The following is a 115,343-nucleotide window of genomic DNA, read 5'->3' on the forward strand; positions in this document are numbered from 1 at the left end:
GGGGACTTTTTCAGTGCCCTCGCGTCAAGCAGGCTTCTTTTTTTTACTTCACAAATGGTGGTTTTGTTACTTTTGCTTTGATTTTTTGATTACGGATCAGAATGAAGATTTCACTACCATCTTTTGAAAAAGCTGTATCCACATAACCCAATCCAATTGATTTTTTTAATGTTGGTGATTGCGTTCCCGAAGTCACACGTCCAATTACATTTCCTTCGGCATCGACAATTTCGTAATCATGACGTGGAATACCCCTATCAATCATTTCGAAACCAACAAGCTTTTTCTTCAAACCAGCCTCTTTCTCCGCTTTGAGTGCTTTAGCGTTCACAAAGTCTTTTGTAAACTTCGTTACCCACCCCAAGCCACCTTCTAAGGGCGATGTATTATCATCGATATCATTTCCATATAGACAGAAGCCCATTTCTAAGCGTAGGGTATCGCGGGCACCCAAACCAATTGGTTTGATTCCATAAGGCTTACCCGCCTCAAAAATAGCGTCCCAAACTTTCTGAGCATCTTCATTGGCCACATAGATTTCAAAACCACCAGCGCCAGTATATCCTGTTGCAGAGACCAAAACATTCTCTACACCCGCAAATGTACCTTTTGCAAAAGTGTAATATTCCATGGGAGCTAATTCGATATCCGTAAGCGATTGAAGTGCATCAGCAGCCTTAGGGCCTTGAACAGCAAATAAGGAAGTTTGATCTGAGATATTTTTCATCTCTACACCATCCGTATTATACTTTGATATCCAGTTCCAATCTTTTTCAATATTCGATGCGTTTACAACCAAAAAATACGTTTTATCGTCTATACGGTAAGTTAGGAAGTCATCAACTACACCGCCAGTTTCATTTGGGATATAAGCATATTGAACTTTGCCATCGTATAATTTTGACACATCATTGGAAGAGATTTTTTGAAGTAGGTCCAGGGCTTTTTCACCTTTTAGGATGAATTCACCCATATGGCTTACATCAAAAACTCCTACACCTGTACGAACTGTTTCGTGCTCATCATTAATGCCCGTATATTGTACCGGCATGTTGAAGCCTGCAAAGGGAACCATTTTTGCTCCTAAAGCAATGTGCGTCTCCGAAAGGGCAGTATTTTTTAACATAAAAATTAAGTTTTAGTCAGCTGCAAATTTAATAAAATATACGTGATTCCTCACTGTGAATCTATTTTAGAACAATCGATTTAATTGTTGACTTTAAGGGAATAGACGGTCGGTGATCATCTAGACAATCCCAGAAGCTGCGGTAATGCTAGATATACGGATAAAGGCTTCTAAAATTAGCTTTAGCATCTGTCATTGAGGTTTAGTATTTCCAATACGCGTTCGAAATCAGCTTGCAAGGCCGCTTTGATATGTACGTCTTCACCCGATAAAGGGTGTTTAAAGGTGAGCTCCGATGCATGTAAGAGCATGGTATCCATTTGGTACGTATCTTTCCAAAACTTGTTTTGTTTGTTGCATCCATGCGGGCGATCGCCAATAATAGGATGGAAGATATGCGCAAAATGGCGACGCAACTGATGCATACGTCCCGTAATGGGATTGGCCTCAACGAGACTATATCGCGATGTCGGAAATTTTCCGAAAGGAACGGACAGCTCACTTTGAGCAAGCAAACGAAAAGATGTCTGTGCTTCCTGAGTTGTACCATCGTCTCTTTTCAAGGGATAATCAATCAGTCCTTCTGCTGGCGCGAAGCCCCTCAGGACGGCGAGGTATTTTTTGTCTACCTTACGCTCTTGAAAACTTTTTTGTAAATATTGGTCAGTCTCCTTATTAAGGGAAAATAGCAGTATGCCCCCGGTCTTCCTGTCCAAACGATGTGCAGGATAAACTGTTTTCCCTAACTGATCCCGAAGTAGCTGTAGCGCAAATTCTGAGGCATCGCGCGCGATAGAAGACCGGTGTACCAATAGTCCATGCGGTTTATTGATGGCAACGATGGATTCGTCTTCGTAAAGTATTTCTAAAGGCATATTAGATCTTTTTGAGCGCTGCAATAATTTCGTCTGCTTTTTCATCAATTTTTGGACTCAGCCAAATATGTTTGAAAGCTCCTCCACCGATGATCTGTTCGGTACCTTGCCATTTGATTTTTGTCAAGGAAAATAAATAGTAGTTGTCTACCACGACTGAGGTTTGAATGAATTTATCGACAATATCATTACCAAAGAGCTGCATCCCCAATCCGAAGAACTGCTGATCTTTTGCGTGAAGCTGGCTTTTCAACAGCTGCTCAGCTTTAGCCCGTACAATCTTTTCGTGTTCCTCTTTGCTTGGGTTAGTCAAAATAGCGGTCAACATGACGGCGATTAGAATCAGTGCAAATATTCTTTTTTTACTCATTTTAAAATCGGGATTAAGTTTTTGACAGCATACGAGATGACTATCGACATCAAAATTATTAAATAGATATTGGATATATGCAATTGTTTCCCCACAAAGGAATCCATTTTTGCCGAAATGTGTTAAGAATAGCAGTTTCTAGCCACCATTAAGAAGTGAGAAAGCCCAAGAAAAAAAGGTCCAAATAAGATATAATGTAACCGAGATGAGGAGCAAAAAAACAATTAGTATACTGATGATGATTCCAATGCCCGATCCGGTATGTTTTCCTTCGTAATAGTGTTGTCTGAGTAATTTGATGTTCTTTTGGTTGGCCTTGCTAAAAAAATCGAGCAAGTTTCCGAGAAGTGGAATGCTACCAAGAATCGCATCCAGCGAGATGTTTAAAAGCATCCGTATAACGAGCTTGGGGCTGGCGCCGTTACGCCACATGGCAAGTACAAGGATTAAAGATGTACCAAAGCCTGCTATCGCACCGCCTAGGGGAATAAGATTTAACAGCGGATCTAGGCCAAACCGAAAGCCTCCAATTTTAAACTGATTATCCATTAACCAAGATATTCGGTCTATCCAACCGAAATCTTGGTCAATTTGTTTTAATTTATCTGCTGGAGTTTTCTCTCGATGCATGATTACAATAATTCGAACGAAGCGCTGATCTCACTTGTTACTTTCATCGGTCTGATATTTAAGTCAAGTCCGCCACTGCCAGCACTATCTGCAGCTTGCTCCATTGCACCTTTATACATCGCATTGCGCATCATTGGCTGAACGCCAAAGATAATCTGCTGCGGTGTTTCAGACAATACAATAGCCTTTCCGATTTTTTGCCCTGCTGCTTCTGCTAAAATCTGTGCATTGACTTTGGCATCCAATACTGCTTTGGTTTTTAAGCTTTTTTCCAGTTCTTTTTTCTTCGAGTAATCGTACTCACTGATATAAGTACTTTGGATACCCGCTTTGTCGACGCCATCGAGTAATTGATCCAAATTATTCAAGTTGGTTACCTTAATACGATACTGTCTAGAAAGCAGAATATCGGTGTCTTTTTTCTTTTTGTCCGGTACATTGTAGCTCCAGATGTTTTGGATGGTAAAATCTTCTTTTTTGACACCAGCTTTTGTTGCCGAATCAAACAGATCTTTTTCTAATTTGTCTATTGCCGCTTTTTTCTTGGTGTTACCGTTTTCATAAAACTCTTTTAGCGTCACATCAATATAGATGATGTCGGGAGTTACTTCCTCTTCTGCACGTCCCACCGTGGATACAAACTCTTTATTAACCATTTGTTGCGCATTTAATTGAGTCATAAAACCTAAAAAGGCAAGTCCTAACACTATTTTTTTCATATTTTTTGTCTTAAAGTTTTTTCTAATAATACGATTGCTATTATCGCATTGCTACAAGATTGGAGCCAAAGTTGATGAAAAAGTTTAACGGGTAAAAAAAATAAAAAGGTTAAAATTTTTGATTTTATTTCTATACCTTTAGGGAAATTAATAATATAGTGCCATGCAAGAAGGTAAAGTAAAATTCTTTAATGAAACCAAAGGTTTCGGTTTCATCATCCCTAACTCCGGCGAGAGCGAAATTTTTGTTCACGTTTCGGGATTAGTAGACAAAGTTCGTGAGAATGATAGTGTATCTTACGAAGTTGAACAAGGCCGTAAAGGTCTTAATGCGGTAAATGTAAGAGTTATCTAATTAGATTGAAGATATATTTATTGTGAAAAGGCCTATGCGAACAGCATAGGCTTTTTTATTTTTTAGCAGATATTGTTTAGGGTTTTTGGTAGCAAAAAAATGAGACTGAGGCTTTGATAATTGAGTTTGGACTGATAATTGTTTATAAAAGTACTTAAATTTTCAATTTAAAAATGAAGGGTACTTTAGCATTAGTTCTTTCTGCGGTCATCATGATTTCGATGTCGGCATGTTATTCAACACACCATAGTCACGGTCATGGACGTGGACCGAAAAAAATGCCTCCTGGGCAAGCAAAAAAATACTATGGAGAACGATCTGCACGGGAATTTGCTCCCGGGCAACAAAAGAAAAAGCATAGACATTAACAACACAGCATAAAAAAAGCTTCCACATTCCTGTGAAAGCTTTTTTTATAAGGTTTTAGAACCTAAGCGAAGGGATCTTTGTCAGGTGCCGGCGGTGTTGGATTTGAAGGCTGCGAACTTCCAATTTGTGAATTTCCAAATGGATCTTGCGTACGAGCAGAACCAAATGGATCTTGGCTTTGATTAAAAGGATGGTTTGAAGCATTTTCAACAGCCTTAGGATCTGGTCCATATTGATTCGGACCTTTATCACCCTCTAGAATTTCTAAGTAAAGTAAATATAGACTTCCAACAAATGGAATTAAGGAAACCAGGATAAACCAGCCCGATTTATTTGTGTCATGAAGTCTTCTTACAGTAACGGCTATCGCAGGAATCAATAACGCTAAATACGCTAGCCCCATGATACCGTAAAACAAACTCGCTAAAGTATCGCTTACAACCGACAAAATACCGCCAACGATACCGAGTGCAAAAAATAAAACAAATACAGCGAGAACGAACATCCAATATTCTTTTCGACGGGCTCTACCCTCAAAATTTGCATAGTTGTCTCGAACAACTTTTAAAAAGGCTTCTTTAAGTTCCATATTATTAATACTTTTTTTGGTGAAAATTATGTTAGTAAACTACATGTTATTTCAGCTTTGTTACAATAAATGTACCAAGAATTTATCCAAGAGATCAATTATTGTAGACAAGTCGATAGCTAGCTGGAGCCTATAGGCTAAATATTCAGTTAAATCGTACACTCTTATCGAAAAATCTCTTCGAGAATGTAGAGCGATTTTATTTCTTTAAAATTTGTACGGTGCAAGCGATAGAAATCAAGTACTTTTTCCAACAAAAATTGTCTATCTGAGCTGCTCATCTTAATTCGATCGCAATTTGAATATTCGGAATCAATTAAATTTCTAAAAATTGACGTATGTGGTTCTTGTAAAACAAGCGGATGTTCGGGTAGACTATCTGAAAAGGTTGCTTCGTGAAGATTGAAATAGGGGAGTACTTGTTTAGATTTGGCCGGATAGAACCCAAGGAAGCGTGTGAGTTTTATTAAAAAGACGAGATGAAAATTGGCCAGGTTTGAATGACTTTGATCCAGCCAAAGTATAGATTGATGAATAAATTCAAAAAGGTAGCTATCATGTTCTTGTTCCTTCAGTATTTTATAAAGTATTTCATTCAGAAAAAGGGCCAGCGAACTTTTGACGATATCGTAAGGTATTTCTTGCAGTGCAGGTGCTTGACGTGCTTCGGAGATCCGCTGTAGCAAACCATTATCTTTATGTGTGGCGACTATTTCCAATAAATGTAAAGGTTGGAGAATATTGGCCTTGATTTTTGCTTTAGGCTTCCTTGCTCCGGTAATAAGATAAGATTGCATGCCAAAATGTTCGGTATATAGCTGGGCAACGAGGCTGCTTTCCGAATAGTTTGTTGTTTTTAAAACTACAGCTCTAGTTTTGTTCAGCATTCCCTTCTTTATCTTTTTTATGTCCTTCCCCGCGCATCTCAATAAGGGCATCGCGGTCTACCTTACGAATCATGCGATAGATTAAAGTCAGGAAGCCGACACTAAATACAATGACTCCAATCAGCATAGCGACCTTATACCAGTTGGAGCGTTGTTCCATGAGATAATATCCCCCTATCACCAGTACGACACCGATGATTATTTCTCTTATACCCTTGCGAAGATATTTGTTCATAAATGTGAATTGTTGAAAACTATTTTTCTTTACAGAGCAAATATAATACAATAAAATCCTTTATTTTTGTCGATACCCGTCCTATGTAGAACTATTTTTAAAAATAATTCCAATCATCTTGTTGCTTATCTAAAAAAAAATATAGATATTTGCAAACTCTTTGCAGAGAGTGCAAAGTATTAACATATTGTAATAAAGACAACAAAAAAATAATATCATGTCAAGAATTTGTGATTTAACAGGCAAAGCGGCGTTAACAGGGAATAACGTTTCTCACTCAAACGTTAAAACTAAACGTAAATTCTATCCAAATTTACAAACTAAACGTTTTTACATTCCAGAAGAAGATCGTTGGATTACGTTGAAAGTATCTACTTCTGCTATCAAGACTATCAACAAGAACGGGATTACAGCAGCGATCAATAAATTTATCGTTAAAGGCTCAATCTAATTGATTGTCGCGCCTGTTACATTAAGATTATTCATGAAATTTCAATCCTAATAGGATTCAAAATAAAGTAAAACAATGGCTAAAAAAGGAAATAGAGTACAAGTTATCTTAGAATGTACTGAACACAAAGAAAGTGGTCTTCCGGGAATGTCTCGTTACATCACTACTAAAAACAAAAAGAACACAACTGAGCGTTTAGAGTTGAAAAAATTCAACCCAGTATTGAGAAAAGTTACTGTTCATAAAGAAATTAAGTAAGTCACATATCTTGGCACTTGAAAGAGATGTTAAGTAAAATATTAATATACCATGGCAAAGAAAGCAGTTGCATCGTTACAAAAAGGTGGCGGTAAAGAATTTACAAAGGTTATTATTACTACTAAATCTGCAAAAACTGGCGCGTATACTTTCAAAGAAGGTATGGTTCACAACGATAAAGTGAAAGACGTCGTTGCAGCAGCTCAAAAATAACGAGTAGTATTTTCCTTTTTTAAAGTTTTTCTTTAAAAAGAATTCGATAAAAATAGCCGTTTTGGTATCCTACCGAAAGGGCTTTTTTTGTTGAGGACATTTGTTTATATTTGGACATCAATTTTCACTACACATTCCATGGGATTATTTGATTTTTTTAAGAAAAAACCACAAACACAAGAAGAAGAACAGGCCTTAGATAAGGGTTTGGAAAAAACAAAAGAAGGCTTTCTATCCAAGATTACAAAAGCTGTAGTTGGTAAGTCAACTGTGGATGACGATGTATTGGATAATCTGGAAGAAGTTTTGGTTACTTCTGATGTGGGGGTTAAGACGACTTTAAAAATCATTGATCGCATACAAGCCCGTGTTGCCCGAGATAAGTACGTTTCCACTTCAGAGCTAAATAATCTCTTGAAGGAGGAAATTCAAACGTTACTGGCAGAAAATAATAGCGCTGATTTCGAACATTTCAATTATGGTGAGCATAAGCCCTATGTTATTATGGTTGTGGGTGTTAATGGGGTTGGTAAAACAACAACTATTGGCAAACTGGCTCATCAGCTGAAGCAAGCTGGCAGCAAAGTTGTATTGGGTGCTGCGGATACCTTTCGTGCTGCAGCCGTTGATCAACTTAAATTATGGGGCGAGCGTGTTGGCGTTCGTGTTGTCGCTCAAGCCATGGGTTCAGACCCCGCTTCAGTGGCTTATGATACCGTAAAATCCGCTGTCGCTAATGGTGAAGATGTCTGTATCATAGATACGGCAGGGCGGTTGCACAATAAGGTTGGCTTAATGAATGAGCTGACTAAGATCAAGAATGTTATGCAAAAGGTTGTTCCGGGGGCTCCACATGAAATCTTATTGGTTTTGGATGCGTCGACAGGACAAAATGCCATTGAGCAGTGTACACAATTTACGCAGGCAACAGATGTGAATGCCTTAGCATTAACGAAGCTCGATGGAACAGCTAAGGGTGGTGTAGTTATCGGTATATCCGATCAATTTAAGATCCCCGTGAAATATATTGGTGTAGGAGAGAAAATTGGTGATCTTCAGTTGTTTAACAAAAAGGAATTTGTAGACTCCCTTTTTAAATAGAGTCTGCCTTCTAATCATATGAAGACAAAATACGCGAAACCAGCGCCTTTGATCAATAAACCACGTGTCAACGTGGTGACTTTGGGCTGTTCGAAAAATATTCACGATAGTGAAGTTCTGATGGGCCAGTTGAAAGGCAATCAGATGGAAGTTGTTCATGAAGCATCCAATATACAGGCGAATGATATTGTCGTGATCAATACCTGCGGTTTTATTGATAATGCGAAACAGGAATCAATTGATGCCATCTTGCAATATTCAGATCTAAAAGAACAGGGAAAAATCAATAAAGTGATCGTTACTGGTTGTCTTTCAGAACGGTATAAACCAGAGTTGCAGTCTGAAATCCCCAATGTTGATGCTTTTTTCGGTACGAACGATTTGCCGGATCTATTGACGTCCATTGGTGCCGATTATCGGCACGAATTGCTCGGTGAGCGACTATTGACAACACCTTCTCATTTTTCTTATTTTAAAATTGCCGAGGGGTGTAACCGCCCATGTTCTTTCTGCGCAATTCCTTTGATGCGTGGTAAGCATGTTTCCAAATCCATTGAAGATCTTGTGAAAGAAGCTAAATTCCTTGCTTCGAACGGTACCAAAGAATTGATTTTAATAGCGCAGGATCTAACTTATTATGGCCTCGACATCTATGGAAAGCGTAATCTTTCTGATCTCATGCGCCATTTATCTGATGTCGATGGTATCGAATGGATCCGACTGCAGTATGCCTATCCTTCGGGGTTTCCAATGGATATTTTGGACGCCATGAATGAACGTTCAAATATCTGTAATTACTTAGATATGCCACTGCAACATATATCTGATCCGATGTTGAAGTCGATGCGCAGAGGTACAACGAAACAGAAGCAGATTGACCTTGTCCATGCAATACGTGACAAAGTTCCGGATATCGCCTTGCGTACTACATTAATTTGTGGTTATCCAGGTGAAACTGAACAGGACTTTCAGGAGATGTTAGACTGGGTTGAAGAGACTCGTTTTGACAGGTTAGGTTGTTTTACTTATTCTCACGAAGAAAAAACACACGCACATACTTTGGAGGATAATGTACCTCAGGAAGTAAAAGAGGAGCGTGTCGAAGCGATTATGGAGGTGCAGCAAGGGATTTCGTATGATATCAATCAGTCTAAGGTTGGTCATACCTATAAAGTGCTGGTTGATCGTATAGATGGTGATTACTTTATTGGCCGCACAGAATACGACTCCCCAGAGGTTGACAATGAGGTCTTGATTCCTGCTGCAGATTCTTATGCACGTATTGGTGATTTTGTTCAGGTAAAAATTGACCGTGCCGAAGATTTCGATCTATATGGGCAGATTGTAAGGAAATAGTTTTATTAGCTTATATTTGATATTAAAACAAATGGGTCTCCTTTGAATAAGGGAGACCCATTTATTTTCCTCGGCAATTGTCAGTAAAATGATATAATTTAAAAGCAGCACCAGCTTTTTGTGAAAATTCAGTATTTTGTCGGGGCAAACTCGATACATTTGTACGCATGCAATCCCGATTTAAAACGCTATATAGCTGTTTAAAATCAGCGTCATGCCAGCCTGTTGGCACTATTGGGACGATAAAGAGAACCTGCTATTTCAGGTTACTTTACGGGATTTTCTTTATCGATTGACAATAACAAAAGATTAACACAATTTGCAGATGAAGGCAACTTATATTGAATATAGTGAAACAAATAGTTTCTCCAAGACTTTATTGGCTTATTTAGCACATGATGAAGCCTTAAAACCTTTTATTGGAAATTGGCCTACCTGGGCTGGTTTTGAAAAGCAATTGGAAGAAAAGAGGCCATTTGAATACAGGAAGATTCTCGTTGAACGCCTTCAAAAGCAATATGGCGAGCTATTAGAGAATTCTCCAAATGTGGCTGCCAATATAGAACTGTTGCTCGACCAGAATTCCTATACGATCACTACGGGGCATCAGCTCAATATTTTTACTGGACCCTTGTATTTCATTTTTAAAATCATGACAGCGATACGTTTGTCAGAAGATTTGAAGGAGAAACATCCCGATAAAAATTTTATTCCAGTCTATTGGATGGCGACTGAAGATCATGATTTTGAAGAAATCAATCATACCAAAGTCTTTGGGAAGAAAATCAGTTGGGATACCCCGGCTGTTTCTGCTACCGGAAGAATGGATACAACGACGATTGTTGACGCCGTGAAGCAGTATACAAATATTTTAGGGCTTTCAGAAAACTCTACTCGGCTTACACGCATTGTGGAAGAAGCCTACCTAAACCACAATCGTTTAGCAGATGCAACCCGGTATATGGTCAATGAGCTGTTTAAGTCATACGGTCTTTTGATTATTGATGCGGATGATCGGGAGTTGAAGGAACTGTTTAAGCCGATTATTAAGGAAGATATCTTCTCTGAAAATAGCTTTAAGGCAATAACTTCTCGATCGGAGGAGTTGGAGTCACAAGGTTTTTCTACTCAAGTACATGCACGTGAAATTAATTTCTTTTATTTAACGGATGAATTTAGAGAACGCCTAGTGCTAACTGCTGACGGTCGATACGAAGTATTGCATCAGCATATTTATTTTACAAAGGCGGAGCTGGAGCAGGAAATCGAGCGTTATCCCGAGCGTTTCAGTCCCAATGTGGTTATGCGCCCGATGTATCAAGAAATTATACTTCCTAATCTTGCTTACATTGGCGGTGGGGCCGAAATGGTCTATTGGATGCAATTAAAGTCTAACTTTGACCAATATCAGGTCGATTTTCCAATTTTGATACCACGCAATTCCGCGATGATAACAGACGATAAAATAGCGGCTAAATTATTTCGCGTTGATCTTACGTTTAAGAGTATCTTTCGTTCAGCAGAAGTGCTGAAGAAGGAATATGTACGGCGCCATACCAAAGAACGTCTGAATCTCAATGACGAATGGATGGAGCTGAATGCCATTTTTGGTAAGATAAAGTTGCGAACCCATAAAATTGATCCAAGTTTAGGACCAAGTACAGAGGCGGTAAAAGCACGGTTAAAAAAAGCGATCAATAATTTAGAAAAAAAACTGTTGAAAGCCGAGAAGCGAAATCACCAACATGCTTTAACCGACATCGATCATGTTAAGGAAAAACTCTTTCCGGGCGGAGGGCTGCAGGAAAGATCTGAGAATTTCGCTTTACTTTACATTAAACATGGCGATAACCTCTTTAAGGATCTTTACAAATATTTTAATCCTTTGGATTTTAAGTTTACGATTTTGTATTAGGAAGTCAGCTTCAGCTGACTTTTTTCTGACGTGTTTTTATGTTATTGGTGACAAATAACCTTCCATTTAATTTCTGTGGTATTTGCGTGATAAGGAAGGTTTTACTGCACGTTCCGATAGCGCTTTATTTGTTGAAAAATTGATTGCATTTTAGGTTTACATCCTTTAAAATGTTTTGTTTATAATTTCATAATATTTCGTTTAGTTTCTGTTAATAGTTTCAGTTTAGTTTTGCTTTCATTATAAAAATCAACAACTAAATGAAAGAATTTCTACTTACAACTTGTGCTGTTGCGCTTGGGACCGGTCTTTATGCCCAAACGACGCAAGCAGGGTTTTCCGGAAAGATCACAGACGAGCGCAACAAAGGGGTTCATGGTGCTTCAATTGAAGTGCGTAATGAATCAACAGGCTTTTACAACGAAGACATCCACGAATGCAAATGGCGATTTCAACTTTAAGGAATTACCTTTAGGTGGTCCATATACAATTAAAGTCACTTATATAGGATATGGGGAACAGGTTCGTTCGGGATTTAATTTAAATCAAGGCGATATTGTCCGTCTGATCATTCCTATCCAAAATACCTCAAATGTATTAGAAACGGTTGAATTAACAGGAATAAGTACGCTAAAGAATAAAATCGAGAACCTAGGTGCTGCTACCGCGGTTACAGCAAAAGATATAGCGAAATTGCCTGTCAACGGTCGCAATTTTACTTCGTTGATGGATCTATCTCCTTTAAGCAAAGGAGATAATATAGGAGGCCAGCTGGGGTCATCTACCAATTTTACCATTGATGGTATGAATGCCAAAAATCCGACTTCTGCAGGTTCGACAACCAGCCGTAGTGGCGCTCCTTTCTCCATTTCAATAGAAGCCGTTCGTGAATTTAAAGTGGTTACTAATCAGTATGACGTGACTTATGGAAGAGCTGGAGGGGGAACAGTGAGTGCGGTGACTAAACAGGGGACAAATCAAACGCACGGAAGTGCATGGCTTTATTCGAGGGCGGATTGGTTATCCAGTCCATACGATATTAGAGGGAATAAACGGAGTAATGATTTTTCAACGTATCAATATGGGTTTACATTAGGCGGTCCGATCATTAAAGACAAATTGCATTATTTTGTAGCTTGGGATCATCAGCGCGATGCCCGCCCCTTGATTATTGCCGATATCAATTCTGAAGCCGATGAGAAGAGATTTAATGTGACAAACTCGACCTTGGATGAGTTTGTCTCTATTGGACGTAAAAAATACGGATTGGGGAATGAGCGTCAATACGGCGCATTTGATAAGAAGCGAGGGTCTGATGCGATTTTTGGACGAATTGACTGGCAGATCAATGAAGATAACCTATTGACGGTCCGAAATAACTTCACAAGTGACAACAATAAGTTGGGCTTGCAGGATAATAAACCAATAACCTTGTATGAGTCTTATGGGAATGACAAAAACATTGATAATAGTCTATTGGCAACTTTGCGTACGACCATTTCCCCTAAGGTAACTAATGAATTGAAAGTACAGCATCTCTATACCTATCAAAAAAGTAGCCCGGGAGATCTTTTACCAAGTCAAAATATTCCCCGTGCAATTGTAGAAGATGCAGTCTCCAAGGTAGCTGGAGAAGATAAAAAGACCACACTGCAATTGGGTGGACATCGTTTTGCGCAGGAATCATTTAAAAACAATGTATTTCAGCTCGTCGATAATATTTATTATAGTACCGACAATATCAATTATACCTTCGGTGTCGATTTGATGTATACCCATGCAAACTCCATTTATGGAAGTGAGGTTAATGGTCGCTTTCACTTTAGACCGAGTGATGGAAAGACGGCCATGCAAAACTTTGACGACATGAAGCCATATGCTTACTATCGTGAGGTTCCTTTGGTAAGTGACCCAGCTGTGGCCGGTAAGATATTTAATGCCGGTGTATATGGGCAATTACAAACGAAGTTGGCGAAGGGATTGGATCTAGTTGCTGGCCTAAGATTGGATTACGGACATTATCCGACTTCTCCACTAAACGAAGAATTGCTGAAAGAAGTGGGTGTTCGTACAGATCATAAGTTAAAATCCTTTGTGGTACAGCCTCGTTTCCAAATGACTTGGGATGTGAATGAAGAGCGAAAGGACTTTTTCCGGGTAGGAGCAGGAGTCTTCGCGTCTGATATTAACAATTATATGACCATCAACAATTTGACTTTCGATGGGAAGCATTTTGCGACGGTGGATGTTCGTGGCAGTGATGTGCCCACACCTGATTTTGTGGGGTACAGAAAAGATCCGTCAACAACACCAACCTTAGCACAATTTCAAGTGCCTACGATCAATACCTATGGACCTGATGCTAAAATTCCAGTAGTATACAAGGCCAATGTATCTTATACACATTTCTTTACTGAAAAGTTGAAAGCGAGTCTTTCAGGGTATATGAATTTAGGGCGTAACAACTACATGTATGTAGATCGTAACATGGTTCAGGATCCGTTTTTCAGATTGACGAATGAAGATAATCGTGGTGTGTTTGTTCCCGCAGCATCGATTGTTGACGGAGCACCGGATTGGAAAAAAGGACGGATTTCCAATAAATTCGGACGTGTACTGGAATTAAACTCTGAAGGAAAAGTAAATCAGTTTGCGGTTGTATTGGATGCAAGTTATCAATATTTCAAAGATGGATCTATATCCGTGAGCTATACCTGGAATGATGCCAAAGATAATACTTCTTTCAACGGAAACGTGGCGAATACAGCGACCTTATCGTTGGCTGTGAAAGACGATCCGCGCGATCTGAGCAAGATGAGTTATTCGAATAATCAGTTCCGCAACAAGATTGTAATCTATGGTACCTTGCCAACATTCTATGGCGTTAGTGTGGGGGTACGTTACTCAGGTATTGGTGGTACACGATATAGTTTATTGGCCGGAGGAAATATCAATGGAGACTTTGTGGCGGGAGACAATGATCTGGCCTTTATCTTTGATCCCAACAGTCCCAATACGTCAAAACAGTTGATTACAGGGCTGAATAATTTGTTGAATAATCCAGAAGCGAGTCAAAGCCTTAAAGATTATATCAAAAAATATGAAGGAAAAATAGCCGAACGTAATGGTGGCGTAAATGGTTTTTACGGTTTAATTGACCTGAGAATTGCGAAAAAATTCAGTTTATATAAAAACCACGCATTGGAGATATCGGGCGATCTTTTCAACGTTGCCAATTTATTCAAAAAGACTTGGGGCGTCAATGAGTCTTTGGGTAATCAAAATTTATATGCTTTGGGTGGAAAGGACGCCGCTGGAGAGAAATTGATTCCTTTTGACGTTACGAAGCAACAGTTTAATTATAATGTAAACAACTCTGGTATCGTATCACCTTCGGGTAACCCGTATCAATTCCAATTGGGATTAAGGTATTCGTTCTAAAAGAATGAAAAATAGGAACACTATGTTTTAAAAATAAAACGCACCTAGGGGCCTCTGCTTGCTCCTAAGGGGCGTTTTATTTGTTTATTAAATCATCCTGATCAGGCAACAAGGGATTATTTAAAACGATTTGCCTTGGAGCATCATTATGCTCGAGGGCTAGCTCAGGACTTTTTCTTTTGGAAGAAAAACTTCGGCCATCATGTGGCGTACACTTCCGCCACCACATGTTTCGATCACATGGAGATCCTGGTGAATAATTTTACCATGCTTTTCTAACTGCGCGGTTTGGTACAACGTCAGTGAGGATAATGCCTGATTGCTCAGGACAATAAAGCGATTCCCATATTTATTTCTCACCTGGAGGCAGTTTGCCGCAAAAGATTCAAGCTGGTTTTCATTAATCTCGATAATCTCCTTGCCTGTGTCTTTTAAACTCTTCAAGAGGGTATTTAGTTCAGACGGATCGTCAATTGCCTGTGGACATAAGATGGCAAAATCTTCACCTACCGCGAGCACTACATTGGTGTGATAGATCGGTCTGCGTTGTCCATTGACCGTTTGAAAAGCATGGAATACAACCGGTGTATAGTTTTCGGTCCGGCAATATTCATCGAGCATATCGCGATCTGCCCTTTCTGACAAAGCGCAGTAGGCTACACGGTTGGCTCGGTCGAGGACAAGTGCGCCGGTCCCTTCCAAATATTGTTTATTGTTTTCGGCATCGCTCAAATCTTTGGTCAGTTTTACATAATAACCGTTCTGTTTCAATGGACCTTCGAAATCCAATAAATGTTCTTTTCGGCGATTTGGAGCGAACATGGGATAGAAGATTATTTTTCCATCCTGATGAAAGGATACAATATTGTTGGGAAAGATACTGTCGGGACTTTCTGATTTTTCGTCGTCCTGAATGACTGTCACTAATATGCCGTGTGACTTCAACTCATTTACTAGCGCATCAAACTCTCCTTGGGCTTCTTTATTGACCTCTTCGATGCTGAGATTTTCAATATCCCTTTGGAAGAAATTGTTGACTGCAGTCTGTTCATTTTTGCGGAAGACAGAGGGCCTTACCAAAAGGACGCTGTCTGTTACCTGTTTTCTCATGATTTATAATCGTTACTTCGCTGTTTATAATTGTTAAATAGAAATGATATTCATTTTTTTTGATTATTTATCATTTGTCAAAAGAGGGGCTTCCCTCGCTGGATAATGGTTTCTTTGTTCAGATTTCTTGAGAACGCAATACGTCGTTGGGATCAAGATTTCTTGGCAAAAATTACCTATCGTTATTTCCAAGCCACTTTACAATTGGTACATATACTAATGTATTGAAAATTCATTGGCATTGCAAAAAAGAATAGGAATGTAGAGGAAAAAATTCATGGAGATTGCAGCAGATAATAGCACTTTTTTTAAAATTGTAGCAAGTGATCGGTCGGTTGTTTGTTATATTTATAATGATCAATCGGTATGGTTGTGTTTATTCTAAAAATAACGTATTAAACACAATCGATTGCATTTTAATAGTCGAGTAAAACTGACTTTTTATCCACTTTTTTGCTTCGTTTTCAGTCATTTATTTTGCTATCTTTGCTCATCCAAAAAACGACTGTTTATAAGAGAGTTAATTGCCTAATTATTATGTCGCTAACTATCATCTATAAGCGTTAACTTTTTGCACACATGAGCAATATACACTTCCAAGAAAAATTCGAAAATCGCCACAATGGCCCAAGTCCAGTTGAAGCGAATGAAATGTTGGCCAAATTAGGCGTTTCGTCAATTGACCAACTTATTGACCAAACGGTCCCTTCTCAAATTCGTGCTCCAAAACCTTTAAATCTTCCTAAAGCATTGTCTGAGGTCGCCTATTTAAAGCGTATTGCGGAAATCGCTGAGAAAAATAAAGTTTTTAAATCTTTTATTGGTCAAGGTTATTACGATGTAATCCTTCCGGGCGTAATTCAACGAAATGTATTTGAAAACCCGGGATGGTATACGCAGTATACTCCTTATCAGGCGGAGATTGCACAAGGTAGGTTGCAAGCATTGTTGAATTTCCAGACTGTAATTTGTGATTTCACTGGTTTAGAAATAGCAAACGCATCTTTATTAGATGAAGCAACAGCTGCAGCTGAAGCTATGTTTATGCTGTATTCAGCCCGGAAAAATAAAGATGCAAATGTGTTTTTGGTTTCTGATAATGCCTACACGCAGACGGTCGATGTATTGAAGACCCGTGCGTTGTCTTTTGGTATCGAGCTGAAAATTGCGGCTATTGCTGAATCAGAATTGACAAATGACGTATTTGCAGTATTTGTTCAATATCCTGCAGCTGACGGTTCCATTGTTGATTATAAGTCGTTTACAGCATCAGCTCACAGTAAAGACATTACCGTGTGTGCGGCGGCAGATCTGATGAGTTTAGCCTTATTGACGCCTCCGGGAGAATGGGGAGCAGATGTTGTTGTTGGTAATTCGCAGCGCTTTGGTGTGCCGATGGGCTTTGGTGGACCTCACGCAGCCTATTTTGCGACACGCGACAGCTTTAAACGTAATATCCCTGGTCGTATTATCGGTGTTACTTCCGATTCGAATGGCAAATATGCGTTGCGTATGGCTTTACAGACGCGTGAACAGCACATTCGCCGCGATAAAGCATCGTCAAATATTTGTACTGCACAAGCCCTTTTGGCGATTATGGCTTCTTTTTATGCCGTGTATCATGGGCCTCAAGGAATTAAAAATATAGCATCACGCATCAATGCGTTGGCCAATCTGTTGGATCAAGCGTTACAATCATTGGGCTATAGCCAAATGAATACGGCTTATTTTGATACATTACGGGTAGAGTTAGGTGCTCATGCAGGTGCACTGAAGTCAGAAGCGTTAAACAATGAATTGAACTTTTATTATAATGGTCCAGAAGTTTCAATTGCTATCGACGAAACAACGACTTATGAAGATATTAAAACGATCGTCAAAGTATTTGCTAAAATTCAAGGTAAAACATTGAATGATGTCGATTTCGATACATTGGAAGAAAACTTAGGTTCTTCAATCCCTGCCGATCTAGTACGTACTTCCGCCTACTTAACCCATCCAAACTTTAATAGCTATCACTCTGAACACGAGATGTTACGGTACATCAAATCGTTGGAAGCAAAAGATTTATCACTTTGTCATTCGATGATTCCATTGGGTTCATGTACCATGAAATTAAATGCTACAGCGGAAATGGTACCCGTTACTTGGGCTAGATTCGGTGGTTTGCACCCATTTGCTCCAGCAGATCAAACTTCTGGATATATGCAAATGATTGGCGAATTGAATGATTGGTTAGCTGAGATTACAGGTTTTGCGAAGATGAGTTTCCAACCAAACTCAGGAGCGCAAGGGGAGTATGCAGGTTTGATGGTTATTCGCGCTTACCATGAGAGCCGCGGTGATCACGGACGTAATATCTGTTTGATCCCTGCTTCAGCGCACGGAACGAACCCTGCGTCTGCTTCTATGGCAGGCTTGAAAGTGGTTGTCGTAAAATGTGATGAATTTGGAAATATTGATATATCAGATTTAAGAGCGAAGGCGACTGAGCACGCTGCAAACTTGAATTCACTGATGGTAACTTACCCATCTACACACGGTGTATTTGAAGAGTCTATTATTGAAGTCTGTGAAATTGTGCATGCCAATGGTGGCCAGGTTTATATGGATGGAGCCAACATGAATGCACAGGTTGGATTGACAAGCCCAGGTCATATTGGGGCCGATGTTTGTCACTTAAACCTCCATAAAACATTCTGTATTCCTCACGGAGGTGGCGGCCCAGGTATGGGACCTATTGGTGTTGCAAAACATCTGGTTCCTTTCTTGCCTAACCACGAAGTGGTTTCCACTTCCGGTGAAGAAGGTATCTCTGCTGTTTCGGCAGCCCCATTTGGTTCGGCTTCGATCTTACTTATTTCGCATGCTTACATCTCCATGATGGGTGGCGAAGGTCTCACAAATGCAACTAGAACCGCGATATTAAACGCAAACTATATCAAAGCACGTTTGGAAAACGCCTATCCAGTACTTTATTCGGGTAAAAATGGACGTTGCGCACACGAAATGATCTTAGATTGTCGTGGGTTTAAAAACTTTGGTATTGAGGTTGCAGATATTGCAAAACGTTTGATGGACTATGGTTTCCACGCACCGACCGTTTCTTTCCCTGTTGCTGGAACATTGATGGTTGAACCTACCGAGTCAGAGTCTAAAGCTGAATTGGATCGTTTCTGTGACGCCTTAGTTGCTATTCGTGAAGAGATCGCTGCGGTTGAAACCGGGGCGGTAGACCGAGCGAATAATGTACTGAAACATGCACCACATACCGCTTCGGTTGTAACGGCAGATGAGTGGGATAGACCTTACAGTCGTCAAACAGCTGCATATCCGTTGGAGTATGTAAGAGAACGTAAATTCTGGCCTTCAGTGGGACGTGTAAACGATTCTCAAGGTGACCGTACATTGATCTGTTCGTGTCCCTCCATTGAAGAGTACGCCGAAGCATAATTTCGGATACTATAGAAAAAGGGCAGTCCAAAATTTTGTTGGACTGCCTTTTTTTATGTCATTTGATATGTAAGCTCAAATAACAGCCTTAACTTTTTACAACAAGCAACCATTTTTGTTCCTCAGGAGGAGAAGAAGGAGAAGGAGAAGGAGAAGGAGAATAAAATAAGATGTTGTGCGTCTGCAGTGCAACTGGATAAGGGGAATAAATTTGGTTTTGTTCGCAAATTTGTCTTAGTTTGTGCTGAAACATTTCAATATGAACATACTAAAGTTATCCCTAAATTTTTGTGTCACGGCAGTATTCTTGGCTTCCTGTGCAGGAGGAAAATACGCGAAGACTGAAAAGGTATATAAGAAGCAGGCAAAGGAGTTTTCAAAGCTGTACAAACAATCGCCTGTAACCGGTCAATTGGAGAAGGTGAATGTCAAAGATCAACAATGGATTGCATCGATTAATTTTGGTATCCGTAAACCCAATTTTGTCGTTATTCATCATACAGCTCAGGATTCATTAGGGCAGACCGTCCGCACATTTCATTCCGCGAAAGCAGGCGTAAGTTCCCATTATGTGGTCGGTAGAGATGGAAAAGTAGTGCAGATGGTCAATGATCTCTTTCGTGCGCATCATGCTGGATTAGGAAAATGGGGCAACGATACAGATCTTAATTCTTCTTCTATTGGCATTGAGCTGGACAATAATGGGACCACTGATCCTTGGACTGACGCACAGATAAATGCCTTGACGCAGTTGTTGACTTATTTAAAGACAACCTACAGAATTCCGCAGGCCAATTTCATAGGACATATGGATCTAGCACCAACTCGGAAAAACGATCCATCGCGTTTCCCATGGAAAAAGTTGGCCGATCAAGGCTTCGGTTTTTGGTATGAAGACTATTTAGAGACGCCACCAGCAGACTTTAATCCAAAAATGGCATTACGTATCATCGGATACGATGTGAGCAATGTCGATGCAGCAATTAAAGCATTTAAGATTCACTATGTCCAGCAGGATGTAAATACGGCGTTTTTGGGTGATAATGATCTTAAAATCCTTTATTCCATCTATAAAAAATTCTTATAGGCTGTGCCTATGCATTTTTCTGACTTTTAGCTCAGAGAGCAGCCATTTGTATAAAATCGGACCGAATGATGTTGCTATTATCTACTTTGTCCGTTGTTGTCCTCCAATGATACATTTATTAGCGTCATGAAGGTTCAAAATAAAATAGCCCAATTTATTCAATTGGGCTATTTTATAACTTGTAATTAGCAGAACACTTATTATACGGTTTTTACAAATTTCTCATCGTAATTTTCAATATCAATGATGTATCCATTTTTAATTAAAAATTCAAAAAGCGGTTTCGCTTCTTCAGAAACTGGCATATTATGCGTGGTAATAATCTTATTTTCTTTTTTAAGGAGGTAAGGATAGGCGTAGAGTTTCACATTTTTATTGAACATTCCTGAAATATAGGAAAGAAGTTCATTGGTGTATAGTTCTTTATTATAATTATCGGAATTGAAAATATTCTTTAAATTGTAAACGTTTGTTGCAATACCGATATTTTTGGGTTTAAAGTTACTTATAAACTCTGCCAAGTGATTGTTTCTTCTAAAGTTGCTGACGATAATATTGTTTCCTGTAGCACATAATTCATCCGCCCTAGATGCAAATTCTTGCAGATCTTCATCTGTAATTTCATGTGTATCTTCCAAAACATTTCCCATCAGTACCTCAATTAATACAATAGTATCGGTGTCTGTTGCGCCGGTATTTTTTTTGAACTGTTCAACGGCAAGATTGAATAGATCAAAGTTTGGAAGTGATTTTTGACGGTATTTGGTACGGAGTAAAATAATGTTCTTTTTGTACAGGTAATCTTTGATTTGTACTGCTTTGCCATCTGGTTGAAATATTGCAGCTTTGGCAAACCCTTTTGCAATCAGATATAAATTGATGAGACGTTGGTTGACATTTTCAAAGAGTGGGCCGTTGAGTTTAACCAGGTCAATTTCTACAGATCCAACAGAAAGATTGTCAACTAATGATTCAATCATCGTCTGCACATTCTCTGCGTAATAATAAGCAGCAAATAATAGATTGACACCAATAATGCCTAAAACTTTTTGTTGCAATTGGTTGTCGCTGTCTAGCAGTCTGACATGGACAATGATATCATTCGTAGGACCTCCAACTTCATGTTGGAAGCGAAGTCCGATCCAACCGTGAGGTTCATTTGTCTTCGTGAAATTGAGTGTTGTTACGGTATCTGCAAAGGCAAAGAACTTTTTGTTACAGTATTTATCGCCATGAAGCCTTTGTGTAAGAAGATTGAACTCATGGGAGAGCATTTTTTTTACACGCGTTCTGCTGACATATCGGCCATCCGCTTCCTCACCATAAATTGCGTCACTAAATGCCATATCGTAAGCTGACATTGTCTTAGCAATTGTGCCTGAAGCGGCGCCTGCGTTGAAAAAGTTGCGTGCGACTTCCTGTCCAGCACCGATCTCTGCGAAAGTACCATAAATCTCTGGGTTTAGATTTATTTTCAAGGCTTTTCGCTTAGTTTCAAAAATTTCTCTTGCCATGATGCAAAGGTACAAAAATCAAAAGGCTAGTGAAAATTAAAGTATGAACGAAAAAAACAGAATAAAATTAGGCTTGTTTTATAACAAGCCTAATTTATTGAAAGCGTAGAATAAAGCACTAGCGTGTAATGCTTGACTGAATTTATTGTCCAGCAGCATTTCTTTTGCTTCTTCAAGCGGGATAAGGTAAACATCGATTTCTTCGTGTTCATCCAATGCCTGTTCCTGAACTTTTTTACCTCCTGTCATCAGATAGGTATAGGTAATATTGCCACTCGTTGCGGGGTTGGCATAAAGCGTGGCGATCTCTTCAATCTGGTCAAATGCATAGCCTGTTTCTTCAAGCATCTCACGCACAGCTGCATTCCTGGGGTCTTCTTCCGGCTCTGTAGTGCCCGCTGGAATCTCCAACGAAATGATGCCTGCTCCGTGTCGGTACTGTTTAATGACCAAGAGCTCATTCTCCTCAGTAATTCCGACCATGTTTACCCAATCGGGGTATTCCAGTACATAATAATGGTCGTTGATTCTTCCATCAGGGAGCTCACATGCATCTCTTCGCAACGTCGCCCAAGGTTCTTTACAGATATATTCAGAAGATAATAGCTTCCACTTTTCCATTAGTTTACAATATCTTTCATCATACGGTCGACCTTCTCTTCTAAAGCTTTTTGTACATCGGCATAGTCTGCGGTGTCCTTTAAGCTTTCTTTTACAGAACAATAAAATTTGATTTTAGGCTCAGTCCCCGATGGGCGTGCCGAAATGACATCACCCGCGACTGTTATGAACTGCAGCACATCCGATTTAGGCAATGAGATCGCCGTTTTCTCGCCGGTACGCATATCAGTGGTTTGGGAAAGTTGATAATCACGGATCTCCTTGACCTGAACACCTCCAAGGCTAGTCGGTAAATTAGCGCGCAGCCCCGACATCATAGCCTGAATTTCCTCGGCTCCAGCTTTTCCTTTTTTTGTCAAAGAAATCAGTTTTTCCTGGTAGCAGCCAAATTCTTTGTAGATATCCATGAGCACCTCATAGACTGTTTTGCCTTTTGATTTGAAATAGGCGGTCATCTCGGCCAGAAAAGCACAGGCATTTGGTGCATCCTTGTCTCTCACAAGATCACCGACAAGGTAACCATAGCTTTCTTCCCCGCCGGCCAGATAGTGTGCTGAATCGCCTAATTTGGTCATCAGTTCGCCAATATATTTAAAACCAGTGAGCGTTTCATAACAGGGCACGCCAAAATGTTCTGCAATGTCTGCCTCCAGATTTGTTGTTACAATCGTTTTGACGATATATGGATTAGATCCCAGCTGCTTAAGATCACTTTTAGCACTAAGGACGTAGTAGATCAATAAACTACCGATCTGATTACCATTGAGCAGCTGAAACTGTCCCTTGTTATTTTTTACGGCAATTCCTACACGGTCAGCATCCGGGTCTGTTGCCAATACAAGATCAGCATCAATTTCTTCCCCTTTTTTCTTGGCTAAGGCCATGGCATCTTCCTCTTCGGGATTCGGATAAATTACCGTTGGAAAGTTGCCATCAGGAGTAGCCTGCTCAGAAACAACGGACACATTTTCAAAGCCCCAGGCTGCTAGCATTTTAGGAACAATGGTAATGCCGGTGCCGTGTATCGGAGAGAAAACAATTTTTAAGTCTTTTTGCGCTAATACAGCTTCAGGATGAATGCTTAGTTTTTTATTGGCGTCGATGTAGATCTGGTCGATTTCTTCCCCGACGGGAATGATATTTTGTGTATTTCCGTCAAATTTGATATCATCGACTGAACGGATTGCGTTTACTTCCTCGATTACATTTTTGTCGTGCGGGGCAGTCAGCTGGCAGCCGTCATTCCAGTAGGCCTTATAACCATTGTATTCCTTTGGATTGTGCGAAGCCGTTAGCATCACACCGCTCTGACAGCCAAAATGACGGATGGCAAAGGACAACATGGGGGTTGGTCGTAAAGACGTGAACAGATGCACTTTGATGCCGTTGGCTGCAAACACGTTGGCAACGAGCTGCCCAAAAGCCTGTGAATTATTACGGCTGTCATAAGATACCGCTACCTTGATCTCCTGGTCTGGGAACTGTTTTTTAAGGTAGTTGGACAGGCCCTGCGTTGCTTTACCAATCGTGTACTTATTCATCCGATTGGAGCCTACGCCCATAATGCCCCTCAAGCCTCCGGTTCCAAACTCCAGATCTTTGTAAAAAGAATCGGTAAGTTCTGTCTCCTCATTACTATCGATTAAATCCTGAACTTCCTTTCGAGTTCTTTCATCATAACTGGGGGTTAACCAATCTTCGATTTTCTTTTGTATGTCTTTATCTAAATTTTTCATTATCGTTAAGTTTGGCTAAAATGTACAAAGTATTATGCATCGCAACCGGCATAGGCGCGGTCTATCACTGTAATAAACCATTTTTCTCCTTCTTTTGTCACATGAAAAACAAATGGTTCTTCGTGCTCATTAGAGGTCATTATGGCTCTATAACTTTTGGATTCTAAATTTCTTAGTCGCTGCATTTCAGTATTATTTATTTTGGCATCAAGAATTTCATTCATGAACTTTGCCGTTTGGGACAATTCATTAGGTCGAGATTTTCTATCATAATAGAATCCGAGTTTGTCCCACTTCATCGTACCACAATCAAAAATAGGTAGTTTTCCTGACTTCAATGGTCCCTTGTATATTAACTTTTCATAAGCATGGTATTCCGGTACGGGTTTAGAAAAATTGAAACTGTTTTGATGTACATAAGAGTCTAGTGCGCCTGGGCGATAGATAATGTAAATCCCCAGTTTGGGATGTATATACGAATTTATTGTTTTGCTATCTTGTTCTGAATAAGCCTTTGCAAGTTTCTCGAGCACTTCTTCCAATGTTTCTGAGTTCTGTTTCTTTACTTCTTTTTCAAGAGTATCGCGTTTTTGTATCGTATCCACAGGAACTGAATCCTGAATGATTTTTACAGCTTTATCTTCTTTTTTGTTATTTCTACAGGAGATAGTTGCTGCTGTGAGACAAATAAGAATAAAGAAAAAGACATTTCTCATAATGATTTTGTTTTAAATTACTTCTTTGAAGTCAAGTTTTCGATGATTGACTTTAAAATAGAGCGTGTTGACGGAAGCCACCACTGTTCGAGAATACGCTGGATTGTCTCTTCTCTATTCTCGCGCAATTTAAGGATTATTTCCTTTCGGAAGTTCAGTTTCGATGTTGTCCAGGTTTTTTGGTTGAACTGTGTGATCTGTTTTATTTTTTTTGTTGCTGTATTGAAGAGTATATTTGACGGAACAATATCGTCTACAAGGCCCTGATTTTTGGCTTCTACGGGAGAAAGCAATTTCCCTTCGAGCAAATTCTGATACGCAGTCCTTTTTCCGATCCAAAAAGCATATAGCTCAAATATACTTTCGGGGACGATGAGCCCGACAGGAATTTCATTGAGGCCAATTACAAAATTACCTTCGGCCATAATCCGGTAATCGCAGCAAAGGGCGAGTACGCACCCTCCAGCAGGGCTGTGGCCTGATATTGCAGCAACGAGCGGTTTTGGAAAGGCAGCTAAAAGTGATGTCGCTTCTAGGAATAAATTCCAGAACTCCCTAATTTGTTCTTCATCATATTGGAATAAAGTGATAAGATCGAGTCCTGCGCTGAAGAAGTTTTCCTTTCCAATCAATATGGTGCCATAGATAGCTTCATTCTGTTGGGATGCTTCCAATGTATCGATCAGTTCCTTCAATAGTTGCGTGTCGATGGCGTTAGATTTTCCTCTGTCGAGAAAAATACTTAAAATATGATCGTCTATTGTGGTTTTAATATGTTGCATATTCTTGTTTTAAATATAACGATTTGTTTGCGCTGCTATTGTGGTTTTACCTCTATCAAATATTCGAAGTGCGCGATTTTTCCATCCATGCTTATTCCTTCCACAATTATTTTATATTTCCCCGGTTCATCCGATGTGAAAAATTCAAACTGTGTTTTTCCGTCTTTGGAAGTAATCAGATTGGGTTCCCAGGCGATTGTCGTTCTTAGATCACGTCGTAGTTCATTTTTGTTTGTCACATCGTATTGAGGTTTGAAAAAAGTTCGGTTTACATGTAATCCCTTGGGTACAATTGTGACGATTCCTGTAGGGGTATACGATGAAGAAAGCGCATCACCCGATTTGCTAGTTATCACAATCACACCATTGCCGCCATACATGCCATATATGGCCGTATTGCCGATACTACGAAGCACTTCTATACTTGCAATATCTGCCACATTAATCATATTAATTTGATCAGCTTCAATATACATGCCATCAAGGACAATTTGCATCGGGTTCCCACCATTTAATCCCATGGACCTTGTGCTATACGGAACACCATTTCGAAACATAACACCAACTAATCGTCCCGCAAGGCATTGTTCCAGTGTTGTACACGCGGAGAGATCTTCGGCGGATATGACTTGATCGGCGTTTCCCGGACCATTCAGGTTTCTGGAGTTCTTGTCCGCTTTATTTGTTCTTACCCTATTGACCTGAACCTCTTCCAATAGAATGCTCTTCTGGATAATGCCCGCTGCTTCCAATTCGCCAAGAAATTGTTGACTATTTTTTAGCTGTGTAAGCAGATTGGTATTGATGTCATTAATCAACAGGGGTTGATCTTTACTTTTATTTAGTGAAGGGTTAACCGGATCGTCGATGATAATATCCACTCTTTTTTTCTCCTTGGGACCATCGCCTGTTACAATAAACTTGACACTATCAGCAAAGAATAGCTCGTCAAAAGCAAATCGACCATTACTATCGGTCAGTGTATCTAAACTTAGCAACATGTTGCTTGTCGGTATAATGGTTACTTTAGCATTTGGTACAACAGCTTTACGGGCCGTTTTCTTTACCGTTCCGGATACCGTAAGTCCTTTTTCCGGAAGAAACGATGCGGCCGGGGTATTTTCATAGCTTTTCCAATCCAATTTACGCCAGCCTTGGATCAACATAAGGTTGTCCAAATCATTAATTTTGATATTGGTTAAATCCTCGAAGTAATAATTGGGGCGTTCGATAAAGCCGCGAAGATCAGCTTTCAGCAAAAGTTCAGAGACAATAGACGAATAATAGCGGTCTGTGGTAGAATCCACCTTACTCAGGTTGACAACCGAAGCCGAGAGTGCGGCAACTTTTGACGTGTCACGGTCGCCGTAGTGGACGTTGAGGTTTGCGATTACCTTATCACGGATTGTGAAGCTGGATTTATTGAGTGCTATTGAAACAGGCAGTAAAGTTGACTCGGTATTGTAATTAAAGACAAGTCTTTCTGCGAGGGGCGCCATTTGCGCGGTCAAAATGGTCAATTGTAATACACCGGAGGGAAGGTTTTTCTTCGGAATATTAAACAAGACCTCTGCTGCATTGAATTTTTGTTTGGCAGCATGGAAGACAAGACCATTGTATTGCGCGACTAAATAAATTTCTTGGCCATTGACTAAATCATCAGTCGCTGAGAACTGGGCAGCAATCTTATCCTTTAGTGCTGAATTTACCGTTAGCACATACCCCGAGTTCAATACAGCGGGCAATGAAGTGCTCGTTGAAGAGCCGTCTTCAAAAAATGCTGTTGCTATGTATTTTTTCCCTGTCTGCAACAGAAGGGGGGTACTTCCCATTCCTAATGAATTGGTTTCAAATTCGGCAATGGAAGTTTGATTTTCCTCCTTTACGGTTATTTTTGCCTTTTTTCCTAAGCCTGTAGGTGTGAGTGTTTTGAAGCCTGTTTTACATAAGATGTTATTGACAAAATCACCGCTTTCGGGAAAAATCTGTAGGCTATTTTGGCTGTTTGGGTCAGGGATAATAAAACTTTTTAACACACGTCTTTTGTCTAGAGAAAGAAATTGCAACGATAGCGTTCCTCCCTTAAAGTCATCTTTCAATTCCAGTGCTATTGTTCCATTTTCATTTGATTTTAATCGCCCAGATTTTTCTTTGTTATTATCCTGTTTTAGGGTATAACTAATGCTGTTATTGATTAGGGGGGCTCCTTGGATAGTTTTGAGATTGATCTGGAAGATATTTTCAGTTCCGTTTTTAATGAGGCTACTTTTCGTCATGACATTATCCGATCGGCCATTTGTGACAGGGATGACTCGCTCATAGAAATTAGCTGTCGAGTCATTTTGCATCCATCTGGTGAATGATCGAATTCGATAGGAGCCTTCTTCCAGTGTATCCGGCAAGTTGAGGTCTCCTATGCCGAGGCCGATTGTGACCGGGATTTTGATGCTTTTAATAATTTTATTTGTGGGTGAGATCAATTCCACATTGGCTATTTTACTGATATTGCTCAAATAGTTAAAAGGAGCTGTGGTGCAGTATAATTTGAACCAGATCGTTTCTCCTGCCGAATAGTCATTTTTATCCACATGTAGATAGATTTTTTCCTTCACGTGTTGTTCGTGGTAGGTTTCTAGCTTTTGTAGCGTTTGGTCGATCTGAGCCGGTGCCAATAAAGCGAATAACAGGAAATTTATTAAAAGCAGTAATTTAGGATACATATGACTAATGTTTTATGAAAATTAGAAAATATTTTTCCTTTAATCAATTTATAAATTAAATATTAGTCTTATTTAAAACCACTGATACCTTAAATTAGCATAAAAAAAATATCTTTGTGTTATGAATATCCTAATAATCGGTTCAGGAGGTCGTGAATCGGCCTTTGCCTATAAATTGTCGAAAAGTCCCCGTTTAGATCAATTGTTTATTGCTCCAGGCAATGCAGGAACGGGTGCGTATGGTCAGAATGTAAATATTAAGGTTACTGACTTTGCAGCTCTTGCTACCTTCGTTCTGGAAAATAATGTGCACATGGTGCTGGTAGGTCCGGAAGAGCCTTTGGTCAAAGGTATTCATGATTACTTCTTAAACCGGGAAGATTTAAAGCATATCCCCGTTATAGGGCCACAACAAGAGGGTGCTCAGTTGGAGGGCTCAAAAGATTTTTCAAAGCAGTTTATGGATCGCCATGGTGTACCTACAGCAGCTTCGAGGTCCTTTGATGCGACATCATTGGACGAGGGGCTGGCGTATCTTGAAACGCAAAAATTGCCTATTGTGCTGAAGGCGGATGGTTTGGCTGCTGGTAAAGGGGTACTGATTTGCGAGACCCTCGAGGATGCTAAGGCTGAGTTAAAGGCGATGATTGCAGAGTCTAAATTTGGGGAAGCGAGCCGGGTTGTGGTTGTTGAAGAATTTTTAAGCGGGATTGAATTGTCTGTTTTTGTTTTGACAGACGGCAATTCGTATAAAGTGCTTCCTTCTGCAAAAGATTATAAACGTATTGGGGAAGGCGATACAGGTCTAAACACGGGGGGCATGGGGTCGATATCTCCTGTTCCTTTTGCGGATGAGACTTTTTTGAATAAAGTGGAAGAGCGTATAATCAGACCAACAGTAGAGGGACTTAAAAAGGATGGTATCCCTTATAAAGGGTTTATCTTCATTGGGCTGATGAATGTGGAGGGGGAACCTTATGTGATCGAATATAATGTTCGTATGGGGGATCCGGAGACTGAATCCGTATTGCCACGTATTGAATCGGATCTTTTGGATTTACTGGAAGGTGTTGCACACGGTAATTTGGATCAACGTTCTTATACAGTATCGCCTCAAACTGCAGTAACAGTGATGTTGGTTGCCGGCGGTTACCCCGGAGATTATGAATCTGGAAAAGAGATAACCAATATTGAAAATGTCAAAGAGTCCATCGTATTTCAAGCAGGTACGAAGGAAGTAGAGGGCAAGATCGTTACAGCAGGTGGGCGTGTCATTGCCGTGACCACATTACAGGATACTTTGTTTGAAGCCCTTCAACAGGCTACAGCAGATGCGGGAAGAATTTATTTTGAAGGAAAATACTTCCGAAGAGATATCGGTTTTGATCTTATTTAAAAAATATTAAAATTATTTTTGGAATACTGATTTTAAGGTCTATATTTGCAACTCCAAAAACAACAATGTTATTGGAATTGCCTAAAAGGCCCGTTCGTCTAGGGGTTAGGACGCAAGATTTTCATTCTTGAAACAGGGGTTCGATTCCCCTACGGGCTACAGATCTAAAAGTCAACACATAGAAAAGCCTGCAAATTAAATATTTGCAGGCTTTTTTGTTTTTCAGCTTTTTCTTACAGAGTATACGGGTAGAAATAGCGGCCCTTCTCTAATCTCTTGAAAAGACCATTATTACTTTGGAACGAAAGCTATCCTTGCCGCTATAGCTGATTTCCTGCTGCAATTTTAATGAATTTTCATCGACGGATATATCCCACCAATCTATATCTTTCCTGAGCTTTGGGTAATAATCTGCGAGGGAATCGACAATTCCTGTCGCAGGGTTTCCCCATTTCTCTACCCATGCGGATGGATTAAATGTCTTGTTTTCCTTAAGCAAGAGACGGTTTCCTGCGACCTGATAATAATATTTGCGGTAATAAATAGGTTCTCTGGTCTGGATGTTACCGTCTTTAATGCTTACATCTGCGCCTGGTAGATCCCATTTTCCGCCATCTCCGGTGCTACTTGAACCGATAAAATACGGCTCCATCAACCGTAATGAAGCACTGTCACGACCATCAAAAATCAGATATTGGTAAGGGAGGTTGTCTGTCTGAACATTACTGTTTCCATTTTTATCACCCGTGGAAAGGGTAGTTTCATAACTTTTTAAGTTCCATTTTCCTTTCAGGAGGTCAGTCATATCCTGTCCAGAATTTTCTTTTTTGCAGGAAACAAACAATAGGGCAAAAACGAGCACAAGGATCAATCGGTTTCTCTTCATGGCATAATAACGGTTCTTGAATGCTAAAATAAGAAACCTAAATATGAGTTGAAAATCTATGAAGACTTAGCTTTTGGGCTGCGGTAGTGGGGATAGAAGATTTTTTAATTGGGACGCTTTTGGTAGGTATAATTTTGAAATTTATTATTTAATTTATCGATTAGAAAAGGGAAGCTATGCCATATCTGCGATTAAAACCTACAGTCAACCAATACCAGACCAATTCCTGCCTTTTTCCCAGCATTGCTCGAACTTTCTTCGGGCGGGCTTCGGATCTGCCTCGGGTAAAATTCGAGGAAAAGCCGATTAAAAGCCGGGTCCAATTCGATAAAAGGTAGAAGTTAATAGGAAGTTAGTGATGAAACAGTCCCCTGAAGGTGATATCGCTACCCCGTCGGATAGCCGTTGAAACCGCCTCTGGATGTCTTTGAGAAGCGTTTGAGACAAGGTTGGCTCACCTTGGACTGTCTAACTGCTCGTATATCAATGTTCTGGTTATAGGAGCTGATTTTGTTTGCAAAAAAATGAGCAGAATCAAAATATGATAGATTTAGCCAAACTATTTGTACCGAAATGCAGTTTTTAATGCATCTAAATAGGATTAAAGCTATGAAATGAGCATGATATAGTGAGCGAAAGGTAAAAATCTAAAATATACGTATGAGCACCCCAAAGCCGAGCTACCTGAACTTTGATAAAAAGCACTACCCGTGGAAGCCCGATATTGATTATCGTTTGAAACCAGCCGAATACCGAGTTGGTAAAGGAGAACAGGGAGTGTTGATCTGTGAACCGTATAAATCGGAAATTGGCCGTTATTGGCGCTTTAAAACTGAGGCCATTGCCGAGGAGAGCAGTGAGAAAATTTTCAATTTGTTCGAGGATTATCTAAAAGCGGATGACTTTGTTGGAGCAGACATGGCACGCAAGTATCTGCAGATGGGATACACGCGTGCACGTCGCTACGCCAACTATAAAGGAGGGAAAAAGTACGATAAGGAAGATGATTATGCGCTATTGGAACGTGGAACGGGTGATAGGGAGAAGGCTGCAGCAGCAGAAGTGTTCTATAAACGATGGAAGCAGGCAGAAGCCAATGTGCAATACGGTTCGATGAAAAAACAATGGAAAGATGAAAGGGGTTAAAAAACAAGATCTACCGCAGAAGATTTGCGCGACCTGTGGAAGGTCATTTACCTGGCGTAAAAAATGGGAGAAAAATTGGGATGATGTCAAATATTGTTCAGAGCGTTGCAAGAAAAAGAAGACATAATAACTTGTCTATTGACGCTACGACATACTTAAAAATGATACCTAAAGTGTTCTGTTAAAAACTTCAAGAAGCTTTTCTCTGTTACTACACTATGAAGCAAGAGGCAATAATTGAAAGCATCTTATCAGCTGCCGAAGCCCGTGGTCGCGAAAAGACATTCTGTCCTTCTGAAATTGCCAGGGAACTTTTTCCAAAGGATTGGCGTGCACATATGCAAGAAGTTATCAATGTAGCTATTTCATTGCAGAATCAGGGGAAAGTTTTGATCACCCAAAAGGGAAAGGCCATTGATCTCAATGATATCAAAGGCCCCATTCGTATAAGAAAAACTTAGCGGAAGCAAACTAAATTTGCTTCCGGAATAATTCATTAGCGGAAGAGAATTGTCACTCTCATTTCCCTAAGTATCGGATGGAATGTGGTCTTTCCAGTTTGGTGAGTCTAAATAGGCCTGTACGCCATAATTTGTACCGATCTCGGTCATAATGATCTGCATTCTGGCTATTGGGGAAGATTTTGTTTGTGGGATAGGCTCTGAGTCCCAATTCGCACCGAAAGCCACACGGAAAAGTTCATAAACTTGTCCATTACTCTCCCTCAGATCGAATTTATGGATCACTTGGGGGGCTGTCGAACCCGTAAAATGCCCATCTTTATCCGAAGCATACCGCAAGATCAGGTAGGGAATCTTGATCCCACCTGCGTCTTCACTTAGAAATTCATAGCTTCCCTTTTGCTTTAACTCTAATTTTCCATCCTTTTCCTGGAAAAAAAATACATCTTTTTTTTCATTATTAACTAAGTAAAACCGCATATTCTTTATCAGCGCAGGGTGATCACCATTCGAGACGACAAATGGAATATAAAAATCGGTAACTTTCACCTTTACTTCGTCAATCGCTCCAGTTACCTTGTCGGTTATCGATATTATCGTTTCTCCTTTTTTCTTTCCCGAAATGACGATAGATCCAAAGTTTAGGTTACCGCCTCCTATAAATTCAGCTGTAGCGATATCGCTGTTCTCTATTTTAATGGAATAATCACTGTTTCCGCTGACTATGGGAAGATAACTCGAACTATTTAAAGGAGCGCTCATTGTGTTTGTCCTCAGTATGAAATCAAATGTATTCTGTTCCTCTTTTTTGCAGCCCAGCAGGAAAATAAAGGAGAATAGGGCAATCCATATTCTATATGGAATATCTAATTTAATCATGTTAAGGTTTTATTTGTTAATATTATTTTGTCAAAATCCAGACCTGTGTCTTTTCGTCATATTGACCGGCAATATCATTATGTTTTAGTTCTTTCAATATCAGCCCGCCGCAGGGCTGGCTTTTATCGGCTTCATTTCTAAATGTTATTTTGTCTATCAGGTCCGGTTTTAATTCTATATAAAATGTTCCGGTTTCACTACGGTCTATATTTACAGCTATAAACTTCTCGTTTCTGTTGATGCTGAAATATACCTCGAGCTTCTGTCCGTTAGGCAATATTTGATAGATTTTCAGGTCCTCGGCAGGATAGGACGGATGATCTCCGAAAATAAGGTCCTTTCCTTCTTCGTCCAGATAATTTATTTTGGTCAGTACCAACATGTCCAAGTGCCCACAAATGGTCTTCTCCTTTTTACATGAATTCGCGGAAACAAAAATCAATGATAATAAAAGTAATATAGAATAATTTTTCATATCTATCTTCTCTAAGGGATTAATACGATGGGTGTTTAATATGTGGATTTTTCGGGATCTCGACCAATCTATATCCTTCCTCAATAAGGGATTTCTTCAGAAATTCATTCGGCATAATTTTAAAAACGGCAATTGAAAGTGTCTGACTAGGCAATATACCCCAACTGGAAAAAAAATCACGTATTTTCTTTCGGAAAAGAATATGCCTGAAAGCCTTCTCTTTTCTATCAGCTTTGATATGTTCACTGCCGGGAAACCAAAAATTGGGATTAAGTTTTTTAATAGCAATCATAGGAAGATTGAGTCCTGCAGCAAATTTTTCAAATTCCCTTTCTGAAACTTTGTACACAAAGTTTCCCACCCTTTCATAAGAAAACCTATTTTTCCATATCTTATTGATCTTTTTGTCGTTGATTCTTGCCAGCAGATTGGCTAAATACAATAAGATTGGCATTTTTGATATCGGGTCCTGCGGTTCGATAATTATGATGGCTTTGCTGGCTACTCGGATCATTTCGTAGAGTGCTGCGTAGGGGCGAGGGAAGTGATGGTAGCTTTCCTTACAGAGTATATAATCTACGCTATCGTCTTCCAATGTTAATGATTCAGCGTTTTGGGCTGAGAAATCCTTAATAAATTCTTGTTCATGGGAGATTTTCAGGAAACTGTCATCCAGGTCACTGGCGGTGACATGGTGGATATTTTGGTCAAGAAGGTAGCGCGCGTCATGTCCATAAGCATCACCAAGAGTAAGCCATTTCGCATTTTTGTCCTTGGTGAAAGGAGTGAGGCATTTGAAAAAAAGTTCCTGCAGCCAGTGATTTATACTTCCTTTATAGTTATTTAGTGAATTGATTACTTTTACCTTTTGTTCTTTTTCAGGATAGAGGTTGTTGTACCAATTGGCATGGAGGTCATAGCTATGTTCATTGAATAGATCCTGTTTTTGTAAATTATTTTCCATAATTAAGTTTATAGTAGTTACATTATCTGATATTGATCAGACAAATAAATGATCCTCTCTTGGTCTTAACCTTGTTTTAGGTTTATTTATTGTAACGGATAATTATTTGAAAATGCTACAGGCGTATTAAAATATTGTAAACAATATAAAATGTAGGAGATATCGTGGGTATATGTTCCGTTTATTTAGCTAAAGTGCTATAAATTTGCATAATGAGCGTAATTAGAACATTTAAAGGTCACAAACCATAATTTTTGGAAACGAAAATAACATTGTTTAAAAGAGAATTGTATTTTTCAATGCATTGATTCAATTTTAATATTTACCAAACATGTGCGAAGGAACTTTATAAAGCCAAGGTTTTTTGACCCCGGATTTTAGATTTATAGAATCCCTTAGTGCAAAATGTGATTCTGTTGTGGTATTCAAATAAATTTCGAGAGCTTCTAAACCCACAGCTTTTCTTCGCTTATTAACTGTTTTGATATCTACAATCGGATAGGGAAAAGTCCGGTGATATCTGACGTCATACCAAATCTGTGTACCATATATTTGCAATTCCCCCTTGTTAAGATTTATTCGGTCCAATAAATATGCATACTTATCTGGAGAAGCATTTTTTCTCTTTACTTCAGCTTCCATCTTTTTTAGTACCAATTTTTGAAAATCCGGCCATTTATTTAAGTGCTGCACGACCAGCCAAAACTTATCTGATCCGTCTTTCCCGACCCTATTATATCCAGGAAAACCAAACTTTGAAAAAATCACTTTTGCGTCGTCGTAGTTTTCTTGATATATCTCTTCCATTCTTTGAAAGAATTGACTGTTATCATGAACATTTTTCGGTGGGTTCATCATCCAGTCTTGATCTTTCTTGGCCATTTGAATGATTTTGTCTCTTAAAACAGTGTCTATTTGACCGTAAGCATTTATGGTCGCAAATATTAATGCAATAAACAAAACAATTAGTTTACCTAAATTTTTCATCATGATCTTGATAGGCCGAATTCTTAAAGCTTAAATAATCCAGTTTTGGTAGATATAACACTGTTGATTTTGAAAGTGCTGAATACATATCTCCGAAAGCTTAATATAAAACTAATACAATAATAAATCAAAAAAAATCATTTTTTAACTAGCCCCCTTGATGTAGTCATGATACAAATCCGCATATTATTGAGATAATTCTATCCTATCAGAATCGTTACAATCTCTAAATTTGATTAATCAATTATAGAAAGAAAAACCTTAGAGAAGCATTTAGAAAATCAAGTCAGAAATTAATCATCCATCTTCTTTGTGAAGAAGCTAGTGCAAATCTTGGGAAAGGTAATGTTGGAGGTCAATATGAATTGCGGGAATCAATTAGAAAATTATTAGAACTATAAATTTAAAAAACCAGAAGACTTTGAAACTATTGTCGTAAAGTCTTTTTTTAGCTTAGGATAGCTAATACCATTTAGCTTTAAAAAAAATAACCAATTATGTATACGTCAAAACTAAGCGTTCGCCCGATAATAGGGCGGGCATCAATCCGTTCGTCTTAAAATTACCCTAAAATAGCTGGTATGTATTGCTAAAAAATGAATGAATATGTACCAAATCGGTGAGTCAAGGATTCATGGAAGGTGATATACTCATGTTTATAAAAATAAACTCTAATCAATTAAAAACCTTATGAGAACTAAACAGATAGCTGCTAATAATGGATTCCTAAATCGGTTGATTTGGGCCATTACAGTGCTTATTTTGGGCTTTGGAAGCTGTAAGAACGACAATATTGGCAGCATTTCAGAGGGTGTGCCATTTGATCCTTCACAACCTGTTGTTGTCTCGGACTTTGCGCCTAAATCAGGTGGTATGGGGCAACGACTGGTGATTTATGGGAAAAATTTTGGAAACGATCCAAAAAATGTACAGGTATTTATCGGGGGCAAAAAAGCTGTGGTAATCAACGCTTTGGGTGAATCCCTTTATTGTCTGGTACCAAAACAGGCATTTAAAGGGGATATAGAAGTGCGCGTTGGCGCTCAAGAAAAGCCTGTTATCGGTAAGGCGCAAGAGCCTTTTGACTATCAGCGTAAATTGGTGGTGTCGACCCTGGCAGGTTATCGAAATTCACGTGGCGATGAGCCTTGGAAAGACGGGAAGTTTAAAGATGCTGATCAGAACAAGATGGCAAGTGGTTTTTGGCTTTCTTCTTTTATGAAGTTTGATCCCCTAAACCCCAAGCATCTTTGGATGACCTTCGATAATAATAATGGCCTATACCTGATCAATTTCGAGGATAGCACAATTACTAAAAAACGTTCGGATTTTGATCGCCCCCGTAGTGTCGACTTTTCTGTAGACGGCAACTATATGATTGTTTCGCAGGACCGTGGTGGGGAAAATGATGAATCTACCTTATTGTTTTCGCGAGCAAGGAATTTCCTCGATAAGGAAGTCCTGACAAGAAGTAAACAATGCAACGGTGCATCCATTCATCCCGTGAATGGTGAAATGTACTTTAATAGCTACGCGAAAGGGGAATTTTACCGCTTTGATCTCAATCAATATTTCACAGATAAGACAACGAAGGCAGAGTTTCTATATGTTATTCAGGATCCACAATGGGAGTACCGGGCTATCATTCATCCCAGTGGAAACTATGCTTATATCTTGGTGATCAACCAGGGCTATATGATGCGTGCCGATTACAATTGGGAAAAGAAACGTTTTAATCAACCTTATCTGGTTTGCGGAAAAGTTAGGGAATCGGGGTACAAAGATGGTGTAGGTTCTTCCGCTCGTGTAAATGAACCATACCAAGGTGTATTCGTGAAAAATCAAACCTACGTAGAAGCGGGAAAACCTGATCAGTATGACTTTTATTTTACGGACCAGATGAATCATGCGATTCGTGTGCTTACACCGGAGGGAGCTGTTACCACATTTGCTGGTCGGGGAAGCTCAAGCCTCAATAACAACCCTTATGGTTACGTTAATGGTGATTTGAGAGAAGAAGCGAGATTTGACCGTCCATCGGGCATCGCCTACAATGAGCAAGAAGGGGCTTTCTATATTGGCGACCGCGAGAATCGCCGCATCCGTAAAATCGCGTTAGAGGAGATGGATGAAAATAACCAAGATTAACCTGTGATAAGATGATGAATAAAATAGTATTTACATGTATGTTACTCCTCTGTGCCACTTTCGGTGCGCTGGCACAGGATGTTTTGGAAGTAACGGGTGTCGTTGTCGACGCCCAAAAGGCACCAATTATTGGTGTCAGCATCTTTGTGAAGGATGCGCCGGGGTTAGGAACAACAACAGATAATAAAGGGAGTTATCGGATAAAAGTAGAGCGATACAAGACGCTGGTCTATTCATCTGTTGGTTACAAAAAGCAGGAAATACTGGTGAAAGATAATCGCGTTATCGATGTGACACTGAATGAATCGGAGACCAGTGTGCTCGATGAAGTTGTCGTAACCGGTACGGGTACACAAAGAACACTGACATCGACTGCAGCGACCAGTAGTGTTGACGTCAACACGATGAAAGGAAATCCAACATCGAGTATAAGTAACGCTTTAATTGGAAATGCGCCTGGAGTTTTAGGTATGATGCAGTCTGGTCAGCCAGGAAAAAATATTACCGAGTTTTGGATCCGCGGTATTTCGACCTTTGGTGGAGGTGCTTCTGCTCTTGTTTTGGTCGATAATATCGAGCGGAATATCAATGACATTAATATCGAAGATATTGAAACCATTAATATCCTGAAAGATGCCGCTGTGACCGCAATCTACGGTTCCAGAGGGGCAAATGGTGTCATTTTAATTACAACAAAGCGCGGTAAAGATGGTAAGATCAGTATTAATTTTAAAGATGAGAATATCTATAATAGCCGTACCATTACACCTGAATTTGAAGACGGCGTTACCTATGCAAATCTATTGAACGAGGCACGTATTACACGAAATTTTGCCCCGATTTATCAACCTGAAGAATTGGAAATACTACGTTTGGGATTGGATCCGGATCTCTATCCCAATGTAAATTGGAAAGATTTATTGCTCAAAGACGGAGCGATGACTTACCGGGCCAATCTGAATATGACAGGCGGTGGAGCCACAGCACGTTATTTTCTGTCGGGAAGTTATATCGATGAAGGTGGTATGTATAAGACCGACGAAACGCTACGGAATGATTACAATACCAACGCAAATTACAAAAGGTATAATTATCGGTTGAATACAGATATTAACGTAACCAAAAGTACCGTGTTAAAAATAGGTATTGCAGGCTCTCTCAATAAAAGAAATAGTCCAGGTTTAGGAGACGATGATTTTTGGGGAGTGTTATTCGGATATTCTCCCATTCGCACGCCGGTACTCTATTCAAATGGTTATGTTCCTGCCATTGGAACAGGAAATCAGACCAATCCGTGGGTAGTTGCTACGCAGACAGGATACAATGAAAATTGGCAAAACAATATACAGACCAATATCTCTATTGAACAAAATTTTGATTTCATAACTAGGGGGTTACGTTTTAGGGGAATTATTGGATATGATACCAATAACGATAATACCATATCCCGGCGTAAATGGCCTGAACAATGGCGCGCAGAACGCGCTCGTGATGAGAATGGTAATTTGATCTTTACACATATTTCAAATCCGCAGGAGTTATATCAGGCCAGCAGTTCCAGTGGCGAGCGACGCGAATTCTATGATATGATGTTTAACTATGATCGTAGTATCGGGAATCATACTGTCGGTGCCGTGGCCCGTTTTACCCGTGATGCACTTATTCGAACAGTCAATCTTGGTGATGATATTAAAAATGGAATTGCAAGAAGAAATCAGGCCTTAGCTGGCCGCGTAACCTATAATTGGAAATCGCGTTACATCGCTGATTTTAATTTTGGCTATAACGGTTCGGAAAATTTTGCTCCGGGTCGGCAATATGGTTTTTTCCCTGCAGTTTCAGCAGCCTGGAACATCGGTGAAGAGCCTTTTGTGAAAGATAATATTTCGTGGATGAATATGTTCAAGATCCGGTACTCCTGGGGAAGAGTAGGTAACGATCAGTTATCCGGTGGCGCACGCTTCCCTTATCTATCGACAATTAGTGAAATCGGACGTTTTGAAGACCAGGTATGGATTCCCGAAGGGGGGTATCAGTGGGCAGACTATGGTTTCGACCGATACTATGGCGGAATGAAATATAGTCAGGTATCTTCCTCCAATGTGACCTGGGAGATGGCGACTAAAAAGAACCTGGGATTTGATCTGGCGCTTTTTAAAGATAAGATAGTTGCCAATTTAGATTTCTTCAATGAGGAACGTACGGGCATATATATGGCTCGAAATTATTTGCCTGCGCTCGTCGGATTAGAATCTGTACCAAGCGCGAATGTGGGAGCGGTAAAATCAAAAGGTTTTGATGGACGCCTCTTATATAACCAGAAAGTGGGGGAAGTCAATTTAACAGCCAGAAGTAATATTACCTACAGTAAGAATGAAATCACGGAGATCGATGAGGAATATAACGTCTATGGTTATCAAAATCAGAAAGGATATCGTGTTGATCAGGCAAAAGGACTCATTGCTTTGGGTTTGTTTAATGATTATGATGACATACGCAATAGCCCGAAGCAAACATTTGGCAACTACCAACCAGGCGATATTAAATATAAGGATGTTAATGGTGATGGCATCATCGACGACGGTGATCGTGTCGCTATTGGGGCAACAAGACGTCCTAACCTAGTTTATGGTGTGGGGGCGTCAGCAAGCTGGAAGAACCTGGATATTAGTGTGCACTTTCAGGGATCTGGTAAATCGACGTTCTTTACCTATGGGAAAACAGTTTATGCGTTTAGTGAAGGTGAATGGGGACAAGTGTTGAAGGGGGTAATGGGCGATAACCGTTGGATTTCGGCTGATATATCCGGTGATCCGTCGACAGAAAACCCAAATGCTTCTTATCCGAGGTTGAGTTATGGCCCCAATCCAAATAACTTTAGGGAGTCAACCTTTTGGTTGAAGAATGGTCAATATCTCCGTTTGAAAACCTTGGATATTGGATATACCCTGCCAAAACAAATGACCAACCGGATAAAGATCAATAGCATCCGTTTGTTTTTAGTTGGTTCAAATCTGCTGACCTGGTCAAAGTTCAAGCTTTGGGATCCGGAGCTAGCGACGCCAAGGGGTGAAGATTATCCATTGCCTAAGTCGTTTACATTTGGTATCAATGTCAACCTATAAAATCAAGAAAGATGCAAAGAAATAAAATATGCGTAGCAATGCTGCTTGTGCTGGGAGCAAGTTTTGTCTCATCCTGCAAAAAGGATTATTTGAAATCCGATCAATATTTTAAGGATCGACTTAATATAGAGAAGACCTTTAAAAGTAAGGTATATTCGGAAGAATGGTTAGCGCATGTATTTGAGGAGTTTAAAGGAGAGAATGCTGATGTTGCCAGTAAAGGTTTGACGCCGCATTGTTTTGCCGATGACATGTATTACGGTGATCGAGATAGAGATTATGATCCCTCAAAAAATGAACTCTCTTACAACATGTTCAAAATGGGCCAATATACTGAAAGTGATAAACAGGGTACATGGACGCAATCCTACCGGGGCATTCGTAATGCGTCGACCTTCATTCAGAACATATACATGAACAGTGAGATGTCGGCAACTGAAATTTCGGATTATCGTGGGCAAGCACGATTTGCTCGGGCATACCTTTATTGGCTGTTGCTCCGTAAATATGGACCCATTCCGCTGTTGCCGGATGAAGGACTGGATTATACGGATAGCTATGATGATCTGGCGATTCCGCGGAGCACCTATGAGGAGTGCGCAACCTATATCAGTGATGAACTGCTACAGGCAGCTAGAGAAATGGAGTCTTTAGGGATGAAGCGCGGACAAGATGGCTCTGCTCGACCAACTGTGGGGGCGGCGTTGGCTGCCCGTGCCAAAGTCTTACTCTATGCCGCAAGTCCATTGGCCAATGGTAATAACTCCGGTTATGCAGCATTATTGGTCGATAAGCAAGGTAAACGCTTGCTTTCAGCAGAATTCCAGGAAGAGAAATGGGCGAAAGCTGCAGCTGCCGCACGAGACGTAATCGAGCTCGGCGTGTACAAGCTGTATACAGCACCTTTTCAGGAGACTGGTGATGATGCCACCGTCAAACCTCCCGAGGATCACAATTTTTCAGCTAAAAGCTGGCCTGAAGGATGGGCAAATATTGACCCCATGAAATCGTATGCACAGGTCTTCGACGGAACGTTATCTGCCTCAGGCAATCCGGAACTGATATTTACCCGTGGTAGCAACCAGCCCAATGAAGGGATTGACCAAATGGTTATTCATCAATTGCCACGCTCGGCGACAGGATGGAATACCCACGGACTGACACAGAAACTAGTCGATGCGTATTATATGAATGATGGTACAGATGTACCGGGTAAGGATAAGGAAATAGGTCGAGGTAACGGCTCAAACAGAAGTACGGGATATGTTACCCAGGACGATTATAATGCAAAAAAATACCGACCACTGCGCGCAGGAGCTTCTCTGCAATATGCGAATCGTGAACCCAGGTTTTACGCTTCAGTAGCTTACAGCGGAAGTTTTTGGACGCTGCTGAATGAGACAAAAGAGGAAAATCGTAATAAGCAAGTTTTTTATTACAGTGCAGATCCCAAAGGCAATGGCTTTAACTCTGCCAATGGATATTGGTTGCGTACGGGGTTTGGTGTTAAAAAGTTTGTTCACCCGAGTGATACTTACGAAGGTGGTGTAGGATCACGTGTGGTACCCAAGGCAGAGCCTGCAATCCGTTACGCAGACATATTATTGATGTATGCCGAAGCATTAAATGAATTAAGTGGTTCTTTTACAATTCCATCGTGGCGGGGGGGAAGTTACACTTTAAGTCGTGACATCGCTGAAATTAAAAAAGGTATTCAGCCTGTACGGATCCGGGCGGGAGTTCCGGATTATTCGGAAAGTGTATATGGCAGTAAAAACGAATTGCGTCGTACAATTAAGCGTGAACGTTTTATAGAGCTGATGGGCGAGGGACAACGTTATTATGATTTACGTCGCTGGATGGATGCTCCAGTGGAAGAAGCCCTGCCGGTTTATGGCTGTAATGTCTTAATGAATGAAAAAGAACGTGATCTCTTTTACCAACCCGTTGCGATTTGGACACTGAAAACGACCTTCGCAGACAAAATGTGGTTTTGGCCAATCAGTCATACAGAACTTAAACGCAACAAGAATTTAACACAAAATCCTGGTTGGACTTATAATGATTAATCAATTATAAAATTTATGAAAAAGTCATCTATACAGCTTTTTTTCCTGATGGTGTTATTCGTCTGCAACGCCTGCAACGACGAATGGAAAGAGGAGCAATTTGAACATTATGTCTCATTTAAGGCCCCTCTGGAAAGTGAGGGAGTCGCCAATATTTATGTCCGTTATAAAGACGGACAAAAAACTACATTTTTACAGCCGCTGGAAGTGAGTGGATCGACAACAAATGATATGGATCTTTCCGTACGCGTTGGGGTAGATGCTGATACATTGGGCATATTGAATTATGAACGTTTTCAGAACAGGCAAGATTTTTATTACGAGCAGCTGGATAATAGCTATTTTTCTATTCCCGAAACGGTGAATATAAAAACAGGAGAGAATACAGCATTGATGGCTATTGATTTTTCGTTGAAAGGAATTGATATGGCCGAAAAATGGGTGCTTCCGCTGACGATTTTGGAGGATCCTGCTGCGCAATACAAAATCAATCCCAGAAAACATTACAAAAAAGCATTACTACGTGTCAATCCATTTAATAATTATTCAGGAACGTATAGCGGGACAGCCTTAAAAGTTGTGATGGATGGGCATGAAAGTGAAACACCGATTGTGAAAAGTCAAATAAGAAGTTACGTGGTTGATGAAAATACGATTTTCTTTTATGCGGGAAATATCGATGAAGATCGTAAAGACAGGAAGAATTATAAAATCTTTGCAACCTTTAGTGAAACTGGAGGGGTTACTTTTCGAGCCGAAAATCCAAATATGAAGTTTGCTGTTAAAAAAGATGCAAGTTATACGATTTCGGAACAAATGGATGCTGTCCGTCCTTATTTATTACATCGTTATATTACTTTAAATAATGTCGATTATGAATTTACCGATTATACCTTAGTTTCTACCACAGCAATTAAATTTAAAGTTTCAGGATCATTAATCTTAGAGCGGCAGTTAAATACACAAATTCCTGATGAAGATCAATCGATAGAATGGTAATTTCTCCAAACCATTTTTGATGCTATTGGTTATATCATCGATATAATAATAGCATTATGATTGGTATAGTCGGTGGACTTGGCCCTTATAGCGGCCTAGATATTACAAAGAAAATTATTGATGAAACAGCGGCAAGATCCGATCAGGAACACTTGCCGCTATTATTGTTCTCATGTCCTCATTTAATCCCGGATCGGAAAGCCTATTTATTGGATACATCCAATGAAAATCCTGGAAAGGCCATCGCTTCGGTGCTACAAAAATTGGAAATGGCGGGCGCGACCATCGCAGCAATTCCATCAAATATCGTACATGCAGAGCCTATTTTTTCTGTCGTTAAAGAGGAAATTGCACGCACCGGGAGCACGTTACAACTATTGCATATTGTTCATGAGACTGTGCGATTTGTGGACGAGAACTACCATGATAACATGGTGGGTGTTATTTCTACTGCAGGCGAGCAGCTATATAGTTTATATCGGCAGGCTTTTATTGAAAAGGGCTTTGATGTCGTCACACCAGAAGGAACGGAACAGGAAAAGGTAAATAATGCAATCTATGATGCTGAATATGGAATAAAAGCGCAGCCTGTACCGATTGCGAATAAGGCGAGGGAGGATTTATTATCGGCCATGGATGACTTGAAGAAAAAGGGCGCACAAGTCATTATCTTGGGATGTGCGGAGTTACCTTTGGCTATTCCGGAACGAGATTACAATGGTATGATCATCATAGACCCGAATAGAATTTTAGCGCGTGCACTCATTCATGCGGTTGCTCCCGATAAATTAAAGCCCTTGTAGTCTATTCTTTGGTTCGCAGAAAAGTGTACATCAAATGGTTGAAGGTCTTCTATAATCTTATATAATTTTGATGAAATTTCTTCTTTAATAGAGAGGTCATTTGATAGATCTCTCTATTTTTCTTCAATTGGATGAAGAAGAAATGAACGTATGGATAGCCTATTTCAACTGCTTGAAACCCGCGATGTCATACTTATTATGGTATTATCAGTATTAATAGGTCTGCTGGTTGGCTATTCCTCTTCATTGGTCTCTTCTGCTGGTGATATTTTCTGTAATAAACTATTCACCTCTTCCTCTGTCGCCGTTAATTTGGCTTTACAGACCTGAATAAGGTCTGATGCTCTTTTAATCTTTTCGGCGAGTTCATCAATGTTTGTTGAACCATTCTCAATTTCCCTTACAATAGTTTGTAACTCGTTAAAGGCATCTGTATAGGTATAATTCTGTTCCATTATGATATGCTTTCTTTAATTTTTTTTGCCAATCGCTAAATTATGCATCGTCTTCGTCCAATTCCGGTTTTGGAAATTTATCCGTCACTGTGCTTAGCAATTCTCCATCTTCGAGTATGGTTTGTATGACATCGCCGGGTGATACTTGTGTAATCGACTGCAACAGTTTTCCATTAACTTTTGTAATTGAAAATCCCTGTTTTAATAATCGAATTGGATCAGCCAGCTGAATAATTCGCTCGGTATGCGCCAGCGCTGTCTTATGCTCGTAAAAGCGCAATTTTATCAAGGAGCTAAGTTCATGCTGAAATTGCTGAATGGCTGTTCTAGCGCTTTGTATTTCTCTTTTTCCGATCCATTGAATGTGCGTTGCGGTTTGAGATAGCATGTTGCGCTCTTCTTTAAACCGAGTAGCAATAAGTTGCTGTATTCGCTCCGCTGCCTTATCGACCGGAATAGCGAAATTGTGAAACTTTTGGATCAAAAAGTCGGCGAGCTCACTGGGGGTGATCGCATTCTTATAAGCGACCATTTCGCTGACCGTATAATTTGTCGAATGTCCAATACCGGTTAATACTGGAATGGGAAACATCGCGATAGCCCGCGCCAGTAAATAATTGTTATAACTAGAAAGACCGACTTCACCACCCCCGCCCCGGATAATGGCAACGACATCGTACAAGCTGATTTTTTCGGCAATAACGGCGAGTTGGTTGATAATGGAAGGCACTGACTTGTCACCCTGTAATAATGCGGGGAAGAGTGTGCATTCGATGCGGTAACCCCAAAGGTTTTGATTAATAATCTTGTAAAAATCAGAAAGCCCCTTACTTGTTTCTACCGAAATGATCGCTAGTCGTTTGGGAACGGCTGGAAAGGCCAGCAACTTATTAGACTCATAAATGCCTTCTGCCTTCAGCTTTCGAATACTGTCCAACTTCTCCTTTTCAAGTTCGCCTAAGGTAAATGTCGGATCGATGTCAACAATGCGCAGGCTCAATCCGTACATCGGATCATAGGAGATACTTGCCTGAAATAACATCGTAATTCCTTCTCGTAACGGTTCTTGAGCAATCTTAAGAAAACTGTTGTTGATACGGTTGTAATCGGTTTTCCATAAGATAGACCGCATTTCAGCGACAATTTTACCGTCCTGTTTTTCTACTAGCTCGGGATAACAATGGCCAGAATGGGTATAATGATTGAGCTTGTTCATTTCCGCTTTAATCCAGTACAAACTCTTGTACCGCTCTGCAAGTGTCTTTTGGATACTGCGGCTAACTTCCAGTAAGGAAAATATGGTTTTATCTTGAATCAATTCTGGCATTAGTCAAACTTACAGAAAAAACCTTCAGGATGCAATCGGGCCCTGGCTAATCAAAGGCTATTTGAAATTCGCTTAAAGATTACTTGTACCTCTAAAGTTAAAGGAAAAAGACATTTTAATTCGAAGACAGTTTAACGTAACAAAATTGATTTTTTTTAACCGTCCTGTATTCCTTGTGTATTTAATTCGTATTTTTATTTGATAGAACCTAAAAAACGATAAAAGCAGAATGAAAAAAGGACTTTTTGGGGTGTTATTTGCAGGTTTGTTCTGTATTAGCCCCCTGTTTGCTCAATATAAATCCACCGTTAAAAATGAAACGATACTGTTTAATAACCGCGATCAGTTGCTGCCTTTGAAAAATCTAGATCGGCTTCGCATCGCTGTTGTTGTTCCCAATGCAGTAAAATATAATGTGTTTACAGAGCAGTTGGCCCGTTATGCAGACACTAAAGTTTTTGATTTTAGTAAAATCGATGAAGATATAAAATACTATAATACAATTATTGTCGCTGGAAAGGAAGATGACTTGGATGCAGATTGTCTCGCCCAGTTGAAACAGGCGGTATTAAACAATAAAAAAGTCATCCTTTGTCATTTTTTCGAAAATGAAAAAAGCAAAAAGGCACTAACTGAACACATATCGTCTGACTTGATCGAATTATTAGCCCCTTTTTCAGAAACTGGACAACGTCACGTCGCAATGTCAGTTTTTGGTGGAGTTCCCATCAGTGCTGGTGATGTCAAAACTACACAAACAAGACTGCAGTACGGCTCTGCGTCAAGCGCTCATCTGAATCTGGCGAAATTGACCAAGAAAATTGATGCTATTGCCCAAGAAGCCATTGATAAGCAAGCAACGCCTGGAGCTGTTGTCATGATCGTAAAAGATGGACAGGTTCTGCTGGAGAAATCTTATGGATTCCACAGCTATTCGAAAGCTATTCCTACAAAAACAAATGATATTTTCGATCTGGCATCTGTCAGTAAGATAGCAGGCACAACACCTGTAATTATGCGCCTTACAGAGCGGAATGTGATCAATTTGGATAGTACCATGGGCCATTACTTATGGCAGGCCAAGTATACCAATAAAAAGGACATTAAACTGCGTTCCGTCATGTTGCACGAGGCCGGTTTTACACCCTTTATTCCCTTTTATAAATATCTGAAAGCTGGAGACGTCGTTTCAGTTCCGGATGCTAACCATCAAGTAAAAATGGCGGATAATAGCTATATCCTCAACGATTATTACCGTGATTTTATGTGGCCAGAGATGTTAAAATCGCCCGTAAAGCCCACAGGAAACTATGTATATAGCGATATCAGCATGTATGTGATGAAGGAAGTTGCAGAACATCAGACGGCTGAGCCGATGCAAGATTACGTGCAGGAGAACTTCTATAGGCCATTGGGCATGACGCGTGCTGGTTATCTTCCCAGAATACGTTTTGCAAAAGAAGAAATTGTTCCTACCGAACAAGATACCTCTTTTCGAAAAACATTGTTAGAAGGCTATGTACACGATCAAGGTGCGGCAATGGCTGGAGGTATTGCCGGGCATGCCGGACTATTTGCTACCGCAAACGATTTGGCGATCTATGGTCAGCTCTTACTCAATAGAGGAGAATACGGTGGGGAGCGCTACTTTAAAACGGAAACAATAGACTTATTTACATCCAGGCAATCGACAAGCAGTCGCCGGGGGTTGGGTTTTGACCGTTGGGATCCCAATCCTAAAAATGAATATCCATCGAAGTTAGCAAATAGTTCCGTCTTTGGTCACACAGGCTATACTGGAACATGTATCTGGATTGATCCACAAAATCAATTGATCTATATCTTTTTGTCCAATCGGGTACACCCTCAAGTGACGACCAAGCTTTTGGATCTGAATATCAGAAGCAGAATTCAGGATGCTATTTATGAATCGATCAATGAAAGTCAACGATGATTAAGAGCCTCATATTACTAGGGCTAGCAATGACAGCAGGTACTTCTATTGGATATAGCCAAAACTATAAAAAAATCCACCAGAATATGGTCGTCGTCGATGGACACAATGATGTGATTTATGCATCCATTTTTCAGGGGAAAGATATTGGCCAACGGTTAAAAACAGGTGCTACTGATTTGCCGCGGCTGCGGGAAGGGGGTGTCGATGTGCAGGTATTTGCGGTATGGTCCGATGATGCTAAATGGAAGACCGGTGCATTCAAGCACGCAAATGACCAGATAGATGCCTTGGAAAAAATGATTGCGGCAAATACCGATAAAATAAGTCTGGCAAAGTCTTCACAAGCTATCGATTCGATAGTAAAAACAGGGAAAATAGCCGCTTTGATCGGTGTGGAAGGTGGAAATATGATTGAAGAAAGTTTGGATAATCTTGAGCGACTTTATGCCCGTGGTGCCAAATATTTAACCTTGACCTGGAATTATAATTTGTCTTGGGCAAGTTGTGCCGCGATGGAATCGGACAAGATGGATTCCAAGGATAAAGGGTTGACGGAGAAAGGTCGAACAATTATCCGGAAGATGAACGGACTGGGCATGATGGTTGATTTGTCCCATGGTGGCGAACAGACCTTTTATGACGTATTGGCGGTATCGACAAAACCGATCTTGGTTTCCCATAGTAATGCCTTTGAATTATGTCCACATTTCCGAAACCTGAAAGACGCACAGTTGGAGGCGCTGAAAAGCAATGGGGGTGTGGTTGGTGTAAATTTTTATTCGGGTTTTTTGGATCCTGCCTATGAAGCTAGGCTTAAGAGTTTGTATCTAAGCAAATTTGGTGATGATGGGACATCAAAACTGAGTACTTGGTCTATGTATGAGAAGTTGCCAAAGAAACTTCAGCGACAGGCGGATGCTCCATTGTCGAAATTATTGGATCATATCGATTATCTGGTCAAAAAAGTTGGTATTGATCACGTTGCGGTAGGCTCAGACTTCGATGGCATAGAATCCTCACCGCAAGGTCTGGAAGATGTTTCTAAATTTCCGCTATTGACTAAAGCACTGCTGGAGCGAGGGTATTCACATGTGGATATAGCGAAAATTATGGGACAAAATTTCTTGCGGATTTTGAAAGAAAATGAAGAATAAACACTTCTTTTTTTTAAGGCTTTTCAGTACGTTCCGGTATACATGCCGCATTATTGAGGTATGTGTAATGGCTTGGGTAAGATGTAATGCGTGCGGCCATGTGATTACGCTTTTAACAGCTATAAATTTGTAAATTCGTAGCATGGCAAAATCAAAATCAGCATACTTCTGTCAAAATTGTGGCTATGAATCTCCCAAATGGATGGGACAATGTCCTTCCTGTAAGCAATGGAATAGCTTTGTTGAAGAAGTGGTCGAAAAAGGGAGTTCAAAAGTCCCCGAATGGCGTAGTTCTACAACTGGAGGCAATACGAAAAGGGCGAATAAAGCGGCTATTATTCACGAAATTGTTTACCAAGATGAGTCTCGTATATCCACGCCTGATCAGGAGTTTAATCGGGTTCTTGGTGGCGGGATTGTTCCGGGGTCACTGGTGCTTATCGGTGGAGAACCTGGGATTGGAAAGTCAACGTTAATGTTACAGTTAGCTTTATCCATTCCACAAGTCAAGACACTTTATATTTCCGGGGAGGAAAGTGAGCAGCAGATCAAGATGCGGGCCGAACGACTGTCACAGTCATCCAAAGCTAATTGCTATATCCTGACGGAAACATCCACGCAAAATATTTTCAAGCAGATCGAGACGGTACAGCCCAATGTCATTGTTATTGACTCGATACAGACTTTACATTCCGCACAGATTGAATCCGCTCCGGGTTCGGTTTCTCAGGTTCGCGAATGTACCGCTGAATTGTTGCGGTTTGCCAAGGAGACAAGTACTCCCGTCTTTATTGTGGGGCATATCACCAAGGATGGATCGATTGCTGGTCCCAAGGTATTGGAGCATATGGTGGATACCGTACTTCAATTTGAAGGCGATCGTCACCATGTCTACCGCATTTTGCGAGCCGTAAAAAATCGCTTTGGATCGGCTTCAGAACTGGGCATTTACGAAATGCAGGGGTCAGGACTGCGGGAAGTGTCCAATCCTTCTGAGATTATGATTTCGCAACGCGACGAGCCAGTCAGTGGAGTTTCCATTGCGGCAATGCTGGAAGGGATGCGGCCGATGATGATCGAGGTGCAGGCGCTGGTGAGCAACTCAGCATTTGGTACAGCACAGCGTTCTTCTACGGGGTACGATACGAAACGGTTAAATATGCTTTTGGCCGTTTTGGAGAAACGCTTTGGCTTTAGGCTGAGCGCACAAGATGTATTCCTGAATATCGCCGGTGGACTGCGCGTAGAAGATCCTGCAATCGATCTGGCCGTAGTGGTAGCGATTATTTCTTCACAACAAGATATACCGATTCGCTCTAATCTGACTTTCGCAGGTGAAGTTGGATTATCGGGCGAGATAAGAGCTGTAAATCGGATTGAACAAAGAATACAAGAGGCTGAAAAGTTGGGGTTTGATGGTATATTTATTTCTAAATTCAATACCAAAGGCCTGGATGCGAAAAAATATACTATTGCAATTCGGCCTGTCGCCAAGTTAGAGGATATATTCAGTGCCTTATTTGGTTAGTAGAAGCGCCTTGTTTGGCTGGTAAATAAGCGTCTAGTAAGGATTACGGGATGTGTTTTACGCATCAGTTTGTGCAGAAAACCTTTTGCTGTAGTTTGCGTTGAGAAACACCGTCGTCATTAAACCTAAAAAGACCATGCGCTTTTAAAGGCATGGTCTTTTTATTGGAATTGATCATCTATAGGTTACTTTTTCAATACTTCTTTCAATTTTGCACGTAAAGCATCACCGTGTAAATTTTTCGCCACAATTTTTCCATTGGGATCAATCAAGACGTTCTGGGGAATAGATTTTACACCATATAGTGTTCCGACATCATTCTGCCAACGTTTTAGATCCGAAACATGTCTCCAGTGTAGTTTATCGGCATGAATGGCTTTAATCCAGGAGTTGCGGTCCTTATCAAAGGATATTCCCAATATTTCAAAGTTTTCACCTTTGAATTGTTGGTATGTATTTACAAGATCTGGACTTTCTACGCGACAGTCCGGACACCAGGAGGCCCAAAAATCAAGAAGCACATATCTCCCTTTAAAATCCGAAAGTTTGACGGGGTTTCCGCTGGTGTCATTTTGGGTAAATGCTGGTGCTATTTTTCCAATTTGAACGGTTTCTAACGTATTTAAATAATCTTGAAACTCTTTCCCTTCACTTGAGTTTTTTACAGTATTACTCAAGGAATTATAAAGTGCCTGAAGCTCTGTGTAAACAGGATCATAACCTCCGACTCTACGCAAGTCAACCAACGTAGAAATAGAATCGGGAGCAGCCTTAACACGAGCAATATACTCTCCTTTGGTAAGTTCCTTTTTTTGCGCTGATCCGAAGAATGGCAGAATCAAAAAAAGTAGTGTGATGTATTTTATCATATTACTATTCTTATATATATTTACAAATATAAGAAAATCCACTAATTTAGTAGATTAATAAAATGTCAAAAAATGAACTTCAACCTAACCTCTAAACTTCCGCATGTTGGTACGACGATTTTTACTAAGATGACCATGTTGGCCAATGCGCATCAGGCCTTAAATCTTTCCCAGGGTTTTCCCGATTTTGAAGCCGATCCGAGGTTGGTAAAATTGGTTACTGAGGCGATGCAAAAGGGATACAACCAATATGCACCAATGATCGGAGCACAGTCTCTACGGGATGCAATCGTCAAAAAATATAATCAGATTTATAACGTTGAGGTCGATGCAACGGAAGAATTAACCATTACCTCAGGGGGGACGCAAGCCATTTTTACAGCTATTGCTACCGTAGTTAGACCGCAGGATGAGGTTATTATATTTGAACCTGCATACGATTGTTATGCACCAACCATCGAACTGTTTGGCGGTAAGGTTGTGCCCGTCCGATTATTGGCGCCCGATTTTCAGATTGACTGGGATTACGTAGCAACATTAATGAACAGTAAAACGCGACTGATTATTATCAACAATCCGAATAATCCAACGGGGAAAGTATTGGGTAAGGAAGAACTGATTAAGTTGGGAGCGCTATTGGAGGGGACTAGCATCCTGTTGCTGAGCGATGAGGTATACGAGCATATTGTGTTTGACGGGGCATCGCCGCAGTCGGTACTGGAAATACCTACTCTGCGCGAACGAAGTTTTGTTGTCGCCTCCTTCGGTAAGTTGTTGCATACTACAGGCTGGAAAATTGGTTACTGTATTGCCCCGCCGAAATTAACCCACGAATTCAGAAAAGTACATCAGTTCAACGTATTTAGTGTCAATACCCCTATGCAATATGCTATAGCAGAGTATCTAGCCGATATAAGTTATGTAAAAAGTCTATCGGGCTTTTTTGAGCGTAAAAGAAATCTACTGAAAGAAGGATTAAAAGATTCACGTTTTACGATTCTCCCTTGCGAAGGGACTTATTTCTTGAATATAAATTATAGCGGCATTAGCAATGAAAAGGAATTTGAATTTGCCTGCTCCTTAACAACACAACATAAGATAGCAACAATTCCACTGTCCGCATTCTATAAGGAGGTTACAAATCAGCAGGTTTTACGCGTTTGCTTTGCGAAGAGGGAGGAAACATTATCAAAAGCGATAGCGATTTTGAATCAAATTTAAAGGTATTTGAGTCGCTAAAAATGTAGCTAAAAGGTTTTATTTAAAATATTGCTAAGAAAGAAGTACTTTATTAAAATTTTACTTCAACTTGAGTCACTAATTTTATAAATTTGTAATTCACGTTTATCAATATACCCATAAAAAAATGGCTAGATTAAATTTATTGGAAGAGACACGCTTCGAAAGAGTCCCTGTGAGCGTCTATCCAGATCAAAATTCAGCTTCGAAAAACGTTGCAAATCGTATAGCTGAAATTATTCGTGCAAAGCAAGAGAAAGGTGAGAAGGCTGTTCTAGGCCTTGCTACTGGCGCCACACCGGTAAAGGTCTATCAAGAGCTGATTCGCTTGCATAAAGAAGAAGGTTTAAGCTTTAAGAACGTGATTACCTTCAATCTTGACGAATACTATCCTATGCAACCTGATGCCGATCAGAGCTATGTTACATTTATGAACAAAAACTTGTTCGACCACGTAGATATCGATCCGGCAAATGTAAATATTCCAGATGGTACCTTAGCTCCTGACCAAGTAAATGCATTCTGTGCGGCTTACGAGCAGAAGATTACAGCGGCAGGAGGTTTAGATATTCAATTACTAGGTATCGGCCGTACAGGCCACATTGGGTTCAATGAACCAGGCTCTGCGCCTAATTCAGGCACACGTGTGGTCACCTTAGATGATTTGACTCGTCGTGATGCTTCCCGTGCTTTTGGTGGAAAGGAAAATGTACCAACAAAAGCAATTACCATGGGAGTGGGAACAATCTTCAAGGCAAGAGAAATCATTTTAATGGCATGGACTGAAACAAAAGCTGAGATTATTAAAAAAGCCGTTGAAGGCGAAATCTCCGCAGAGATTCCTGCAACTTATCTTCAATTGTCTGACCATGTTGAATTTGTATTGGATGAAGCCGCTGCTTCGTTGCTGACACGTTTTGATCTTCCTTGGTTGGCAGAAGACGTTACTTGGACACCTTCGCTCATAAAAAAAGCCGTTGTTTGGTTAGCGTTAGAAATCAAAAAACCAATCTTGAAACTTACCGATGAGGATTATAATGCACATGGTATGGCGAAGTTGGTTACAGAGACTGGCCCTGCATATAATATTAATATCCGTATTTTTAATGAACTTCAGCATACGATCACTGGATGGCCCGGGGGCAAACCCAATGTCGACGACTCACAACGTCCTGAGCGTGCCAATCCAGCGAAGAAAAATGTGATTGTATTTTCTCCACACCCTGATGATGATGTGATCTCTATGGGGGGGACATTTATTCGTCTGGCAGATCAAGGACACAATGTCCATGTTGCCTATCAGACGTGTGGTAACACGGCGGTTTGGGACGATGATGTGATACGTTATCTGGAGTTTGCCGAAGATCTCGCTAAACAGATCGGAGCGGACTCAGAGGCGGCCCAGATTGGTCGGATTTATGATGAGGAGCGAGCAATTTTTGCAACAAAAAAACCGAATCAGATTGACACCGAATTGGTCCGTAAAATCAAAGCATTGATTCGTAAAGGAGAGGCTATCGCGGGAGCTCGTTTGGTAGGTTTGCCGGATGAAAATATCCACTTCCAGGATCTGCCTTTCTATGATAGACAGAAGTTTTCGAAAAATGTATCTTTCGAAGACGATATTCAGCAAACAATGGAGTTATTGCGTCATGTAAAACCACATCAGGTATTCGCTGCAGGTGATTTTGCTGATCCACATGGTACACATAAAGTATGTTTTGACATTTTGTTTGAAGCATTAAATAGGTTGAGCAAAACAGATGAGTGGACCAAAGATTGTTGGTTATGGTTATACCGAGGAGCATGGCATGAATATCCTATTCATGAAATCCAAATGGCTGTTCCTTTATCTCCACAAGAAGTTTATCGTAAGCGTTTGGCTATCTTTAAGCACCAGTCTCAAAAAGACTTACCTGTATTCCCTGGTGATGATCCACGTGAATTCTGGGTACGTGCAGAAGATCGCACGAGCGAAACAGCAGCTTTATATGATCAATTAGGTCTAGCAAATTACGAAGCCATTGAAGCATTTGTAAGATGGAAATTTGATTAGATTAACACGTTAGTTTATACGCAAGACTATCTATAAACAAAATCCCTGTTTCAAGATCGAAGCAGGGATTTTTGTTTATGTGACCATTAGTATTGGTTCAAAAGTACGCTACAAGTGGAATAGGGCACATTGTAAACTAGTAGCTGATTACATCGCCGGATCGTCCTTTGGCGTCATATACTTTAAATACGTATTTCTTACCAGTCTGGAATGGTATCGGGCCATTCACTGTTTTGGATTTTTGTGTTGGTGTACTGCCGTTGTCGCTATAATAGACTTTAAAACCAGGATAATCGGTATTGATAAGGAGTTGGTTGCCCTCTTTCTTAATTCCAATTTTGGGAAGTCGATAAGTATAGCCTCCATTTATCCTATCCAGTTTTCTCAATTCATCCTCGCCCAGCTTTTTGATAAAGGCAGTATACGATTTGCGATACGTAGCTTCGTCAAAAGAATTCCCTTTTTCCCAAGCTTGTTCTGGGGCCCAGGCGCGATCGGCGATGGCTATTAAACGTGGAAATATCATTTCTTCGAGACGTTGGTCAGTAGAGATCTTTTCTGACCATAAAGCACCTTTGATCCCGAGGAGATTTTTCTTCCCTTCCGCTGTAAGCTGTTCTTTATTGGTGTATGCCTCTGGTTTAAAGTCTTTTCCCGTATCATCCTTTCTTAAGTTGATGAAGAAATTTTCAGGGGAGAAGGAATAAGTTCTATTCAGATTGACAGTGCCCACCCAACTATGTCCGGGATCTGCAAAGTCACGATCCCATGACATATCCAGGTAGTTATTTGCTGCACTCGTATAAACAACTTTATAGCCAGCATTGGCCAATCGATAGGCGAGGTCTTCCTGTCCTTGTCCGGGTAGATTGTTCCATACATTTAAATGGATGCCTGATTTTCCCAGATCCGCATTTGCAACCATGCCATTACCTTTGTTGCGCATGCCCATCTCTTCCCATCCCGACATCGTCAGTCCTTTTTCTTGAACCAGGGCATTAATCTTGGAAATATACAGTGGCCATACGTCGAGTACATTTGCGATATTATTTTCCTTCATAAAGGCCAATATTTTCGGCGATTTCTCCCAAACACCACTTGGAGTCTCGTCACCTCCCAAATCGATAATTTTCAGTGGAACCCCTGCTTGATCGTGTATCGCTTTAATTTCATCGATCACCTTGCTTAGGAAGCGGTATGTTGAAGGTAGCGCTGGGTTCATAACGTTATCATTCCAGTTTTGTGCAGAATTGTAAACGGATTTGTCTTCTGCATCATCCAGTAAATATTCTTCTGCCTTTTGCTGATCGCCAAGTTTTGAATAATGGGCAAAACGTGCACGCATGGCTTTGATCGCTGCGCGAGCATGGCCGGGGGTTTCCACCTCTGGAATCACATCGATGTGTCTTTCCTGAGCATATTTTAAAATTTCGATGTAGTCGTTCACACTATAGAATTGATGCGGCTTGGCTGTCGCTCCAGATCCATAAGCAGGTTGTATTGCTTTACCGTCTTCAAAGTTAGCCGAACGGTTGGCTCCGACAGCTGTGAGTTCAGGTAGGGATGGAATTTCCAGTCGCCACCCTTCGTCGTCAATGAAGTGAAAATGGAACTTATTCAACTTATAAGCAGCCATAAGATCCAATATTCTTAAAACCTCGGCCTTACTATGAAAATTACGGGCAGCGTCCAGCATAAATCCACGGTACCCATAACGTGGGCTATCTTCGATATTGCTGTGCGGTAAAGCAATGGATTTTGTAGCTTTATTCCACTGATCATGATTGATAAATGATTTTAAAGATTGAATGGCATAGAAAGCACCAGCTTTATCTGAAGCTTCTATTTTTACACCATCAGCAGTAATCGATAATCGATAGGATTCGGGCTTTAAGGTGTTAACTTTTACGATTTCAATACCGCGCTGCGGGCTAGTTGAAGCCGTTAGCTTAATACTTGAATATGTTGAAAAGAAATCTGTCAGGAATCTCGCTTCGCTAGCAAATTCATTATCTACAAAAAGTTTTGCACCTGTTGATAAATTAAACTTTTCGTTGATGTTGACATTAATGTGGCTTGGTAAGGGGATGATACTTTGTGCGGTGACACCTTCTACGAGCTTGTTTTGGTCGTATTTATATGCGAAGTAGTCTGTTTTTTCAGCTTCTGATTGAGGAGCAGTTTTAACAGCAGAATAATCTGAAATAGTGGTGGCAAGCCCAGTCTGGTTATTTTTTAGATATAGACCAATGGGTCCATCTGTGTAATTGACTAGCCCCGTCGTTATAAAATCGATGTGGACACTATCCTGAGCTTGCAGTACAAAGTTGTTTTTCTTAAAGCTTACCTGAAAAAGATCGCCGTTTCGGTGGTCTATTGCGAAACGTTTGTCGACCTTGCCGGGATCAATTGATCGGATAAAATTAAACCAAAGGCTCCAGTCGTTGAGTTGAACAGCACTTGTTCCTTTGTTTTTTAAGATAATGGTGGATACCGGATTTTTACGGATATGGTGTCCTTCCTGAACCCTCCAGGTGAGTTGCAGCTGATCTGCGATTGCTCCCGTTTTTTGGGCATAGGCTTCCTGACTTAATAGAGCCAAGCCCAGTCCAGCATAGAGTAGCGGTTTTTTAATTTTTTTAAAATTAGTCATGTTGGTTACTTTTTCAATGACTTTAAATATAGCTATTCTAGGGAGTTTAATCATCTATTTCAAAAAAATGAATAAAAAAAACAGAATAATTTTGGCAGATTTATAAATATTTCTATATTTGCACACCGAAACAAAAATCGGCCCGTTCGTCTAGGGGTTAGGACGCAAGATTTTCATTCTTGAAACAGGGGTTCGATTCCCCTACGGGCTACGAGTCGAAAGATTAAAAATTAAAAAAGCTTGCAAATTATATTGCAAGCTTTTTTGTTTATAGCACTTTTATTAAATCCTTTACTTTATTTTCGCACTATAGTGCGGTGGAAAGAACCGTAAAAATTACACGTATTTAGCCCTGTTGGTAATTAAAATGTAACATATTAATTTTACTTTTAATATTCCAAATAATAAAATCTTATGAAGGCACATACGTACGAAACACAATCGACGATTACACCGGAAAAGGCATTGGATTTCTTGAAGGAGGGAAATCAACGCTTTGTTAATAACCTAAAAGCAAACCGCGATCTTCTGGAACAGGTGAACGCTACTCGCGAAGGGCAGTGGCCATTTGCTGTCGTGCTGAGCTGCATCGATAGCCGCACATCAGCAGAACTTATATTTGATCAGGGATTGGGCGATATCTTCAGTATTCGTATTGCAGGAAATTTTGTCAATCAGGATATTTTAGGTTCGATGGAATTTGGTTGCAATGTAGCGGGCTCAAAACTTGTTGTTGTGCTTGGTCATACCAAATGCGGGGCATTAAAAGGAGGATTAGATGCTGCGCAAATCGAAGGAATGGGGATGGATAATCTAAACCACCTAATTAATCATTTTGATCCAATCATCAATGAAGTGATAGACGAGGGTGAAGAGCGTTCGTCAAAGAATAGTGAGCTGCTTGAAAAGCTCAATCAACAAAACATTAAACATGCGATTAGAGACATCCGTAGACAAAGTTCGACACTCCGTAAATTAGAAGAAGAGGGTAAAATTAAAATTGTGGGAGCAAATTATGATGTTGAAACCGGTAGCGTAAGCTGGTTATACTAGCTGGCCGCCGGTTTTTTATGATACTGAGTAGAGTAGCGCCTTATCTAACTAATGGAAGGTTAGATAAGGCCAACTTGAATTGAAGTTGAACTATTCAACGATCTTCTGCAAAAATTTCTTACAATCGTGCATCTACCAATTTTCGATCAAGTATTCCCTTGATATCAAATACAACAGAATTCTCTTTTTTCAGGTTGCTGAGGTCTAAATGTAAGAATTCTCTATGGCCTACGGCGAGTATAACAGAATCATAGTCACCAATTTCTGGAAGAGTTGATAATAATTCAATATTGAAATGTGATTTTACTTCCTCTACATTCACCCACGGATCGTAGGCGTCTACCTTTAAACCGAACTCTTGAAGGTCGTGGATCATGTCAATAACCTTACTATTTCTTATATCAGGACAATTTTCTTTGAATGTAACACCTAATACCAAAGCTTTGGCTCCATCAAATTTGATGTTTTTCTGAATCATCAGCTTCACAACTTTTGAAGCAATGAAAGAAGCGATCTGATCGTTCACCTCCCTTCCAGATAATATAACGTGTGGATGATAACCCAGTTGTGTAGCTTTTTGAGCAAGATAATAGGGGTCTACCGATATACAGTGCCCACCGACTAATCCTGGCTTGAAGCGGAGGAAATTATATTTTGTGCCCGCTGCATCCAATACATCCTGCGTATCTATACCTACACGATCAAAAATCAGAGCAAGCTCATTCATAAATGAAATATTTACATCGCGCTGTGCATTTTCGATCACCTTGGCAGCTTCTGCTACTTTAATTGAGGGCGCTAAGTGGGTTCCGGCCTCAATAATTTTTTTATATAGTCCATCCACTGCTAACCCCGCTTCCGGAGTGCTTCCTGAGGTTACTTTGACCACTTTCTGAAGCGAGTTAACCTTATCGCCCGGATTAATCCTTTCAGGAGAATAACCAACATAAAAGTCTTGATTGAACGTTAATCCCGAATATTTCTCCAAAACCGGTATGCATTCCTCTTCCGTACAACCAGGGTAGACTGTGGATTCATAAATAACTAGATCGCCAGCAGTTAATAATTCGCCTATCATTTTTGATGCTCCGATCACTGGCGATAGATCGGGTGAATTATAGCGGTCTATGGGAGTTGGTACAGTAACGATATAGACATTTGCATCTGCAATGTCTGCAGTTGAGCTACTTGCATCATAGCCCTTACTTTGATTTGATGTAGCATATAAATCTCTAACGCGAGCCAATTCTTTTTTATCGGTCTCTAGTGTACGGTCAACCCCCTGCTTAAGTTCCTCAATACGTGTTTTATTGATATCAAATCCAATCACCGGGAAAAAATCTGAAAATGCTATTGCCAATGGCAACCCAACATACCCCTGGCCGATGACGGCAATCTTTTTTACCTGAAAATCTCTCATATATAGCTATAAATATACGTTCTTTGCATTAATTTTATCCCCTTGTCAACCAACCTCTACGTCCTGCTGTTGCTATCGCATATGGTGTAATCCAAAATAAACTGAAAGCATAGAATATACTGTAGCTATAGGCCCAGAAAGCTTCTTTGGCGTTTGCATTTTTAGAGGCAAAGAAATATGCCTGGATACTGGAGAATATCAAGATACCAACCAATGTTGAACTTAAGAACATCAGTGGATAATGAAATACAGTCCACAGCATAAGTAACAGCATTGGATAAGATAACAATACTTTTTTCCATTGCATAAGCAATAAGATACGCGCCCCCCATTTAGGACCTTGACGAAAATTCTTAAATGCGAATTTACTCATGGCGATGTTCTCGCGAACGTTGCTTCTTTCCCAACGGATAAACATCTTGTATAGATTTTTATAACGTACAGGTGTGTCTGTGTAAACATATGCATTTGATTGAAATAAGACATGATATCCTTGTTTCAAAATCATATTGGTCATCGCACGATCTTCACCGATATCAGAAGGCTGCCCCATAAATGTTTGGTTGATCCAATCTTCTAAACAGTTCATAACAGCTTCTTTGCGGTATCCCGAAAGGGCTCCTGGTGTACACATGACAGTACCAAGCATACTTTGTGCAGAACGTACAAATTCAAAGCTAAATACGAAGCTAACATTTAGCATACGTGGAATGATCGCTTTTTTGGTATTTAGTACACGCACATTTCCAGCTACCGCCCCACATTCCTTGTTTGTTACAAACGGGCTTGCCATATTACGTATGGTGTCTTTTTTTACAATAGAGTCACTGTCCACTGTAATAAAGATTTCTCCTGTTCCTAACTTAAAACCACGGTATAAGGCATGTCTCTTACCCATATTTTTAGGCTGTTTGTAAATCTCAACACGCTCGCCCAGTTCCAATTTGGCACGTTGTATCCATTCAAAAGTATTATCCTTACTACCGTCGTCAATCGCAATAATTTGCAGCTTTTTTTCTGGATAATCGCTGCTTGCTAAACTATGTAATGTATCATAAACCAGTTGTCCCTCATTATACGCCGGCACAATAATAGTACACGTTGGCAATTCTTCATCCGACACCGATGCTATGGGCTTGTATTTACGGTGAAGTACAATCAGAAAAATCAAAAAGCTGATTGCAATAACGGCAAGAAGTATACCGAAACCGATCAAAAATGTTCCTCCAATACTATCTAAACGTTGGAAACGTAACGCATCAAAGTCGGGCTGAAGCATATATACGCCAAAGACCGACGCAAATAAAATGAAAAATGTTGCTCCAACAATACCATACTCTTTAGGACCAAAGTTACTTTCTTCCTCTTTGCGAACTTTATTTTCAGATCGCTTTTCTGCTGCATTTACATCGTATACAGCAGGCTGCCATTGCTTGGTCATCTGCTTGGATACGATCGAGTTTTCTTTCATGTAATTCATAACCGTTCTATTTTAGATACACATTCGTTTTTTCAATCTTTAATTTAATATCGCTTTCGATATCTTTTGTAATGAAAATATTACGATTCCATAAACGCAAAACACATGCCTTTATTTCATGCCAAAAACATTATGCAATCCATAATTGTAACGTTATTGATACAAAAAGATTATATGTAAGACATTGGTTATTAGTTGTTTGATTTTGAATTGTAAAGGAAATTACTTAAAATGTGACTTCATTCTAATGGATGGATTTTTAAGATTTTTTAACATTTGCTACCTTTTTGTTAAACGAAATTGACAGTTTTTGTCACTAACTGTGTAGGAAAACGGCCACCATTATAATGGAAAGAAGAAGGAAAAAAAAAGACGCTCGCTAATGCGGGCGTCTTTCGGATCATCAATTTTTAATTTTTTTATCCGCCAAATTCCATCAGGTAATTTTTCAGAAAATCATTGAGATCACCGTCTAACACAGCTTGTGTATTGGATGTTTCGTAATTTGTCCGTAAATCTTTAATTAACTTATACGGATGTAGGACATAGTTTCGAATTTGGGAACCCCATTCGATTTTCTTTTTGTTTCCTTCAATAGCAGCTGTAGCTTCCTGACGTTTACGCATTTCAATCTCATATAACTGTGATTTCAATAAACGCATCGCATTTTCCTTATTTTGTAATTGCGATCTGGATTCCTGATTCTTAATAATAATGCCCGTGGGTTTGTGGTGTAATCGAACTGCGGTTTCTACTTTATTTACGTTCTGCCCACCTGCACCACCAGAGCGGAAAGTATCCCATTCAATTTCAGAATCCTTCACATCGATCTCAATATTATCATCGATCAATGGATAAACGTAGACTGACGCAAAAGAGGTATGGCGTTTTGCGTTAGAATCAAATGGGGATATCCGAACGAGCCTATGTACACCATTTTCTCCCTTGAGGTAGCCGTAAGCAAAATCACCCGATATCTGCAGGGTAACACTCTTGATGCCGGCTACATCACCTTCCTGAGAATCTTGCTCGGTTACTTTATAACCATTTTTCTCGCCCCACATAATATACATCCGCATCAGCATGGCAGCCCAGTCGCAGCTTTCAGTACCGCCTGCACCGGCAGTAATCTGTAAGATTGCATCCAGCTGATCCTCTTCAGCACTAAGCATATTTTTAAATTCGAGCTCCTCGACTTTTTCTAAGGCGAGTTGATATTGGTCGTCCACTTCCTTTTCGCTGGCGTCGCCCGATTGATAGAATTCATACATGACATAGGCGTCTTCAACCGCCGCTGCAACTTCGTCGAAGTGGTCTGTCCATACCTTTTGGGTTTTTATGGCCAGAAGTATTTTCTCTGCCGCTTTGGAATCGTCCCAAAAGCTTGCTTCAAGCGTAATCGCTTGATCTCTCTCTATTTCTTCTTTGCGTGCATCGATGTCAAAGATGCCTCCTCAGGGAAGTCACACGATCCCTCAAGTCTTGAATTTGTTCTTTTGTCATATCCGCTAAAGTATAAATTTTAATTAATAAATTCATGCCTCTACCGAAGAACTTAACGTTGAATATCCGTTGGTAAATAGGGATATGTGACCTTTTTTTTTTAGTTTTGGTATTGTCAGCAGAATAAACCTTCATGTGAGGATCTACACTCGGTGCAATATTGCGATCTAGAAGACTTTTGTTGACGTTTAAAACAAATATTTTAGTAAAAACAGATGTTTCCAAAAATTAACTTTACACAGACGCAAGCCTATAAGGATCTCACCCAGCATTTTGGATCTTTATTTGGGCCATATAGTAATGAATTCAAAGATTTACGCCAACTTTTTGCAGAAGATCCTGCACGCTTCGATAAATTTTCAATAGCATTTGAAGACATTCTTTTAGATTATTCCAAGAATAGCATAACGGAAGAGACGAGAGCACTCTTGGTGCAGCTGGCTAAAGAATGCGGTCTTGCTGAGGCAATAGAGGCGATGTTTTCGGGCGAGCGTATTAATGTCACCGAGAATAGGCCCGTGTTACACACGGCCTTGCGGAATCAATCTGATCAACCCGTTTACGTGGATGGTCAAGATGTGATGCCCGATGTTAAACGTGTATTGGCGCAGATGAAAGCTTTCACAGAAAACATCCTATCTGGTCAGTGGAAAGGATATACGGGCAAAGAGATTACCGATGTGGTCAATATCGGGATTGGCGGTTCAGATCTTGGTCCCGTGATGGTAACAGAGGCCCTTAAGGCTTATAAAACACGTTTAAATGTACATTTTATTTCTAATGTGGACGGGACACATATTGCTGAAACTTTGAAAGCTGTAGATCCTGAAACCACGTTATTTTTGATTGCTTCAAAGACGTTCACCACACAGGAAACGATGGCCAATGCCCATACAGCCAAAGACTGGTTTTTGGCAAGTGGCGCTCTTGAGGAAGACGTCGCTAAGCATTTTGCGGCATTGAGCACCAACACACAAGCAGTACAAACCTTTGGAATTGATACTCAAAATATGTTTGAATTTTGGGACTGGGTTGGCGGACGTTATTCGCTTTGGTCTGCAATAGGTCTTTCTATCAGTCTGGCAATAGGTTTTGACCGTTTCGAGGAGCTGCTAAAAGGTGCCTACGATGCCGATGTTCATTTCAAAGAAACTGCTTTTGAATCCAATATTCCGGTCATATTGGCTTTGCTTGGCGTATGGTACAATAATTTTTTCAAATCCGAAAGCCATGCAATTCTTCCCTATGATCAATATCTACACCGTTTTGCTGCCTATTTCCAACAAGGGGATATGGAAAGTAATGGAAAATATGTAGATAGGAATGGCGAACAAGTGCAATATCAGACCGGCCCAATTATCTGGGGTGAGCCCGGTACAAACGGACAACATGCATTCTATCAATTAATCCATCAGGGAACCAAGTTGATTCCATGCGATTTTATTGCGCCTGCAAATAGCCTTAATCCAATTGGAAATCATCATCAATTGTTATTGTCCAATTTTTTTGCGCAGACCGAGGCGCTAATGAATGGTAAAACAGCTGAAGAAGTGGTTGACGAATTAAAGAAAGCTGGGAAATCAGATCAAGATATAGAAGCGCTTAAAGCTTATAAAGTTTTTTCGGGTAATCGCCCGACGAATTCCATCTTATTGAAAAAAATGACTCCACGCACATTGGGAAGACTTATTGCATTTTATGAACATAAAATCTTTGTCCAAGGTGTGATCTGGAACATCTATAGTTTCGATCAATGGGGCGTTGAACTAGGTAAACAGTTGGCCAACCAAATCCTTCCGGAATTAAATGATGACAACACGGTGTCAAGCCATGATTCTTCTACTAATGGATTGATCAATGCGTACAAGGCTTGGCGGAATTAAAATTTCTTACTCGATCTGAAGTAGATCATGGATGAAACATAGGAAGCGGGGCTGTTCAATTTTGGACAGCCCCGCTTTTTTTTCAATTATGGATGTATTACACTACAGTATTTTTCAGTGCTCTAATTTCTACAAGTGTTACGATCTGATTTTTTGGATAACGTCATTTTCATACTTTTTTATGCTGTATTCGGATAGCATTTAAAATCGCCAAAAGGGCGACTCCCACATCCGCTATGACCGCTTCCCAAAGTGTTGCAACACCACCGGCCCCAAGGATCAAAACAATGACCTTTACTCCCATTGCCAAGATTACATTCTGCCAGACAATATTTCGGGTTATTTTTCCGATTTTGATGGCCGATAAGATTTTCTTGGGCTCATCGTTTTGGATTACGATATCAGCTGTCTCTATCGTCGCATCAGCGCCGAGTCCGCCCATTGCGATGCCTACCTGTGCTAATGCAACTACTGGAGCATCATTTACACCATCACCGGCAAAGGCAACATGGCGTCCTTGATCGAGCAGTTGCTGTACATGGCTAACCTTATCCTCGGGGAGGAGGTCGCCATATGCCTCGTTTATCCCCAGCTCTTTGGCTACCTTGCTTACTACCGCTGTTTTATCGCCAGATAACATGACCGTATAAAGACCTTGCGCACGCATTGCCTGAATAACGGCCTTCGATCCTGCTTTGATCCGGTCTGCAACGGTTATATAACCGGCATACTTGCCATCGATGGCAAGCATCACAATGGAATATACCATTTTCCTCAAATCATCCGGGTAGCTAATGTTGTATTTGTCCAATAGCTTGCTGTTGCCTGCTAGTGTTTGCTTTCCATTCACCGTGGCACAAAGTCCATGGCCTGCAATTTCCTGAATATTTTCCGTTTTTAGGGCTGTGCTGCCTGGATTATAATTGGCTATCGCCTTCGCAATGGGATGTGTGGAATGTACCTCTATCGCTTTCGCATAATCCAATAATTCTTGTGGCTCTCCATTGACTGCAACAACCTCCGTTACTTCAAATACACCCGCTGTGAGTGTACCTGTTTTATCCATTACTACAGTATCAACAGCGGTAATGGCATCGAGGAAGTTGCCTCCCTTAAATAATATTCCGTTTCGCGAGGCTAAACCTATTCCGCCAAAATAACCCAAGGGGATAGAAACAACTAGGGCGCAGGGGCAACTAATCACCAAGAAAACCAAACTCCGGTAGAACCAGTCTTTAAAACTATAGTCTTGCACAAAGCATAGGGGCACAATAAGCACCAATAGTGCAAGACCAAAGATTATGGGGACATATACTTTAGCAAATTTGGCAATAAACAACTGCGTTTTGGATTTACGCGCTGTAGCATCTTGTACCATTTCGAGGATTTTGCTCAACTTGCTATCCTCAAATTTGTTGGAGACCTCGATTTCTACAACCGTTTCCAAATTAATCATCCCCGCAAAAACCGTTTCACCCCTATATTTTGTATCAGGTTTACTCTCTCCCGTCAAAGCGGCGGTATTAAATGCGGCTTTTTCTGTATTCAACTTACCATCAAGAGCCACTTTTTCACCCACTTTTACAAGGATTATTTCGCCAGTTGTGACAGTCTTTGGGTTTACCTGTCGCTGTTGGCCATTTCGTAATACAGTAACGGTATCGGGACGGATATCCAAGAGTGATTTGATCGATTTCTTGGCATTGTCTACGGCGGTGTCCTGAAACCATTCTCCGATTTGGTAGAATACCATTACCGCAACACCCTCTTCAAATTCTCCAATAGCGAATGCACCTAAGGTTGCCACAGTCATCAAAAAGAATTCATTAAAAATATCAGCCCTTTTTGCCTTACGGAAAGCCATCAGGATAACAGGTATTCCCGCAAGCAGGTAAGCGATGCTATTTAGGGCTAAACTGATGCCAAACGGAAGAGTGATCTTGAAAGCATATTTCAATAAAAGTAAAGTAAGCAGGATGACAAGAGCGATGAGCAACTTGCTCTGGGCAATCCACCAAGGCTGCTCCTTTGTGGTAAGGGATTGCTCTTGTGTGGCATTGCTATGCTCATGGTTGTGTTCACACATATATCAGCGTTTCTTTTTAAAAAATTAAATTTAACGATTTCTGCCGTAAATAGCGAGAGGAATGCGGATGGGTGTGTAATGTCAGTATGCTGAGGTAAGGAATAAGAAATAAAAAAGGCGTTCGTATCAATTGATTTGAACACCTTTAACTACGTAATATAATGTATCTTTAATCTTTTGACATACTGCCAACGATCATCTCTAATACGGCAACGACAATGGCAAACAGCGCGGCAGTCCAAAAACCATCTACATCAAATTTTGAACCGAGTAGCCAATCGGACAGCAGAACCATTAATACTGTAATAATAAAGGATACCAAACCAAGTGTTAGCCAATTTAAGGGGAACGTAAATAACCGTAAAATCGATCCTACAGTTGCATTGACAACTCCAATCACGAGTCCGGTAACAATGGCCCAGCCAAATCCAGCAACATGGGCTCCAGGTACAAGCCAGCAGGCAACCGCCACGACCAACCCGGTAAGTAAAAGACTAATAATAAATTTCATAATATGTGCTAATTTTTGTAAATAGTTAAAAAAGAAATAATATGATTATAATGTTGCAAACCCAATGCCAAACTTTATTGACGTATGAATTCTAGGTATTACGAAAAAAAGGCTTTTTGCAGGTTAATGGCCAGATACATTAAGGATATTTTGTTGTTAAATAAATGCAGTTTTGATATTAAATATATGCGAGCATAGTAAATATTTCTTATCTTTATTTATAACGAGCTTCACATGCTCATAAAACTAATAAACCCATGAAGAAAATTATGATGTCATTCTTAATGTTGCTGACTACAGTAACATTATTTGCGCAAACAGATCCCATCATCGGAAAATGGGAAAATCCAAGTGGCGAAGGTCGTGTTGAAATTTACAAAAAAGGCGATAAGTTTTTTGGTAAGCTCTATTGGCTGAAATTTCCTAACAACGAAGCAGGTCAGCCAAAGAAAGATATAAAAAATCCAGATAAAGCCCTGCAGGGCAGGAATGTGCAAGGACTGGAGATCTTGACCAATTTTGAAAAAGATGGCAGTACTTATGTCGATGGAAAGATTTATGATCCAAAGTCAGGCAAAACATATAGCTGTAAGATGACGCTAAAAGGAGATAAGCTTGATATCAGGGGCTATATGGGCGTGAGCCTGCTCGGACGTACAGAGACATGGAAAAGAATTCATTAAGAACTATAGCAGCTGCTAAAATGGTGTAATCCGCTAGCATGCACAGCTGAGGTCACACCCAAAAAGGCAATTTATTCCATAGCAGTAAATTGCCTTTTTGGTTTTGTGCGGGAATTACAGTATTTTCATCCCTACAAATCATACATATTAGCTTTATGGCCGTAAAAATGTCTTATGTTGAGAATGTCAAGCTTGCACTACAGTCTATTGTAGGGAATAAGCTGCGTACATTTCTAACAGCACTGATTATTGCCATAGGAATGATGGCTCTTATAGGGGTGTTGACCTCGATAGATGCCATGAAGAACTCCCTGACAGACTCCTTTTCATCGATGGGGTCAAACTCTTTCAACATCCGCAACCGCGGGCTCAATGTTCGCATCGGGAATGAGGGGACGCGATCCAAAGTCTTCGCTAATATAACGTATGCACAGTCCGTTCGATTTAAACAAGATTTTCACTTTAATGCATTGACATCAGTCAGTGCCAATGTGAGCTGGAATACGACTGCAAAATTTCAATCCAAAAAGACAAACCCCAATATTGGCCTGATAGGCACCGACGAAAATTATCTGCAGACATCGGGGTATGTTGTCAACGAAGGCCGTAATTTTTCCACTAGAGAGGTAGAAACAGGTAGTGGTGTTATTATCATTGGCAGTGAAGTCAGTAAAATGCTTTTCAATGAAATCATTGATCCGATAGGGCAGTTTATTACCGTTAACAATATCCGTTATTTGGTTATCGGCGTATTAAAAAGTAAAGGTTCTTCTGCGGGGATGGGTGGCGATAGGGCATGTTTTATTCCGCTGATCAAGGCAAGGGCAGTGATGCAGGGTGCTGAACCCTCCTATGTGATAACAGTTTCATCCAACGATCCTATGCGATTGGAAGCGGCGATTGGTGAAGCTACTATCGTATTTAGAAATATCCGCGGATTGGCCTCAAGGCAAACCAATGATTTTGAAATTACCAAGTCCGATGCGGTAGCCCAGATGCTGATGCAAAATATGGCAATGGTGACTTTAGGGGCTGTAGTGATTGCTTTTATCACCCTGGTGGGCGCTTCAATCGGATTGATGAATATTATGCTTGTTTCGGTCACGGAGCGGACACGCGAGATTGGTATACGTAAGGCGATCGGAGCAACACCGAGTGTTATCCGTAAACAGTTTTTGATGGAAGCGATTGTGATTTGCATGATCGGTGGTGTTGCCGGGATCTTTATAGGTATTCTGATCGGTAATATCCTGGCCCTGCAGCTCGGTACATCTTTTATTATACCGTGGGGAGCAATTATTATGGGCTTTGCAGTATGCGGACTCGTCGGTATGCTGTCGGGTTATTACCCAGCTTCAAAAGCATCTAAACTGGATCCGGTCGATGCGCTCCGATACGAATAACCTTTCCCTCTGCTTTCAGTACTTTAATTACTTTTAAGAAAGATAAGACCTGTGGTTACACGATGGCTTGTATGCGTATTCGTGCTTTTTTTAATTGGAGATGCAGAGATGGGACAAACGCGTATTTTGTGCAATCGGTTTAATGTTACCAAATCATTGATTTGGGATAAATTCTCCGTGAATAACGTCCATCAGGGAAGGTAACACAAGTTATTCCAATGAAAAAACTGTAATATTGTATAAAAATTAAAATCGAATTATGTACACAACATTACAACCAGTTTTAGCAAAGGAATTGGAAGCAATCAAAGAAGCGGGATTGTATAAACAAGAGCGAGTGATCGTTACTCCGCAGGGAGCAGATATCAAAGTAAGTACAGGGCAAGAAGTTGTCAATTTTTGTGCTAACAATTATTTGGGTCTGTCTTCGCACCCAAAAGTAATCGAGGCTGCTAAGAAAGCGATTGATACGCACGGTTATGGAATGTCCTCAGTACGTTTCATCTGTGGTACCCAAGATGTGCATAAAGAATTAGAGGCAAAAATTTCTAAATTTCTCGGAACAGAAGATACTATTTTATACGCGGCTGCATTTGACGCTAATGGTGGAGTGTTTGAACCCTTATTTGGTGCTGAAGATGCCATCATTTCAGATGAATTAAATCATGCCTCCATTATTGACGGTGTCCGTTTGTGCAAAGCTCAGCGTTTCCGCTATAAAAATGCAGATATGGCAGATTTGGAAGCTCAGTTGCAGGCAGCATCTGGTGCGCGGCACAAGATCATTGTTACAGATGGTGCATTTTCAATGGATGGGTCAGTAGCTCCATTGGATCAGATCTGTGATCTTGCAGACAAATATCAAGCATTAGTGATGATTGATGAGTCGCACTGTACTGGATTTATCGGAGCGACGGGACGTGGTACACATGAGCTTTTCAATGTGATTGATCGTGTAGATATCATTACGGGTACGTTGGGTAAGGCATTAGGTGGAGCATCAGGTGGTTTTACATCCGGTAAAAAAGAAATTATCGATTTGTTACGTCAGCGTTCACGTCCTTACCTATTTTCAAACACACTAGCACCGGCTATTGCTGGAGCTTCCGTTGCGGTATTGGACATGCTGAGTGAGACTACTGCATTGCGCGACAAGCTGGAATCAAATACCATCTACTTTCGTGAAAAAATGATGGCTGCGGGTTTCGATATCAAGCCAGGTTTCCACCCGATCGTGCCTGTTATGCTCTATGATGCGAAATTAGCGCAGGAGTTTGCATCAAAAATGTTGGAGGAAGGAATTTACGTGATTGGCTTCTACTATCCCGTTGTACCTCAAGGAAAAGCTCGTATTCGGGTGCAGATTTCAGCTGGACATGAGCTTGCACACCTAGATAAAGCAATTGCCGCCTTTACTAAAGTAGGTAGAGAATTAGGTGTAATTAAATAAAATACACATAGTTATAAAATTTATGGTGCAAAATGTTTATCTTTGCACCCTGAATTTAAAAACAAATTTACTTGCTAGATGCAAAATATTAGAAACATAGCGATTATCGCTCACGTCGATCACGGTAAAACTACGTTGGTAGACAAAATCTTACACTTCACAAATCTTTTTAGAGATAATGACGGTACAGGTGATTTAATTCTGGATAATAATGATTTAGAACGTGAACGCGGTATTACTATCGTCGCTAAAAACGTTTCTGTAGAATATAAAGGTGTAAAAATTAACGTTATTGATACACCTGGTCACGCCGATTTCGGTGGTGAGGTTGAGCGTGTATTGAAAATGGCTGATGGTGTTGTTTTGCTAGTGGATGCTTTCGAAGGTCCAATGCCACAAACACGTTTCGTTACTCAAAAGGCATTATCATTAGGTTTGAAACCTTTGGTAGTTGTGAATAAAGTTGATAAAGAAAACTGTCGCCCTGAAGAGGTGTACGAAAACGTATTTGATTTATTCTATAGTCTGGATGCAACAGAAGAACAATTGGCATTCCCAGTATTATACGGTTCATCCAAACATGGTTGGATGTCAACAGATTGGAAAGAAAAGAAAGAAGATGTATCTGAATTATTAGATGCTATCATCAGTCATTTCCCACCTTCCCCATTTGTTGAGGGTACATTGCAAATGCAGATCACATCGTTGGATTACTCTACGTTCGTTGGACGTATCGCTATCGGTCGTGTAGCACGTGGTACAATCAAAGAAGGTCAACCTATTTCGTTGGTAAAACGTGATGGCAAAATCGTTAAATCACGGGTAAAAGAACTGCATACATTCGAAGGCTTAGGTCGTCGTCGTGTGGAAGAAGTTAAATGTGGAGATATCTGTGCAGTAGTTGGTATTGAAGGTTTTGATATCGGTGACACCATTGCAGATTTCGAAAACCCAGAGCAATTGGAGGTTATCAGCATTGATGAACCGACAATGAACATGTTGTTTACGATCAACAATTCTCCATTCTTTGGTAAGGAAGGTAAATTGGTTACTTCAAGACACATTCACGATCGTTTACAAAAGGAATTAGAAAAGAACTTGGCTTTACGCGTTGTTCCTACGGAATCTCCAGATGCTTGGTTGGTATACGGACGTGGTATTCTTCACTTATCTGTATTGATCGAAACAATGCGTCGTGAAGGTTACGAATTGCAAGTAGGTCAGCCGCAAGTAATCTTGAAAGAAATTGATGGCAAAAAATGTGAACCTATCGAGGTATTGGTAGTTGATGTGCCTGCAGAGGTTTCTGGTAAAGTTATTGAATTAGTCACGCAACGTAAAGGTGAACTTCTAGTGATGGAGACGAAAGGCGAAATGCAACATCTTGAGTTTGAAATCCCTTCTCGTGGTATCATTGGTCTACGTAACAACGTATTGACTGCTACTGCTGGTGAAGCTGTAATGGCTCACCGTCTGAAAGGATACGAGCCTTGGAGAGGAACAATTCCTGGACGTCTGCACGGTGTATTGATCTCCTTAGATAAAGGTACAACTACAGCATACTCTATCGATAAATTGCAAGATAGAGGTAAGTTCTTTGTTGATCCAGGTGTCGATATTTATGAAGGCCAGATCTTAGGCGAGCATATTCGTGACAATGACTTAACGATCAACATCGTTAAAGGTAAACAGTTGACAAATATGCGTGCATCGGGTACAGATGACAACACACGTATCGCACCAGCGATTAAATTCTCTTTAGAGGAGTCTATGGAGTATATCCAAGCGGACGAATATATTGAGGTTACACCACAATCTATCCGCTTACGTAAAATCTATTTGACTGAAAATGAGCGTAAAGTAAACGCGAAGAAATTCCAATAGTCAATCGTAGAACAGGATACATAAAAAGCCATCGAATATTTTGTTCGATGGCTTTTTTATGTACTAAAGAAAACCGAACTGCTTTTTAATTCGCAGGAATATAATCAGCCAATAATACGTAACTTTGTGTGAGATAAGGATAATTATGAGTAAAAAGGTGGAGCATACTCCAAAAGAATATATTCAGATAAAGGGAGCAAGAGTTAACAATTTAAAGAATATTGACGTTGATATCCCTAAAAATAAATTAGTTGTTATCACTGGAATGTCGGGCTCAGGAAAATCCTCCTTAGCTTTTGATACACTATATGCCGAAGGGCAGCGGCGCTATGTCGAAAGTCTTTCTTCGTACGCCAGGCAGTTTATGGGGCGTATGAACAAACCTGAGGTGGATTACATCAAAGGCATTGCTCCAGCAATTGCCATCGAGCAACGTGTCATTACCTCCAACCCGCGCTCGACGGTAGGCACATCGACGGAGATATATGACTATCTTAAATTGTTATATGCCCGTATTGGAAAGACAATTTCTCCTATATCTGGTCGTGAGGTGACTAAAGACAGTGTGAGCTCAGTGGTGGATTTTGCGCTGAATTTAGGTGATGATACCACCGTGACGCTTCTTGCACCGCTTATTCCCTCTCACGGGCGTAAATTAAAGGAAGAACTTTCTCTACTCTTGCAGAAAGGTTTTGTGCGTATTTTCTACGAAGACCGTATGCAGAAAATTGAAGCTGTGATAGAGGATAAGGCCATCGCCAATAAAGACCTCCAAGATGGAGAAGTCCTTATTGTTGTCGACCGCGTGCGTATTGAACAGGATGATGATACGGTAAATCGGCTTTCTGATTCTATCCAAACTGGTTTTTTCGAAGGTAAGGGTGAACTCTATATGGAAGAAAATGGTCAGCGACATCATTTCTCCCATAAATTTGAACTTGACGGAATAACATTTGAGGAGCCTACTCCAAATTTCTTCAGTTTTAACAACCCTTATGGTGCCTGTCGCCGATGTGAAGGTTATGGGAAAATCATTGGTATTGATCCGGACCTTGTTATTCCCGACAAAAGCCGGTCGGTATATGATGGCGCAATAGCACCTTGGCGAGGAGAGAAAATGGGCGAATGGCTACAAAAGCTTGTTAAAAGTTCATTGAAGTTCGATTTTCCGATACATCGTGCCTACATGGATCTGACCAAGGCTCAAAAGGAGCTCTTGTGGACAGGAAATAAATATTTTGCTGGTCTTACGCAGTTCTTTGAAGAGCTCGAATCCCAGACCTATAAAATTCAATACCGTGTAATGCTTTCCCGCTATCGCGGGAAAACAGATTGCCCAGACTGCCGTGGCACCCGATTGCGGAAAGATGCTACTTACGTCAAGGTTGGTGGAAAATCCATCACAGATGTTGTATTGATGCCTTTGGAAGAGGCACTGGAATTCTTTAAAAATTTGCCACTGGTCGGTAATGAGCTGGTCATTGCAAAAAGACTTCTTGCCGAAATTAATAATCGACTGCAATTTCTTTGCGATGTTGGTTTAAGCTATCTGACTTTGAATCGGCTGTCAAATACGCTTTCAGGCGGAGAGTCACAGCGAATCAATCTGGCGACTTCCTTGGGAAGTTCGCTCGTAGGTTCTATTTATGTGTTGGACGAACCGAGTATTGGTCTCCATCCGCGTGATACACAGCGCCTGATTTCGGTGCTGAAATCATTACGCGATGTCGGTAATACAGTGGTTGTAGTCGAACATGAGCAAGAGATGATGGAGTCTGCTGATTATCTGATTGATATCGGCCCTGAAGCAGGTATCAACGGCGGGGAGATGGTCTTTGCGGGTACATATCAGCAGATTCTACAAGATGCTAAAAGCTTGACAGGTCAATACCTGAGTGGAAAAAGCCGGATTGAAGTACCTAAAAAACGCCGTTCGTGGTCGAGTAGCGTTACCATTAAGGGAGCCCATGAAAATAACCTACAAGGAATTGATGTACAATTTCCATTAAATACGTTCGCTGTCGTAACCGGTGTTTCGGGATCCGGTAAGACCTCATTGGTTAAGCGTATCCTTTATCCTGCATTGCAGAAGTCTATCGGTAATTACTCCGGTGAACAAACGGGGATCTATGATGCGATTGAGGGAGACATTGCCCGAGTTGAACAAGTTGAAATGGTCGATCAAAATCCGATTGGCCGTTCGTCGAGATCCAATCCGGTCACCTATGTCAAAGCCTGGGATGAAATCAGAGCTTTATATGCCAGCCAAGCACCAGCTAAAGCTGCTGGATTGAAACCTGCCGCATTTTCATTTAACGTTGAAGGCGGACGATGTGATGTCTGTCAGGGTGAAGGTGAAGTTAAAATTGAAATGCAATTTATGGCTGATATTGTTTTACCCTGCGAGGCCTGTGGTGGAAAACGATTTAAGCAGTTTGTACTTGATGTACAGTACAAAAATAAGTCAGTAGCGGATGTTCTTGAGTTGAGCGTGGATGAAGCCATCACATTCTTTGCAGACCAGCCTAAAATATTGGCCAAACTGCAGCCTCTACAGGATGTTGGACTGGGCTACGTTAAACTCGGTCAATCGTCGAGTACGCTATCGGGAGGTGAAGCCCAGCGGATTAAATTGGCTTCTTTCTTAATTAAGGGAAATAATAGCAAGAAAACACTTTTTATCTTTGATGAGCCAACGACAGGCTTGCATTTTCAGGATATCAAAAAGCTCTTGAAATCATTTGATGCACTGATTGCCTTAGGGAATAGTATCTTGGTGATTGAACACAATATGGATATGATTAAATCGGCAGACTGGGTCATTGATATTGGTCCCGAAGGCGGAAATAAAGGCGGTAAACTTGTTTTTGCGGGGCTTCCTGAAGAACTTATTCATTGTAAAGATTCTTATACAGGGCAATTTTTAAAAGCACATTTAAAAGATTAAACCCTACTTTAGCCTGTGAAATTGATAAAACAAATATTTTAATACTTAATACGATTATGATTAAAAGATTTTTTTTAAGCGTCGTCCTTGGAATAGCAGCGCTTTCGTCCATGGCGCAACAGCCAGAAAAACCAAAATTGGTTGTCGGCCTGATGGTGGACCAAATGCGGTGGGATTATTTGTATCGTTTTGCAGATCGATATGGCAATGATGGTTTCAAACGACTTTTGAAAGAAGGATTCTCCTGCGAAAATACATTGATTAATTATATCCCGACCTATACGGCTATTGGGCACAGTTCGGTCTATACAGGTTCTGTTCCCTCCATCCATGGGATTGCGGGTAACGACTGGATTGAAGAGCAGACCGGAAAGAATATGTATTGTACGCAGGACGACAATGTTGTCGGTGTAGGTACTACCGCAAAGGAGGGGCAACAGTCTCCACGCAATTTGCTTGCATCTACTGTAACCGACCAATTGAAATTAGCCTCTAACTTTAAGTCCAAAGTGATCGGTATCGCGATTAAAGACCGCGGTGGGATCTTACCGGCAGGGCATTTTGCGGATGCGGCCTATTGGTTTGAAGCAAAATCCGGTGATTGGATTACTTCCAATTTCTATATGGACAAACTTCCAAAATGGCTGGTGGACTTCAATAAGAAAAAATTAGCCGAGAAATATCTGAAAGGCGACTGGAAGCCGATGTACGACATCAGTACATACGCTGCCAACAGTATTGCAGATGACAATATCTATGAAGGCAAATACCCGGGTGAAGAGAAACCGACACTGCCTCGCGCCACTTCCAAGTTGATGAAAGACGAGGGCTATGAGCTGATCAAAACCACGCCAATGGGCAATCAGTTTACATTGGATATGGCCATGGAGGCAATCAAAAATGAACAGATGGGTAATAACCCAACTAACAATACCGATTTTCTTTGTGTGAGTCTCTCTGCGACAGATTATGTGGGACACCGCTATTCATTGACAGCCGTGGAGATTGAAGATATGTATCTGCAACTTGATAAACAACTTGCTGAATTCTTCAAATACCTCGATAACACCGTGGGCAAGGGTAATTATACGTTCTTTATGACGGCAGACCACGGCGCTTCTTATAACTCTCGGTTCTTTATGGATATGAAAGGAAACGGTGGTTATTTCTATTCCCGTCAGATTATCACCGGACTTAACAAAACCCTTAAAGAGAAATTTGGACAAGAGAAGCTTGTAAAAAGCATGATGAACTATCAGGTTCATTTAAATAATCAGTTGATCGATTCTTTGCAGCTGGATCGTGATAAAATAAAAGAGACCATCATTCGTGAACTTCGTCATACCGAAGGTGTGGCCTATGTTGCTGATATGGAGAAGGGGGAAAGCCTAATGATTCCAGCGCCTATTCGCGAAAAAATGATCAATGGTTATAACTTTAAGCGTAGTGGTGCTATCCAGATTGTTTGCGAACCACAATGGTACGATGGTACGCCTCGCTCGACCGGTACTACCCATGGAACATGGTCTGCCTACGATTCCCATATTCCTTTGGTATTTATGGGCTGGGGTATCAAGCCAGGAGTATCCAATACAGAGGTACATATTGTGGATATTGCACCCACAATTGCAGCACTTTTGCACATTACCGAACCAAATGGTAGTATTGGAAAACCCATCACGGCGGTATTGGGGCAATAAGGAAATGCAGTAGATACGTTTCCAGTATAGGGAGGTGAAGCTTCCGTTTGGGGTGTTTACAGCTGGTATAGGCATGAAATGGTGCGGGTTTTATTCTATTGAATAAAAAACGTAAATTTGCGATTCAACAGGGGGTTAATAAGTATGCTTTCCAAAAAGACAAAATATGCAATAAAGGCACTAATGGTGCTTGGTCGTAACTACGGTAATGAGCCTATGCAAATCGTAAAGATTGCGCAGGAAGAGAATATTCCCAAGAAATTTTTGGAACAGATTCTGCTCGAAATGCGAAATGCCGGAATTCTCTATAGCAAGAAAGGTGCTGGGGGCGGGTATAGCCTCAATAAGGCACCAGAAGACGTTTTCTTATCGCAGGTTATGCGCTTGATCGATGGGCCTATCGCGTTGCTACCCTGTGTAAGTTTAAATTTCTACCGCTCGTGCGAAGAGTGTACCCAAGAGCATGCCTGTGGCATACGCGATACGTTCGTTGAGGTAAGAAATGCCATGTTGCAGATATTGAATGATACGAGTATTGCCCATTTAATCAATAAGGAAAAAGAATTGAATTTAAATGTAGAATAAAGAAAATAAAAATTTTTTTTCATTTTCAATGGAGGCCTGACAAATAAGTCAGGCCTCTTTTTTTTTGTCATGATATTTTGGTATCCAGTGTCTTAGCTTGATCTTTTTTTTAATGTTAACGTGTTTTTTAATTATATAATTATTTAACATTATTTTACGAATTTTCCGTAGCATTAGCGTTATATTTACCCGACAATATATAAACGTTAATTTATGAAACTAACCTATTCCCTAGTTTTGTTTCTTTTGCTAGCTACCCTAAGTTCAAAGTCCTATGCACAACATAAGCTTTCGGGGTCGGTTGTGGATGGCAAGGATCTTGCAAAACTACATCAGGCTTCAGTCGCACTGCTCAACCCGAAAGATTCGGTCTTGATTACCTTCGGTCGGACAAAAGAAAATGGAACGTTCCAAGTAGCAAATCTGGATACAGGAACTTATAAAATGGTCGTTTCCTATCCCCAGTATGCAGACTTGGTAAAGGATATCAGAGTGAGTGCTGGAGATTTAGACATTGGATTGGTCAAACTATCCAAAGCAGCCCTACTATTGGAGGAGGTGCAGGTGAATGGCAAAATTCCGGTGGTTATTAAAGGGGACACGATTGAATACGATGCCGGTAGTTTCAAAGTTGATAAAGATGCCAAAGTGGAGGACCTGTTAAAAGTATTGCCCGGCATTACGATGGATGGATCTGGCAAGATTACCGCTCAGGGCAAAGAGGTGAAAAAAGTACTGCTCGATGGGGAGGAGTTCTTCGGTGATGATCCAACGTTAATTACTAAGAATATTCGGTCCGATATGGTCAGTAAAGTGCAGGTTTATGAAAAGAAATCAGACCTAGCCGTTCGAACGGGGGTGGATGATGGAGAGCGTACGCAGACCATTGATATCAAACTCAAAGAAGATAAGAAGAAGGGACTATTTGGGCAAGCTGTTGCCGGAGCGGGTACGGATCACTATTACGGCGGTAAAGTGATGTTCAATAAGTTTAAAGGTTCGCAAAAAATTGCCGCGTATGGCATTCTTGCCAATGACGGTATGGTCGGACTGGGCTTTGAAGATAGCCAGAAATATGGCGTTGGCGGAAGCAGCAATGTGCAGATGATAGAAGGTGGAGGTATTATGATTACCTCGGGTGGCGACGGTTCTGATGGCGACTGGGACGGTACGTATTCCGGTGGAGGAGTACCTAGAGCGATCAATATGGGAGCTAGCTATTCCGATAAAACTAAAGATGATAAGCACAAAATCAATGTCAATTTTAAGCGTAATCAGATCCGTGTAGGCAACACCAGTACCTACAATGCGCAAAACAATCTACCCGAGCGGGCGCAAGTAGACAATAACGTGACGCGGTCGGAGAACGAAAGTAAATCCAATACTGCCAACTTAAGGTATGATTTAAAGTTAGATTCGATGTCCGATTTGACCGTTAATATGGGATTTATGAAGTCTAGCCGTGATAATTTCTCTGGTTCTGAAGCTGATCAACGTACACTGGATGGAGTCTTGATCACAAAGACGACATCAAAAAATGATTTGAATGCTGATCAGGATCGATTTAATGTCAATGCGATGTTAACACGCCGCTTCAGAAAAGAGCGCCGTTCTGTCACCTTTAATATGAATGCAAATACGGATCAGAATCGTTCCAAAATCCAATATTTCTCTGAAAATATTTTTCAAAACTCAGGTGATACCACCCTGATTGATCAATTCAAAAATGATAAGCTGGCGAACACTACCTACGGCGCCTCAGTAACTTATTCGGAGCCCTTGTCAAAACGGCTGACTGCCGCCGTTGGATATGCATTCAACAGCAGTAAATCGGAAACGCTGAATCAGTCTTTTGATAAAGATCCCGTTACAGGTGAATATACTGTGCTAGATCAAAATCTATTAAATGATTTCGATTACACCAGCTTGAAAAATGCAGTGAATGCTTCGCTGAATTACAAATCTAGTACGTTGACTGTCAATGTAAGCAATAGGGTGGATTTTGAGGATGTGAAGAGGACGTATAATAATCTGAATACAACATTACAGCGCAATCAAACGTCAGTTAATCCAGTTTTCTCGGTGAATTATAAAATCTCGAAAAGTAAAAATATCAATTTCCGTTACAGTGGACGTACCAGTCAACCTTCTTTGACACAGATAGAACCCCTAAAGCAAAACGCACAGCCGCTTATTGAATATCTGGATAATCCAAACCTCAAAGCCGGGTTTAACAATTCGTATTCAATTGATTACAACAACTATAAGCAGCTGAAAGATCAGAGCATCTATTTTTATGTAAATGCAGATCAAGGTAAAAATAGCATCAACAATAGTGTGCGGTACGATTTGGATAGAGGTACACAGCAGATTTCCTATGTCAATATTGACAAGGACAATTGGCGGATGTATGGCGGTAGTGGATACAGTTTTGTATTACAAAAAAAATGGGGGTTGAAAATGAATCTAGGGATGCAGGTGCAGTACAATAGCCAATTTAGTTACCTATCATCGTATACCGAAGAGCCAAAGCTCAATAGAAATCAAACGTGGAGTGTTTCACCGAATATCGGTTTTAGTCGCTATAAGGCGAATAAGATGGATTTCTATATTTCCATAAGGCCAGGTGTTCAGCAAATGAATTCCTATTTGCAGCCCGAGTTAAATCGTTCCACTTTTACGTTGAGGACCTACTCCGAGCTCACGTATTACTTGCCAAAAGATTTCAAAATCTCCTTAACGACCAATCAAAATTATCAGGCTGCTACGAAAACTTTACAGTCCATCAACGTCGTGAATATGAATGGTTATGTATCCAAAAAACTATTGAAAGATAAATCGTTGGAAGTGCAGGTGTTCGTCAATGATATTTTAAATAAAAATAATGGCGTGTACCGTTATCAAAATGGAACGTCATTTATTCAGACGAGCAACGACGTATTGCGCCGTTATGGTATGCTAAAAGTAATCTACAATTTTACATCAATGAACCGCCCATGATAGCATTATCCATTTTTTTGTCCAGAGTTAAGGAGAATTTTAATTCTGGTAAGCGCCATCAGGTCGATGGGAAAATTAATTATTTACAGATGAAAGGAGATACCAAATGAGTAAATATACGAAGTTGATGATTTGGGTTTTGTTGCTGTGCATGAGCACAGCCCAGGCACAGCATGCCTATTTTCCGAGCAGCGGAATAGTGACCTATGAACGGAAGTTTCATGTACAGAACTTTTTGAAGCGTAATTACCTCAACAAACCAGATTTAGATACCTGGGACAAATTAACGGTCGACAATGCCGTCAAAAATGGTCCTACAGAGGTGGTGACTCATCATATGTTGAAATTTTACGATCATGAAACCCTCTTTGAGACCATTCAGGAAGACTACCCTCCGAGTTACCGCAATGTCACTCGATATCAGTCCATCCTTGCAGATTCAAAAACATATATCAATTTTCAACAGCAGGAATTTCTCAAATTGCTTCCATTTGGTGATGATCAACTGCTACTTAAAGATTCATTGCCAGCTGTAAAATGGAAGTATACCGATGAATATCGAAATATTGCTGGATACGATTGTCGACGAGTCAATGGAATTGTGCAAGATTCGGTGTATGTGGTTGCTTTTTTCGCGGGGCAAATTCCTATTTCAGGTGGTCCGGAACTTATTCATGGGCTACCGGGGCTAATCATGGGGGTGTCCATTCCAAGTATGAACGTCAATATGTTTGCAACCAAGGTGGAGATCACGAATGCTCCGGTTTCCAATGTGCTCACCAAAAAGAAAAAAGTGGTGGCCGAATCTCGAGCAGAGGTCCTGAAAAAGCTGAAAGATACCGTTTACGATTACATGGACGAGAAAGACTTTAAGAAGCGTATGCAGAGCATATTCTTTTAATTGCCGAACTATGCGAAGGGATATAAGATAGGCTACTACCGGAAAGTGGTGGCCTCGAAGTTCCTATCAAAAATAGCCTATAAAAAAGCCTGTCCAAACGAACAGGCTTTTATTATACATGTATGACGTTTGCTATTAACGTACCGTACTTCCTACTTTAATTGTTGTATCTGGTTTGACGAAATCCAGTCTACCATCGGCATCTTCTGCCATAAGGATCATTCCCTGCGACATAATTCCTTTTATTTCACGGGGTTCAAGGTTGACCAATATGGACACCTGACGGCCTACAATTTCTGCAGGGCTAAAGAATTCTGCGATACCCGAAACCACCGTCCGTGTATCAATACCCGTATCGATGGTCAACTTCAATAATTTCTTTGTTTTGGCAACTTTTTCAGCTGCTGTAATGGTTCCGACACGGATATCCATTTTAACAAAATCGTCGAAGCTGATATTCTCTTTTGCAGGAGCAACCTTGGCGTTGTCGGCTAGGTTTTTTGCTTTTGCTGCTGTAAGTTTATCGAGCTGGAAGTCGACCTGTTCGTCTGTTATCTTTTCAAATAGCAATTGTACTTCACCCAATTGATGCCCCACATCAATCAACGCATCTGAACCCGCGTCATTCCAGTTTCCTTGAGGAAAATTGAGCATTTCAAATAATTTGGTTGCTGTTTTAGGCAAAAACGGCTGCGCAAGGACAGCAAGGTTCGCCACGATCTGTGCTGCGACGTTTAATATTGTTTTAACCCGTTCTTCATCCGTTTTGATGATTTTCCATGGTTCCTCATCCGCAAGATATTTATTACCAAGGCGGGCAACATTCATGAATTCTGCCAAAGCTTCGCGGAAACGGAATTGTTCCAAAGAAGATTTAATAGAAACCGGATATGATTTTAATTCATCCAATACGGCTTGGTCTACCGTAGACAATGCAGCTCCCTTCAATACCTTACCATCAAAATATTTGTGGGAAAGAACCATGACACGGTTTACAAAGTTACCCAAGATAGCTACCAGCTCATTGTTTATGCGGGCCTGAAAATCCTTCCAGGTAAACTCAGCATCTGATGTTTCCGGTAATATAGACGTTAATACATAACGCAATTCATCCTGTTTGTCCGGGAATTCCTGTAGATATTCATGGAGCCAAACCGCGTGGTTTCGAGACGTAGACAGCTTATCGCCCTCGAGGTTCAGGAATTCGTTGGCCGGAATATTCTCAGGCAAAATGTAATCGCCGTGAGCATGAAGAATAGCAGGGAAGATAATGCAGTGGAAGACAATATTATCTTTTCCGATAAAATGGATCAATGTAGAATCATCGGCAGGGTTTTCATGCGTTTTCCAATAGTCCTCCCAGTTTTTGCCATGGTCTAATGCCCACTGTTTCGTTGCTGAGATGTAACCGATAGGCGCATCCAACCAGACATAAAGTTTTTTACCCTGTGCTTCTTCCAGCGGCACATCGACACCCCAGTCCAGATCACGGGTCATTGAACGCGGTTGTAAACCCGATTTAAGCCAAGACTGGCATTGCCCAAACACGTTGGATTTAAGGATATTTTTCTTTCCTTCGATCAGCCATTTTTCCAGCCATGGCTGGTATTTATCCAAAGGGAGGTACCAGTGCTTTGTTTCTTTCAATACCGGAGTCTTTCCGCTCAATGTCGAAATCGGATTGATCAGATCTGTCGGGCTCAGGGATGTTCCACATTTTTCGCATTGGTCGCCATAGGCACCTTCGGACTTACAATTTGGGCAAGTACCTGTAATATAGCGGTCGGCCAAAAACTGGTGGTACTCCTCATCGTAGTACTGTTCGGAAAATTTCTCGACAAATTCACCTTTGTTGTAAAGGTTCAAGAAGAAATCCTGCGATAACTGGTGATGTATGGGCTCCGATGTGCGGTGGTATATATCGAAGGAAATGCCAAACTCTTCAAAACTTTCTTTGATTTGTTGATTGTATTTATCAATAATTTGCTGTGGGGTAATGCCCTCTTTTTTTGCACGGATGGTAATCGCCGCACCATGCTCATCTGAACCACATACATAAACTACATCTTTTTGATTCAGACGCAGATAGCGCACAAAGATATCCCCGGGGATATAAGCCCCGGCAAGGTGTCCAATATGTAAAGGACCATTGGCATACGGTAATGCCGATGTGATGGTATAACGTTTTTTATCTAGAATACTCAATGCTTGAAAGATATTAAAGTGTGTACTTGTTTTCTTTGGCAAACTTAGATAAATTGCTGTTTATATGCAATATAAATGCGTATCATATCAAACAATCGCAAAAATATTATTCCAAATAGCGGTAGAAAACTCAGATAAATTTACGTTTATTTGTAGGGATAAGCACATTGTTTTCCCATAAATTTTTCATAGGAGAATAGCCTTTGTGCTTCCGGTTGTTTGATCATTAGCAATAAAAAGATGTCCAAAATACCTGATTTTCTGAAAGTAGGCGATAAAGTTGCGATCGTCTGTCCTGCGAGTTTTATCCGTGGATCTATTGATGTAGGCATAAAAACATTGGAGGGCTGGGGATTGGAGGTTGTGGTCGGAGAGACTGTCAGCACATCGTACCACCAGTTTGCCGGACAAGACAGTTTACGTGCAGCTGATTTGCAGTGGGCACTGGACGATCCATCGATTAAGGCGGTATTCGCCGCACGGGGCGGCTACGGTTGTGTTCGGATTGTCGATGAAATCGATTTCTCAAACTTCGAAAAGCAGCCCAAGTGGCTGGTAGGCTTTAGCGATATTACCGTATTGCATAGTCATATTCAACGGAACTTTAAAGTAGCCACAATACATGGGCAGATGCCCAAGTCTTTTGAGACGGGAACAGAAGCCTCTTTGGAAACGCTAAAAAACGCTTTATTTGGCTATAATATGGATTATAGTTATGAGCAGAGCGTCTATCCCAATCGTGCAGGTGAGGGCCGAGGAAAATTGGTCGGCGGAAATTTAGCCATCTTACTATCTGTGCTTGCTTCTGATTCGGATGTCAATTACAAAAATAAGATTCTATTTATTGAAGATGTTGGTGAAGCTTACTATTCCGTCGATCGCATGCTGTGGGCATTGAAGCGCGCGGGAAAACTAAAAAAATTGAGCGGTCTTATTGTCGGCGGTTTCTCTTCCATGAAGGACAACGACCCTGCTTTTGGGCAAAGTGTGGAAGAAATTGTGTGGGATAAAGTTAAAGAATACGATTTTCCGGTAGCGTTTGCCTATCCGGCAGGTCATATCGATGACAATCATGCCCTCGTATTTGGCCGAAAGGTGGAATTGAAAACCACGGCTAATGCTGTTCAGCTAACTTACTTGTAGGTATAGCTGAACAGTATTTAGCTGCAACACCTATTCTGATTATCCCGAATGTACCGGAATTACCATCATTGCCGCCTGACTCTTCCAAGCCATCTTCTGGGCTAAACTGGTGTTGAAAATTCGGCTTAATAAGCCCTTGTCGCGGTGGAAAGTAACCATCATATCGATATTATTTTCGTTGATGTATTGGTTAATCCCTAGGGCAATGTCTGTATGAAGGATATAACTATACAAGGGATTGTAGGGAGCTAGCAGATCTTTCATGATGGTTATTTCAGCGTTTACAGCTTTATTTGCAGGATCTTCTTTGGTGACATGTACCACAAACACCTCACTTTTACGCAATACTTCAGATGCATTGACCAGAAGGCGGTTTAATTTTATGTTTACTTCCTTAAGATTTGAGGCGATCAAAATCTTTTTGGGTACCCTAAGCTCAGCCCGTGCAGGAACCACCAGTAAAGGTGTGTGACAATTTTCGATCAGTTTGAGTGTATTGCTTCCGAGTAGCAGTTTCTTTAGGCCACTTTTACCTGCGGTGCCGACGATGACGAGGTCAATATCCTCCTCTGCACAAGTACGATTTACGCCGTAGCTTAGTTCATATTCTTCGAGCACAGATTTCCACGCAATCCCTTCCGGAAAAAGCAACATCAGTTCCTGTTGCCAGGTATTGAGGTCTTTTTGTTTCTCTTCTAGAATTTCTGAATTGCTGATGACAACAGGCTCGGTACCTACGGTAGGGATTACTTCGTACGTATGGTACAAGACAACCTTTTCAATACCCCATAGCGGAGCTAATTGCGCGGCGTATCGAGCAGCGGCGTAGGCATTGTCCGAAAAGTCTGTTAACAAGAGTAGGTTTTTCATCCTTATTAGTTATTTGTTTATGCTATAATCCGTCGCTAAGCTATACCGACTTAAATGGTATTTTCTGTTGCAGCTCACAGAATTATCATTGGTTCTATAGCTATTAAATTACGCATAAAGTATTAAAAATGCAATAAATTTATTCCTAGAATAGAAGCTACAGGGCTTTCAATTTAAATAATTTCATTAATTTAGGCCGAGTGGTAATTCATTTATTAATAATTTAACCGTTTTATATGGCAATTTGGAATTCATTGGGTAAGTATAGAGATACAGGACTTTTGGTCTTGCGCATTGGATTGGGCGTGATGATGATTATACACGGTTTGCCCAAGTTACAGGGCGGTCCTGAACTTTGGGCAGGCGTGGGCAAGTCAATGGGTACTATTGGTGTCCATTTTATGCCTACTTTTTGGGGTTTTATGGCTGCTGCTACCGAAACTGTGGGCGGACTATTTTTATTGCTTGGTCTTTTTTTCAGACCAGCAGCACTATTGCTTGCTTTCACAATGGTTATCGCCGGATTAATGCATCTTTCCAAAGGAGATGGTATCTCTGGTGCATCCCATGCGATTGAGCTCTGTTTTGTGTTTTTAGGACTCATTCTTATCGGTCCCGGTAAACACTCCGTTGATAAAAAGTAAACGGTTTTTCCCCTTCACTTTCATTGCGATGGCTTTGCGAAAATATACTGTATTTATGATCTATCCATGGGAATAACCAATAAGTTGGCGGCGCCATTCCAGGCGATCTTTTTTGATATGCTGCTTTTGAATAGGCTAGATAACAGTCCCTGCTTTTTATGGAATGAAAGTATGAGGTCTATATGTTTCTCTTTTGCATATTCTTCAATACCGACAGCAACATCATCGTGACTAATGTAGTCATAAATAGGATGGTATTTGTCCAGGCGTTCATGGAGGTGTTTTAGTTCCTGTGCCAGGTCTGCAGCAGACGCCTCTTTTTTCGCGACATTCAGGACATATAATTTTGCTTGGAAGGTTTCCAAAACTTGGTCCAAATTAAATAAATCCAGTTTGCGATCCACCTCTTTCAGATCCGTAGTTGCCAGTACATTTTTGGGGACTGCCGGATCTACCTTATGCGACACGATAAGCATCGGCTTAGGGCATATATCCATTAACGTAATGGCATTGCTTCCTACCAGGATTTTAGCAAAGCCTGTTTGACCTGTAATACCCAATGCGACAAGATCAATAGCTTGGGAACGACATATTTCTTGAACGCCCAACGGTAAATCCACGTCTTCCATTTGATAGGATAATGCTACTTGTGGTGGGAACAATAGTCTAATTTGGTCGAACCAGTCAGCGAGTTCCTTCTCTCTGGCCTCTTTTACTTCTTCATTGACAACAACAATAGGTTCATTATCGACTACGGTAACACTATTGTACGTGTGATATACAATCACCTTTTGGGTTTTCCAGGCTTCTGTACATAGTGCAACTTGTTTTGCTGCTAGAAGAGCATTTTCTGAAAAGTCAGTTAACAGGAGGATATGTCTCATGATATTCTTTTTTATACGTTTAACTTGATAATCTGCTGCTATGCCATCCCGATCCTTCGCTTAAGTGGATCATAGGGTCTCATATAGCGGCGTTATATTACCAAAACAATCAATCTAGCGATAAGTTACAAATAAAACGTGAATTTAATGTTAAGACCCCTCCAAAGTGATGAGTATCATAAAAAAAGGCAACCCCAATCAGGGTTGCCTTGCTATTTACGTTACAGTTTTAGTTTTTGGTGAAATTACATCGGTTTTTTTGTGCCAAAGTTGATGATATAATCGGTCATCACTTTTGCACTTTCGTCTTTCACGAAATCCAGGTCGATTTTGGGCTGTGACTTGCCTTCTTCCCAAGCTGGTTTCCCCTGTAATTTCAATAAAGCGTTGATGCGGTCTCTATTTTTCTTGAGGTTGTCATCTTTATCTTTCTTGAATTTGTTGAATTCCAATGGAATTTTAACATCCTCATCCTTTTGAGCTTCTTCGATGTCCTCTTTCAGATATTTATATTCCAATGAGTTTTTGATGCGTGCCTCATGCATCGCTTCTAATTTTTTATCAATAACACTCAGATCAGCTACTTTTTTGAAGTTGCTCGACTGGATTTGATCCCAAGGGAGCGCTGATTTTTCTGAGCTTTCACCAAATTTCTCTGCAGAAAACTGAGAAGGGAATACGATATCTGGTGTCACACCTTTATGTTGTGTACTACTTCCGTTAACCCGATAAAATTTACCCAATGTAATATTGATCTGTCCATACTGAGGAGCGCCTTCTGGGGTGTCTGGATCTTTTTCACCCGATGCCTTTAACAGCAATCGGCTGGTTGGGCTGATGACACGCGACATGTCTATTGCCGATTGCACCGTTCCCTTGCCGTAACTTTGAGATCCTAAGATAATCCCTCTTCCATAATCTTGGATAGCACCAGCAAAGATTTCAGAAGCCGAAGCCGAGAAGCGGTTGATCATGATGCCAAGTGGACCATCCCAGGACACACCTGCATTTTTATCTTCTTCAACATCAATGTTGTTTTTTGTATCTCTCACCTGTACAACAGGACCTTTATCGATAAATAAACCGGTCAAATCAATTGCTTCAGGTAAAGAACCACCACCATTAAATCTTAGGTCGATGACCACTGCATCCACTTTTTGTTGTTTCAGCGTGTCTAATATCATCCTCACATCTCGCGTGGTGCTCTTATAATTCGGATCGCGTCTTCTGTAAGCCTCAAAATCCATGTAGAATTTAGGAATGTTGATGATACCCACTTTATACATTTTTCCGTCCGCTCCTTTGACGTTCATGATCTCTTTTTTCGCAGACTCTTCTTCAACGACGATTTTCTCCCGTACCAGGGATACAATACGTGGATGAGAGTTCATTGGCTGGCCGGCAGGAATAATTTTCAGACGAACGATTGTTCCTTTTGGACCTTTGATTTTTGCTACAGCCGCATCAAGTCTCCAACCAATGATATCTTCAAATTCACCATCTTTTCCCTGCGCTACAGCGATGATTTTATCATTGACGTGAATGCTCTTGTCTTTGAAAATAGGTCCACCGGGGATAATTTCAAAGATGCTTACGGCTTCGTTATCGATGGATAATCTTGCACCAATCCCTTCAAAAGTATTGGCCATTCCTTCATTAAATGCCTGGGCAAAAGATGGATTAAAATAAGAAGTATGCGGGTCTACAGCATCTGTCAACGCTTGCATCACGATCTGAAAAGCATCGTTTGCGTTGCTTTTTTTGGCCTGTGAGATCAAATTGACATAGCGTTTTTTTAATGTCTCTACCTGTTTGGTTTTTGCACTGTCGGTAGATTTGCCACTGGCAGTTTCCAAGTTGAGCAAGTCGTATTTCACACGTTTACGCCATTGGTCATTGGCCTCATCTGCCGTTTTGAACCATCCTAATTTTTCACGGTTAGGTTGGTAATACTCGTCTTTCGTATAATCCTGTTTTTTGTCGATTTCTGAAAGCGAATATTGCATTCTTTCCAGGTATCTCTTCGAATAGACATTGAAAATATGGAACGCAGCTGATAGATCCCCATTTTTAATGTCCTGGGCAAGATTGTTTTTATAGGACTGAAATTCATCAATATCCGATTGAAGCAGGTAATTTTTCCCTTGATCCAAACTTTTGATCAGATTATCGTATATAATGCCCGATATTGAATCGTTCATTTTGACCTTTTTGTAGCTTGCATTTTCCAATAATCCAGAGACTTCCTTGGCGATGATCTGATGCTGTGTGCTTGGTTTAAGCCCTCCGTCATCAGGAAGTGCGACTCGTGGTTTTGAACCACAAGAAACAATGGATACAACAAAAAGTGCAAATATGAGTTTCCTAAACATATTTTCGACGGTTTTATTAATCATTCTTTTTAAAAAATATTCAGCTCTTTTTGATAAGCGTGCTAAATTTAGTGAAATTCATAGCACATTATCGCAGAATCTAAAAATTTATTTGATTTATCCTTCAATATTTACAAAAAGCTTAATGTCGCTCCGTAAACTGCTCTTGCAGTAGACCAGCAGAAGGGGTAGATTGTTTTATTTATACAGTTCATTTTTTAACTGTGTATAGGCTTTGTAGGTCTGATCAGCCGATGGATAGTCCTTTAAAACAAGATATACTTCGCCGAGTTTGTCCAGTATCGCCAACGATAGTTGCTTATTATTTTCGTCTGCGGCCAACTCTGCTGCCTGCACAAACTCTTTGAGTGCCACCTTATAGTTACCATCCTTTTGTTTGGAGGAGGCCAGCAAGTATTCAATTTCCGCGAGTTCGCTACTTAGTTTTTTGGCATTGGCCAGGTCGCGGGCCTGCAGCAAAAACCATTGGGCTTCGGTATATTTATGCTGATCAAAATAGATTTCTGCAAGCATTTCCCAGGCAAAGATCTTTCCTTCATATGCTTTGGCTTTATTGAATAGCGGTATCGCACTGCGTATGATATTATTTTCGGCCGTTTTATACTTTCCCTGGCCCGCTCGAGCCATGGCAATTAAAAGCCAGGCGTTTGCCTGCTCCGCATAACTTTTGCTCTTCGTCGCATAGGCATGATAGTTTTGAGCACTTTCTTCGGCACGCTGAAAGTCCCCACTGTACAGCTGGAAATTGCTGATATTCAAATTAATGGTTGCAATATCGTCCCTATTGTCGGTACGGTTAGCCAAAGAAAGTGCCTGATATAGAAATGCTGACGCATTGCTGCTGTCGTTATTTTTAATGGAAAATAAGGCGGCTTCATTTGATAAAGCATAGCCTGCAGTCCAATTTTCTGCTTTTTTTTGCCCTTCAACTGCATCGTTCCAGGCGTTGGCTGTCGCTGGCATCGGATTCATTAAATAGTGAAAATGTCCAAGGTTATTGGTGCTTCGCAGCTGCAGTAGCAAGCGCTGGAGTAGGAGTTGTCTCGCAATTTCTTTGCTGAAAGACTTCTTTTCAGCATAATGATCTTCCAGTATTTCATTGGCTGTTTTAGGCGGGGGTAAGAAATATACCTCGGGGCCGATGCCCTTAAACAAAGCATCGTATTTTTTAATCGCGCCCGTATAATCTTTTTCTGCATTTTGTGCCACAACCCGACGCGGTATATTCACGAATATGGTCAAGGTGGTCAAGATAAAAAAACAGTATTTTGTCATTCTCATTGATGATTACGTCACAATTAATGCTTACTATAGTAGTTATTCGAGCAATCCACAGCTGTTTCTGATCAACTTTTAATCCCTCTCATGTACTGCCAAAAGCAATTTACATATAGCGTAGAGCAAATATGACGAAAAATTGTGTGAAAAAATGTTAAAGCGTTAAACTAAAATATTTAGTCCTTGTGCTATTTTAATTTTTAACTTTGTACTATGGCGACACGAATTCCATTAGCAGAACGACTTAGACCGCGGCAATTGAGCGCTTATGTGGGGCAACAGCATATTGTCGGCCCTGACGCAGTGCTCTATCATGCAATCCAGCAAAAGAATATTCCTTCCATGATTCTTTGGGGGCCACCGGGAGTGGGTAAAACGAGTTTGGCCCTGCTGATCGCCAAAGAACTGGACCGACCGTTCTTTTCATTAAGTGCGATTCAAGCGGGGGTGAAAGATATTCGTGAGGTGATCGAAAAAGCCGAAAGGCTGATGAACTTCAACCAAGATCAGCCTATTTTATTTATCGATGAGATTCATCGCTTTTCCAAATCCCAGCAGGATTCGCTGTTAGGAGCAGTTGAGCGCGGGCTGGTAACACTTATTGGGGCCACTACAGAAAATCCATCGTTCGAAGTTATTTCAGCCTTGCTTTCGCGTTGTCAAGTGTATGTATTGGAGCATCTTTCCGAGCAGGATCTTATTGGACTGATCGAAAAAGCATTGCATGAAGATGAATATCTGCAGAAACAGGCGATCGTTGTTGAGGAGTATGAGGCCTTATTGCGGCTATCCGGTGGTGATGCCCGTAAATTATTGAATGTCCTTGAATTGGTTGTGAATGCTGCGGTGTTGCATAAAGAGCCGATCACAAATGCCTTTGTACTGAAACAGGTACAGCAGAATATGGCGATTTATGACAAAGCAGGAGAGCAGCATTACGATATTATATCCGCCTTTATCAAATCCATCCGCGGTTCAGATCCAAACGCAGCGGTATATTGGCTCGCGCGGATGATCGAAGGCGGCGAGGATCCATCCTTTATTGCACGGCGATTGTTGATTTTGGCTTCGGAGGATATTGGCAATGCCAATCCGAATGCCTTATTGTTGGCCAACAACTGTTTTCAGGCGGTCAATGTCATTGGATGGCCCGAATCGCGTATTATTCTTTCGCAGACCGTGATCTACCTGGCTACCTCGGTCAAAAGTAATGCTTCTTATGAGGCCATTAATAAGGCACAGGCCTTGGTGAAACAAACCGGCGACCTATCCGTACCCTTGGCTATCCGTAATGCCCCAACAAAGTTGATGAAGAACTTAAATTATGGTGCCGAATACAAGTATTCGCATGCCTATCCAGGAAACTTTGTTGTCCAGGAATTTCTTCCGAAAGAAATCAGCGGTGTCAAATTATATGAGCCTGGTAAAAACCCACAGGAGGAGAAACTAAGGCAAAGTTTACGGGACAAGTGGAAGGAGAAATACAACTATTGATCCGGGCCCAGATTTAAATACACAGGCCTCACTGTGCAAAATTTCATAAATAGAATTGTCGGGCGGTAGGAGAGAATCAGCGTCAACACTATAGCAAAGGCGAGGGATAAAGCTCGCCTTTGCAACGATGAACATTGAGATTTTAGTATTTTGTAGCAGGTTTGTTTTTTAGGGCAAAGGCGCTCTTAAGCGGCAAGGGACTGGCTGTACCCGTCGTACGGCCAGCAGCGTTGTCATCGGATGAGTCCGTTTTACCATTCGCATTTTCCTTTTTTTGGTTCTGTAACATCTTTTTAAAGATGAGTAGGCCGATGATGCCCAAAGACAACCAGAGAAGATCCACCAGTAAAATATCGTTTGCTCCTGAGCGATAGGTTTCCCAGATCCAGTTCCCCGTTTTTATGCCATTCACAATTGGGATTGCAAGAGACAATATCGAGCCGAGCAGGAGTGTTTCTAAGTTTGTTTTGGCGATGTTACGTCGGATGACATAAAAAACAGCCAACGCCAGCCAACTATAGAAGTAAACATGGAATATAAACGACTGATCTACTTTCGTCGCCAGCTTAACTGCAATAAAGCTCATTGCTGTGATTGGAAACATCGTCAGGCAGCTCGCCATAAATACATTCGCCGCCCAAAAATTAAAGATGCGTTTGCGCTTGGGGATATTATTTTTATCACGTGCGACCAGCCAGATCAGAATACCCGATATGATAACAAAGCAGCCCATGATACCCAAAACAAAATAAATAATTTTGACAGGATAGCCGCCAAAATCTGCCAAGTGCAAGCGGTAGATGAAACCCTTCATATAATCTAGGTAGGAGCCGTTTGCTGTTGCAGATTTTTCAAAAAGTATTTTCTCATCGGCCACGCGGTAGATGAGTCTTCCCGAACCCGCAAAGTTCTTGTCAATATCGGCATCATATAGCGCTACGACATGCATGCTTTTATCACCATAATTTTTGATAAAGATGCGGTTCATGTGGCTGTTTGGCCATTTACTCTCCAGCTTATCCAGAAAATCACCCATTTTGAAGGGTGCGGTGAGCGGCTCGTACAAATAAGTATATTTTGTGTTGTCGTTGTAACCGAGCGCAGCATAGACCTCATCCTCTTTACCATCATAGAGGTATTTGCTAAACGGAATAATCAAGACCGAGTTTACGATCAGTACAATCCCCGTCAGGGCATACATAAATTGGTAGGGAAAGCCGATGACACCCAGGGCAGTATGCATGTCTGTCCATACCGTTTTCCATTTGTTTCCGGGTCTGAAGACAAAGAAGTTGGATTTGATTTTATCCCAATGGAGCATCAGACCAGAGATCAGCGCAAAGAGAAAGATAAAAGATACCAGCCCGGCAAGGGTGTAGCCAAAGGGTCTGCCAATATTGATCCCAATTTGGTTGAGCGGCGCTAAGAAGTGAAGGCGATACAAAAATTCACCCATGGTATAGCCATCGCTATAATCTGACGGTTTTTTAGTAGCCAAGTCATAGGAAAAATACATGGAATCGTCATTTCCACGTCGGCCGCGGCCACGTCTTTTCTTTTTTTCGTCTTTAGCCTTTGCATCTTTTACCGCTGCACCTTTATTTTCCGTCGCGAGTCGTTTCTTTTCGGCCAACTGCTTTTGTTCTGCCACCGCTTTCGCTTTATTTGCAACTAGTGTATCCTGTGATTCGCCGATATTGACATAACTGGAATGACCATTGTGTTGCATGTAAAAGGTAATATCTCTTCCTTTCAGTTCTTTGATCTGCCCAATGGAGTCTAGAAGATGGTCAAAAACAATATTTTGGTACGTTTCCCCTTTGTCGGACTCATTTTTTTGCCAGGCATTGATTTCATTTTTAAAAAATGAAAAAGATCCCGCAAAAAAAATCACATACAAAATAGCACAAATGATTATCCCAGAGATGGTATGCGTATTGAAGTAGATATTGTAACGTCTTAAATTCATGATAAGGGTATTATAGGTACATAAAGATGCCATAGAATACAGCGATCAGAAACAGGTATATGCCCCATATTAGCCAACCACTTTTAGCAAGAAAGGCCACGAGCAATAATATTGCCCAGGCGATAAAACCTGTGACGTAAGCCGTAATTAAAATGTCTGTTTTATCGCATATTTTTGTTAAGCAAAGGTGGAAGTATAGCATCACAAAATAACCTCCAAAGAAACCAGCGGTCAATTTGAGGAAACGTTGAAAAGGAGAGCTTAGATATTTTTTATTGGCAGGCATGTCTTAAAACACAAAAAGTTCAAAAAACAGAGAAAGAAGCAGGATAACGGTCAGTTGTTTCCATTGGAAATACCGATAGGGCCACAAAAGCACAATCAAGCTAAAGAATCCCATGGTATAGGTTCCAAAAGCCAATGTTCCCGAAAGAACACCCTGCAAGTACATGGTCCATATCCATGAAAGACTGAGCACAGCCATGGCCAGTAACCTCGCACGGCTCTTATTTTGTCTAAGAGCGATCATGAAAGATGAACCTGGTTTGATATGGACCTTTGCCGAGGAACAGTACCAAAAAAAGCTACCGGTGAAAATAAATAGGAGTAAAAGCGTATACATTGGTTACCATTAATTTATACACATACCCAATATGCTATGTATGGGCATATTGGGTATGCAGTTTTAAGAATCTAAAAGACTAATCTAAATGTTCGATTGCGGTAATTGCACCACCTTCCACTTTCAAGCCTTTTGTCGCAGTTGCAGTTGCAGCGTCAATCTTATACACATAGCTTTCGCCAGAGGTTAGGTTTACACCAATGTAGCCTGTTTTTCCATCCTTCTTGCTATAGTTGTTTCTTTGCGTAAATGATTTTACTTCGTCTACTTTTGGTAAACCCGATACAATTTTAAATGTTTTGTCTACAACATTTACAGCTGCAATCGTCGTCGCCGCACTGTAAGTACCATCAGATTGTTTTTTCTTTGAACTTACGATGAAATTGTTTCCACCAACATAGGTCCAGTTTTCAATGTTGTAACCGCCAGAAATTTCAGCCACGTTAAAGAAATAGTTTTTGTCAAATTCGGTGGTACCTGAGGGTATTCGTAATATCGCAGATGGATTAGTTGAGGTTATCTTCGTCCCATCTGATGCATTAGCTGGAGAGAAAGCATATACATCACCATTAGCCACTACGCCAAGACCATTAGTAAAATATTGACCGATATAACTTGTTCTGTCATCTTTAATGATTTTTTCGATTTTCATTTCAGGGTAGGAGAATACGGCAATCCATGAAGCGTTAGGATAGTTTGTCGCAAATGCAGATGGAGCGGCTCCTTTTATGCTGAATATAGGTGCGTATACCTTGTTGCCCACTTGTGTCATCCAGCTAAAAAAGGCTAACTCTCCATTATTCAGCACCTCTTTTGTATTGAGCGATCCTTCACCTGTAATTGTCAAACTATTCGTATTTACTCTATACCAGTAAGAAGTTGGAGAGGCTATGTTACGCGATATTTTCATTAAAAGTACATCGTCATTCACAGGGGCAAACGCCTGTACCGTTTCTGTTTGAAAGTTTGTTAGCTTCTTTAGCTTACCATCTATTAAATTATACGCTGTGACAGCGCCCGGGTTGCCCTGTCCATACAAGAAGCTAAAGAACTTATTGTTTGTGGTTAGATAATAGCGATAGGTTCCATCCTGTTCAAGTCCATTGCCAATAATGGAAACTTTACCTTCATCTAAACTACTAGATGTGACGATGTAATCTGCTACTCCGGTGCTCGCAATAGGCGTTACAGTCAGTATATACTTGCCTGTGGCGGTAACTGTACTATCTGTAGGAGTTGGTTTGGGATCTTCTTTGACTATATTTTCGCTTTTAGAGCATGCAGCAAACATAATCGCTATTGTCAAGACGGATAAAAGTGATCTAGATTTCATATTTAAAAAATTGTATGTAATTATTTATTAAGGAAGTAACGTAAATTAATGTAGAAGCCACGACTTGGTTTTTGTAAACTAAAATTATCGACTAGTCGTTTGTCTGTCAGGTTTTTACCCTCTATAGCAATATTATATCGGCCATTGTGAATAGCGTAAACTATATTGGCGTCGAAACTAATTTGTTCAGGAATTTGTAGTTTTTTTGCTTCTTTATCGGTTAGGCCCAATCCTGGCCAGTACATCCAAAATTGTCTGACAAATAACATACTGGCACCAAAACTTAGTTGATTTGCCTTCCCTCCAAAATCATGTAACGTCACGGAGGCATCCACATTTCCAAACGTATTTGGGATATTCGGCATTTCAAATTTATAAAGGGGACTTATTCCTGTATATCCAGGTTCTACCTTCTGTAGGTTTTTAACTTTTTGGTACGTTACGTTTAACCCAGCATTAAACCATCTTTTAAAAGAATAGCGGAGATCCAAATCTCCTCCGGCAGATTGTACTCCGTCCCGATTATCGGAAATATAAAGTGTTTGGTTATTGTTGAGACGTTGGTAGATGAAGTCATCTGCGTTTCTGATAAACCCATTAGCCATTAGCGCGAAGCGATGGTCTATATCAAGATGAAAGCTATACAGTATGCCCAAATTATAATTGTTACTTTTCTCAGGTTTCAGATTATAATTTCCTTCATAATTGATTACATCGCCGAAAAGTTCTTCAGGAGTTGGCATTTTTGTCGTCAATTCATAAGATCCTTTTAATTGCAGCGCAGGATTTATAAAGTAAGATAAGGCCATTCCATAGCCTATTTTAGACAAATCTTTCTTCATCTCACTTGCGCCACTGACGTTGTGTTGATTGTAGTGTTTCAAAAAAGCATTGATACTATAACGGTCTTTTACATCATATTGATAACCTAGTGCCAGTACATTCTTTTGACTTAATTTCGATTTTTCGTAATTGGCATTTTGAGGATTTACTTCATCGCTGCCTTGACGTTTAAAGGTGTTAAAAATGTCGTTTAAGAATATGCTTTGTCTATCCGATATTTTATAGGTTAAGTTTGCATTGACTATTCCCGCATTGTTTTTAAACTTGTAGAGCGAATAAGAACTCTCACCCCCAGGACCGTCCAATTGTTTTTTATTGCCATACCAGTCGAATCTTGCATGTACCGTATCTATATTCTGTTCAGTTCCAAGGTTGATATTTGCATTTACAATAAGGTTTAAACCTTTTACGAACAAATCATTTTTTTTGTATTTTAACGTAGGCATAACGGTTGTTCCTCGATTATGCCTTCCACCAAATACCGTTTGCATTCTTGCTCCTGTCTGGATCTCTTTGTAACTTTTGCCTAATACAATTCCAAAGAGTAATTTATCCGCATAGGGTTTGTTGACCACACCGATATTTGCAATAATTGATTCGTTATGGTAGGTGTCATGGAAGCGCTTGAGGGTAGCGCTTTCTGCATAAGCGCCCGTGTTGATGTCAGCGGCCTCAACAGTGACTTTGTAATTATTATCGGAATAATTTTGGAATGCGTTTAATTGGAAAAATAGCCCACTCTTTGTCGTGTGTGCTGCATTAATTACGGTACGGTGTGTGTTAAAGGATCCAAAAGAGTAGCTGGCATCTACATAACTGGTCATCCGATCACCTGTTACAATATTAACCGCTCCGCCTAAGGCATCCGAACCGAGCCATACAGGCACTACACCTTTATAAATTTCTATCCTTTCGGCGATATTGATGGGGATATTGTTGATTTGGAATGCTGATCCGAAGTTTTCCATGGGGATACCGTCAATAAAATAACGGATCTGATCTCCATTAAAACCGTTCAACATCAAATTGAAATTAGATCCTACACCACCGGATTCTCTAACGCGTACACCAGCCACACGGTCCAAGGCACTTGAAATATCCATCGTCGTATTGTACAGTTTTGTAGCGTCTACAGCAGTTACATTAAAAGCCTGTCGATTGACTTCTTGGACTTTGGTGCGACCAAAGACTTCGACCTGTTCAATCTCTTTCTGGTCAGCTATCAACTCCATATTTATGCTGTTTTCGCCCGGTTTAAGAACAATAGTTTTAGCCAGCTTTTGAAAGCCTACAGCCGAAGCATTCATTGTGATGCTTCTTTCTGTGATATTTTTCAGTTCAAAGTACCCGTTCTCATCGGTCGATAAATTGATCTTGCCCACACGGATGGTTGATCCCGCGATGCTCTGTTGAGTCTGAGTTTTTACAAATCCTTTTATTGAGGCTGTGAACTGTTGTGCATTCACTGTGCTTTGAACAAAGAGGAGAAATAAAATACAATGGATACTAATATTCTTCATCCGATACCGTTTATTTTTTACAAATGATTTATTTAGATTAATTATAAACAGTGCAAAACTAACAATATTCTTTTCCCTAACAAATCATTTTAAAAAAAATATTTTTTAAAACCTTTCCCTATGACAGATTGTTATTCTAACGTTTTTCAATAGGTAGTAAACACGCTGGCACTCCCCAAGGCTAGCGTGTTTTTTTTATTGCAGATAGGATTAAATTTTTTATGTTTGTTTTACAAATGTTTCAACTATGAAATTAAAGACTTTAATCCGAGCCGGAAAGTTCGTTGGTATAGCGCTGACAGGACTGGTTGTCGGTTCCTGTAAAAAGGATAACCCTAAACCTGAGCCAGAACCTGAGCCCGTTGTTACCGAGCGTACCGAAGCGCAGTTAATTAAGGATGATATTTACAAGTATTATAAATTATATTCCCTTTGGGAGACATCCATTCCTGACTATAAAGCCGATCCATCCAAGTTTACCGATCAATACAGTTCTGCCGATGCCGTTCTTGCCGCGCTCAAGAGACTGACTCCAGCGCATGCAGCCTATTCAGGCGGTGTGTTCGACCGGTTTTCGTATATCGTGGGACTCGATGGTTATAACACGGCAACTGCAGCTACCGGAAGGCTCATGATGGATACCAATGACGGCTATGGAGTATATGTTCAATTGGGTACCGATGACGGAAAGACAGCCTTTCCGATTATCTATTTTGTGGAAGGGGGATCCCCAGCACAAAAAGCGGGCTTCAAGCGGTCGGATTTTATCACAGCCGTCAATGGAGACGCCGATTATTCTATCGGTGTAACATGTACAGATGCCGGTTGTACGATCAATGATGCAAGTGCACGGGATAAAATGATGAACAAATTGAATGCTGCCCTGGATGCCCCTACGCTCACTCTTCAGGTAAAGCATCAGGATGGAAGTACTTTTTCCAAGCCCATGAGCTATGCGAATGGTTATACCATTAATCCGATTTATAAAGATACTATCTATGAGTCGACCGGAAACAATGTGGGTTATCTTGCCCTGTCATCCTTTGAACAGATCGAGGACCCAGCCGCTTCGGGATCAAGTAGCGAAGGGATAGCGAACAAGTCTGCGATTGATGCCGCCTTTACCAAGTTTCAGGATAAGCAGATTAAAAGCCTGATCGTCGATCTCCGATATAATGGCGGGGGTTATGTCGATGCTTCTGCCTATATTGCTGATAAAATCGGTGGCGCCACTACCAAGGGCAAATTGATGCTTACGTATGAGGTAAACAATTACATCAAATCCACGCCCAGTATCAATAATATGTTTCAGGATACCAAGTTTGAGGGCAAGAGCAATTTAAGCCTCAATAAAGTCTATTTCTTGGTGAGTGAAAATACAGCATCTGCTGCAGAAATGTTAGTTAACGTGCTCAAACCTTATCTGCAGGTGCAGATCATAGCCTCAGGTACACGTACTTACGGCAAGCCGGTAGGTTTCTTTGAACAGGTCGTCCAAAACAAAGTTTCTTTCTGGCCAGTTTCCTTTCTATTGAAAAATTCAGCTGGTTTTTCTGACTATTGGGATGGACTTGTTCCCGACAAAAGAAATATAGAAGATTATGTATTTGCTGATGTGGGAGATAAGAAAGAAACCATGCTGGCGACAGCGCTGAACGATGCTGCGCCAGGTATCACCACCAAAGCTTCCATTAACGCTGTAAGTCGCAAAGGATATCGTACCCTTAAAGGAGGAGAGTTCAACGTCCGGCCAGATCGCGGCATGATCAAGAAACGTTAACCAATAAATAGGTAGTGTAAAAATCCCCTAAGCAGTATAAACACCTTAGGGGATTTTTTTAGGGTATTAGTCGTTAGGAAAGATAGCCGAATGGCACAGCTCAGCTGCGGCAGCATTTGGCAAACATTTCAGATAACCGACAGGAACCTGTGCAATGATTTTCTCCAAGATGGTGTTCATGCTTGCGAAAAGGTCTTTGTTCCAACGGATGGATGTACAGCTTGGCAACACGGCAATAAAACCCTTCAGCCCCGTTTGCCATTCAAACGCATTTACAGGTGCCTGTTGTAACCGTACCAGACCCTGTAGCGGCAAACATTCGTTCTTATAACACGAGGTTTTGCCACTCCATGGAGTCCCATAGATCACAATTCCCTCAGTTTTTATTTGGATCGCAGGATTATCATCATTGAGCAAAACACTGTCTGGAATGTGTTGTAGCCATAGACGGCTATGCGTACTTTTACCAGTTCCGCTCTTGCCTAGAAAGGCCACGCCTCTCCCCTGATGGTTCACCACAGATGCGTGGATCATGATGGTGTCATGTAATAGGCTCGCTTGCCCAAAGATCATCATGGCCATCCAGGTTATCACCGAACCTTGTTCTGCTGCAGCACTACTCGGTATATACAGTGTGGACTTTTCAAAATTGCGTTCACTATGGAGATACCATAGGCCGTCGCCCTTTTCGTTTACGATTGTGGTGACAAAGCCATCTTCTCTTTCATAAAAGCGAAATCGGTTCCCCCATGCGATAGACTCATCGGTGCGGAGCAGTCCCATATCCTCCTGTATCGGCGCTTGCGCAAAGCTGATCGCGACACTAATGTCAGTTTTCTCGGTGGATTCTAACCATTGGAAGTCCTTAAAAGAAGGGAGGAGGTGTACCAGCGGATAATCTACGGGATGTTCAAATTCCAACACTAATTCGGCAATGCGGTAGCGCGTTTGGGATAATGTCATTGAAGCTGGTATCTGCATAGTGCAATATAAATAAAATTCGTCTCTACGTGTTGTAATAGAATAGGTTGGTCGCGAAGCACAACATATCCTGTAAAGGGCAAATTACGAAAGATTATTAAAATTTTCCATAAAAAGAACACCTTATCCCGGCGTATAAGCCCAAAATAAGGACGATTTTTTAGACGACTAAATTATTTATTTTTCTTTTTTGGTAGTGAGGATGCTTTTTTGAGTTTTTGTATCCTTCTTAATTCCTGAATGATACTGGACGGGAGTACTTCATATTGTTCCACAGCTTCTTCAATAAATAGTCTGCCTTCTAAGATACCGGCTACCGCCATCTGAAGCCTGTCTTTAAAAAGAAGCTTTGGGGTGCCAGAATTTTCTATTTTGCGTTTACTCTTCATTTTTTTGGGTGTAGGATATTAAATGGTTCTCGTTTAATTATTCTGAAAAATGTGGTCTATAATTTCTTTTAATGAAACAACATGCGCAGGCGTTTATAGTAACTTGTTTGCTTTGCATTCATAATACATGCATCATGCTGTCATTTCAGTAGCGGCCAATTGCACATGATTAGCAGTCGGTTGCATAGTAATAGCAGTCACTTGCATAGGGATAGCAGTCACTTGCGCGTAATTAGCGTTCACTTTTACATAAATAAGGTCAATTACACGTGAACAGCGGTCAACTGCAGATAGAAGAATGCTGGATAGTCCTTGTTTTTTATGCATCGCTATCCAGTATTCAGTTTGTCTAAATTTTTATCCGGCTAGTTATTGACGATTTGTCTCACACAACGAATATTTCTTCCTTCCATTTTATCCAGGTGAGGATAAGTAACATTTCCCCAGGAGAAAAGCCAGGCCACTCGCGTAAACGATGATTTAACGGCATACGCGTTGTTTGTGTCATAATTATCTGACGTCCAGTAATGGCATTCCCCCGCTGCCAAAGCACCTAATAACACTCCGGCGGGACTTCCCGATACCGAACTGCCGCCAAGAGAGGAGGCCTTTGTACGGTAACCTCCAAAGGAAAGCGTCAGATTATTGTCGTCATAAGCGGAATTTGCAGGGTTATCGCTGTCGCGATCCCATAAGTAAGCATATTGTGCGCCCCAAAGCAGACCTAAAATCTCTTTTTTATCGTTGGGCTGACCAATCGATTCCCAGTCCTGTTTTGTTGACATTCGCCAAGTACCAGCTGGATAGACCGCAAGACAAGGATCGGAATTGCCCGAAGCACCGGTCGGGGTAGCGGATTTCCAGTTCCAAAATTCCGTATCTTTCGTGGCAGCAGTCGATCCACCGGGATTCGATTTTAACCGATAGCTGTCCGCATGGGATGGATCATAAATCAGATTCGATCTCGCCCATAGGACGCCTTTCACTTTGACAGGCGATTCGATCAGCCTGATATTGACGGCGTAGGTGGATCCAATTGTTGGCGTATACGCATCAGGAAAGGTATAGGTATTTGCATTAAAGGTACGTACCCGTGCATCATCCAGTGTTACTTTTAAGGTGTTGAATTTAATCTTTAAGCTGTTTGCTGGGATAGCAGTTGTATTGACCGTAAAGAAATTCGCAATTTTAACCGTACCTGCTGGGTTACTGCTGTCTTCTACCATCGCAGAGGCCAACACCACACTATTAACATCCGTTACATTGGTAAATTGGCCCGTCAAAATATTGAAGTCCCCCGTTTGCAGGACGGTTGCATTGTTGCTTCCTTTTACCAAAGACATGCTCGTGCTATTTTCAATTGTTCCAAAAAGCCCACGAACATTTAATCTCGCCTGTATACGTGCCGTCATACGTTTGAATACAATGTTGAGGTAATTGGCTCCATCCACGGCGTTGAAGCTACCCGAAGCATGCAGCACATCTTTATTTGCAAGACTCGAACGCGCCATAACTCCGGCGCTCGTAACATTTGGCATACTGGTCGTTTTCTCATTCAAGGAGACGGCATACCACGTATATGGTTTGTAGGCCACCAGTTGGATCTGTGGATTTACACCAGAAGTCACCTCTTGGTTATAGACCACCGTATTCGTATTATCGTATATAACGAGGCGAAATTTTACGCCTGTATCCATCGTTGAGGATGCTGCTTTTAATCCTGTAGAGGAAGCTTTCGTTGCCGCATTTTCTGCTTTTTGAACCACACGGGTTTTCTGATCTGCTTCGGATATACTGCCTTCCTGTGTATCGATCAATGCGTCCACATCACCCAGCGAGACGATCGGTTTTGCGTGTGTGGTTCCGTTGTTATTGGCATCGGCGTTGGACACTGCCCTAGCAACACCTTTCGTGACAACGTCTTCGATTCCTACGATGCCCACATTCAATAATGCGCCTTTATCTGAGGGAATTTGATCTTCTTTTGAAGAGCATGAAGCGAATGCCGTTACTACGCCAAGCATGAGCATCAGCGTACATTTTTTGATTATGTTCTTTAGTGACATAAGTATATTATTTCTTGTGATTGTTTAACGAGACTGGTGATAGCATATGTGCGATCGCTGTAGCGATCGCACATGTTATATATCAAAGCCTATTATATATCAAAATCTTTGCTGTTATTGCCCATATCGGTCCAGTCCTCGACTTTAGGGTTGTTGGGTGTAGACGAGCTGCCGGGGTTAATTGTCCCTGTGGAAGTTGCCGCAAAACTGTGCTCCATACCAATAGCCAGAATAGACAGGCTAGGCGCACTGTAAGGCTTACGTGTTAGTTTTCTTTTCATTTATTAAAAATTTAAAATGATCGTTAGCTTATCGCTCTGTAGTAAAATGGCCGTTATTATTTGCTAAACTATAGATATGATCGTTGAGATAATTGAAGATCAGCGATTTTAAATTTTTTAATCATTGATCGGCTACAAGAAGTAGCGCGACAGCTACAAACACAAGTTGCTGACAGGTTTTCGTGAAGCTATTTATCGTTTATGGCAATATCTTTTTGTGAACATATGTTTCAGACGTATTGTCTTTGCCTGTTGACCCATTTCTCGATTGAATCTCCGCTCGGCTCACACAACTATTTACCCGTGCAGTAATAGCTTATTTTAATTAAAAAGAGTTCGTATTTCGATAAATAAATAACTACGATTAGCCTTTTTATGTAGCCGTATCGCTACAAGGATGTCGTTGAAATACTACAATCTAGTCGTTTATCAAAAAAAATGAGCTTTGTTTTGGTCTTTTAATGCAAATTAGTATCGTTTGTATTATTGTGATTGCCCTATTGTTGATGTTACAGCCAAACATTTTAAACCCCTTCATCAGCAAAATTGGAGGATAAGAACTCACTTAAAAAATGGATTATAGCGACCTGTTTACATTAATTAACTGCCTGACATCAATGATTAATTTCATGTTATTGCTGTTTTTTATCGTCCGTTACCGGCGTACGCGGCAAATGCATCGGGATATCTCCATTGTCCAGGAGGATGAAAGACTGATCGCTGATCTCCCGGACGATAATGCTGCGGTTCCATGTGAAAAAGACGGATTAAAACAAGCAGATGTGCTGATGAGTAAAATGACGGAAGACCGTTTGCTTGAGCAGTTTGAAAGGGCTCAAGCCGCTCGCTTTTTTTTAAAAAAGGGCGTTTGCTTACAAGATTTAGCAGATTTGCTCGGGACTAACCCCCGTTATGTGTCTTATATCTTAAATCGGTATGTGGGGTTGGATTTCAATAATTATATCCAGCAGGCGCGCATCGAATATTTGATAGACTGTGTCGAACGCGACCCAGATTTGCTCTCTGTAAAATTTTCTGTGTTGGCCGAAAAGGCCGGTTTTTCAAGTACCAGCAAGTTTTCTTCCGTATTTAAAGCGGTAAAAGGTATCCCGCCGTCGGAGTATTTCCAACGTTTACGCAGCTCCTTGTAACCCAATCTTGCCAAAGGGGGGTATTCGTTACTGGTGATTAGTCCAACACAACAGACTAACCTGCCCCGCACCATAAGCATCATCCTCATAACCGCCCATTGGAAACCATGATTGCTTAATTATACGTTATTTTTTTACAAATATTTTCCTTCAAGCAATGCTAGCATGTGGTCTAACTGTATGGATAAGATGCTATTGTTTTCCTTTTGTGGCTTAAGTGCTACAATGTTAACAAGTTACGTTTATTTGTTCGCTTTAGTGGTTTATCACTTATCGAAATTTGCTTTCCATTAAAGGAAAAAAGGGTTTTTGTTCCCGAGCAAGAAAATGCATCAAATCGCACATCTTCCTTGCCTGTGCCTTACTTTCTTTTCACTTAATTCGTTTTGCTTTTATTTTTTCGGAAAATGGAAAGCCTGGGTTATACAGCCCAATAGTTATCCCAAAGTTTGTTTTATCCAATTTTGTTGGAGATAATCAAGCAATATTATCAACTAATATTAAACAACTATTTAGACCGAGATGATTTTGAAAAAGACACTCTTAATCCTTGCAGCTGTTGCGGGAGCCAAGGTTTCCCTGGCACAGCAAATCGATGTAAAACCAGATACTGTAATGACGGTATCAACAGATCGCTATCAAGTCGAGACCAACCGCTTTTGGAACAACTGGTTTATCAATGCTGGTGCTGGTGCCCAGATTTATTTTGGCGACCATGATAAGCAGATGAAATTTTCCGAACGCCTTACCCCAAGCTTCGAATTTAACCTTGGAAAGTGGTTTAGCCCCGGAGTCGGTGTGCGCGCCGGCCTAACGGGTTTTAAAGTGAAGGGACTGACCCAAAATGGAAGTCACTCTACGGGTGTGAAGTACGAAGGTAAGCCCTGGGATGGTTACTGGCTCTACAATCAGGAATTTAATTATTTCCACATCCATGGCGATGTACTGTTCAATTTATCCAACATTTTTTCTGGTTATAAAAAAGATCGTTTTTATAACATCAGTCCTTACGTGGGTTTAGGTTGGATGGTTACCAACGATGCGCCGACGCAGAAAGAAGTCAGTGCTAACATCGGTATTTACAACAGTTTTCGCCTCAGCGATGCTTTAGATCTAACGTTTGATGTACGCGGAGCCATGGTAAACGATCGCTTTGATGGTGAAACGGGTAACCGTAGCCAGGATGGTAATTTAAGTGCTGCACTGGGGCTGACCTACAAATTTAAGAAACGGGGCTGGGAGAAGCCAAGTTCGGTGGTGATCACGTACAGTGATGCCTTGCTGAATAGTCTGCGTGAAAAGGTACAGAAGCTTGCCGAAGATAATGAAGCACTCAAAGGACAATTGGCTGCATCGCAGGGTAAAACCATTACTGATATCCGTGTAGAAGAAAAAATATTGGCAGCTCCTATATTGGTGACCTTTCCGATCAATCAAAGCATCGTAAGCAATGAAGCGCGTGTCAACTTGGGCTTCTTTGCCAAAGTGATCCAGGCCGGCAATAAAGACATTGTCTATAAAGTGACGGGCTATGCCGATAAAGGAACCGGTACCAAAGCCATCAATGACCGTCTGAGCCGTGAGCGTGCCCAGGCTATCTATGATGTATTGGTGAAAGAGTTTCAGGTATCGCCGCAGCAGCTTGAGCTGGCTTATGAAGGCGGTGTCGACAATATGTATTACGATGATCCTCGTCTTAGCCGTGCAGTCATTACCATTGCCAAATAATCTGTTACACCAGTAGCCATCACTATTCAAATGAAGTCCATCTATTTATATCTCGCTTGTTTGCTATCAATTTCCTTGTTCGCCTGTCAGGGCAATGGCCGTTATCCTGATGTGCAACAGGGGAAATTGATGGCATCCGCATCCGCGTATGAATTTATAGACATTGACGGTACCCGGCATTTGCTACAAGAGGTGAAAGGGACGTACAAATTATTGGTTTTTTATGACCCCGAATCGGAGGAAAGCTTCGGACTGATTGCCGCGATGAAGCAATCTGTGCCATTGGCACAATGGGTTGCATCGGGCAAGGTCAATGTGGTGGCCATCTGCGTTAACGGAGATTTAAGCCAATGGAGTGCCTACCGAAAGCGTATTCCGTCGCAGTGGATCAACGGGTTCGACCTGAAAGGGGAGGGCGGGGTAGAACCCTATTTTTTTCTCACGTCGTTTCCGAGGCTCGTATTATTGAACGATGCCAACGAGGAGATGAAAACAGCGATGGGGTTGGATGCGCTTATTCCATTCCTTGAAAAGTAAATGTACCCATGGCATTGAGCAGAAATTTTTATAACAAATAGATTAGATTACGATGAACAGTTTGGAGTTGATGAAGTACGGCACTGTGCTATTGCCTTTTCTTTGCGCGATGTTATTGAGCTGGGGGATGCTCCCCTATATCTTACTGATTTCCTACCGGAAGCGTTTGTTTGATCCGGTCGATTCCCGGAAGCTTCACCAGCATATTGTCCCGAGACTGGGTGGGGTGGCTTTTGCTCCCATTCAATGCTGCATCCTTGTCATTACTTTCGTCAGTTTATACAAACTGAATATTGGCAATATCGATCTGCAGGTCGCTTCGTGGATTATCCTGCCGAGTATGGCCTTGTTGGTCTGCGGTCTGGTTATCCTCTTTATGATCGGTATTGGCGACGACCTGATCGGGGTGAGTTACAAATGGAAATTTGTCGCCCAGATTATGGTAGGCTGCCTGCTGCCATTGAGTGGTGTATGGATCAATGATCTGTATGGACTGGGGTTCGTTATTGGTATTCCGGCCTGGCTGGGTATGCCGCTTACGGTATTTGTCGTTGTGCTGATTATCAATGCCATTAATCTGATTGACGGCATCGACGGTCTCTGTTCGGGTGTGGTAACGATTGGTTTGGCTGTTTTAGGCGCTTTATTCGCTTATTATGGTGCCTGGTTGCATGCCATTTTTGCCTTTATCACGGTTGCCGTGTTGCTTCCATTTTTCTATTTAAATGTCTTTGGGACGACACGTCGGCGTCGGCGCATCTTTATGGGCGATACGGGAAGTATGACGCTGGGTTTTTCCATTGCTTTTCTGGTGGTCAGTTTTTCCATGAACAACCACTTTATCAAACCCTTTTCCGATGGTGCTATTGTGGTCGCTTTTTCCACCCTCATTGTGCCGGTGCTGGATGTGGCCCGGGTCATGTTCGTACGCTGGCGTATTGGTAAGCCGATCTTTAAACCCGATCGCAATCACCTGCACCACAAGTTGCTGCGGGCGGGATTGAGCCGCCATAGTGCCCTGCTCTTTATCCTGCTGATGACGCTGCTGTTTTGCCTATTTAATATTGTGGCTGTACGCTACATCAGCAACAACCTGGTTGTGCTGGTCGATCTGCTCTTCTGGGGGGGCTTTCATTACCTGTTCAATTTACTGGAAAAGAGACAGCTCATTGCCAGACTGCAATTATTTATCAATCTATAACAAGTAAACACGACAGATGAAAATAGCTTTAATTGGAGGATCCGGTTTTGTGGGAACAAGACTGACCGACCTCTTGCTCCATACCACCGATCACGAAATCGTGATTATAGATAAGGTAATGAGTGAAAAATATCCGCAGTTGACACGTATCGGGAACGTACAGGATCGGGATGCGCTGTGTGCGCTACTTCAGGGGGTACATCAAGTGGTGCTCCTGGCCGCAGAACACCGGGATGACGTTACCCCGATATCAAAATATTATGAGGTGAACGTCAACGGGATGGAAAATACACTTTATGCCATGCAGGCCAATGCAATCACACGCATTGTTTTTACGAGTTCTGTTGCTGTGTATGGACTGGGTAAGGAAAATCCGGATGAAGCCACGGCAGTAGCGCCCTTCAACCATTATGGAAAGAGCAAGCTACAAGCTGAGCAGGTGTTGGAGAAGTGGTACGCAGTGCATGCCGACTGGAACATCCAGGTCGTCCGGCCCACGGTCATTTTTGGCGAGGGCAATCGCGGCAATGTCTATAACCTGTTGCAGCAGATCGCCTCCGGTAAATTTATGATGATCGGAAAAGGAGACAATCAGAAGTCGATGTCCTACATCGGCAATATTGTGGCATTTATTGCCTACCTGATTTCGGACCAATCCACCGGGTACAATCTGTACAATTATGGCGATAAGCCCGATCTCACAACCAATGATCTGGTGTATTATACCGGCAAAGTACTTGGTAAGCATATCCCTACATTACGCATACCCTATTCGCTGGGTCTTATGGGCGGCTACGCTTTTGATGCCCTTGCTTTTATCCTGCGCCGCAAATTGGCAATCAGTTCCGTTCGGGTCCGCAAATTTTGCGCCGTTACGCAGTATGATTCGTCCAAGGCCCTGTCGACCGGATTCCAGCCCCCGTTTGCGTTGCAGGAAGGCCTTCGCCGTACATTAGAAAGCGATTTTTCAGCCTATATAAAAGTCAACAATCAGTTTGCGAGCTATGAAAACAGTTAACCTGATCTACTGGGACGGAAAGAATTTTGGCGATGCGCTTAGCCCTCGTTTGGTCGAAGAGCTGACAGGCCTTCCCGTGCAGTATAAAAGCTGGGATCCTTCGGCGATGGCCCGACTGAAAAATTTGAGTATGCAGCTCATCCGTTTTCGCTTTTCCGCCTTTCACAACATTCTTTGGCCATCGCAGGCCTCCTTGATTGCGGTGGGATCCGTTATCCGCTGGGGCAATCGTAAATCGTCGGTTTGGGGTGCAGGGTTTATGAATGCCGACGATCCATTTGGAGGTGGACGCGTGTATGCCGTCCGCGGCAAATATACCAGTCAGAAGCTGGAGGCCATGGGGTATCCGCGCTGCGATACCTTCGGTGACCCGGCGGTGTTGCTTCCGCTCTGGATTCGGGGCAAGGAAAAGAAGACCAAGCAGCTCGGCGTAATTCCACATTGGAAAGAGGTCGATGCTTTTCGCGAAAAGTTTGGACCCGATATCAATCTAATCGATTTTCGTACGGTCGATGTAGAGCGTATTATCGACGAGATTACAGACTGCGCGTATATCCTCTCCTCTTCCTTGCATGGGCTGATTGTTGCCCACGCCTATGGGATACCGGCATTGTGGATCAAAATGGGCTATATCGATACCGACGGATTTAAGTTTGACGATTATTTTAGTTCTGTTGATATTCCTTCCTACAACGGATTTGAGCAGCTGGATGACATTTTGACCAGCGAAGCGGGGTGGAGGAGCTTGTTTGCCTCCCATTGGGAAAAAGCACACTGTCAGGTAGATCTTAGCGAGCTGCAGCGCCGGCTTTTAGCGGCTTTCCCCCTTCCTTTAAAACCAAAGTACCAGGCGCTGACCAAACAACTGGCTTAATGACCGATTTCACATGGAGCTAAAGAAACAAGTCGCAACGGGAGCAATCTGGGTATTTATGGATCAATTTGGCGTGCAGCTGGTGTCCTTTGTGGTCAACCTGGTGCTGGCCCGCTTGCTGATGCCGGCAGATTTTGGGACGATAGCACTGTTTAATGTGGTGATCAATATATGCTCCGTTTTGATCAACGGCGGAATGAGCAGTAGCCTCGTACGGACGCAATCGGTAGACGAACGCGATCTGTCCACCGTTTTTTGGTTCAATATGGCAACGACAGCCTTATTGTACCTGCTTGTATTTATTGCAGCTCCCTGGATAGGTCAGTTTTATCAGTTACCCATTTTGGGCCCCATCATTCGGGTCTATAGTATTGTGCTCATCATCGACAGCTTTGTGCATGTACAGGCCGTGCTATTTGATAAGAAACTGGATTTTAAAACCACCTTCAAGGTGCGTTTACCCTCGGTCATTGTGGGTGGGTTGGCAGGTATTGGCTTTGCGCTGGCCGGAATGGGGGTGTGGTCATTGGTCTATTCAGCCTTGCTGCAAAATCTGCTGTATACCCTGCAGTATTGGTTTTACAGCGAATGGCGGCCTACCTTTACATTTGACCGCGATAAATTTAACACGCATTTTGCTTTTGGTATCCGGCTGACCCTCTCTGCGCTGCTCAACGTTATTTTCAATAATGTGTATTCCATTGTCATCGGCAAACGATTTTCGGAAACAACCTTGGGCTACTATAACCGGGCCGAGTCGCTGAAAAATCTACCGATCAACAATATTTCGACCGCATTGAACAAGGTAACGTACCCCTTGTTTGCCAAGTTCAGCAACGACGATCAGCAGTTGCGCCATGCCTACCGGCGTGTGCTCAAGCTGGTTATCTTTATCGTCGCCCCTACGATCTCGCTGATGGTCATTGCGGCCGAACCCATTATCAGGCTCTTGCTCGGTGCAAAATGGCTACCTGCGGTCCCTTATTTTCAGCTGATGGCCTTGGGAGCCCTCTTTCAGCCCATTCACAACTACAATCTCAACGTATTGCAGGTCAAAGGACGTTCAGACCTTTATCTCAAGCTCGAAATCATTAAAAAGATCTGCATTGTCGTTGCTGTGGTGGTGGGGTTGCGGTATGGCGTTTATGGTTTAATATGGGGGCAGGTGGCCGTGTCTGTGGCCTCCCTATTTATCAATACCCACTACACGGCCAGGTTTCTTGATTACTCGATGCGCCAGCAGCTGTATGATCTGCTGCCCAGTATATTCCTATCGTGCGCCCTTGGCTGCGCAGTCTGGTGGGGCACCACACTGCTGCCCTATGAGCTCACGGACGGGATGGAAGCCTTCCTGCTTTTCTCCAGTTATATCGTGGCATTTGCAACGGTATGCTGGCTCATTCAATTGGAGGAATACCGTTTTTTTTGCGGCATACTCCGCAGTGTATGGAAAAAACGAATTAAGATTTAACTACTAGCGCACCTATATCATGAAGAAGTCGATCGTAAAAACAGCCTGGAGCATGCTCCGTGAACAGAAGATCTTGCGAAAACACCGCAAGGTGGCTGCTTTCTGGAATCAGATGATCGCGCGGGAAGCGGCCGGGCAGCTCGAACATTTTCCACTTCGGGCCAAGATGGACCTCCCTGCCAATAAAGTGATCTGGCAATATTGGGGACAAGGTACACAGACCGACCGCCTGCCGGATGTCGTCAAGCTCTGCTTTCAGTCGGTGGATACCTACCGGGGCGACTACACCGTCATTCGGGTAGACGATGACACGTTGCCACAGTACCTCGATATACCCGATTTTATAGGGTCAAAACGGAAGGCAGATATCATCAGCCGGACTTTTTTTTCGGATATTATCCGTCTGGCGCTGCTGCAGGTTTATGGCGGTGTGTGGCTCGACGCCACGATTCTATTGACGGATGAGTTGCCCGCCGAGTTTTGTGAACAGGACTATTTCGTGTACCAGCGGGACGCGCAGGAACCCTACACCGATTATTGGAAAAATAGTTATGCCTACTATTGGGGCTGGCACGAAGATCATCAAGTGAAGATGCTCAACAGTATTATTTTCGCCAAGAAAGGGCATGCACTGCTCGGTCAGCTGTGTCAGCTGCTTTTCAATTACTGGAAAGCTGCAGACGGGGCACTCGACTATTTTTTCTTTCAGATTTTGCACGAGCAGCTGCTGCCCGCTGAAAAATCGGCAGGTCAGGGCCTCCATGTGAGTGATGTTTACCCCCATCTCTTGCAGACCAAGCTGTCTGGCGGCAATTACCCAATGGCCTATCCGGATATTTTTTTGCGGACCAGCCTGCACAAGCTAACGTATTTCCCCGAAGATACCATCGCTCAACTCCGGCAGATTCTGCGCCAGACTAAAACGGCAGCGCCCGCTAGAAAGGAGGATAGTTAATATGGACAGGTTAAAACACGCTTACCTTATTTTGGCGCATAACGAGTTTGAGGTCCTCCAAAAATTGGTGCATTGCCTGGACGATAAGCGCAACGACATCTACATCCATTTTGATCAAAAGGTAGCGCAATTGCCCGAGCTCAGCACGCAACATGCGCGGCTTTGTGTATTGCACGCACGTGTTGATGTGCATTGGGGCGATGTTTCTGTGGTGGCGGCAGAATATCGGCTTTTTGAAACCGCTGCTGCACAGCAGCAGTATGCTTACTACCATGTATTGTCGGGCGTAGATCTTCCGCTCAAAAGTCAGGATGAGATTCATGCTTTTTTTGCGGCACATCAGGGGCAGGAGTTCATCGGTTTCCAAAAGGGCAACTGCGACAAGGAGATCGACCGAAAAGTACGGCGGATTCATTTTTATCCAAGCCGATTTAGAGCAGGCAAGGGGATAGCTGCCTACTGGTACCGGGCTGCACGTGCCTTCAGTTTGCGCTTGCAGGGACTGTTTGGCCTATACCGCAACCAAGATGTGATCTTCAAAAAAGGTACCCAATGGGTCAGCGTGACCGATGCATTTGTCCGTTATCTCCTGACCCACAAAAGTGCAGTGCTCAAGATGTATCAACATACCTTCTGTAGCGACGAAATCTTTATCCAGACCCTTTGCTGGAACTCCCGTTTTCGGTTGAAGCGGCACCATACCAACAGCGAATATCACGATTGCCAACGGATGATCGGCTGGCATAAGGGCGAACTGATTGAATGGACCGACGCCGACTTTGATCGCCTGATTGCTTCCGATCTGCTATTTGCCCGCAAGTTTAGCGGAAAGAACATGGCGCTCGTGGATCGGATGGTCGAACGGGTATGTGGTAAACAGACTTCAAATTCAACTGTAGTACAATGAATATAATAAGACGTTGCTATTTGTCCATTCGGTATCGCCTGTTCAGGTTGCTATTGCCTTTTCCAAAGATTCACACCCCTATGGAGACTTTGGATAAGCTGCTCCAGTCCAA

The 115,343-nt window shown here is 41.2% G+C and carries 93 protein-coding genes and 2 tRNA genes (1 of these 95 running past the window's edge); 53 read left to right on the forward strand and 42 right to left on the reverse strand.

The features are described from left to right. Positions 1–43: 43 nt before the first annotated feature. The 5 genes from gcvT to B3E00_RS04660 all read right to left on the reverse strand — a co-directional run bounded on the left by gcvT (position 44) and on the right by B3E00_RS04660 (position 3,720). Positions 44–1,126: a glycine cleavage system aminomethyltransferase GcvT gene (gene gcvT / locus B3E00_RS04640; RefSeq protein WP_293880190.1), complete on the reverse strand. Its 1,083-nt coding sequence runs from the start codon at positions 1,124–1,126 to the stop codon at positions 44–46. Positions 1,127–1,308: 182 nt separating this feature from the next. Next, positions 1,309–2,001 (reverse strand): pseudouridine synthase, encoded by a 693-nt coding sequence (locus B3E00_RS04645; protein ID WP_293937207.1) that lies wholly within the window; start codon positions 1,999–2,001, stop codon positions 1,309–1,311. Between the two features lies 1 nt (position 2,002). After that, on the reverse strand, positions 2,003–2,371 hold the full coding sequence (locus tag B3E00_RS04650; protein ID WP_293886929.1) for a DUF4359 domain-containing protein: 369 nt from the start codon (positions 2,369–2,371) through the stop codon (positions 2,003–2,005). 138 nt (positions 2,372–2,509) lie between these two features. Then, positions 2,510–3,001 (reverse strand): DUF4112 domain-containing protein, encoded by a 492-nt coding sequence (locus B3E00_RS04655; RefSeq protein ID WP_293937210.1) that lies wholly within the window; start codon positions 2,999–3,001, stop codon positions 2,510–2,512. 2 nt (positions 3,002–3,003) lie between these two features. Then, a complete protein-coding gene (locus B3E00_RS04660) occupies positions 3,004–3,720 on the reverse strand; it encodes an SIMPL domain-containing protein (RefSeq protein WP_209577021.1) in 717 nt (238 codons plus the stop codon). A 163-nt stretch (positions 3,721–3,883) separates the two neighbouring features. On the opposite strand from B3E00_RS04660, the gene B3E00_RS04665 reads away from it, so the two are divergent. Together B3E00_RS04665 and B3E00_RS04670 are read left to right on the forward strand one after the other, a co-directional pair. Further along, a complete protein-coding gene (locus tag B3E00_RS04665) occupies positions 3,884–4,075 on the forward strand; it encodes a cold-shock protein (RefSeq protein ID WP_209577023.1) in 192 nt (63 codons plus the stop codon). 173 nt (positions 4,076–4,248) lie between these two features. Continuing rightward, on the forward strand, positions 4,249–4,443 hold the full coding sequence (locus B3E00_RS04670; protein ID WP_293886931.1) for a quinol oxidase subunit 4: 195 nt from the start codon (positions 4,249–4,251) through the stop codon (positions 4,441–4,443). Positions 4,444–4,505: 62 nt separating this feature from the next. Here B3E00_RS04670 and B3E00_RS04675 read toward each other — a convergent pair whose 3' ends face one another. From B3E00_RS04675 to B3E00_RS04685, 3 genes are all read right to left on the reverse strand, one after another. Then, positions 4,506–5,033, reverse strand: a complete 528-nt coding sequence (locus B3E00_RS04675; RefSeq protein WP_293886933.1) for a DUF805 domain-containing protein — start codon at positions 5,031–5,033, stop codon at positions 4,506–4,508. Between the two features lie 164 nt (positions 5,034–5,197). Continuing rightward, the gene (gene recO / locus B3E00_RS04680; protein WP_293937212.1) at positions 5,198–5,920 is read right to left on the reverse strand and encodes a DNA repair protein RecO; all 723 of its coding nucleotides are present in this window, start codon (positions 5,918–5,920) and stop codon (positions 5,198–5,200) included. Then, on the reverse strand, positions 5,904–6,155 hold the full coding sequence (locus B3E00_RS04685) for a signal peptidase (protein WP_293886935.1): 252 nt from the start codon (positions 6,153–6,155) through the stop codon (positions 5,904–5,906). The genes recO and B3E00_RS04685 overlap by 17 nt, the downstream gene beginning before the upstream one ends. Positions 6,156–6,372: 217 nt before the next feature. Here B3E00_RS04685 and rpmB point away from each other — a divergent pair, with 217 nt between their 5' ends. The 8 genes from rpmB (at position 6,373) to B3E00_RS04725 (ending at position 14,890) form a co-directional block, all read left to right on the forward strand. After that, entirely contained in the window at positions 6,373–6,606 is a 234-nt protein-coding gene (gene rpmB / locus B3E00_RS04690) for a 50S ribosomal protein L28 (protein WP_046672597.1), read from the forward strand. A gap of 75 nt (positions 6,607–6,681) precedes the next feature. Next, a complete protein-coding gene (gene rpmG / locus B3E00_RS04695; protein WP_002998409.1) occupies positions 6,682–6,864 on the forward strand; it encodes a 50S ribosomal protein L33 in 183 nt (60 codons plus the stop codon). 51 nt (positions 6,865–6,915) lie between these two features. Further along, entirely contained in the window at positions 6,916–7,077 is a 162-nt protein-coding gene (locus B3E00_RS04700) for a DUF4295 domain-containing protein (RefSeq protein WP_070562566.1), read from the forward strand. Positions 7,078–7,215: 138 nt separating this feature from the next. Beyond that, a complete protein-coding gene (ftsY, locus tag B3E00_RS04705; protein ID WP_293937215.1) occupies positions 7,216–8,178 on the forward strand; it encodes a signal recognition particle-docking protein FtsY in 963 nt (320 codons plus the stop codon). Positions 8,179–8,196: 18 nt separating this feature from the next. Further along, on the forward strand, positions 8,197–9,534 hold the full coding sequence (gene rimO / locus B3E00_RS04710) for a 30S ribosomal protein S12 methylthiotransferase RimO (RefSeq protein ID WP_293886938.1): 1,338 nt from the start codon (positions 8,197–8,199) through the stop codon (positions 9,532–9,534). 325 nt (positions 9,535–9,859) lie between these two features. Next, entirely contained in the window at positions 9,860–11,449 is a 1,590-nt protein-coding gene (gene bshC, locus B3E00_RS04715) for a bacillithiol biosynthesis cysteine-adding enzyme BshC (RefSeq protein WP_293937218.1), read from the forward strand. Positions 11,450–11,709: 260 nt separating this feature from the next. After that, the gene (locus tag B3E00_RS04720; protein WP_293937221.1) at positions 11,710–11,910 is read left to right on the forward strand and encodes a hypothetical protein; all 201 of its coding nucleotides are present in this window, start codon (positions 11,710–11,712) and stop codon (positions 11,908–11,910) included. Further along, the gene (locus tag B3E00_RS04725) at positions 11,849–14,890 is read left to right on the forward strand and encodes a TonB-dependent receptor (protein ID WP_293937223.1); all 3,042 of its coding nucleotides are present in this window, start codon (positions 11,849–11,851) and stop codon (positions 14,888–14,890) included. The genes B3E00_RS04720 and B3E00_RS04725 overlap by 62 nt, the downstream gene beginning before the upstream one ends. 159 nt (positions 14,891–15,049) lie before the next feature. On the opposite strand, the gene ctlX is transcribed toward B3E00_RS04725, so the two are convergent. Beyond that, complete coding sequence (gene ctlX / locus B3E00_RS04730; RefSeq protein ID WP_293886943.1) at positions 15,050–16,000, reverse strand: citrulline utilization hydrolase CtlX; 951 nt, start codon at positions 15,998–16,000, stop codon at positions 15,050–15,052. 579 nt (positions 16,001–16,579) lie between these two features. Between ctlX and gcvP the strand changes: the two genes are divergently transcribed. Then, positions 16,580–19,453, forward strand: coding sequence for an aminomethyl-transferring glycine dehydrogenase (gcvP, locus tag B3E00_RS04735; protein WP_293937225.1), 2,874 nt, complete (start codon positions 16,580–16,582; stop codon positions 19,451–19,453). 259 nt (positions 19,454–19,712) lie between these two features. After that, positions 19,713–20,540 carry an N-acetylmuramoyl-L-alanine amidase gene (locus tag B3E00_RS04740; protein ID WP_209577040.1) on the forward strand — a complete coding sequence of 276 codons (828 nt, stop codon included), beginning with the start codon at positions 19,713–19,715 and terminating at the stop codon, positions 20,538–20,540. Between the two features lie 200 nt (positions 20,541–20,740). Here B3E00_RS04740 and B3E00_RS04745 read toward each other — a convergent pair whose 3' ends face one another. The 6 genes from B3E00_RS04745 to B3E00_RS04770 form a co-directional block, all read right to left on the reverse strand. Beyond that, complete coding sequence (locus B3E00_RS04745) at positions 20,741–22,054, reverse strand: nicotinamide mononucleotide adenylyltransferase (protein ID WP_209577041.1); 1,314 nt, start codon at positions 22,052–22,054, stop codon at positions 20,741–20,743. 78 nt (positions 22,055–22,132) lie between these two features. Continuing rightward, on the reverse strand, positions 22,133–22,675 hold the full coding sequence (locus tag B3E00_RS04750; protein ID WP_209577043.1) for an NUDIX hydrolase: 543 nt from the start codon (positions 22,673–22,675) through the stop codon (positions 22,133–22,135). After that, complete coding sequence (locus tag B3E00_RS04755; RefSeq protein WP_209577046.1) at positions 22,675–24,411, reverse strand: phospho-sugar mutase; 1,737 nt, start codon at positions 24,409–24,411, stop codon at positions 22,675–22,677. The genes B3E00_RS04750 and B3E00_RS04755 overlap by 1 nt, the downstream gene beginning before the upstream one ends. Before the next feature lie 32 nt (positions 24,412–24,443). Beyond that, positions 24,444–25,127: a hypothetical protein gene (locus B3E00_RS04760; RefSeq protein ID WP_209577047.1), complete on the reverse strand. Its 684-nt coding sequence runs from the start codon at positions 25,125–25,127 to the stop codon at positions 24,444–24,446. Positions 25,128–25,144: 17 nt separating this feature from the next. After that, positions 25,145–25,909, reverse strand: a complete 765-nt coding sequence (locus B3E00_RS04765; protein WP_293880113.1) for an enoyl-CoA hydratase/isomerase family protein — start codon at positions 25,907–25,909, stop codon at positions 25,145–25,147. 35 nt (positions 25,910–25,944) lie between these two features. Next, a complete protein-coding gene (locus B3E00_RS04770; RefSeq protein WP_293937230.1) occupies positions 25,945–28,629 on the reverse strand; it encodes a carboxypeptidase-like regulatory domain-containing protein in 2,685 nt (894 codons plus the stop codon). Positions 28,630–28,750: 121 nt separating this feature from the next. Here B3E00_RS04770 and purD point away from each other — a divergent pair, with 121 nt between their 5' ends. Further along, the gene (gene purD, locus B3E00_RS04775; protein ID WP_293937231.1) at positions 28,751–30,025 is read left to right on the forward strand and encodes a phosphoribosylamine--glycine ligase; all 1,275 of its coding nucleotides are present in this window, start codon (positions 28,751–28,753) and stop codon (positions 30,023–30,025) included. Between the two features lie 87 nt (positions 30,026–30,112). Then, positions 30,113–30,184 (forward strand) — tRNA-Glu (locus B3E00_RS04780). Between the two features lie 109 nt (positions 30,185–30,293). Here the strand turns inward: B3E00_RS04780 and B3E00_RS04785 are convergent. Next, the gene (locus B3E00_RS04785; protein WP_293937233.1) at positions 30,294–30,911 is read right to left on the reverse strand and encodes a hypothetical protein; all 618 of its coding nucleotides are present in this window, start codon (positions 30,909–30,911) and stop codon (positions 30,294–30,296) included. Between the two features lie 660 nt (positions 30,912–31,571). On the opposite strand from B3E00_RS04785, the gene B3E00_RS04790 reads away from it, so the two are divergent. From B3E00_RS04790 to B3E00_RS04800, 3 genes are all read left to right on the forward strand, one after another. After that, complete coding sequence (locus B3E00_RS04790) at positions 31,572–32,057, forward strand: DUF4385 domain-containing protein (RefSeq protein ID WP_293937235.1); 486 nt, start codon at positions 31,572–31,574, stop codon at positions 32,055–32,057. Beyond that, complete coding sequence (locus B3E00_RS04795; RefSeq protein ID WP_293937237.1) at positions 32,044–32,184, forward strand: DUF2256 domain-containing protein; 141 nt, start codon at positions 32,044–32,046, stop codon at positions 32,182–32,184. Before B3E00_RS04790 ends, B3E00_RS04795 begins: the two co-directional genes overlap by 14 nt. A 91-nt stretch (positions 32,185–32,275) precedes the next feature. Then, positions 32,276–32,518, forward strand: coding sequence for a DUF3253 domain-containing protein (locus tag B3E00_RS04800; protein WP_293937239.1), 243 nt, complete (start codon positions 32,276–32,278; stop codon positions 32,516–32,518). A gap of 66 nt (positions 32,519–32,584) precedes the next feature. On the opposite strand, the gene B3E00_RS04805 is transcribed toward B3E00_RS04800, so the two are convergent. The 4 genes from B3E00_RS04805 to B3E00_RS04820 form a co-directional block, all read right to left on the reverse strand. Then, complete coding sequence (locus B3E00_RS04805; protein WP_293937241.1) at positions 32,585–33,397, reverse strand: hypothetical protein; 813 nt, start codon at positions 33,395–33,397, stop codon at positions 32,585–32,587. Positions 33,398–33,419: 22 nt separating this feature from the next. Next, complete coding sequence (locus B3E00_RS04810; protein WP_293937243.1) at positions 33,420–33,872, reverse strand: hypothetical protein; 453 nt, start codon at positions 33,870–33,872, stop codon at positions 33,420–33,422. Between the two features lie 19 nt (positions 33,873–33,891). After that, the gene (locus tag B3E00_RS04815; protein ID WP_293937244.1) at positions 33,892–34,836 is read right to left on the reverse strand and encodes a class I SAM-dependent methyltransferase; all 945 of its coding nucleotides are present in this window, start codon (positions 34,834–34,836) and stop codon (positions 33,892–33,894) included. Positions 34,837–35,151: 315 nt separating this feature from the next. Next, complete coding sequence (locus B3E00_RS04820; RefSeq protein ID WP_293937247.1) at positions 35,152–35,826, reverse strand: DUF6624 domain-containing protein; 675 nt, start codon at positions 35,824–35,826, stop codon at positions 35,152–35,154. A 687-nt stretch (positions 35,827–36,513) separates the two neighbouring features. Here B3E00_RS04820 and B3E00_RS04825 point away from each other — a divergent pair. Genes B3E00_RS04825 through B3E00_RS04845 form a run of 5 tightly spaced genes read left to right on the forward strand, consistent with a single transcriptional unit; the run spans position 36,514 to position 44,967 of the window. Continuing rightward, a complete protein-coding gene (locus tag B3E00_RS04825) occupies positions 36,514–37,971 on the forward strand; it encodes an IPT/TIG domain-containing protein (protein WP_293937250.1) in 1,458 nt (485 codons plus the stop codon). 11 nt (positions 37,972–37,982) lie between these two features. Continuing rightward, the gene (locus B3E00_RS04830; protein WP_293937253.1) at positions 37,983–41,096 is read left to right on the forward strand and encodes a SusC/RagA family TonB-linked outer membrane protein; all 3,114 of its coding nucleotides are present in this window, start codon (positions 37,983–37,985) and stop codon (positions 41,094–41,096) included. A gap of 11 nt (positions 41,097–41,107) precedes the next feature. Then, entirely contained in the window at positions 41,108–43,165 is a 2,058-nt protein-coding gene (locus tag B3E00_RS04835; RefSeq protein WP_293937256.1) for a RagB/SusD family nutrient uptake outer membrane protein, read from the forward strand. Between the two features lie 15 nt (positions 43,166–43,180). After that, positions 43,181–44,164 carry a DUF4973 domain-containing protein gene (locus tag B3E00_RS04840; RefSeq protein WP_293937259.1) on the forward strand — a complete coding sequence of 328 codons (984 nt, stop codon included), beginning with the start codon at positions 43,181–43,183 and terminating at the stop codon, positions 44,162–44,164. 56 nt (positions 44,165–44,220) lie between these two features. Then, a complete protein-coding gene (locus tag B3E00_RS04845; RefSeq protein WP_293937261.1) occupies positions 44,221–44,967 on the forward strand; it encodes an aspartate/glutamate racemase family protein in 747 nt (248 codons plus the stop codon). Positions 44,968–45,200: 233 nt separating this feature from the next. On the opposite strand, the gene xseB is transcribed toward B3E00_RS04845, so the two are convergent. Both xseB and xseA read right to left on the reverse strand, forming a co-directional pair. Then, the gene (xseB, locus tag B3E00_RS04850) at positions 45,201–45,422 is read right to left on the reverse strand and encodes an exodeoxyribonuclease VII small subunit (RefSeq protein WP_209577096.1); all 222 of its coding nucleotides are present in this window, start codon (positions 45,420–45,422) and stop codon (positions 45,201–45,203) included. A gap of 40 nt (positions 45,423–45,462) precedes the next feature. Then, the gene (gene xseA / locus B3E00_RS04855) at positions 45,463–46,749 is read right to left on the reverse strand and encodes an exodeoxyribonuclease VII large subunit (RefSeq protein WP_209577097.1); all 1,287 of its coding nucleotides are present in this window, start codon (positions 46,747–46,749) and stop codon (positions 45,463–45,465) included. 229 nt (positions 46,750–46,978) lie between these two features. Here xseA and B3E00_RS04860 point away from each other — a divergent pair, with 229 nt between their 5' ends. From B3E00_RS04860 to radA, 3 genes are all read left to right on the forward strand, one after another. Next, complete coding sequence (locus B3E00_RS04860; protein WP_293937263.1) at positions 46,979–48,703, forward strand: serine hydrolase domain-containing protein; 1,725 nt, start codon at positions 46,979–46,981, stop codon at positions 48,701–48,703. Beyond that, the gene (locus tag B3E00_RS04865; RefSeq protein ID WP_293937265.1) at positions 48,700–49,860 is read left to right on the forward strand and encodes a dipeptidase; all 1,161 of its coding nucleotides are present in this window, start codon (positions 48,700–48,702) and stop codon (positions 49,858–49,860) included. The genes B3E00_RS04860 and B3E00_RS04865 overlap by 4 nt, the downstream gene beginning before the upstream one ends. 142 nt (positions 49,861–50,002) lie before the next feature. Continuing rightward, positions 50,003–51,388, forward strand: a complete 1,386-nt coding sequence (gene radA, locus B3E00_RS04870; protein WP_293880081.1) for a DNA repair protein RadA — start codon at positions 50,003–50,005, stop codon at positions 51,386–51,388. 185 nt (positions 51,389–51,573) lie between these two features. On the opposite strand, the gene B3E00_RS04875 is transcribed toward radA, so the two are convergent. Continuing rightward, complete coding sequence (locus B3E00_RS04875; RefSeq protein ID WP_209577105.1) at positions 51,574–52,257, reverse strand: peroxiredoxin family protein; 684 nt, start codon at positions 52,255–52,257, stop codon at positions 51,574–51,576. A 72-nt stretch (positions 52,258–52,329) separates the two neighbouring features. Here B3E00_RS04875 and B3E00_RS04880 point away from each other — a divergent pair, with 72 nt between their 5' ends. Both B3E00_RS04880 and nagB read left to right on the forward strand, forming a co-directional pair. Further along, positions 52,330–53,478: a methionine aminotransferase gene (locus B3E00_RS04880; protein ID WP_293937268.1), complete on the forward strand. Its 1,149-nt coding sequence runs from the start codon at positions 52,330–52,332 to the stop codon at positions 53,476–53,478. A gap of 145 nt (positions 53,479–53,623) precedes the next feature. Continuing rightward, a complete protein-coding gene (gene nagB / locus B3E00_RS04885; RefSeq protein WP_209577109.1) occupies positions 53,624–55,552 on the forward strand; it encodes a glucosamine-6-phosphate deaminase in 1,929 nt (642 codons plus the stop codon). A gap of 136 nt (positions 55,553–55,688) precedes the next feature. On the opposite strand, the gene B3E00_RS04890 is transcribed toward nagB, so the two are convergent. Next, on the reverse strand, positions 55,689–58,205 hold the full coding sequence (locus B3E00_RS04890) for a family 20 glycosylhydrolase (RefSeq protein ID WP_293937270.1): 2,517 nt from the start codon (positions 58,203–58,205) through the stop codon (positions 55,689–55,691). 139 nt (positions 58,206–58,344) lie between these two features. On the opposite strand from B3E00_RS04890, the gene B3E00_RS04895 reads away from it, so the two are divergent. Together B3E00_RS04895 and B3E00_RS04900 are read left to right on the forward strand one after the other, a co-directional pair. Then, a tRNA-Glu gene (locus tag B3E00_RS04895) sits at positions 58,345–58,416 on the forward strand. Between the two features lie 203 nt (positions 58,417–58,619). Further along, positions 58,620–59,258, forward strand: coding sequence for a carbonic anhydrase family protein (locus B3E00_RS04900; RefSeq protein ID WP_293880070.1), 639 nt, complete (start codon positions 58,620–58,622; stop codon positions 59,256–59,258). 118 nt (positions 59,259–59,376) lie between these two features. Here the strand turns inward: B3E00_RS04900 and B3E00_RS04905 are convergent, their stop codons facing one another. The 3 genes from B3E00_RS04905 to prfB all read right to left on the reverse strand — a co-directional run bounded on the left by B3E00_RS04905 (position 59,377) and on the right by prfB (position 63,661). Further along, entirely contained in the window at positions 59,377–60,678 is a 1,302-nt protein-coding gene (locus B3E00_RS04905) for a nucleotide sugar dehydrogenase (RefSeq protein WP_293937272.1), read from the reverse strand. Positions 60,679–60,712: 34 nt separating this feature from the next. Further along, entirely contained in the window at positions 60,713–62,158 is a 1,446-nt protein-coding gene (locus B3E00_RS04910; protein ID WP_293880066.1) for a glycosyltransferase, read from the reverse strand. A 419-nt stretch (positions 62,159–62,577) separates the two neighbouring features. After that, positions 62,578–63,661, reverse strand: a protein-coding gene (gene prfB / locus B3E00_RS04915; RefSeq protein WP_293937275.1) for a peptide chain release factor 2 whose coding sequence is annotated in 2 segments (ribosomal slippage) — positions 62,578–63,600 and positions 63,602–63,661 — 1,083 coding nt in all. Because the reading frame shifts where the segments join, the coding sequence is not laid out codon by codon here. A 215-nt stretch (positions 63,662–63,876) separates the two neighbouring features. On the opposite strand from prfB, the gene pgi reads away from it, so the two are divergent. Then, positions 63,877–65,544 (forward strand): glucose-6-phosphate isomerase, encoded by a 1,668-nt coding sequence (gene pgi / locus B3E00_RS04920; protein ID WP_293937278.1) that lies wholly within the window; start codon positions 63,877–63,879, stop codon positions 65,542–65,544. Between the two features lie 169 nt (positions 65,545–65,713). Here pgi and B3E00_RS04925 read toward each other — a convergent pair whose 3' ends face one another. Together B3E00_RS04925 and B3E00_RS04930 are read right to left on the reverse strand one after the other, a co-directional pair. Continuing rightward, the gene (locus B3E00_RS04925) at positions 65,714–67,630 is read right to left on the reverse strand and encodes a heavy metal translocating P-type ATPase (RefSeq protein WP_293937281.1); all 1,917 of its coding nucleotides are present in this window, start codon (positions 67,628–67,630) and stop codon (positions 65,714–65,716) included. Between the two features lie 169 nt (positions 67,631–67,799). Further along, positions 67,800–68,141, reverse strand: a complete 342-nt coding sequence (locus tag B3E00_RS04930; RefSeq protein WP_209577166.1) for a phage holin family protein — start codon at positions 68,139–68,141, stop codon at positions 67,800–67,802. A 257-nt stretch (positions 68,142–68,398) separates the two neighbouring features. On the opposite strand from B3E00_RS04930, the gene B3E00_RS04935 reads away from it, so the two are divergent. From B3E00_RS04935 to B3E00_RS04975, 9 genes are all read left to right on the forward strand, one after another. Beyond that, complete coding sequence (locus B3E00_RS04935) at positions 68,399–68,824, forward strand: DUF2147 domain-containing protein (protein ID WP_209577168.1); 426 nt, start codon at positions 68,399–68,401, stop codon at positions 68,822–68,824. A 155-nt stretch (positions 68,825–68,979) separates the two neighbouring features. After that, on the forward strand, positions 68,980–70,227 hold the full coding sequence (locus B3E00_RS04940) for an ABC transporter permease (protein ID WP_209577171.1): 1,248 nt from the start codon (positions 68,980–68,982) through the stop codon (positions 70,225–70,227). 259 nt (positions 70,228–70,486) lie between these two features. After that, the gene (kbl, locus tag B3E00_RS04945; protein ID WP_293937285.1) at positions 70,487–71,677 is read left to right on the forward strand and encodes a glycine C-acetyltransferase; all 1,191 of its coding nucleotides are present in this window, start codon (positions 70,487–70,489) and stop codon (positions 71,675–71,677) included. 78 nt (positions 71,678–71,755) lie between these two features. After that, positions 71,756–73,561, forward strand: coding sequence for a translational GTPase TypA (gene typA / locus B3E00_RS04950; protein WP_209577176.1), 1,806 nt, complete (start codon positions 71,756–71,758; stop codon positions 73,559–73,561). A 145-nt stretch (positions 73,562–73,706) separates the two neighbouring features. Further along, positions 73,707–76,508 carry an excinuclease ABC subunit UvrA gene (gene uvrA / locus B3E00_RS04955; protein ID WP_293937288.1) on the forward strand — a complete coding sequence of 934 codons (2,802 nt, stop codon included), beginning with the start codon at positions 73,707–73,709 and terminating at the stop codon, positions 76,506–76,508. Between the two features lie 56 nt (positions 76,509–76,564). After that, positions 76,565–78,208 carry an alkaline phosphatase PafA gene (gene pafA / locus B3E00_RS04960; protein WP_293937290.1) on the forward strand — a complete coding sequence of 548 codons (1,644 nt, stop codon included), beginning with the start codon at positions 76,565–76,567 and terminating at the stop codon, positions 78,206–78,208. Positions 78,209–78,352: 144 nt separating this feature from the next. After that, a complete protein-coding gene (locus tag B3E00_RS04965; protein ID WP_209577387.1) occupies positions 78,353–78,793 on the forward strand; it encodes an RrF2 family transcriptional regulator in 441 nt (146 codons plus the stop codon). A 213-nt stretch (positions 78,794–79,006) separates the two neighbouring features. Then, positions 79,007–81,793 carry an outer membrane beta-barrel protein gene (locus tag B3E00_RS04970; RefSeq protein WP_293937292.1) on the forward strand — a complete coding sequence of 929 codons (2,787 nt, stop codon included), beginning with the start codon at positions 79,007–79,009 and terminating at the stop codon, positions 81,791–81,793. A gap of 106 nt (positions 81,794–81,899) precedes the next feature. Further along, entirely contained in the window at positions 81,900–82,694 is a 795-nt protein-coding gene (locus tag B3E00_RS04975) for a GLPGLI family protein (RefSeq protein ID WP_293937294.1), read from the forward strand. Positions 82,695–82,829: 135 nt separating this feature from the next. On the opposite strand, the gene metG is transcribed toward B3E00_RS04975, so the two are convergent. Then, positions 82,830–84,899 carry a methionine--tRNA ligase gene (gene metG / locus B3E00_RS04980; protein WP_293937439.1) on the reverse strand — a complete coding sequence of 690 codons (2,070 nt, stop codon included), beginning with the start codon at positions 84,897–84,899 and terminating at the stop codon, positions 82,830–82,832. Between the two features lie 240 nt (positions 84,900–85,139). On the opposite strand from metG, the gene B3E00_RS04985 reads away from it, so the two are divergent. Then, positions 85,140–86,042, forward strand: coding sequence for a S66 peptidase family protein (locus tag B3E00_RS04985; RefSeq protein WP_293937296.1), 903 nt, complete (start codon positions 85,140–85,142; stop codon positions 86,040–86,042). Between the two features lie 39 nt (positions 86,043–86,081). Here B3E00_RS04985 and B3E00_RS04990 read toward each other — a convergent pair whose 3' ends face one another. Continuing rightward, entirely contained in the window at positions 86,082–86,912 is an 831-nt protein-coding gene (locus tag B3E00_RS04990) for a universal stress protein (protein ID WP_293937298.1), read from the reverse strand. 236 nt (positions 86,913–87,148) lie between these two features. On the opposite strand from B3E00_RS04990, the gene B3E00_RS04995 reads away from it, so the two are divergent. Next, positions 87,149–87,556 (forward strand): DoxX family protein, encoded by a 408-nt coding sequence (locus B3E00_RS04995; protein ID WP_293937301.1) that lies wholly within the window; start codon positions 87,149–87,151, stop codon positions 87,554–87,556. A gap of 53 nt (positions 87,557–87,609) precedes the next feature. Here B3E00_RS04995 and B3E00_RS05000 read toward each other — a convergent pair whose 3' ends face one another. The 3 genes from B3E00_RS05000 to B3E00_RS05010 form a co-directional block, all read right to left on the reverse strand. Further along, complete coding sequence (locus B3E00_RS05000; protein WP_293937304.1) at positions 87,610–88,440, reverse strand: universal stress protein; 831 nt, start codon at positions 88,438–88,440, stop codon at positions 87,610–87,612. A gap of 245 nt (positions 88,441–88,685) precedes the next feature. Beyond that, entirely contained in the window at positions 88,686–90,812 is a 2,127-nt protein-coding gene (locus B3E00_RS05005; RefSeq protein WP_293937307.1) for a carboxy terminal-processing peptidase, read from the reverse strand. 198 nt (positions 90,813–91,010) lie between these two features. Further along, complete coding sequence (locus B3E00_RS05010) at positions 91,011–92,108, reverse strand: tetratricopeptide repeat protein (protein ID WP_293937309.1); 1,098 nt, start codon at positions 92,106–92,108, stop codon at positions 91,011–91,013. Between the two features lie 216 nt (positions 92,109–92,324). Between B3E00_RS05010 and B3E00_RS05015 the strand changes: the two genes are divergently transcribed. Next, positions 92,325–93,605: a replication-associated recombination protein A gene (locus B3E00_RS05015; protein ID WP_293887026.1), complete on the forward strand. Its 1,281-nt coding sequence runs from the start codon at positions 92,325–92,327 to the stop codon at positions 93,603–93,605. Between the two features lie 142 nt (positions 93,606–93,747). On the opposite strand, the gene B3E00_RS05020 is transcribed toward B3E00_RS05015, so the two are convergent. The 4 genes from B3E00_RS05020 to B3E00_RS05035 all read right to left on the reverse strand — a co-directional run bounded on the left by B3E00_RS05020 (position 93,748) and on the right by B3E00_RS05035 (position 99,892). Then, positions 93,748–95,574 carry a PepSY-associated TM helix domain-containing protein gene (locus B3E00_RS05020; protein ID WP_293937312.1) on the reverse strand — a complete coding sequence of 609 codons (1,827 nt, stop codon included), beginning with the start codon at positions 95,572–95,574 and terminating at the stop codon, positions 93,748–93,750. 289 nt (positions 95,575–95,863) lie between these two features. Next, positions 95,864–96,196 carry a hypothetical protein gene (locus tag B3E00_RS05025; protein WP_293937315.1) on the reverse strand — a complete coding sequence of 111 codons (333 nt, stop codon included), beginning with the start codon at positions 96,194–96,196 and terminating at the stop codon, positions 95,864–95,866. Positions 96,197–96,275: 79 nt separating this feature from the next. After that, positions 96,276–97,529: a DUF4374 domain-containing protein gene (locus B3E00_RS05030; RefSeq protein ID WP_293937318.1), complete on the reverse strand. Its 1,254-nt coding sequence runs from the start codon at positions 97,527–97,529 to the stop codon at positions 96,276–96,278. A gap of 20 nt (positions 97,530–97,549) precedes the next feature. Continuing rightward, complete coding sequence (locus B3E00_RS05035) at positions 97,550–99,892, reverse strand: TonB-dependent receptor (RefSeq protein ID WP_293937321.1); 2,343 nt, start codon at positions 99,890–99,892, stop codon at positions 97,550–97,552. Between the two features lie 247 nt (positions 99,893–100,139). Here B3E00_RS05035 and B3E00_RS05040 point away from each other — a divergent pair, with 247 nt between their 5' ends. After that, positions 100,140–101,672: a S41 family peptidase gene (locus B3E00_RS05040; RefSeq protein ID WP_293937324.1), complete on the forward strand. Its 1,533-nt coding sequence runs from the start codon at positions 100,140–100,142 to the stop codon at positions 101,670–101,672. 66 nt (positions 101,673–101,738) lie between these two features. On the opposite strand, the gene B3E00_RS05045 is transcribed toward B3E00_RS05040, so the two are convergent. From B3E00_RS05045 to B3E00_RS05060, 4 genes are all read right to left on the reverse strand, one after another. Next, complete coding sequence (locus B3E00_RS05045; protein ID WP_293937326.1) at positions 101,739–102,635, reverse strand: hypothetical protein; 897 nt, start codon at positions 102,633–102,635, stop codon at positions 101,739–101,741. A 191-nt stretch (positions 102,636–102,826) separates the two neighbouring features. Continuing rightward, positions 102,827–103,042: a hypothetical protein gene (locus B3E00_RS05050; RefSeq protein WP_293937328.1), complete on the reverse strand. Its 216-nt coding sequence runs from the start codon at positions 103,040–103,042 to the stop codon at positions 102,827–102,829. A gap of 365 nt (positions 103,043–103,407) precedes the next feature. After that, positions 103,408–105,108, reverse strand: a complete 1,701-nt coding sequence (locus B3E00_RS05055) for a hypothetical protein (protein ID WP_293937330.1) — start codon at positions 105,106–105,108, stop codon at positions 103,408–103,410. A gap of 92 nt (positions 105,109–105,200) precedes the next feature. After that, positions 105,201–105,389 (reverse strand): hypothetical protein, encoded by a 189-nt coding sequence (locus B3E00_RS05060; RefSeq protein ID WP_293937332.1) that lies wholly within the window; start codon positions 105,387–105,389, stop codon positions 105,201–105,203. Positions 105,390–106,006: 617 nt separating this feature from the next. Here B3E00_RS05060 and B3E00_RS05065 point away from each other — a divergent pair. From B3E00_RS05065 to B3E00_RS05110, 10 genes are all read left to right on the forward strand, one after another. Next, entirely contained in the window at positions 106,007–106,540 is a 534-nt protein-coding gene (locus B3E00_RS05065) for a helix-turn-helix domain-containing protein (RefSeq protein ID WP_293937334.1), read from the forward strand. 522 nt (positions 106,541–107,062) lie between these two features. Continuing rightward, positions 107,063–108,268 (forward strand): OmpA family protein, encoded by a 1,206-nt coding sequence (locus tag B3E00_RS05070; protein ID WP_414712416.1) that lies wholly within the window; start codon positions 107,063–107,065, stop codon positions 108,266–108,268. Between the two features lie 30 nt (positions 108,269–108,298). Then, positions 108,299–108,805 carry a hypothetical protein gene (locus B3E00_RS05075; protein ID WP_293937338.1) on the forward strand — a complete coding sequence of 169 codons (507 nt, stop codon included), beginning with the start codon at positions 108,299–108,301 and terminating at the stop codon, positions 108,803–108,805. A 52-nt stretch (positions 108,806–108,857) separates the two neighbouring features. Next, entirely contained in the window at positions 108,858–110,006 is a 1,149-nt protein-coding gene (locus B3E00_RS05080; RefSeq protein WP_293937340.1) for an MraY family glycosyltransferase, read from the forward strand. Positions 110,007–110,022: 16 nt separating this feature from the next. After that, positions 110,023–111,024: an NAD-dependent epimerase/dehydratase family protein gene (locus B3E00_RS05085; protein WP_293937343.1), complete on the forward strand. Its 1,002-nt coding sequence runs from the start codon at positions 110,023–110,025 to the stop codon at positions 111,022–111,024. Further along, positions 111,011–111,898, forward strand: coding sequence for a polysaccharide pyruvyl transferase family protein (locus B3E00_RS05090; RefSeq protein ID WP_293937346.1), 888 nt, complete (start codon positions 111,011–111,013; stop codon positions 111,896–111,898). The genes B3E00_RS05085 and B3E00_RS05090 overlap by 14 nt, the downstream gene beginning before the upstream one ends. A 13-nt stretch (positions 111,899–111,911) precedes the next feature. Beyond that, on the forward strand, positions 111,912–113,369 hold the full coding sequence (locus tag B3E00_RS05095; protein WP_209577233.1) for a lipopolysaccharide biosynthesis protein: 1,458 nt from the start codon (positions 111,912–111,914) through the stop codon (positions 113,367–113,369). A 19-nt stretch (positions 113,370–113,388) separates the two neighbouring features. Next, the gene (locus tag B3E00_RS05100) at positions 113,389–114,324 is read left to right on the forward strand and encodes a capsular polysaccharide synthesis protein (RefSeq protein ID WP_293937349.1); all 936 of its coding nucleotides are present in this window, start codon (positions 113,389–113,391) and stop codon (positions 114,322–114,324) included. Positions 114,325–114,355: 31 nt separating this feature from the next. Continuing rightward, positions 114,356–115,231: a beta-1,6-N-acetylglucosaminyltransferase gene (locus tag B3E00_RS05105; protein ID WP_293937351.1), complete on the forward strand. Its 876-nt coding sequence runs from the start codon at positions 114,356–114,358 to the stop codon at positions 115,229–115,231. Further along, on the forward strand, positions 115,228–115,343 hold the start of the coding sequence (locus tag B3E00_RS05110; RefSeq protein ID WP_293937353.1) for an SP_1767 family glycosyltransferase. It continues 763 nt past the right edge of the window; the window shows 116 of its 879 coding nt (coding positions 1–116); its start codon is at positions 115,228–115,230; its stop codon lies off the right edge, out of view. The genes B3E00_RS05105 and B3E00_RS05110 overlap by 4 nt, the downstream gene beginning before the upstream one ends.

The organism is Sphingobacterium sp. UBA5996, from assembly GCF_002429765.1.
GTDB lineage: Bacteria > Bacteroidota > Bacteroidia > Sphingobacteriales > Sphingobacteriaceae > Sphingobacterium.

What these genes read in the sequence shown, in the direction of transcription:
- gcvT (WP_293880190.1), bottom strand. Translation starts at nt 1,126, where the DNA reads ATGTTAAAAAATACTGCCCTTTCGGAGACGCACATTGCTTTAGGAGCA.
- B3E00_RS04645 (WP_293937207.1), bottom strand. Translation starts at nt 2,001, where the DNA reads ATGCCTTTAGAAATACTTTACGAAGACGAATCCATCGTTGCCATCAAT.
- B3E00_RS04650 (WP_293886929.1), bottom strand. Translation starts at nt 2,371, where the DNA reads ATGAGTAAAAAAAGAATATTTGCACTGATTCTAATCGCCGTCATGTTG.
- B3E00_RS04655 (WP_293937210.1), bottom strand. Translation starts at nt 3,001, where the DNA reads ATGCATCGAGAGAAAACTCCAGCAGATAAATTAAAACAAATTGACCAA.
- B3E00_RS04660 (WP_209577021.1), bottom strand. Translation starts at nt 3,720, where the DNA reads ATGAAAAAAATAGTGTTAGGACTTGCCTTTTTAGGTTTTATGACTCAA.
- B3E00_RS04665 (WP_209577023.1), top strand. Translation starts at nt 3,884, where the DNA reads ATGCAAGAAGGTAAAGTAAAATTCTTTAATGAAACCAAAGGTTTCGGT.
- B3E00_RS04670 (WP_293886931.1), top strand. Translation starts at nt 4,249, where the DNA reads ATGAAGGGTACTTTAGCATTAGTTCTTTCTGCGGTCATCATGATTTCG.
- B3E00_RS04675 (WP_293886933.1), bottom strand. Translation starts at nt 5,033, where the DNA reads ATGGAACTTAAAGAAGCCTTTTTAAAAGTTGTTCGAGACAACTATGCA.
- recO (WP_293937212.1), bottom strand. Translation starts at nt 5,920, where the DNA reads ATGCTGAACAAAACTAGAGCTGTAGTTTTAAAAACAACAAACTATTCG.
- B3E00_RS04685 (WP_293886935.1), bottom strand. Translation starts at nt 6,155, where the DNA reads ATGAACAAATATCTTCGCAAGGGTATAAGAGAAATAATCATCGGTGTC.
- rpmB (WP_046672597.1), top strand. Translation starts at nt 6,373, where the DNA reads ATGTCAAGAATTTGTGATTTAACAGGCAAAGCGGCGTTAACAGGGAAT.
- rpmG (WP_002998409.1), top strand. Translation starts at nt 6,682, where the DNA reads ATGGCTAAAAAAGGAAATAGAGTACAAGTTATCTTAGAATGTACTGAA.
- B3E00_RS04700 (WP_070562566.1), top strand. Translation starts at nt 6,916, where the DNA reads ATGGCAAAGAAAGCAGTTGCATCGTTACAAAAAGGTGGCGGTAAAGAA.
- ftsY (WP_293937215.1), top strand. Translation starts at nt 7,216, where the DNA reads ATGGGATTATTTGATTTTTTTAAGAAAAAACCACAAACACAAGAAGAA.
- rimO (WP_293886938.1), top strand. Translation starts at nt 8,197, where the DNA reads ATGAAGACAAAATACGCGAAACCAGCGCCTTTGATCAATAAACCACGT.
- bshC (WP_293937218.1), top strand. Translation starts at nt 9,860, where the DNA reads ATGAAGGCAACTTATATTGAATATAGTGAAACAAATAGTTTCTCCAAG.
- B3E00_RS04720 (WP_293937221.1), top strand. Translation starts at nt 11,710, where the DNA reads ATGAAAGAATTTCTACTTACAACTTGTGCTGTTGCGCTTGGGACCGGT.
- B3E00_RS04725 (WP_293937223.1), top strand. Translation starts at nt 11,849, where the DNA reads ATGAATCAACAGGCTTTTACAACGAAGACATCCACGAATGCAAATGGC.
- ctlX (WP_293886943.1), bottom strand. Translation starts at nt 16,000, where the DNA reads ATGAGAAAACAGGTAACAGACAGCGTCCTTTTGGTAAGGCCCTCTGTC.
- gcvP (WP_293937225.1), top strand. Translation starts at nt 16,580, where the DNA reads ATGAGCAATATACACTTCCAAGAAAAATTCGAAAATCGCCACAATGGC.
- B3E00_RS04740 (WP_209577040.1), top strand. Translation starts at nt 19,713, where the DNA reads ATGAACATACTAAAGTTATCCCTAAATTTTTGTGTCACGGCAGTATTC.
- B3E00_RS04745 (WP_209577041.1), bottom strand. Translation starts at nt 22,054, where the DNA reads ATGGCAAGAGAAATTTTTGAAACTAAGCGAAAAGCCTTGAAAATAAAT.
- B3E00_RS04750 (WP_209577043.1), bottom strand. Translation starts at nt 22,675, where the DNA reads ATGGAAAAGTGGAAGCTATTATCTTCTGAATATATCTGTAAAGAACCT.
- B3E00_RS04755 (WP_209577046.1), bottom strand. Translation starts at nt 24,411, where the DNA reads ATGAAAAATTTAGATAAAGACATACAAAAGAAAATCGAAGATTGGTTA.
- B3E00_RS04760 (WP_209577047.1), bottom strand. Translation starts at nt 25,127, where the DNA reads ATGAGAAATGTCTTTTTCTTTATTCTTATTTGTCTCACAGCAGCAACT.
- B3E00_RS04765 (WP_293880113.1), bottom strand. Translation starts at nt 25,909, where the DNA reads ATGCAACATATTAAAACCACAATAGACGATCATATTTTAAGTATTTTT.
- B3E00_RS04770 (WP_293937230.1), bottom strand. Translation starts at nt 28,629, where the DNA reads ATGTATCCTAAATTACTGCTTTTAATAAATTTCCTGTTATTCGCTTTA.
- purD (WP_293937231.1), top strand. Translation starts at nt 28,751, where the DNA reads ATGAATATCCTAATAATCGGTTCAGGAGGTCGTGAATCGGCCTTTGCC.
- B3E00_RS04785 (WP_293937233.1), bottom strand. Translation starts at nt 30,911, where the DNA reads ATGAAGAGAAACCGATTGATCCTTGTGCTCGTTTTTGCCCTATTGTTT.
- B3E00_RS04790 (WP_293937235.1), top strand. Translation starts at nt 31,572, where the DNA reads ATGAGCACCCCAAAGCCGAGCTACCTGAACTTTGATAAAAAGCACTAC.
- B3E00_RS04795 (WP_293937237.1), top strand. Translation starts at nt 32,044, where the DNA reads ATGAAAGGGGTTAAAAAACAAGATCTACCGCAGAAGATTTGCGCGACC.
- B3E00_RS04800 (WP_293937239.1), top strand. Translation starts at nt 32,276, where the DNA reads ATGAAGCAAGAGGCAATAATTGAAAGCATCTTATCAGCTGCCGAAGCC.
- B3E00_RS04805 (WP_293937241.1), bottom strand. Translation starts at nt 33,397, where the DNA reads ATGATTAAATTAGATATTCCATATAGAATATGGATTGCCCTATTCTCC.
- B3E00_RS04810 (WP_293937243.1), bottom strand. Translation starts at nt 33,872, where the DNA reads ATGAAAAATTATTCTATATTACTTTTATTATCATTGATTTTTGTTTCC.
- B3E00_RS04815 (WP_293937244.1), bottom strand. Translation starts at nt 34,836, where the DNA reads ATGGAAAATAATTTACAAAAACAGGATCTATTCAATGAACATAGCTAT.
- B3E00_RS04820 (WP_293937247.1), bottom strand. Translation starts at nt 35,826, where the DNA reads ATGATGAAAAATTTAGGTAAACTAATTGTTTTGTTTATTGCATTAATA.
- B3E00_RS04825 (WP_293937250.1), top strand. Translation starts at nt 36,514, where the DNA reads ATGAGAACTAAACAGATAGCTGCTAATAATGGATTCCTAAATCGGTTG.
- B3E00_RS04830 (WP_293937253.1), top strand. Translation starts at nt 37,983, where the DNA reads ATGATGAATAAAATAGTATTTACATGTATGTTACTCCTCTGTGCCACT.
- B3E00_RS04835 (WP_293937256.1), top strand. Translation starts at nt 41,108, where the DNA reads ATGCAAAGAAATAAAATATGCGTAGCAATGCTGCTTGTGCTGGGAGCA.
- B3E00_RS04840 (WP_293937259.1), top strand. Translation starts at nt 43,181, where the DNA reads ATGAAAAAGTCATCTATACAGCTTTTTTTCCTGATGGTGTTATTCGTC.
- B3E00_RS04845 (WP_293937261.1), top strand. Translation starts at nt 44,221, where the DNA reads ATGATTGGTATAGTCGGTGGACTTGGCCCTTATAGCGGCCTAGATATT.
- xseB (WP_209577096.1), bottom strand. Translation starts at nt 45,422, where the DNA reads ATGGAACAGAATTATACCTATACAGATGCCTTTAACGAGTTACAAACT.
- xseA (WP_209577097.1), bottom strand. Translation starts at nt 46,749, where the DNA reads ATGCCAGAATTGATTCAAGATAAAACCATATTTTCCTTACTGGAAGTT.
- B3E00_RS04860 (WP_293937263.1), top strand. Translation starts at nt 46,979, where the DNA reads ATGAAAAAAGGACTTTTTGGGGTGTTATTTGCAGGTTTGTTCTGTATT.
- B3E00_RS04865 (WP_293937265.1), top strand. Translation starts at nt 48,700, where the DNA reads ATGATTAAGAGCCTCATATTACTAGGGCTAGCAATGACAGCAGGTACT.
- radA (WP_293880081.1), top strand. Translation starts at nt 50,003, where the DNA reads ATGGCAAAATCAAAATCAGCATACTTCTGTCAAAATTGTGGCTATGAA.
- B3E00_RS04875 (WP_209577105.1), bottom strand. Translation starts at nt 52,257, where the DNA reads ATGATAAAATACATCACACTACTTTTTTTGATTCTGCCATTCTTCGGA.
- B3E00_RS04880 (WP_293937268.1), top strand. Translation starts at nt 52,330, where the DNA reads ATGAACTTCAACCTAACCTCTAAACTTCCGCATGTTGGTACGACGATT.
- nagB (WP_209577109.1), top strand. Translation starts at nt 53,624, where the DNA reads ATGGCTAGATTAAATTTATTGGAAGAGACACGCTTCGAAAGAGTCCCT.
- B3E00_RS04890 (WP_293937270.1), bottom strand. Translation starts at nt 58,205, where the DNA reads ATGACTAATTTTAAAAAAATTAAAAAACCGCTACTCTATGCTGGACTG.
- B3E00_RS04900 (WP_293880070.1), top strand. Translation starts at nt 58,620, where the DNA reads ATGAAGGCACATACGTACGAAACACAATCGACGATTACACCGGAAAAG.
- B3E00_RS04905 (WP_293937272.1), bottom strand. Translation starts at nt 60,678, where the DNA reads ATGAGAGATTTTCAGGTAAAAAAGATTGCCGTCATCGGCCAGGGGTAT.
- B3E00_RS04910 (WP_293880066.1), bottom strand. Translation starts at nt 62,158, where the DNA reads ATGAATTACATGAAAGAAAACTCGATCGTATCCAAGCAGATGACCAAG.
- pgi (WP_293937278.1), top strand. Translation starts at nt 63,877, where the DNA reads ATGTTTCCAAAAATTAACTTTACACAGACGCAAGCCTATAAGGATCTC.
- B3E00_RS04925 (WP_293937281.1), bottom strand. Translation starts at nt 67,630, where the DNA reads ATGTGTGAACACAACCATGAGCATAGCAATGCCACACAAGAGCAATCC.
- B3E00_RS04930 (WP_209577166.1), bottom strand. Translation starts at nt 68,141, where the DNA reads ATGAAATTTATTATTAGTCTTTTACTTACCGGGTTGGTCGTGGCGGTT.
- B3E00_RS04935 (WP_209577168.1), top strand. Translation starts at nt 68,399, where the DNA reads ATGAAGAAAATTATGATGTCATTCTTAATGTTGCTGACTACAGTAACA.
- B3E00_RS04940 (WP_209577171.1), top strand. Translation starts at nt 68,980, where the DNA reads ATGGCCGTAAAAATGTCTTATGTTGAGAATGTCAAGCTTGCACTACAG.
- kbl (WP_293937285.1), top strand. Translation starts at nt 70,487, where the DNA reads ATGTACACAACATTACAACCAGTTTTAGCAAAGGAATTGGAAGCAATC.
- typA (WP_209577176.1), top strand. Translation starts at nt 71,756, where the DNA reads ATGCAAAATATTAGAAACATAGCGATTATCGCTCACGTCGATCACGGT.
- uvrA (WP_293937288.1), top strand. Translation starts at nt 73,707, where the DNA reads ATGAGTAAAAAGGTGGAGCATACTCCAAAAGAATATATTCAGATAAAG.
- pafA (WP_293937290.1), top strand. Translation starts at nt 76,565, where the DNA reads ATGATTAAAAGATTTTTTTTAAGCGTCGTCCTTGGAATAGCAGCGCTT.
- B3E00_RS04965 (WP_209577387.1), top strand. Translation starts at nt 78,353, where the DNA reads ATGCTTTCCAAAAAGACAAAATATGCAATAAAGGCACTAATGGTGCTT.
- B3E00_RS04970 (WP_293937292.1), top strand. Translation starts at nt 79,007, where the DNA reads ATGAAACTAACCTATTCCCTAGTTTTGTTTCTTTTGCTAGCTACCCTA.
- B3E00_RS04975 (WP_293937294.1), top strand. Translation starts at nt 81,900, where the DNA reads ATGAGTAAATATACGAAGTTGATGATTTGGGTTTTGTTGCTGTGCATG.
- B3E00_RS04985 (WP_293937296.1), top strand. Translation starts at nt 85,140, where the DNA reads ATGTCCAAAATACCTGATTTTCTGAAAGTAGGCGATAAAGTTGCGATC.
- B3E00_RS04990 (WP_293937298.1), bottom strand. Translation starts at nt 86,912, where the DNA reads ATGAAAAACCTACTCTTGTTAACAGACTTTTCGGACAATGCCTACGCC.
- B3E00_RS04995 (WP_293937301.1), top strand. Translation starts at nt 87,149, where the DNA reads ATGGCAATTTGGAATTCATTGGGTAAGTATAGAGATACAGGACTTTTG.
- B3E00_RS05000 (WP_293937304.1), bottom strand. Translation starts at nt 88,440, where the DNA reads ATGAGACATATCCTCCTGTTAACTGACTTTTCAGAAAATGCTCTTCTA.
- B3E00_RS05005 (WP_293937307.1), bottom strand. Translation starts at nt 90,812, where the DNA reads ATGTTTAGGAAACTCATATTTGCACTTTTTGTTGTATCCATTGTTTCT.
- B3E00_RS05010 (WP_293937309.1), bottom strand. Translation starts at nt 92,108, where the DNA reads ATGACAAAATACTGTTTTTTTATCTTGACCACCTTGACCATATTCGTG.
- B3E00_RS05015 (WP_293887026.1), top strand. Translation starts at nt 92,325, where the DNA reads ATGGCGACACGAATTCCATTAGCAGAACGACTTAGACCGCGGCAATTG.
- B3E00_RS05020 (WP_293937312.1), bottom strand. Translation starts at nt 95,574, where the DNA reads ATGAATTTAAGACGTTACAATATCTACTTCAATACGCATACCATCTCT.
- B3E00_RS05025 (WP_293937315.1), bottom strand. Translation starts at nt 96,196, where the DNA reads ATGTATACGCTTTTACTCCTATTTATTTTCACCGGTAGCTTTTTTTGG.
- B3E00_RS05030 (WP_293937318.1), bottom strand. Translation starts at nt 97,529, where the DNA reads ATGAAATCTAGATCACTTTTATCCGTCTTGACAATAGCGATTATGTTT.
- B3E00_RS05035 (WP_293937321.1), bottom strand. Translation starts at nt 99,892, where the DNA reads ATGAAGAATATTAGTATCCATTGTATTTTATTTCTCCTCTTTGTTCAA.
- B3E00_RS05040 (WP_293937324.1), top strand. Translation starts at nt 100,140, where the DNA reads ATGAAATTAAAGACTTTAATCCGAGCCGGAAAGTTCGTTGGTATAGCG.
- B3E00_RS05045 (WP_293937326.1), bottom strand. Translation starts at nt 102,635, where the DNA reads ATGACATTATCCCAAACGCGCTACCGCATTGCCGAATTAGTGTTGGAA.
- B3E00_RS05050 (WP_293937328.1), bottom strand. Translation starts at nt 103,042, where the DNA reads ATGAAGAGTAAACGCAAAATAGAAAATTCTGGCACCCCAAAGCTTCTT.
- B3E00_RS05055 (WP_293937330.1), bottom strand. Translation starts at nt 105,108, where the DNA reads ATGTCACTAAAGAACATAATCAAAAAATGTACGCTGATGCTCATGCTT.
- B3E00_RS05060 (WP_293937332.1), bottom strand. Translation starts at nt 105,389, where the DNA reads ATGAAAAGAAAACTAACACGTAAGCCTTACAGTGCGCCTAGCCTGTCT.
- B3E00_RS05065 (WP_293937334.1), top strand. Translation starts at nt 106,007, where the DNA reads ATGATTAATTTCATGTTATTGCTGTTTTTTATCGTCCGTTACCGGCGT.
- B3E00_RS05070 (WP_414712416.1), top strand. Translation starts at nt 107,063, where the DNA reads ATGATTTTGAAAAAGACACTCTTAATCCTTGCAGCTGTTGCGGGAGCC.
- B3E00_RS05075 (WP_293937338.1), top strand. Translation starts at nt 108,299, where the DNA reads ATGAAGTCCATCTATTTATATCTCGCTTGTTTGCTATCAATTTCCTTG.
- B3E00_RS05080 (WP_293937340.1), top strand. Translation starts at nt 108,858, where the DNA reads ATGAACAGTTTGGAGTTGATGAAGTACGGCACTGTGCTATTGCCTTTT.
- B3E00_RS05085 (WP_293937343.1), top strand. Translation starts at nt 110,023, where the DNA reads ATGAAAATAGCTTTAATTGGAGGATCCGGTTTTGTGGGAACAAGACTG.
- B3E00_RS05090 (WP_293937346.1), top strand. Translation starts at nt 111,011, where the DNA reads ATGAAAACAGTTAACCTGATCTACTGGGACGGAAAGAATTTTGGCGAT.
- B3E00_RS05095 (WP_209577233.1), top strand. Translation starts at nt 111,912, where the DNA reads ATGGAGCTAAAGAAACAAGTCGCAACGGGAGCAATCTGGGTATTTATG.
- B3E00_RS05100 (WP_293937349.1), top strand. Translation starts at nt 113,389, where the DNA reads ATGAAGAAGTCGATCGTAAAAACAGCCTGGAGCATGCTCCGTGAACAG.